A 114,370-nucleotide genomic window follows, 5' to 3' on the forward strand; every position below is an offset into this window, starting at 1 on the left:
AGCAGGGCCAGCACGTCGTCGACGGCATCGGTGAAGTCCGGGGGCACGGCCCCCTCGAATCGGGTGGCGTCCACTGCGGCGGCCACCCGTGGTGAGGTGAGCAGCTCGCCGATCGGGAACGGTGGCGGGATCAGCAGACCATCGACGATCAGGTCTTCCGCATCGGGCTGAGCCGGGGCTTGTGCCCGGTCGTCCGCGCGTGCCCGGTGCTCGGCACGTCGTTGTGCGGAGCGGCCCAGGCCCAGGTCGAGACGACCCGGGTGGAGGGCGTCGATGGTGCCGAACGCCTCGACGATCGACAGCGGTGTGTGCACCCCGCTCTGGACCGCGGCCGAACCTACCCGGATCTCGGTGGTGGCGTCGGCGATCAGTGCGATGAGCACGGCCGTCGACGAACTGGCGACCGCAACGGCGTGATGTTCGGCGAGCCAGAAACGGCGATATCCGAGCCGTTCGGCGTGCTGGGCGAGTTCGATGCTGCGGCGCACCGCGGTCGCCGCGTCGGATCCTTCGGTAATCGGCGCAAGATCGAGAACGGACAATGGGATCGGCGCATCGGTCGCCATGTCGCCTCCTGTCTCTGCCGGTTCGTCCGGGCAGCCGCATCTACGGGGTGCCGCGCGGTTATCCGCACTCCAGTGCGCCGCAGATCGTGCGATGACACCAGGGTTTGAGTCAGTGCGATCGCATTCGGCGTTCTCGGAACGGACCACGCGGCGGCAGCGTTGCCGCCACAGACACGACACGGCAAGGGAGAGACGCGGTGACCCGAAAAACGGCGGGACTTCATCTGGGAGTGGCACTCACCGGAGCCGGATGGCATCCGGGTGCGTGGCGGGCAGCGCACGCACGACCGGCGGAGCTGCTGACGGCGCAATACTGGGCGGATCTGGTGCGTAAGGCCGAGTCCGGACTGCTGGATTTCGTGACGTTCGAGGACCGATTCACCGTATTCGATCGCGGCGTTCCCGACGACAGCACCGACCTGGTTGCCGGACAACTCGATTCGGTTCTCGTCGCGTCCCGGGTGGCTCCGCTGACCAGGCACATCGGACTGATCCCGACCGCTGTGGTCACGCACACCGAACCGTTTCACCTGTCCAAGGCGATCGCGACACTCGACTACGTGAGCGGCGGACGGGCCGGAGTACGGCTGCGGGTATCGGGCGATCCCCGGGAGGCGGCGTTGTTCGGGCGCCGCCGGGTCGACGACCAGCACGCCGGCGAACTACTCGACGAGGCCGCCGACTACGCGACGGCGCTAGGGCTGCTGTGGGATTCGTGGGAGGACGACGCCGAGATCCGGGACAACACGACCGGACGCTTCATCGACCGCGACAAACTGCACTACGCGGATTTCGCCGGCGAGTTCTTCTCGGTTCGCGGACCGTCCATCACTCCACGCCCACCACAGGGTCGGCCACCGATCGCCGCACTTGCCCACTCCGGCAGAGCGCACCGGTTCGTCGGCGCATCAGCCGATCTGGGGTTCATCACCCCCGACGACGAGAACACGGCCGCCGCGATCGTCGCCGATATCACCGGTGATCGGCACGACGATGCCCCGGTGCGGCTCGTCGTCGACCTGGCGGTGACGATCGGCGACACCGATGCCGACGCACATCGCAGAGCGGACGAGCTGAACAGCCTTTCAGCGCAACCCTATTCCAGCGATGCTGAGATTGTGGTGGGGTCTGCTTCCACTGTGGCCGACCGCATCGCACAGTGGGCCTCGCTCGACGGCATCGACGGGGTCCGGCTCCGGCCGGCAGCTCTCCCCGATGATCTGACCGCGATCACCCGGTCGGTGGTGCCGATTCTGCAGGGCCGCGGCCTGTTCCGTAAGTCTTACGCCGAGAGCACGTTACGCGGTCGTCTGGGACTGTCCCGACCTGCCAACCTGTTCACCGAGAGGGTTTCCGCATCATGACCAAGCAGGTTCATCTCGCCGCCCACTTCCCCGGCGTCAACAACACCACCGTGTGGAGTGATCCCGCCGCGGGCAGCCATATCGAGTTCGATTCATTCGTACACCTTGCCCAGACCGCCGAACGAGGAAAGTTTGACTTCTTCTTCCTCGCCGAAGGCCTGCGGCTGCGTGAACAGAACGGCCTCATCTACGATCTCGACGTGGTCGGCCGACCCGACACGTTCACCGTGCTGGCGGCGCTCGCCGCGGTCACCGAACACCTCGGCCTGACCGGCACCATCAACTCCACGTTCAACGAACCCGTGGAAGTGGCAAAGCAATTCGCCACCCTCGACCATCTGTCCGGCGGACGGGCCGCGTGGAATGTGGTGACGTCGTGGGATGAGTTCACCGGGGAGAACTTCCGGCGCGGCGGCTACCTGCCGTCCGATCAGCGCTACACCCGTGCCAGGGAGTTCCTCGACGCCGCCACCACATTGTGGGATTCATGGGCCGACGGCGACATCGTCGCCGACACGAACTCCGGTCACTTCCTGAGACGCGCCGACGCCGGCATATTCGACTACCACAGTTCACAATTCGATATCCGCGGCCGGTTCGCCGTACCCCGGTCACCGCAGGGCCGGCCGGTGATCTTCCAGGCGGGCGATTCGGAGGAGGGCCGCGAGTTCGCCGCCGCCAAGGCGGACGCCATCTTCTCCCGGCACGCGAAATACGATGAAGGCCGTACCTTCTACGCCGACGTCAAACGCCGACTGCCCGCCTACGGGCGCACCGAACGGGACCTATTGGTGCTGCCCGCGGCGTCGTTCGTGATCGGCGACACCGACGCAGATGCGGCCGACATCGCCCACGACGTCCGCCTCGCCCAGGTCGGCCCCGCCACCGCGATCAACTTCCTGGAACAACTCTGGAACCGGGATCTCTCCGATCACGATCCCGACGGCCCGCTGCCGGCAGTGGACCCGATCCCCGGCGACAACACCATCGCCAAGGGCAGGGCCAGCACCCGCCACCACCGCGACCCCCGCGTCATCGCCGACGAATGGCGGCAGATCGCCGAAGCCGACAACCTCACCACCCGCGAACTGATCATCAAGGTCACCGCCCGCCAAACGTTCGTCGGTTCGGCCGCGACCATCGCCACCACCATCGACAGGCACGTCCAGGACGACGCCGCCGACGGTTTCATCCTCGTCCCGCACATCACCCCCGGCGGCCTCGACCGCTTCGTCGACGAGGTGGTCCCGCTGCTCCAGGACCGCGGCGTGTACCGCACCGAGTACGACGGCCCCACCCTGCGCGACAACCTCGGCCTGAGCGGTTCCACCATCGGCGCTCACCCCTGATCGCGGCTCCTGAACCACATCGACGAACCCTGCGTAACGGCCGACGAAGCCGGTGCCAGACCGGCGGAGCGGAAGCTACTGCGCCGATCGGCCGACCCCGGCATCGTGCCGGTCGGGGACCGGCGACGCCCGACGTCCGACACTCACTGCGTATGTCGCCCGACAGATAGCTTGTATACGTTGCTCCCCCACCAGGACTCGAACCTGGAATGCCTGAACCAAAATCAGAAGTGTTGCCGATTACACCATGGGGGATCACTGCGCTGACGATTGTGCCACAGCACGTCGCCGGCGCGGCAACTCGATTCCCGCTCACCGTTTCGGCAGACGCTCACGTTGTGCGGTGAGCGTCTGCCGACCGGGTGAGCGGGAAGCGGGAAGTGTCAGTCGCGCGGGCCGCCGGCGACGTAGATGACCTGGCCGGAGACGAAGCCGGCGCCTTCGCTGGCGAAGAACGAGGCGGTGTGGGCGATGTCCTCGGGCTCACCGACGCGGGCGACCGGGATGGCGGCGGCGTTGGCCTTCTTGAACTCCTCGAAGTCCATGCCGACGCGGGCGGCGGTGGCCGCGGTCATGTCGGTGGCGATGAAGCCGGGGGCGATGGCGTTGGCGGTGATGCCGAACTTGCCGAGCTCGATGGCGAGGGTCTTGGTGAAGCCCTGCATGCCGGCCTTGGCGGCCGAGTAGTTGGCCTGGCCGCGGTTGCCGAGGGCCGAGGTGCTCGACAGGTTGACGATGCGGCCCCAGCCGGCGTCGACCATGTGCTTCTGGCAGGCCTTGCTCATGTTGAAGGCGCCACGCAGGTGGACGGCCATGACCGAGTCCCAGTCGTCGACGGTCATCTTGAACAGCATGTTGTCGCGGATGATGCCGGCGTTGTTGATCAGGACGGTGGGGGCGCCCAGTTCGGCGACGACCTTGTCGATGGCCGCGGCCACCGAATCGGCGTCGGAGACGTCGGCGCCCACGGCGATGGCCTTGCCGCCGGCGTCGGTGATCGACTTCACGGTGTCGGCGCACGAGTCGGCGTTGAGGTCGAGCACGGCAACCGCCAGCCCGTCGCTTGCCAGCCTGCGCGCAACCGCCGCGCCGATGCCGCGGGCCGATCCGGTGACGATCGCGACCTTCTGTGTGCTCACTACAGGTACCTCCATTGGTGACTCAATTGTTGAACTCCCCGTCACATTGGTTTTATCAGGTGCGGCCACCTATCCTGGCCACCGGCTTTGGGCTTGATACTCACAGACGGGCCGCAGCGCCCGGGACGAGCGGAGAAAACCTCATGACCGACATCGCGGTGATTGTCCTCGCAGCCGGTGCGGGCACCCGGATGAAGTCGAAAACCCCGAAGATCCTGCACACCCTCGCCGGGCGCAGCCTCGTCGGCCACGCCCTGCACGGCGCCGCCGGCCTGGACCCGAAACACCTGGTCGCCGTCGTCAGCCACGAACGTGAACGGGTCAGCGCCGCCATCGATGAGGTCGCCGCACAACTGGGCACCACGGTCGCCATCGCCGACCAGCCGCAGCCCCTCGGCACCGGGGACGCCGCCCGCGTCGGCCTGGGCGCACTGCCCGCGGACTTCGCCGGAACCGTCGTCGTCACCGCCGCCGACGTCCCCCTCCTCGACGCCGGCACCCTGCGCGCCATCATCGGCACCCACACCGACGGCGACGGCGCCGCCGTCACCCTCACCAGCTTCGTCGCCGACGACCCCGCCGGCTACGGCCGTATCGTGCGTTCGGCAGACGCGGTGGAGGCCATCGTCGAGCACAAGGACGCCACCGTCGAGCAACTGGCGATCACCGAGGTCAACGCCGGTGTGTACGCGTTCGACGCCGCACTGCTGCGCGATGCCCTGGCGCAGGTGTCCACCGACAACGCCCAAGGCGAGTTCTACCTGACCGACGTCATCGAGATCGCCCGTAAAGCCGGGAAGAGCGTCCGCGCGCACCTGGTCGATGACCCGTATCTGGTGGCCGGCTGCAACGATCGCGCTCAGCTCGCCGACCTGGCCGCGGAACTGAACCGGCGCATCGTGCGCCGCCATCAGCTCGCCGGGGTCACCGTCGTCGACCCGGCCACCACCTGGATCGATGTCGACGTCACCATCGCCGCGGACGTCACCGTCGAACCCGGCACCCAGCTGCGCGGGACCACCACGATCGCCGAGGACGCCGTCGTCGGCCCCGACAGCACCCTCACCGACGTCACGATCGGCACCGGCGCACAGGTTGTCCGCACCCACGGCAGCGAGGCGGTGATCGGGGACGGTGCGACCGTCGGGCCGTTCGCCTACCTGCGGCCGGGCACCCGGCTCGGCACGGGCGGCAAGATCGGCACCTTCGTCGAAACCAAGAACGCACGGATCGGCGATCACACCAAGGTTCCGCACCTCAGCTACGTCGGCGACGCCGAGATCGGTGACCACACGAACATCGGCGCCTCCAGCGTGTTCGTCAACTACGACGGCGTGAACAAGCACAAAACAGTGATCGGTGCCCACTGCCGTACAGGATCTGACAATATGTTTGTCGCCCCTGTTCGGGTCGGCGATGGCGTCTACACCGGCGCCGGAACAGTCCTGCGTGACGATGTTCCGCCGGGGGCGCTTGCGGTGTCGGCTGGATCACAGCGCATCATCGAGGATTGGGTGCCGCGCAAACGCCCCGGAACCCCGGCGGCGCAGGCAGCACTTGACGCACAGAAACGGGCCGCCGGCAGCGGTGACCCCGGTGGCGACGACAACTGAAGATCGCACGACAAACACCCACCCCGACAGCCCCGAGTAGAAGAGATTTCATGTCCTGGACGACTGACAACCAGAAGAACCTGATGTTGTTCTCTGGCCGTGCCCACCCCGAACTCGCACAGGCCGTCTCCGACGAGCTCGGCGTGAAGGTCACCCCGCAGACCGCCACCGACTTCGCCAACGGTGAGATCTTCGTCCGGTTCGAGGAGTCGGTGCGAGGATCGGACGCTTTCGTCCTGCAGAGCTGCCCGCACCCGCTCAATCAGTGGGTGATGGAAGCACTGATCATGATCGATGCTCTCAAGCGCGGCTCCGCCAAACGCATCAGCGTGATCCTGCCGTTCTACCCGTACGCCCGCCAGGACAAGAAGCACCGCGGCCGCGAACCGATCTCCGCCCGGCTGATCGCCGACCTGCTCAAGACCGCGGGCGCCGACCGCATCATCACCGTCGACCTGCACACCGACCAGATCCAGGGCTTCTTCGACGGCCCCGTCGACCACATGCACGCGCTCGGCCAGCTCGCCGAATACGTGCGCAACAACTACGGCACCGACAACGTCTGTGTCGTCTCCCCCGACGCCGGCCGCGTCAAGGTGGGCGAGAAGTGGGCCGACGCGCTCAACGGCGCGCCGATGGCGTTCGTGCACAAGACCCGCGACCCCGATGTGCCCAACCAGATCAAGGCCAACCGGGTGGTCGGTGACGTCTCCGGCAAGACCTGCGTGCTGATCGACGACATGATCGACACCGGCGGCACCATCGCCGGCGCGGTGAACGTGCTCAAGGAGGCCGGTGCGGGCGACGTCATCATCGCCACCACGCACGGCGTGTTCTCGCATCCGGCGGCCGAGCGCCTCGCCAACTGCGGTGCCAAAGAGGTCATCGCCACCGACACGCTGCCGATCCCCGAGGACAAGCGGTTCGAGAACCTGACCGTCCTGTCGATCGCGCCGCTGCTCGCGCAGACCATCCAGGAAGTGTTCGAGAACGGCTCGGTGACGAGCCTGTTCAACGGCAGCGCATAGTCGCTCTCGCTCAGCCGGGGCGCCGTTTCAGAATCAGGGCGGTGCCACCGGCGAGCAGGAGCCCCGCGCCGGCCGCCACCCCGATACCCACGTAGCCCCGGCTGCTGCCGCTCGAACCCGGGTCACCCTGGGGTTTGGTGGACTTGATCGGGGAGAACGCGGGACCCGCGTGGGCGATGACGGCGGCGGCATTGGACGACATGTTGTCGCACAGCGACGCGCCCCACTCGTCTCCCTTGGTGGTCACGCCACCGCCGGGCCAGCCGAGCACGATGGTCTGCGTCTTGCCCTCGGTGAGGGTGATGCCGCAGGCACCGGCCGGCGAGGCGCTGACGATGGTGATGGTCTCGGGCATGCGCCGCTTGTAGCTGCGCACCACCCGCACCACATTGCGCGAGCCCAACCCGTCATGCTTCACCGAGACGGGGGTGCCGACGATGATGGCGCCGGCCCGGTCGGCGATCTGTTCAGGGCTGCTCGGCGCGCAGGAACAGGCGCACGCCGGAGACGTGCCGACCGCCGCCGACAGCGCCGCACAGGCGACGAGTCCCGCCACCAGCGCCACCACCCGTGTCCAGCGGCTTCGGGATACTCGAGTGAGATCGGCCATACCCGCCATGATCCCCGAATCCGCACGCCCCACCCACCGTCCGGCGCCGATTGCGCCGACCGAATGACCTACCGTGGACGGTATGGACGCGACGATTTACCACAACCCCAAGTGCTCGACCTCGCGCAAGGCGCTCGCCCACCTCCAGGAGGCGGGAATCGAGCCGAACGTCGTCAAATATCTGGACACCCCGTACACGCGCGAACAACTCACCGAGCTGCTCGCCGACGCCGGGCTCACCGCCGGTCAGGCGGTCCGTAAACGGGAGGCGCTGTACAAGGAATTGGAACTGGCCGGCAAGTCCGACGAGGAGATCTTCGAGGCCATGCTCGAGCACCCTATCCTGGTGGAACGGCCATTCGTGGTGACCGCCAAGGGAACCCGGCTCACCCGGCCGATCGAGAAGCTCGACGAGATCATCTGACGCCTGCCCCAGACCCCACCGATATCCGGCGGCATCGCAATAATCTCCGCGCCGGGGCGTATCGGTGGGGTTTGCGTCAGATCTCCCCGATCAACCGGACCACCGCGTAGACCAGCCACACGCCCAGCACCGCATAGGTCACCCGATGCCGGGCGATCGCCTCCAGCGCGGGCGGCGGACGGCGGCGGATCCTGCGACCCACCACCACCGCCGCGAGCACCACCACGGCGGCTATGAGCAGCGGGCCGAAGATGTTGGCACCGAATGCCGCAGCCCAGTCACCGTGCATCGTGTACACCCAGGATCGGGTCAATCCGCAACCGGGGCAGGATAATCCTGTGATCAACCGGAATGGGCACAGGATCGGTCCATCCTCGATCGTCGCGGGGGAACGTACACACGCCACACCGACAGCGGCCACTCCGAAAGCCGCCACCCATTCGGTGTCGGCAGGTCGAGCTCTGCCCACGGATGTCGCCATCGGTTCAGACGAATCTACGAGAGTGTCCGGGCATAGTTGACGCGGCCCGAAACATCGATCATGGTTGCGGGCGATGCTGCCGGGATATTCGAAACATGTTGTACCCCATTGGCTCCGCGCACCATGACCTGAATGTATCCGGTGGTGGCGCGGTCCTTCATCAGTAAGAAGAACAGACTGAACACACAGACGAACAGAAAACCCAGAATGGCGAGCACGATACCGGTCGTCGAGACCTTCTCCGTTGTCGATGACATGTCGGTGACGGACCACTGAGCGCCCGCGATCGGAAAAGTACCGGATGGGGTGATCACCTGCGTCTGGGTGCACGTGATGTCCCCCACCGTCACCAATGGTGCATCGGGAACCACGCCACCGGATGGCATACCGAACGCATCTGCCCCGAACGCGGGATTCCCGCCCTGACCGTGATTGAACTGCTGCCCACCGTTGTACGGATCGGGCACCCCGCCCTGATATGTCATCGGTCCATCATGGCATAGCCGCCGACGCGGTCGGTTTGCCGCCGCGATGCCTCGGTTCACGCGAGCGACCTGGATTCAACCAGCTCGACGGCGAAATCATCACCACCCGCGATCTCCCGCTATTGAGCTTCTCCCGCCGACTGGATCCGCCGGCACGACACGCACATGGTCGACGCGGTGGCGGCTGACGTTGAGCACTTCCAGGCGATATCCGGGGACGAGCACCGCATCACCGGGGACCGGGATCCTGCCGAGTTCGGCCATGACGAAACCGGCGACTGTCTCGTAGTCGCCGTCGGGCAGCTCGATTCCGGTGGCCCGCGCGAACTCCTGGAGGATGAGACCGCCCTGCACGCGATAGGTGCCGTCGCCGCGATCGACCACCGCGTCCTCGGGTTCGATGGTGGAGTCGTACTCGTCGTAGATCTCCCCCACCACCTCCTCCACCAGGTCCTCCAGCGTGACGATGCCCGCGGTGCCACCGTATTCATCGACGACGACCGCGATCTGGTCTCGCCGGCGGCGCATCATCGTGAGCGTCGCCAGCACCCGATTGGTCTGCGGCACAGTGAGTATCGGCCGCACCAGGTCGGCAACGACGGCGGCGTCGGTGCGCTCGAACAGATCCCGGACGTGCACGAAACCGATGACATCGTCCACTGATTCGCCGGTGACCGGGTACCGGGAGAACGGCAACGGATGTACCTCATGGCGCACCTGCGGGATTCCGGCGGCGGCGTGAAGAAATCTCACGTCCGGCCGGGGCCGCATGACCTCGCGCAGCGTTCGTTCGCCCGCGTCGAGAACATCGGACAGGATCGTCCTGCTGCCCTTGGGCAGGCCGGGAATCTCGCTCACCACCACGGCCAGTTCCTCGGCGTTCATGTCCGCGGTGGTGGCGTCCGGGTCACCGCCGAGCAGCCGCACCACCGCGTTGGTGGACACCGACAGCAACCAGATCACCGGACGCACCAGCCGCGCGAACCCGGCCAGCACCGGCCCGACGATCCGCGCGATACCCGCCGCGTTCTGCAGGGCCAGCCGTTTGGGCACCAACTCGCCGAATACCAGTGACAGGTACGCCACCGCCAGGGTCATCGCGACGAATGCCACCGGTTCGGCGGCCGCCTCCGGCAGTCCGGCCCGCTCCAGCAGCGGCGCGACGTCGGGGGCGAGCACCGACGCGCCGTAGGCGGCGGAGAAGAACCCGGTGACGGTCACCCCGATCTGCACCGCAGACAGGAACGTGTTGGGGTTGCGGGCGAGGCGGGCGGTGGTCCGGCCCCGGCCGCCCGAGCTCTCCAGTTGCCGGATCTGCGACTCGCGCAACGACACCAGCGCGAACTCGGTGCCGGAGAAGACCCCGCCCAGCAGTACGAACAGCACCACGAGCGCGATGTTGATCAGCGTCTGCGTGTCCATCCGCCAACCCTAGTGGCCCGCGGCGCACCTCACCTGCACGGGCACAGGATCGGCCCGTTCCCGATGTGCGCGGGTGAGGCCACGCGGGCGGCATTCAGCGTGGACACGGCCTCACCGGCTCAGGCCAGCGGCCGGCCGCTGCTGTCGCGGAAGTTGCGGGTCGCGATCAGGATGATGTCGACCAGCCACCAGATGGAGAATCCACCGCAGGTGATGAGCTTGAGGATGCCCAGACCGACCTGGCCGACGTAGAAACGGTCGACACCGAAAGAACCGAGGAAAACCGACAACAGCAGTGCGGTCAGCCATTCCGAATTGGAGAACAGGCCGGGAACCTGCCGCGCGGGGAAGGGCATCGGACTCTCGGCGGACCGGATGAGGGTGTCGCCGCGCACCTGGCCCGAGATCGCCATCTGCTGCAGCTGGGCGTAGTTGATGGGTCCCTGCTCGTACCCCATCTGATTGACATAGAACTGGCCCGGCATCCCGGGCATCGACGCGGCGCCGTGCTGCCCTGGCTGTCCGTACTGCCCGCCCGGCTGTCCGTATTGCCCGCCCGGCTGTCCGTATTGCTGGGGCGGCAGACCGAACTGGGCGTTCTTGTCGAAGTCGGGCGATTCGTAGCTCATGAGCGCACATAGTAATGGCAGGTCAGTGGCGGGGCGGCGCCGTGCCGCCGGAGCATTCGCCGGAATGACACGCCCATGGTCGAGGCGGTCGACCACCGCATCCTGGCGGTTCGGTGGTGGAGTCGTACTCGTCGTAGAACTCCCCCACCACCTCCAGCAGGTCCTCGGCCGTGACATGCCGGCGGTACCGTCCCCGAAAGCCCGCCGCGTCCGCGACATGGCTCCGGCAGAACCGCCCGGCGATCGGTCAGATCGAGATACCACCGTCAACCGGCAGCACCACACCCGTGACGTAGCCCGCCTCATCCGAGGCCAAGAAGCCAACTGCCGCAGCCATTTCGGAAGGATCCGCGAAGCGTCCCATCGGGATCGCCGCGGCGAGTTCTGCCTTCTTGTCGTCCGGGATCGACGACACCATCCGGGTCTCGGCGTTGGGCGAGATGGCGTTGACGGTGACACCGAAACGCGCGAGTTCTTTGGCCGCGGTCTTGGTGAAGCCGATGATGCCGGCCTTGGCCGTCGCATAGTTGGCCTGGCCGGTGTTGCCGCGCAGGCCGGTGTACGAGGTCACGTTGATCACGCGGCCGAAACCCTGGGCCCGGAAATGGGGGACGCAGGCCCGGGTCAGCCGGAACGTGCCGCCGGCGTGCGTGGCGAGCACCTGCTCCCAGTCGTCGTCGGTGAGTTTCCAGAGCACCTTGTCCCGCAGGATGCCCGCGTTGTTGACGATGATGTCGACGCGGCCCGTGTCGGCGACGGCCTGCTCGACGACGCGCTCGATGTCGGTGGTGCTGCTGACGTCGGCGGGTGCGGCCTTCGCCCCGATCTCGGCCGCCGCGCGCGCGGCCTCGTCACCGTCGAAGTCGATGATGTAGACGGCCGCGCCGGCGCCGGTGAAGAACCTGCTCAGTTCCAGCCCGATGCCGCGGGCGCCGCCGGTGATCAGCACCGTGCGCCCGGTGAAGTCGTAGGTGAGGTTGGTCATGTCGTATCCTTCCCGGCCGCACCAGATTCAGGGTGACGACCGATCTTATTGTCCTTCAGAAGCTTTCGCGTGTCACGAACACTCAGGCACGCTTGCTGACGCCGGAGATCCAGGTGTCGACGAGCGTTTCGCCGGCGACCTCGATCGGCACGTCCTTGATCACGCCGTCGCAGAGCACAAAGCGCTGGAAGGCGTAGAACTCACTCATGCTGCCCAGCATCTCCGCCGCGACCTCGATGTCGATGCCGGTCCGGACGACCCCCGATTCGATCCCGCGCCGCAGGGCATGGGCGATCCGCCCGTAGAACGCCTGCCGCGAACCGGCCCAGATCCGCCGGACCTCGTCGTCGGTCTGGGCCAGTTCGACCAGGAGGCCGAACAGTTCGCGGTTCGCGTCGTAGAACCGCAGGTACAGCTGCGTCGACCGCAGCACCGAGGCGCGCGGATCGTCACCATCCCACGGCACCCGGACAAAGTCGAATGCCTCGTCGGTGAGTTCCCGCAGCAACTCGATCATGAGCTCGTGGCGGTCGGTGAAGTACCGGTAGAACGCGCCACCGGAAATGCCGGCCGCCTCGGTGATGTCGGTGATACGCACCCGCGAATACCCGCGCTCGCCGAACAGCCGCTTCGCCTCGGCCATCAGGCGGCGGCGGGTGTCGCGGCCCTTGGGCGTCAGCGGCCGTGTGTCGTCCATAGCCGGGACACTACGCAGGGCAGGCCCATAAGTAAATGTTGCGCCACTTTTTCTTTTTGCCCGCACGCGGACGGCTGACTACCCCTGACGACGCAGGATGAAGCGCTGGATCTTGCCCGACGGCGTCTTGGGCAGCGCCTCGACGAAGTGCACCGTGCGCGGGTAGGCGTGCGCGGCGAACCCGGTCTTGACCAATTGCTGCAGTTCGGCCTCGAGTGCGTCGTCGCCGGTCAGCCCCTCTGCGAGGACGACGAATGCCTCCAGGACCTCACCGCGCATCTCGTCGGGGCGACCGACGACCGCCACATCGATCACCGCCGGGTGCGTGATCAGCACGCTTTCCACGTCGAAGGGACCGATGCGGTAGCCGGCCATGATGATCACGTCGTCGTCGCGGGCGGAGAAGTAGAAGTTGCCGTCGTCGTCGACGCGGCCGGTGTCGCCGGTGAGGTACCAGCGGCCGTCGTCGGTGTAGCGGGCGGCGGTCTTCTCCGGGGCGTCGAGGTAGCCGGGGAACCAGAAGGCCGGGCTGGCGGGTACGTCGATGGCGATCTGGTCTCGCACGATACCGGTGACGAAACCGGGCATCGGCCTGCCCATCGAGCCCGGGATCAGTGGTGTGCGCAGTTCATCGGCCCAGTGGTTGTTGATGAACATGCCGTGTTCGGTCTGGCCGTAGTGGTCGCGGACCTCGGTGCCCAGCGCCTGCTGCGCCCAGCCGATCACGTCGGGGGTGAGTGGCTCACCGGCCGAGGATGCCCGGCGCAGCGTGAATCCGTCGACGACCGGCGTCTTGCTCAGCGAGCGGTACACCGTCGGGGCTGCCGCGAAATTGGTGACACCGAGCTCGCCGAACACCTTCGCGGTGACCTCTGGTGAAAACCCGGCCTGCAGCAGGATGTTGGGCCGCCCGACCAGCAGCGGCCCGAGGATCCCGTAGTACAGGCCGTACGCCCAGCCCGGATCGGCGGCGTTCCAGAACACATCGTCATCGCTCACATCGAGGCCGTACCGCATGTAGGTCCGGAACGAGGCCAGCGCACGGACCGGTACCGGCACCCCCTTGGGGGTGCCTGTCGTACCACTGGTGAACAGCAGGATCAGATGCCCGTCGCCGCCGACCGCGACCGACTCGGCGAGCGGTTCGGCTCCGGCCAGCAGGGTGTCGAAGCCCCGGTCACCGGTATCACCGGCGACGATCGTCGTCAGCCCGTCGATAGGCGCCAGCTTGTCCGCCTGGCTGGTCTCGGTGATCACGATGGTCGCGTCACCGCCACGCAGCCGCATCTCGATAGCCGGTGTCGCGAACGCGGTGAACAGCGGGATGTACACCGCACCGAGCCGGGCGAGCGCGAGCAGCGTCACCACCAGTTCGGTGCGTTTGCCCATGAGCACGCCGACCCTCGTGCCGCGGGTCACGCCGAGCCTTGTCAGCGCACAAGCCAGGCGGCGGGACCGGTCCGCGAGCTCGCCGTAGGTGACATCGGTGGTCACCAGTCCGTCGGCACCGGCGGGCGCCACGGTGGTGAACGCGACACCGGTTGGGTCATGCCTGTCGACGAGCAGATACGCCGCATCGGCGTCGGCGGCACCGTACTCCGCCAGCCAGGCCCTCACGTCGGCGTCGACGGCGGTGGGGACGGTGTAGGTCATGTTCTCTCCCGGCTGTGTGTTGGCCAGATCACATATCGCCACCCATTCTGCCCGCACGACGACATGCGGCGATGTGACTTTCGGTGACCGCGTGCTCTACGCTGGTTGCCGTTGTCTCGGCGAGGGTGACCTGATCACCGTTATCGGCGCGACCATCGTGACTCTCCTGCGCGGTGCCTTCACGCACCCCGGTGCCCGTCGTGGTGTGCGCCACTCACCGCGGCAAGAACCGATTCACGAGGAGAACATCATGTCGAACACCACCAAGCTCGCCGTCGCCACCCGCGACGACAAGGGCAAGGGCGCCGCCCGCCGCGCCCGCCGCGAGGGCAAGGTTCCCGCCGTGCTCTACGGCCACGGCACCGACCCGGTGCACCTGCACCTCCCGGCCCGCGAATTCGCCGCCGTCCTGCGCGCCAACGGCACCAACGCCGTCATCGACCTCGACATCGAGGGCAAAAGCCAGCTCGCGCTGACCAAGCAGGTCGACGTGCACCCGATCCGCAGCTACATCGAGCACGTCGATCTGCTCGTGATCAAGCGCGGCGAGAAGGTCACCGTCGAGGTCACCGTCGCCGTCGAGGGTGACGCCGCACCGGGCACCCTGGTCGTTCAGGACGCCAGCGTCATCGAGGTCGAGGCCGACGCCCTGTCGATCCCCGAGCACATCGTCGTCGATGTCGAGGGCGTGGCGGCCGGCACCGCCATCCACGCCGGTGACGTGACCCTGCCCGAGGGCGTCACCCTCACCAGCGATCCCGAGCTGCTGGTAGTCGCCGTCAACGAGGCACCGCAGGCCGCCGCTGACGACGAGGCCGAGGCCGAGGGCGACGCCGCCGAAGCGGCGGAGTAGTCCTCCCCGAGTGAAACTTGTTGTCGGCCTGGGCAATCCCGGGCCCCAATACGAGAAGACCAGGCACAACGTCGGCGCGATGGTCGTCGACGCCCTGGTCGCCTCGGCAGGCGAGCGGTGGAAGGTGCACAAGAAATCGGGTGCACAGGTGGCCACCGCCCGCCTCGCCGGGGAGCCGGTGCTCATCGCCCGGCCCACCACCTACATGAACACCACGGGCCGGCAGGTCGGCCCGCTGGCCAAGTTCTATTCCGTCGCACCCGAGGATCTGATCGTGGTGCACGACGAACTGGACATCGACTTTGGTCTCGTCCGGCTCAAACGCGGCGGCGGCGAAGGCGGGCACAACGGCCTGCGATCGATCAGCCAGGCCATCGGTACCCGTGACTACCTGCGTGTACGCCTCGGCATCGGACGCCCACCGGGCCGGCAGGATCCGGCCGACTACGTGCTCAAACCGTTCCCGTCGGCGGCCAAGGCCGACGTCGAGTTGCTGATCGGCAACGGCGCCGAGGCCGTCGAGCTCCTGGCCCGGCAGGGCCTCGAAGCAGCCCAGAACACCGTGCACGCCTGGTGATCGGTCGTTCGGATCAGGGCGAATCGGAGATACGGCCCTCCGGGCCTAGAATCCTATTTCTATGACATCCGCATCGATGCGGGCAGCATCCGGGAGGTAGACGTGGTACAGATCGCAACCAAGACTGGGCAGCAGAACGTCGCGATGCTCGGGGTGGGCGCCTGCCGGCCCACACGCGTGATCACCAACGACGAGCTCTGCCAGACACTCGACTCCAGCGACGAATGGATCTTCGAGCGCAGCGGTATCCGTTCGCGCCGCTGGATCAGCGGCGACGAGTCGAACCGGTCGATGTCGGTTACCGCGGGCGAACGCGCGATCCTCAACAGCGGTATCGACCGCTCCAAGATCGACTGTGTCATCCTGTCCACCAGCACCTGGCCCACGATCACCCCGCACGGTGCGCCGTCGGTGGCCTACGACCTCGGCATCAACGGGGTCCCCGCCTTCGACCTCGTCTCGGGCTGCGGCGGCTTCTGCTACGGCGTGTCCGTCGCGAGCGCGCTGATCAACGCGGGCAGCGCCACCAACGTGCTGCTTATCGGGTCCGAGACGATGTCGTTGAGCCTGGATGTCACCTCGCGGTCGACGGCCTTCCTGTTCGGTGACGGCGCCGGCGCCGTGGTCATCGGTCCCGCCGAGGAGAACGGCATCTCCCCCACGGTGTGGGGCAGCGACGGCGAGAACGCCTCGGCCATCGGGCAGACCATCAACATCCCGGACTTCATCAACCCGGAGCTCAAGGAGAAGCCCGGGATGTACCTCACCATGGAGGGCCAGCGCGTGTTCCGGTGGGCGGCGATCACGCTGCCCAAGGCACTCTCGGGTGCACTCGATGTCGCCGGGCTGCACGCCGACGACATCGAGGTCTTCATCCCGCACCAGGCCAACGCCCGCATCAACGACCTGATGAAGAAGAACCTGGGCCTGCCCGACGACGTCCCGGTGGCCAACGACATCGAGTTCACCGGCAACACCTCGGCGGCATCGATCCCGCTGGCCATGGAGGAAATGCTCGCCTCCGGCAAGGCGAAGGGCGGGCAGACTGCGCTGATGCTCGGTTTCGGCGCCGGATTGTCGTATGCGGCGCAGGTCGTGACACTGCCGCCGGCACCCACGATCACCAGCCTCGACGATTAGTCGCCACGGCACGGACCTGCCGACCGTTCGGTCCATGCTGTCGCATTCGGTTTCCACACTGACGCATTTGGGTCCATGCTGGGAGGCGGACATCTTGTCGTCTTCCAGGAGGGCCGCGTCATGCACCTGCGCACCCGGCGCAACGTCAGCGCACAACACTCCGGCCGAGTCAGACACTCCGCGACAGCGGCGGCGACCGTCGGCGCACTGTGCGCGGCCGCGGTGGCCGGCATCGCACCCGCTCAAGCGGCTACCGCACCACCCACGCTGCGGGTGACCCTGTACGACGGTCCGCAGGACTGGACCGGCTGGCAATCGGCGATCGACACCAGGAACAACCGCGAGTGCCGGATCAGGGTGGCCGCACCCGCGGCGGCCAAGCTGAACCGGAACGCCGCCATCAGCGGTAGGGGCGCGTTCGCGTGGCCGCAGAACTACCTGCCCGCCGGCCAGTACCGCCTGCGGATCGTCTGCCGCCACACGGCCTCACCGGCGGTGAGCTTCTATTCGCCGCGCAACCAGGTGAACGATGCCCGCACCAGATTCAGCGACTACACGAGGGGCGCACTGGGGCTCTAGGGCACCGCCGGGCCGCAGGTGACCCGCACCCGGACAGCCCACCCGCGGGGCCAACGGAACAGGGCGCCGGTGGCTGTGATATTGATTGCACCCGAATTCTCGGACCGGCTCCCCAATCGGGACAAAACCCCAGGAAACAGCCGACAAACCCCCTTACGAACCCCGAGTCACCGACCTCCGTCCCCCCGAACCGGTGTCACCCGGCCAGAGGACCACCGGTAATGCCGTCTTGACAGTTCGCGATCTATAGCCAAGATGGGAACGTACACCAATTGGGGGGTGTGAAAGTTGGTTGGACGTTCACTGTGTCCGGTTCAAGTCCGTGGAAGGGTCTTCTGATGCGCGCTCGCAAGCCACGCACGACGGCGTGGGGCAGGCGCGAGACCAGGACAGCCACGTCGGACACCGCGGAAATGCCGAAGGCGACCGGCGCCGCGGAGACTCTTCCCGAGTGGCGCGATCCGCACAAGGGCCTATGGCTCTCGGGCCTGATCATTCCGCTGACACCCTTCCTCGCCTGGGGCCTGGTGTCGCTGCTCGGCCCCGGCGTCTTCTGGGCGGCCGGTCTGCTGGTGGTCGCGCTGATCCCGTCGATCGACCGCTTCTACGGACCTGACCGGACCAATCCGCCGGACGAGGTGATGAAGCAGCTGGAGAACTCGCGCTACTACCGGTGGTGCCTGTTCCCGTACATTCCGCTGCAGTACGCGGGTCTGGTCCTGGCCTGCTACCTGTGGACCCACGCACCGATGGGCATTCCCGAACGCATCGCCCTGGCCACCACGGTCGGCGTCGTCGGCGGACTGGCGATCAACGTGGCCCACGAACTGGGTCACAAACGCACCAGCCACGAGCAGTGGCTGTCGAAGATCGCCCTCGCGCAGACCTGGTACGGCCACTTTTACGTCGAGCACAACTACGGACACCACATCCGCGTCGCCACACCCGACGACCCGGCCAGCGCGCGCTTCGGCGAATCGTTCTGGCGGTTCTGGCCCCGCACCGTGTCAGGCACGTTCAAGCTCGGCTGGCAGATCGAGAGCAAGCGGCTCAAGCGGCAGGGCAAGAGCGTCTGGAGCCTGCGCAACAACGTGCTCAACGCCTGGCTGATGTCGGCGGTGCTGTACGTCGTCCTCGTCGCCGTGTTCGGCTGGGCGGTGCTGCCGTACCTGATCGTCCAGGCCGTGTTCGGCTTCTCGTTCCTGGAGATCGCGAACTACATCGAGCACTACGGACTGCTGCGGGAGAAGCGACCCGACGGCAAATACGTCCGGGTCGCCCCGCATCACAGCTGGAACAGCGACTACGTGATGAGCAATGCCGTTCTGTACCACGTGCAGCGGCACAGCGACCACCACGCGCACGCCGGTCGGCGTTACCAGACGCTGCGCTCGTTCGGTGATTCCACGCCGCAGCTGCCCGGCGGCTACGTGTCCATGGGTGCCTGCGCGCTGATCCCGCCGCTGTGGCGCCGCGTCATCGACCAGCGGCTCCTGGACTACTACGACGGCGACGTCACCCGCGTCAACCGCGGCCCGGTAGACGATGCGGACCCGGCCGAGAAATCCGCGGCCTAGCGGGATTTGTCCACGTCACCGGCGGCAAAGTAGCCTCGTCGGGTGAGCACTGAAGGTCAGACGAACACCGGAGACCGATCGGGCGGGGACGAGTCGGTTCGCGTGGCCCGCGAGGTGCGGCGGCGGCGGACGTTCGCCATCATCTCCCACCCCGACGCCGGTAAGTCGACGATGACCGAGGCGCTGGCCCTGCACGCACGCATGATCAGCGAGGCGGGCGCCATCCACGGCAAGGCCGGACGCAAGTCAACGGTGTCGGACTGGATGGAGATGGAGAAGGCGCGCGGCATCTCCGTCAGCTCGACGGCGCTGCAGTTCAACTACACCCCGTCGGGGTCGCCCGCCGCACCGCCGGACGATCCCGACGCCACGTACGTGATCAACCTCGTCGACACACCCGGCCACGCCGACTTCTCCGAGGACACCTACCGGGTGCTGACCGCCGTCGACGCCGCGGTGATGCTCATCGACGCCGCCAAGGGTCTCGAACCGCAGACGCTGAAACTGTTCCAGGTGTGCCGTCACCGCGGCATCCCCGTGATCACCGTCATCAACAAGTGGGACCGGCCCGGCCAGACCCCGCTCGAACTGATCGACGAGATCACCGAACGCATCGGCCTCATCCCGACGCCCCTGCTCCTTCCCGTCGGCATCGCCGGCGACTTCCGGGGCCTGCTGGACCGGCGCACCGGCGAATACGTGGCGTTCACCCGCACCGCCGGCGGAGCCAAGATCGCGCCCGAGGAGATCATGGACGCCGACGCCGCGTCGGCCCGTGAGGGCGGCGAATGGGAGTCGGCGCTCGAGGAGAGCGAACTGCTCTCGGAGATGGGTCAGGACCACGATCAAGAGATGTTCCTGGCCGGGCAGACATCGCCGATGATCTTCGCCTCGGCCATGCTCAACTTCGGGGTGCGACAGCTGCTGGAGGCACTTGTCGCACTCGCCCCCGCCCCATCGGGCAGGGCATCGGTGAGCGGCGACGTCCGCGTACCTACCGACCCGTTCAGCGCGGTCGTGTTCAAGGTGCAGGCCGGGATGGACACCAGCCACCGCGACCGGCTGGCGTTCATGCGGATCGTGTCCGGCGAGTTCGAACGCGGCATGGTCGTCACCCACGCGCAGACCGGCAAACCGTTCGCCACCAAGTACGCCCAGGCGGTGTTCGGCCGCGACCGCTCCACCGTCGACCGCGCCTACCCCGGCGACGTGGTGGGCCTGGTCAACGCGATGACGCTCGCGCCGGGCGATTCGCTGTTCACCGGACCCAAGGTGCAGTTCCCGCCCATCCCCTCGTTCGCGCCGGAACACTTCTCGTCGCTGCGGGCCACCACGGCCGACAAGTACAAGCAGTTCCGCAAGGGCATGGACCAGCTCGACAGCGAGGGTGTGGTGCAGGTGCTGCGCAACGATCTGCGCGGCGACATGGCGCCCGTACTGGCCGCGGTGGGCCCGATGCAGTTCGAGGTGGTCACCGCCCGCCTCAAGTCCGAGTTCAACGTCGACACAGTGATCGAGGGTCTCGGCTATTCGCTGGCCCGGCGCACCGACGAGGCCAGCGCCGCCGAACTGAACCGGCAGCGCGGCGTCGAGGTGTTCACCCGCACCGACGGCGCACTGCTGGCCCTGTTCAGCGACAAGTGGCGGCTGCAGTTCGTGGAGAAGGAACACCCCGAGCTGACCCTCGACCCACTCGTCGCAGCAGCCGATTAAGAAACGCCGGGAGCCGCTAGTCGCCGACCAGTCGGCGCACCTCGGCCGGGTCGACGGCGTCGATCGTGGCGGGGGTGAACGCGGGGTTGCGGTCCTTGTCGACGAGCACGGCGCGCACGCCCTCGGCGAAGTCGGGGGTGGCGCAGACGCGGGCACCGACGCGCAGTTCCCGGTCCAGGCATTCGGCCAGGCTCGACGTCCTGCCCGCCTCCAACAGCGCCGCGGTCACCCACAGACTCGTCGGTGAGGCGTTCCCGAGCAGGCCCACCATATCCTGCGCCCAGTCGTCGCCGACTGCGCCCTGCAGGCCACCGACGAGAGCGTTGATGTCGGAATCGCTGAAGTATTCGGCGATCCGGCGCAGCGGCAGGTCCGTCTCCACCGGTGCCGACCGTGGGCGCAACGCCTCCCCCAGCGAGACCCCGGCGCGGATGTCGCCGGCGAGCGCGGGCAGATCGGCGGCCTTGACGTGGTGCGTGGCCAACCCGACGGCGACGGCGTCCGCCCCGCGGAGCCGGGCACCGGTCAGTCCCAGCCACAGCCCGACGCCCTCGGGCAGGCGAGGCAGGAAGTAGGTGGCGCCGATGTCGGGGAAGAACCCGATCGCCGTCTCCGGCATGGCGATCAGCGCGTTCTCGGTGACGACGCGGATCTCCCCGTGCACCGAGATGCCCAGTCCCCCACCCATCGCCGCACCGTCGATCAGCGCCACATAGGGTTTCGGGTATTCGGCGACCAGTTGATCGAGCCGGTACTCAGCGGTGAAATAGGTCTCGATGGCTTCGGCGTCACCGTCGAGAGCATGCTGGCGGATGGCGCGGATGTCGCCGCCGGCGCAGAATGCCCGCTCGTGCGCCGAGGTGACCAGCACCGTCTCGATCGAATCGTCATCACCCCAGGTCAGGAGGGTCTGGTGCATCTCATCGATCATGCTCTGATCGAGGGCGTTGAGCGCCTTGGGCCGGTCGAGGATGATCTCGCCGACGCCATCGGCCACGTTGGTCCGGATAAACGACATGCCCATCACGCTAGCGAACCCGACCCGTACTTCCTCCGCCAACCGCAGGATCCTCCGTCAGCCAAGGGAGGATCCTGCGGTTCGGGGTGGATCGGTTAACCGGTTGCGGACCGTGACCTCGTGACCTACGGTGGGTAGCCGTGAGTCCAGGGGCCTGATCGCTCCAGGGAGTGACAACGCCCGGACCACAGGCATCTGTCGCCTACCAGAGGAGCTGATTCCCGGAATGAATGCCTGAAGTGCCTTCGAACCGGCGCGATCCCGCGTCGCCTCATCGAGTCACTTCTGGAGTTGTCATGTCCGAGAATTATTCTGTTCCCGCGTCTTCCGCCGCCCTGATCGTTTCCGATCTGAGTTTTTCCTGGCCCGACGGCACGCCGGTGTTCACCGGATTGTCGTTCTCCGTCGACCGCCGCACGCATTCGCTGGTCGGCTCCAACGGCGCCGGGAAGACCACCCTGTTGCGGCTGATCGCCGGTGATCTGCGCCCCGCGTCGGGCAGCGTGAGCACCGTCGGCGACGTCGAGTTCGTCACCCAGCACCCGCAGGCCGATCCGTCCCGCACCGTCGGCGATGTCCTGGAGATCACCCCGGTCCTGGCCGCGCTCTCCCGGGTGGAGTCGGGTTCGGTGGACCCGGCAGACTTCGAGATCATCGGCGACGACTGGGACATCGAGGAGCGCGCCCGCGCGATACTCGCCGAATCCGGTCTGCCGCATGAGGATCTGCACCGCACCGTCGGCACCCTGTCCGGCGGCGAGGCGACGCTGCTGACCATCTGCGGTGCCCTGCTGCGCAGACCGGCGGTACTGCTGCTCGACGAACCCACCAACAATCTCGACACCCGCGCCCGCACAAGCCTGTTCCGGATGATCGACCAGTTCTCCGGCGTGCTGCTGGTGGTCACCCACGATCTGGAACTGCTCGAACGGGTCGAGGCGACGCTGGAGTTGCACGACCGGTCGATCCGGCTGTTCGGCGGACCGTATTCGGTGTACCGGAAGATCCTCGACGCCGAACACGAAGCCGCCCTGGCCGCCGTCGCCGACGCCCGGTCCGATCTGGCCAAGCAGAAACGGGAGAAGGAGGAGGCCAACATCAAACTGGCCCGGCGTGCACGCACCGCCCGAAAGGCGGAGCGGGAGAAGCGGGTTCCCAAGATCATCATGGGTTTGCGGCAGAACGACGCCGAGGTGGCGGCGGGGAAACTCGCCAACCGGCACCGCGACGACGTGATCGCGGCGGACGACCGGCTGCGGGAGGCCCGCGACGGGGTACGCGCCGACGCATCGGCACGCATCACGCTGCCCGAGGTGTCACTGGCGAGCCGCGCCCAGGTGGTCGACGACGATCGCCTGACACTGCTCGGCCCCGAACGGGTCGCGGTCGCCGGACCCAACGGCTCGGGCAAGACGACGCTGCTGCGGTCGCTGATGTCCACCGATGACTCGATCTGCGTTCCGCACGCCTATCTGCCGCAGCGACTTCGGTTCGCGGACGAGTCGAAGTCGTTGGTGGAGGCGCTCACCGAGGCCAACCCCGCGGTGGGTGAGAACGAGATCCGCGGCCAGCTGGCCCGGTTCCTGTTCCGCGGCAGGCGCGGTGACCGATTGCTGTCGGAACTGTCCGGCGGGGAACGCATCCGGGCGGCCCTGGCGTCGGCGCTGCTGCGCCGGCCCACGCCCAAGCTGCTGATCCTCGACGAGCCCACCAACAACCTCGACATCGACACCGTCGAACAGCTCGCCGACGCCCTCGCGGGCTGGCGAGGCGCACTGATCCTGGTATCTCACGACCCGGAGTTCGTGCGGCGCGTCGGGGTGGATCGAACGATGACCCTGTAAGCGGACCGCAGTTGTCCGCGATCGGTGACACCCTGGGTTTCATGCACGAGGAGATCCGGGTGCGCGGGGCACGGCAGAACTCGCTGAAGAACGTCGACGTCGACATCCCGAAGCATCAGTTGGTGGTGGTGACCGGGGTGTCGGGGTCGGGCAAGTCCTCGCTCGTGTTCGACACGATCGCCGCCGAGTCGGCACGGCAGCTCAGCGAGACGTTCCCGGCGTTCGTGCAGTCGCGGATGCCGAGCTACGCGCACCCGGATGTCGATGTGCTGGAGAATCTTCCGGCGGTGATCATCGTCGACCAGAAGCGGCTGCACGGCGGACCGCGGTCGACGGTCGGCACCATCAGCGACATCGGTGCCCGGCTGCGGCTGCTGTATTCGCGGATCGCCGAGCCGGTCGCCGGGTTCTCCAATGCGTACGGCTTCAACGATCCGGCCGGAATGTGCCCGAGGTGTGAAGGCTTGGGAGTGACAGCGCGGGTTGCCGAGTCCAGGATGGTCGATGACTCGAAGTCCCTGAACGACGGCGCCATCGATTTTCCGATGTTCGCACCCGGCCAGTGGATGTGGAAGGCGTACGCCAAGTCCGGGTTCTTCGATCCCGCGATGAAGATCGGCGACTACACCCAGGAGCAGCGGTGGATCCTGTTGCACGCGCCTGCCGGTGAGCTGCAGGCGCCGGCCGGGATCGATGCGGTCGGCAGCGCCTACGAAGGGGTGATCGCCCGTTTCAACCGCATTTATCTGCGCCGCGAACCCGATTCGTTCAAAGGGGCGCAGCGGGAGGCGTTCGAGCGGATCGTCGAACGCGGCGTGTGCACCGACTGCGGCGGCACCCGGCTCTCGGAAGCGGTGCGCGGCAGCCGTGTCGGGGAGTTGTCGATCGCCGACTGCAACGCCATGCAGATCAGCGACCTCGCGGAGTTCGTCTCCACTCTCGACGTGCCGGCGGTGGCGCCGCTGATCGACAGCCTGCGGGTGCATCTGGACCGCATGGTGACCGTGGGTCTGGGCTATCTGAGCATGGAGCGGGCCACCTCGACGCTGTCGGGCGGCGAGGCGCAGCGCATCAAAATCGTCCGGCATCTCGGCAGTGCGCTCGCCGACATGCTGTACGTGTTCGACGAACCCACCGTGGGGCTGCATCCGCGCGATGTCGCCGCGCTCGGCGGGTTGCTCGGCGAACTCCGTGACCGTGGCAACACGGTGCTCGTGGTGGAGCACGACCCGGACATCATGGCGATCGCCGACCACATCATCGACATGGGGCCCGGCGCCGGTGCTGCCGGCGGAACGATTGTGTACCAAGGTGATTACCCAGGACTGAGCGGGGCGGACACCGCCACCGGCCGCGGCCTGGCCAAGCCGCATCCGTCCGTGCGCGAACGCCGCGAACCGCGCGGCTGGATCGATATCACCGGCGCCTCGACACACAACCTGCGGAACGTCGACACGCGGATTCCGCGGGGGGTGATGACCGCGGTCACCGGCGTGGCCGGGTCGGGAAAGAGCAGCCTGATCCTGGGCCACCTCCCCCAGGCCGAGCCGGACACGGCGGTGATCGACCAGCGCCCGATCCGTGGGTCGCGCCGGTCCAATCCGGCCACGTTCACCGGGATGCTCGATCCGATCCGCAGACTGTTCGCCAAGACCACCGGTAAACCGATCGGCCTGTTCACCGCCAACTCGACGGGCGGGTGCACCGAATGCGACGGCAACGGTGTCATCTACACCGACCTCGCATTCATGGACGGTGTTCTCACCTCGTGCGACGCGTGCGGCGGGCGGCAGTTCACTCCGGAATCACAGGCCATCACCATAGACGGAGTCAGCATCGCCGACGTTTACCAGATGAGTATCGCCGAGGCGCTCGCCTGGTTCCGGCCGCGGCCGATCGTCACGATCCTGGAAACCATCCGAGACGTCGGCCTGGACTATCTGACGCTCGGACAACCGCTGACCAGCCTCTCCGGTGGCGAACGTCAACGCCTCAAACTCGCCGCCCACCTCGGGACGCCCGGGCACACCATCGTTCTCGACGAACCGACGAGCGGCCTGCATATCGCCGACACTGAGCGCCTGATCGCTCTGCTCGACCGCCTGGTGGACCAGGGGTCGACCCTGGTGGTGATCGAACACAACCTGGATGTGATCGCGGCGGCTGACTGGATCATCGACCTGGGCCCCGACGCCGGCCACGACGGCGGCCGGATCATCTTCGAAGGCACCCCCGAGACGATGGTCGAACACGGCTCCGGCCACACCGCCACCCACCTACGCCGCACCTCGCCTGAGTTTGCCGACTATCCCGTTTTCCGAGACCAACTGCAAACTCAGACAACATGACGGTCCCGCTCCCTCGTCCTGACCCATGACGGACAAGGTTCGTGGGCGGTCACGGCCGACGCCCGCGGCACGACCGACATACCCGCACCCGGCTTGGACGACGGCCGAACGGTTTCCGGCGTCGCCAGCCAATCGGCGAGGGCTCGCGGCGACAGCGGTTCATCCTTGAGTGCCGTCAGTGCTACCCGCACCGTTCAGGTCCTGCTATCTGATAGGTTCGAGATCCTGCTGTTCGTATAATACAGATCCTGCTAACTGTAAGATTCAACCCCTGCTGGATGTAAGATTCGGGCATGGACTACCAGCGACGCGCACTCGATGATGAGCTGGACCTGATGCTGTCGGCGCTCCCGGCGATCGCCGTCGACGGCGCCAAGGCCGTGGGCAAGACCTCGACCACGCAGGTCCGAGCCGCGAGTGTCTTGCGACTCGATTCACGCTCGGTACGTGAAGTCGTGGCCGCAGATCCCGCGTCAATCCTGCTCCGCCCACGGCCACTGTTGATCGACGAATGGCAGAACGTGCCCGATGTCTGGGACGTCGTACGCAGAGCGGTCGATGAGGACCGCACTCCGGGCCAGTTTCTGCTGACTGGGAGTGCAACACCCAAAGAAGGCGCGACCGCGCACTCCGGCGCTGGTCGAATCACTCGCCTGCGGATGCGTCCACTCGCGTTCAGCGAGCGGGGCAACACCACTCCATCCGTCAGCCTCGAAGGACTCCTGGCCGGGAATCTCCAGGTCGAAGGCCACACCGATATCCGGCTGCCGGACTATGTCGAGGAGATCATGGCGTCCGGCTTTCCCGGGCTGCGCGGGCTGCCGCCGAGGCTTTTGCGCGGTGAGCTCGACAGCTATCTACGCAACACCGTTGATCGAGACATCCCGGAACAAGGACTCTCCGTGCGCAAGCCGGCGGCGTTGCTCGACTGGCTGCGCGCCTATGCGGCAGCCACCTCGGGTACTGCGAGCTACACAGAAATCCTCGATGCATCCACTGCAGGCATGTCCGAGAAACCGGCCCGAGCAACAACGGCCGCATATCGTGATGCCCTACGACAGTTGTGGCTTCTCGACCCACTACCGGCATGGGCGCCGATCGGAAAGGAATTCACCCGTCTGAGCCAAACTCCGACGCACCATCTCGCCGACCCCGCACTCGCCGCGCGGCTTCTCGGGCTCACTCAACGGTCACTGCTGGACGGAGCCGGAACACCACTGGGTCCACAACAGGGCACTGTACTGGGAAGACTGTTCGAGTCGCTGGCCACGCTCAGCGTCCGGGTTCTCGCACAACGTGCCGAAGCAGACACGGCCCACCTCCGTACACGCAATGGCGATCACGAGATCGATCTCATACTCACCGACCCCGAGGGCAAGGTGCTCGCCATCGAGGTCAAACTGAGCAACACCGTCACCGATAATGACGCCAAGCACCTCGCGTGGCTGTCGAATGCCTATGGCGACCAGATCATCGACCGAGTCATCATCAACACCGGACCGGCGGCGTACCGCCGCCCAGACGGCATCGCTGTCGTCCCTCTGGCGCTGCTCGGTCCATAATTGTGCCACTCAGCAACCCTTCGGCTAAGTCGACAGTCCCTGCGGAGCTGACAGCAAGCTCAATGGCTCAGTAGCGATCCAGTTCGGGGCCGAGGCGGGCGGATTTGTCGTCGGTCCAGCCGGGGACCTGCAGGATCGCCTGCCAGGCGTAGGGGATCTCGGACGAGTAGTTGTGGCCATGGCCGTCGGGCACCTTGTCGGAGGAGACCATGTCGGCCGAGATCTGCAGGAAGGTGACCAGCGGGAACCACTGCATCTTCGGGTGGACGTCGGCGCCGCGCTTCTCGCGCAGCCAATCCGGTTTGCGCAGAATGGTTCCCGGATCCCACCAGACCACCGGATCGGAAGCGTGCTGCAGGAACAAGATCCGGCTCGCCGACGGCCACGGCTGTTTCTCGGCCGCGGCGATGTCGTGGCGGTTGGCGACGAACCGCACCAGGTCACCGCCCTCGAACACCGGCAGCCGTTCGGGGGTGCCCTTGTCGCGGTCACGCAGGGTCGCCTTCCACAGCGGATTGTTCACGATCGGACCGGCGAAGAACGCGCCATCGGTGCGGGCGGCGATGTCGGGGATGGTGCCGAACGGGGCCTCCGCGCCGGAGGTGCCGAGGCTCTCACCGAACACCACCAGCTTGGGACGCCGCGCCTCCGGGATCTTCCGGACCCGCGCCGACACCGCCTCGAACAGCGCCTGACCGGCGCGCCGGCAGCGTTCGTTGTCGACGAGGAACGACAACCAGCTCGGCAGATACGAGTACTGGATGGCGACGGTCGCGGTGTCGCCGTTGTACATGTATTCCAGTGAGTCGACGGTGGACCGGTTGATCCAGCCGGTGCCGGTGGTACCCGCGACGGCGATGATCTTGCGGGTGAAGGCCCCGGTGCGTTCCATCTCGGCGACGGCCAGCCGCGCGTTCACCCGCGGATCGGCCTCGTGACCGAGACCCACGTATGAGCGGATGGGTTCTTTCGCGGGGGCGCCGTTGAACCGTTCGAGATCGGTCACCGTCGGTCCGGTGCCGATGAACACCCGCCCCTGCAGGCCGATCGAATCCCACGTCACCAGTGATCCCGGTCCACCCGACCGCAGTCGCGAGTTGGTCGGCTGGGATTCGGCGGTGGTCTCGTCGTTGAGGGAAGCGAACGACGAGTTCATCGCCCGCATCGAGTATTTGGCGACCACACCGTTGAGGACCAGTACCGTGAGCACCAGGACCAGCAGCACCGAGGTGACCGCGGCGATCCGCGGCGGGGTGTACCTGTCGATCCAGCGGTACAGTGCCCGCACGGCGTCGGCCCACGCCCAGCCGAGTAGGAGGAGCAGCACGAAGACGGCGTGCGCGACAATCGCGATCACCGGATAGGCATGCCACGACATGTGCGACATCCCCATCAGGTCCCGGATCTCGTCCTGCCAGCGGGAGAACCAGTACAGCATCACGGAGGTCCCGGCCAGCGCCACGACCACCAGCGCGATCCAGTGTGGACGCCGCGGCGACGGCCACGGCCGATCCCGGGACATCATGAACCGGATCAGCCACGACACGAACACCCCCAGCAGGTAGCCGGCAGCCGCCGAGATGGCGCTGATCAGTCCCTGGAACAGGGCGTCTCGCGGCAGCAGTGACGGCGTCACCGACAGCCACAGCATCACCAGCGCCATCGACAGTCCGGCGAAGCTGTACCGCTGCCGGTACGCGTCCAGCAGCCGGCGTGGACGCGACGGCTTCGGCAGGTCCGCCCGGTCCCCGACCGGCCCGCCGGAATCGACCGCCACCGCCGCGCTGTCCTCGTTGTCGCTGCTCACGGACTTCTGTCTACCGCACCCGGCGGTACATCCGTGCCAGCCCACGCCATGACATCGGCCACCCGGCGTCGATCACTCCATCAGCTCGGCCAGCTCCAGCCACCGTGCCTCGGCGGAGTCCTTCTGTTCCACAACGGACTTGAGTTCGGCGTTCAGAGTGACGAGTGTGCCCGGCTCGGTGGCCGCGGCGACGAGGTCGGCGTGCAGCTTGTCCTCCTTGGCGGAGAGTTGCTCGATCTGTCGTTCGAGTCGATTCATCGTCTTACGCGTCTCACGATGCTCGGCCGCCGACATGCCGGTAGGTTCCGGTGTGGAATCAGATTCCGCTGCAACCTTTTTGGTGGCCGTCTTATCTTCGGCCGCTGCGAGCTCGCGCCGTTTGCGCAGGTACTGCTCGATGCCGCCGGGCAGGTTGGTGAGCTGGCCGTCACCGAACAGCGCCCACGTGCTGTCACAGATCCGCTCGATCAGATACCGGTCGTGGGAGATCACCACCAGGGTGCCCGCCCACGAGTCGAGGATGTCCTCCACCTGCTGCAGGGTGTCGATGTCGAGGTCGTTGGTGGGCTCGTCGAGCAGCAGCACGTTGGGTTCGGCCATCAGGACGCGGGTCAGCTGCAGGCGGCGGCGTTCACCGCCGGACAGATCACGCACCGGGGTGCGTTGCTTCGCCGGGGTGAAACCGAGCCGTTCAGCCAGCTGGGATGCCGACATCTCCTTGTCGCCCACCACGATCCGGGTGGCCACATCCTCGACGGCGTCGAGGACGCGCTGGTCTTCATCGAGGTCATCGAGTTCCTGCCGCAGCCAGCCGATCTTGACCGTGGTGCCCTCGATGCGGCGGCCGGGCGCGACAGGCACCTCCCCGGCGAGCGCACGCAGCAACGTGGTTTTGCCGGATCCGTTCACGCCCACCAGGCCGACCCGCTCCCCCGGCGTCAGACGCCAGGTGAGGTCGTCGAGAAGGGTTACGCCACTGGGTGTTTCGAGGTGTGCGTTCTCGAGTTCGATGACCACGCGGCCGAGTCTGCGGCGCGCGAACGCCGACAGGGTCACCGTGTCGCGGGGCGGCGGCACGTCGGCGATGAGTTTCTCCGCGGCCTCGATCCGGTAGCGCGGCTTGGAGGTTCGGGCCGGTGGGCCGCGGCGCAGCCAGGCGAGTTCTTTGCGGGCGAGGTTGCGGCGGCGTTCCTCGGCGGCGTCGGAAAGCCGGACACGTTCGGCGCGGGCGAAGATCCAGTCGTTGTAGCCGCCCTCGTACTCGTCGACGCGGCCCGAATGCACCTCCCACGTACGGGTGGCGACTGTGTCGAGAAACCAGCGGTCGTGGGTGACGACGATGAGGGCGCTGCGCCGGGACACGAGATGATCGGCCAGCCACTGCACGCCCTCGATGTCGAGGTGGTTGGTGGGCTCGTCGAGGATCAGCAGGTCGGCGTCGGCGATGAGCGCGGTGGCCAGTCCGACACGGCGGCGCTGCCCACCGGACAGTTCGTCGACGCGCCGGTCGAGCAGGCCGTCGATACCGATGCCGGCGAGGATGCCACGCACCCGCGCGTCCCCGGCCCATTCGTGCACGGCCACCTCGGGACCGCCCACCACCACCTCGGCGACGGTCGCCCCGGCGGGCAGCTCACCGCGCTGGGTGACCGTCTCGACCCGGATGTCCCCGGCCCGCGACACCCGGCCGCTGTCGGGTTCGGTGATGCCGCCGAGGATCTCCAGCAGGGTGGTCTTGCCGCCACCGTTGAGGCCCACGACGCCGATCCGCTGGCCCTCGTGGACGCCGAGGCTGACCGAGTCGAGCAACTGCTTGATGCCGAAGCTCTTGCTGATGCGGTCGGCGTTGATCAGGGCCGTCGGGTTGGAGGGTGCCACCCGACGACGATAGCTCACCGGCGGCTGTGCGCCTGAGCCACAGAACGTCACCGGGGTACGAGTACCTCGACGACGGCAGTCTGGCCGTCGTCGCTGTGATGCACCCGACATCCGAACCCCAGATCTGCGGCGAACGCCTGCGCGGCGGGCGCCTGTCCCCGGTGGCATTCGCACAGCACCACACCGCCCGGCGCGCCCCAGCGCCGGGCTCCGGCGAGCAACCCGCGCACCGCGTCGAGCCCGTCCTGGCCGCCGTCGTGACTGTCGGCGGGTTCGTGGTCGACGGCCTCGGCGGGCAGCAGCGCCCGCGACGCGGTGGGCACGTAGGGTGCGACCGCGGCGAGCACGTCCACCGATCCCAGCACCCCCGCGTCATCGAGCACCGTGCTGAGACCGTCGGGCACCACGGCGCGCATCACCAACGCATCAGCCGGCAGGTTGATACGCGCATGCGTCAACGCCTCAGCGCGATGGTCGACGGCGACCAGCCGCGCCGCCGACGTGCCGAGTCGGGCCGCCACCACGGCCGCGATGGGCGCGACCCCGCAAAACGCCTCGACGAGAACGGCCCGCGGTGCGCGGGTCTCCACGGCCTCCACGGCCAGACCGGCCAGGAACGCCGACCGCCGGCGCGGGATGAACACCCCCGGCCCCACCGACAACCGCAGCCCGGCGAATTCCACACCGCCGACGATGTGTTCGGGCGGTTCGCCCCGTTCGCGGCGGCGGACCAGCGAGTCGAGCAATTCCGGGTCGAGCACCCCGTCGCGGGTTGCGGCCTCGGTGAGTATGCGGGCCTCGTCGTCGGCGAACACACAGCCCGCCGCGCGCAGCCGCCCGGCCAGATCCGCGACACCGTCGGGTGCCCGCCGCTCAGCCGTGATCGACCACCTTGGCGCCGGGCACCGGGCCGCCGGCCACACGCACACCGCGCGCCACCCCGGCACCGGCGAGTTCGGCCGCCACCGCCACCGCCGAGTCCTGGTCGGCGCACAGGAAGGCGCACGTCGGTCCGGATCCGGACACGATGCCGCCGAGCGCACCTGCCTCGGTGCCGGCGCGCAGGGTCCGGCGCAATGCCGGCTTGAGGCCGAGCGCGGCCGGCTGCAGGTCGTTGTACAGCAGCGGCGCGACCGCGTGCGGGTCGCCCGAGGCCAGCGCGGCGAGCAGGTCGTCGGGCCGGGCCGGCTCACCGGGTCCGGCCTCCGGCCGCCCGTCGCGCAGCCGGTCTAGTTCGGCGAACACCTTCGGCGTGGACAGGCCGCCGTCGGCGAGTGCGAGCACCCAGTGGAACTCGCCGCGCGAGAGCACCGGCACCAGTTGTTCGCCGCGGCCGGTGCCCAGGGCCGTGCCGCCGTAGAGGATGAACGGCACATCGGAGCCGAGGTCGGCGGCCAGCGCCGACAGTGCGGCGCGGTCGATGTCGAGTTTCCAGAGTTCGGCGACGGCGACGAGGGTGCCCGCCGCGTCGGCGCTGCCGCCGGCCATGCCGCCGGCCACCGGGATCGCCTTGTCGATGTCGATGTCGAGCCCGGAGCCGTGGTTGGCCCAGGCCGCGAGCGCCACCGCCGCGCGGTAGGCGAGGTTGGTCTGGTCGTCGGCGACGAACGCCGCGCCCTCGCCGCGGGTCCGCACCGTCAGTTCGGGGGCGGCGCGGACGGTGATGTCGTCATGCAGCGACAGCGCCTGGAAGACGGTGACGAGGTCGTGGTAGCCGTCGGGGCGGCGCGGTCCCACCCCCAGGTGCAGATTGACCTTGGCCGGCGCGCGCACGGTGACCGACGGGGAGACCACGGACAATGACGCACCTGACACGAGCTAGAGCCTAGTGGTCGGGGGCGGCGGGGATCTGAGCGAGGCGGACGAAATCGGCCACACCGAGCTTCTCGCCCCTGATCTGCGGGTCGATGCCCGCCGCGCGCAGCCTGCGTTCGGCCTCGACGGCGCCGCCCGCCCACGACGCGAGCGCCGAGCGCATCGTCTTGCGGCGCTGGGCGAAGGCCGCGTCGATCACGTCGAACACCTGCCGGCGCAGGGCGTCGTCGCGGGGGTAGGTGTCGGTCCGGCGGATGCGGACGAGGCCGGACTCGACCTTCGGTTCGGGCCAGAACACGTTGCGCCCCACCGCACCTGCCCGGGCCACGTCGCCGTAGTAGCGGGCCTTGACGCTGGGCACCCCGTAGATACGACTGCCCGGATCGGCGGCCAGCCGATCGGCCACCTCGGCCTGAACCATCACCAAAGCGGTTGTGATGCTGGGCAATTCGGCCATCAGATGGAGCAGCACGGGCACGGCCACGTTGTAGGGCAGGTTGGCCACCAGGGCCGTCGGCTCCGGCAGGTCGGCGCGGCGCACCGACATGGCGTCGGCGGTGATCACCTCGAACCGGCCGGCCTGACCGGGTGCGCGTTCGGCGATGGTACGCGGCAGCCGGGCGGCGAGCTTCGGATCGATCTCGACGGCCACCACCCGGCCGGCCTCCGCGAGCAGCGCGAGGGTCAGCGAGCCCAGACCCGGACCCACCTCGAGAACGGTGTCGTCGGGGCCGATGCCGGACGCCGCGACGATGCGCCGGACGGTGTTGGCGTCGTGAACGAAGTTCTGGCCGAGGGTCTTGGTGGGCCGCACATCCAGTTCGGCGGCCAGTTCACGGATCTGTGCCGGGCCGAGGAGCGCCGGTCCCCCACCCGGCGCCGGATCAGGGGCGCTCAGCGCAGCCCCAGCTTGGACGAGCAGGACGGCCACGCGCCCCAGCCCTGAGCGGCCTGTGTCTTGCTGGCGATCGCGATCTGCTCCTCACGGGTGGCCAGGTCGGCGCGCGGGGCGTACTCGAGCCCACCCCAGCGCTCCCAGGTGTTCTGGTCGAACTGTACGCCGCCGAAGAAACCGTTACCCGTGTTGATGGCCCAGTTGCCGGTGGCCTCACATTGCGCGAGCTGATCCCACACCGAGCCCGGCGCGACGTACGGGGCGCCCGGCTTGGTGCCGATGCGCACGGTCGCGGGCACCGGCTCGGTGAGGGTCTTGGAGCCGAGCTTCTCCCGCTCGGTGACCTTGCCGTTGACGATGGTCAGCCGGTAGGTGACCTCGGAGGTACCCGGCTTGCCCGCCTTCTCGACGACCTTGCGGTCCTTGACCAGCGTGGGGTCGTCCTTGGTGACGGGATCGGCGCTGAACTTCTCGGTGACCGTCGACTCCTCGGTGCGGATGCGGGTGACGACGATCTTCATGCCGGGCCGGATCGGGGTGTCGGCGGCGGGCCGCACCTTGTCGAGCGGGGTCAGCGGCTTGCCCGAGTTCTTGAGGACCTCGGCGACCGTGCGGGCGGCGATGTCGGTGCGGTAGGTGGTGGTGCCGTCGGTGATACGGATCCGCTTGGGCAGGGTCACCTGCACCAGGCCGCCGGTGAGCGGGACGCTGTCGGGCCCGAAGTTCTGCGGATGGGCGAGCGCGTCCTCGTAGCCGTTCTCGTCGAGGATCTGCTTGATGTCGGTGGCGGTGGTCTGGACGGTCGAGGTCTTGCCGTCGATATTGAGGGTCAGGGTCTTGTGCCGGTTGAAGACGATGGTCTGCCCCTCTTTGAGACCCGACTTCAGACCGGGCAGCACCTGGTCGGCATTCGACGGGCTGTAGCCCTGGTCGCGCAGCACACGGTCGACGGAGAACGCCATGGTGGAGATCTGCTGGGTCTTGCCGTCGACGGCAAGGGTGATGTCCTTGTGGCTGGTGATACCGACGACGCCGCCGGCCATCACGGTGAGCAGCGCGGCACCGGTGGCCACGCGGGCCGCCTTGGAATCGGACCTATGGATGTGGAGCAGAGCAGACACGTTACGAAATTCCTCGTTGACAACAGATCGGCCCGCGTTCCCGTTTGTCACAGCTCCGGCGGGGTCACGGTCAAGTGCCGTGATGGGGAGGCCGGCTACGCGGGGGTGAACCTCTTGGTTACGATACGATAACGAACAGAATTGGTTAACGCAAAGGTATGCCGTAAACCCGGCGTGCGTTGGCCCCCACGATCTCGGCCAGTTCCGCCTCGCCGATGCCACGGGTCTCCGCGATATGTCGTGCGGTGTACGGCAGGCAATACGACTGATTTGGCTGGCCACGGTAGGGATGTGGCGTCAGGAACGGCGCATCCGTCTCCACGAGAAGCTGGTCGTCGGGCACCAGCGCCGCCGCGACTCGCAATTCATCGGAGTTGGCGAACGTCACAGTTCCGGAAAAACTCAGCAGGTATCCGCGGTCTATGCATTCGCGTGCAACGTTTCGGTCACCGGAGAAGCAATGCATGATCACGGATTCGGGCGCGCCTTCGGCCGCCAGAACGTCCAGCAGATCGGCGTCGGCGTCACGATTGTGGATCATCAGCGGCTTGCGCAGACGCTTGGCGAGGTCGATATGCCAGGCGAACGCCTCGTACTGCTGCTCCTTGGTGGCGCACGTATCGGACCTGCCGATCCAGTAGTAGTCCAGGCCGGTCTCCCCCACCGCGACGACCCTGTCGGCGGCGGCCATCTCCTCGATCTCGGCGCGGGTCGCGTCGTCGAGTTCACCGGCGTGGGTCGGGTGGATGGCCACCGCCGCGTACACCCGGTCGTCCCACTGTGCCGCCCGGTGTGCCCAGCGGGCGTCGACGATGTCGTCGGCGACGGTCACCACCGCCCGCACCCCCACCGACGCGGCGTGGTCGACGATGGCCCGCACCGATTCGGGGTCGCGTCCGCCGCACGCGGCCAGGTGGGTGTGGGCGTCGATCAGTCCGGCCAGCGGCGCCGGATCAGGCGGGGGCTGTTTACGCAGCCGCCTGCGCGCGGCCTTACTGCTCTCGGTCTCGGGTGCTGCCGGGGCGTCACTCACGCCCATAACATTGACACAGCGTATGATTCAGAGCGCGACCGTACCCTCGATGACGGTGACGCAGTCGCCGCCGACCCAGATGTCAGTGCCGTCGTCGGTGATGTAGACCCGCCCGGCACGCCCGATCGCCGCACCCTGGGCGGCCACATACTCCGGTGGCACCCGGCCGGCGGCCCGCATCCACATGGCGACGCCGGCGTTGAGGCTGCCGGTGACCGGGTCCTCGGGCACGCCGACGCCGGGCGCGAACGCCCGCACCTCGTACGAGATCGGGCTGCCCGACGGGTATGGACCCACCACGCCGACCTTGTGGGTCCCGAGCGCGGCCATGTCCGGTTGCAGGCTCAGGACCCGCTCGCCGGAATCGAGGACCAGCAGCATCCAGTCGGGTCCGTTCACCACCCATTCGGCTGCGCTGATCTCCGTACTGTCCAGGCCCAGCGCGGCGGCGACCTCGGCGACCACGGCCTGGTCGACGGATCCGGTGCGGATCAGCGGCGGTGCGGCGAACGCGAGCCGTTCACCGTCGCGGCGGATGGGCACGAGCCCGACGCCGCATTCCTGCACGATCCGTTCGGCTTTCGGCACCCCACCGGTCGCGAGCCAGGCGTGCGCCGAGCCGAGCGTCGGATGGCCGGCGAAAGGCAGTTCCCCGCCAGGGGTGAAGATCCGCACCCGGTAGTCGGCGTCGGGATGCGCAGGTGGCAGCAGGAACGTGGTCTCCGAGAGGTTGGTCCACCGTGCGAACGCGGCCAGTTGCCCGTCGTCGAGGCCGTCGGCATCGACTACCACGGCGAGCGGGTTGCCGCGGGTCGGTTGCGGTGAGAACACATCGAGTTGAGCGAATCGTCGGGTCACCGCCCCATCCTGCCGGGGCCCGCCGGCGGCGGTCCAGAGGTTTTCGGTCAGCGCACGCTGCGGACGAGGAGCACGCTCAGGCCGCCGAGGATCCCGAGAACCGCCGAGGCGACGAACAGGCCCGTGAAACCGCCGGTGGCCTCGACGACCAGGGCCCCGACCAGCGGGCCGAGGGCCTGCGGCACGGCCATCGCGATGTTCATGATCCCGAGGTCCTGGCCGTTGTGGTCGGGGTCGGGCAGCACCTGCGTCGCCAGCGCCTGATCGACGCCGAGGAAGGCGCCGAAACCGGCACCGAGGAAGGCCGCGGCCACCATCGTCATCGTCAGATCCGCCTGTGCGGCAATGCAGAGCGCCGCGATGCCCTGGGCGAGCCCGGCGGCCAGGACGAACGGCTTGCGCCGCGCGATGCGGTCGCTGACCGCGCCGCTGATGAACGCGCTCGCGATGACGAACAGCATGTAGACGGCGCTCACCAGCAGCAGATCGTTGTCCGGGTCGTCGACGCCGAGGCCGAAGGTCAGGAAGAACCACAGCAGCGAGGTGCCCAGGGCATTGCCCAGGTTCACCAGGATCCGCCCCAGCAGCGTCCAGCCGAAGTCGGGATACTTCGACGGCGAGATCCACAGTTCGGACACGATATTGGCCACGGTCAGCTTCCCGAGCCCGGCGTCGGCCGGCAGCGGATCGTCCAGGCGCAGCACGAACGGCAACACGCAGACGACGAGCGCGCCCGCGTACACCAGGTACGCGGGCAGATACCCGAGCTCGAACGACGACACGATCGCCATCCCGACGATCACGCCGAGCGCCTGCGGCGCCGACACGAAACTGGACACGACGCCGCGCTGGAACACCGGGACCTGATCACTGATCAGTGCCGTCAACGCCGCCGAGGTGGTGGCGAAACCGGTGATCGCCGCCGACCACAGCACCGTGATCGCCACGATGTCGCTGACCAGTCCCAGACTGATCAGCGACACCACAAACAGCACCATGCCGCCGACGATCCAGGGTTTACGTCGGCCGTACCGGCTGCGGGTGCGGTCCGACAGCGACCCGGTCAGCGGAAACGCCACCAGCGCGAAGATCGCCGAGATCCCGGACACCACACCGAATGTCAGCACGCTGCGGTGCCAGTTGCCGGCGGTGACGTCGTCGCCGATGTCGAGCCAGTCGTTGACCTGTTCGGGCAGCGTCAACTGGAACGGGGCCAACTGCGCCAGCCACACCCCCATCCAGGCGAGCCCGAAAAGTCCGATCCACCTTCGGGATACGCGCTGCCACACCGGCGCCGCGGCCGGACGGGAATTCATCGGGTCAACCTATCCCACCCGGCACCCACTTCGTCGGTTGAGGTGCGAGCTTGCGAGCCTCGACACCTCGCAAGACAACACTGCCCGCTCACCAGGTTTCGAGGCTCGGTCGCTGGGCGACCTCACACCTCAACCAGCGAGGAGGTCGGCTTTGTCTCATGGATCAGCGCACAGAGCGGAAGGGTTTGAGGCGCAGGATATGGCGGAGCACGAAACCGAGGATCGGCCGCACGAAGGGCACCGCCCAGCGCCACGGCAGCCAGCCCACCCAGCGGGGCGAGCCGGCGATCGCCCAGGTGACCACGAGGGTGCCGCGGGGACCGTCGGTGATGGTCCAGCGTTCAGCGAAGCTGTGGATGGCCAACGGGAACGAGACCGCGGTGCCGGTGAGGGTCAGTTCGGCCTCGTCCTCGACGTGCGTGACGCGCTCGGAGACCGACATCAGCGTTCCCGACATCGTGCGCGCCGCACCCACCGGAACCACCGGGGTCGCCCCGGGGATCACGTCGTCGCCGGACCACACCGGTCCGGACAGCAGCGGCAGGCTCGACATGTACTCGACGTTGACGACCCGGTCCCAGACCTCCCGGCGCGAGAGCGGCGTGCGTTCGGTGAGCACGATCGCGAAGGCCGCGCCACGCTCGATGTAGCGGTCTATCTCCTCGGCCGGAACCTCCTTGCGTACCGCCGACCTGCCGGGATTGCTCGCGGTGCCCCACAGCACCACCAATCCGACAATTCCGACGACTCCGAGGGCCGCCAGCACCCCGATAACCAGCCACACAATCTGCGACGTACTCATCTGCACCCTTCTGACCTGGCCATACCCCGAAGTCCACACTCCAGGGGATGTGAAGCTTTACATTTCATATATGAAACATGCTAGCGTGCTCGCTGAGAGCCAGGCCACATAACCGAAGGGGGTTGTCGGTGGCATTCGACCTACCGGCGTCAAAGGGTCCCATCAGGGACCTCGCCACCGAAGCCGGGCACACGCTCGGCTTCGCACTCCAGGCGATCGGGGCAACCGTCGTCGCAACTCTGCGGGGGCGATTGTCGCTCGGCGAGACACTGGGTCAGGTCGTGTTCATCGGCCGCGTCAGCACCGGCCCCGCGCTGCTGCTGATGATCCCCGTCGGTGTGTTCATCGCGGTGTCGGTGGGCGAGCTGGCCGGCCGGATCGGCGCCGGCGGCTACTCCGGCGCCGTCGTCGCCTTCATCATCGTCGGCCAGGCCTCGGCTCTGGTCAGCGCGCTGATGATGGCGGGTGTGGCCGGGTCGGCGATCTGCACCGACCTGGGTTCCCGCAAGATCCGCGAGGAGGTCGACGCCATCGAGGTGATGGGCCTGAACGTGATCGAACGACTCGTCGCGCCCCGCGTGGCCGCCGGGATCATCGTCTCGATCATGTTGTGCTCGTTGATCACCGTCGTCGGCGTAGGTGCGTGCTACGCGTATCACATTTACGTGCAACACCTTCCGGCCGGCGCATTCATGGCCACGTTCAGCCAGTACGGACGGATGTCGGACTTCATCATGGCGCTGGTCAAGGCCGCGGTGTTCGCACTCATCTCGACGATCGTGGCCTGTTTCAAAGGACTTCATGCCCGCGGCGGCCCACGAGGGGTGGCCGACGCGGTGAATGAAGCGGTGGTGATCGCCTTCGCCCTGGTGTTCGTGTTCAATACCGTGCTCTCGCAGCTGTATACGGTGATCGTGCCCGCGGTGGGGGCCTACTGATGGTTGCCACCCACGACGCCACGTACCGCATCCGGCGGTCGGCCACTCGCAAGTTCGAGGGCGCCACCTCCGGGGTAGTGCGGCTCGGCGAGTACGTCACCTTCATCACCCGTGCGGTGCTGGCGATCCCGTTCACGCTGGTCCACTACCGCAAACACGTCCTCAACCAGATCTCCGAGGTCACCTTCGGTTCCAAGTCGCTGCTGTCGGGCGGCGGCACGCTGGGCATCGTGCTGGCGATGTCGCTGGCCGCGGCCATGATGCTCGGTGTCGAAACCTACCGGGGCCTGCAACTCGTCGGCATGACCTCACTGTCGGGAATGCTGTCGGCGGTGGCCAATACGCGCGAACTGGCCCCCGTGGTGGTGGCAATCGCCCTGGCCGCCAAGGTGGGCACCGGATTCACCGCACAGATCGGCGCCATGCGGATCTCCGACGAGATCGCCGCGCTCGACGTGATGGCCATCCGCTCCATCCCGTTCCTGGCCACCACCCGCATGATCGCGGCGATGGTGTGCGTGCTGCCGATCTACATGATCGGCCTGCTGTCGAGCTACATCGCGACCCGCCTCGTGGTGGTCTGGTACAACGGCGAATCGTCGGGCACCTACGACTACTTCTTCCATCTGGCGCTCAATCCGTCGGACCTGCTGTATTCGGCCATCAAGGCGGTGTTCTTCGCGGGCATCGTGACCCTGGTGCATTGCAGCTACGGCTATTTCGCCTCCGGCGGCCCCGAGGGCGTGGGGCAGGCGGCGGGCCGTGCACTGCGCACCTCGATCCTGGCGATCGGCATCTTCGACGTCATCCTGACCTTCGGCCTGTGGGGACTCGTACCCGAGATTCCGGGAATGGGGATCTGACGACATGACCATCATGCTTCCCGGCCGCCAGGTATCCAAGGCCGGCTACATCTTTCGCGCGCTCGTCGCGACAGCCCTGCTGCTGGCCTTCGCGCTCTACATGATCTCGCGCAGCACCGGTCTGTTCGATGACACCGCCGAGGTGCACGCCGAGATCCCGGTCGAGGCCGGACTGATCTCGCCCGGTGCACCCGTCCGCTACAACGGCGTCAAAGTGGGCAACATCGATTCGATCGAGGCGGGCACAACGTCGTCGCGGGTCGGCCTGGCCGTCGACCGGTCGATGATGAAATCCATCCCGGACAACGTGACAGTGCGGGTCGCCCCGCGAACCTTCTTCGGCGACATCTACATTCAGCTCATGCCGGGGACCGGCGGGTCGACCGGAAAGCTGCGCGGCGGTGCCGACCTCCCCGTCGACAGCGGCGCGGACGCGGTGAACCTGTACGACGTGTTCACCAAGCTGTCCACCCTACTCGGCGAGGTCAAGCCCGAGAAGATGAACGTCGCACTGAGCACGGTGAGCCGGGCCATCGGTGACCGCGGCAACCAACTCGGCATCATGATCGACGACTGGTGGGTCGCCTCGCGCGAACTCGAGTCGACGATGAACCAGTTCCTCGATGCCACCCCCAAGTTCCGGGCTGTGGTCGAAAGTCTGCGCCGCGCAACACCGGACGTCATCAGGACACTGTCGTCGACCACGTCGATCTCGCGCGGCATCGTGGAGAACCGCGACCAGTTGGTGGCCATGTTGTCCTCGGCAGCGGGCTATCTGGATTCGGTGACGCCGTTCGTGGCCGCCCAGCGCCAGAACCTGATCACCATCGTCGATTCGACGTCGACGATCATGTCCACGGTCGCCGACAACCCGGACGGCCTGTCGACCACACTGGCCGAGGCCGACAAGTTCGGCGCCGCCGGCACCATCCTGTTCGCCAGCGGCAAGTTCAACATCACCGCGGTTCCCACGTTCTCCCAGCCCATGCCGTACACGGCGGCCGACTGCCCGCATTACGGAAACCTGCGCGGCCAACGGTGTTTCGGCACCGGACCCCGACAGGGCGTGGGCCCGGTGCGGGCCCCGGGCGCGCCGAACGGCACCATCCTGAATCCACCGCGAGGAGAAAATGAGTCGCGCGACACCACGTCCGGAGACAAGAAGACTCGTGACACGGCATCCGGCAGGGACACGTCCGGCCGCGGCCAGTCCGGTGCCGACGATTCCGGTACCGACGATTCCGGTACCGACGGGTCCCGGCAGAGCGCATCGCGTGAATCCGTCATCGACGGCGCCGCGGAGAACGAACCGTTGAGCAACCTCGAATCGACCGTCACCGGCAAGCGATCGTCGGCCAAAGGCACCCCCAGCCCGGCGACCAAGCTGATGGTCGGTCCGATGGTCCGAGGAATGAAGGTGCAGGTGCAGGAGCGATGACCAGACTCCCCCTGTCCGTCACCGTCAAGGCCCTCGCCTACGTCGTGGTGGGCATCATCGCCGCCGTCCTGATGAGCAACACCCTGCGGGTGCCGGTGCACGGTGACACCACCGGCTACCGGATCGCGTTCCACGACGCCGAGGGCCTGACCGCCGGCAACCCGGTCACGATGGCGGGAGTGCGGATCGGCCGCGTCGACGAGGTGGACCTGCGCCCGCAGAAGGACGGCACCGCCCTCGCCGAGGTGAAGGTGACCATCGCCAAGAAATACACACTGCCCGACAAGGTGCATGCCACGGTGCGGTACGGCGACATGCTCGGCGCCCGCTACATCGCACTCGCATCCAGCCCGGACACCCCGGCGCGCAGCGGCAACCGGATCCCGGTCGGCGCCACCACGGCAGCGGTCAACCTGACCGCACTCATGAACGGTTTCCAGCCGCTGTTCTCGGCGCTGGACCCCGATCAGGCCAATACGCTCGCCCGCGGCTTCGTCGACACCTTCGAGGGCCGCAGCGGGTCCGTTCAGACTCTGCTGCGGCAGATTTCGACGATGGGCCAGAACCTGGCGGCCAACGGCCCCGTGTTCACCCGCCTGATGTCCAACCTCACCGCCCTGATGACCACCGTCAACGATCGCAGTCCCGCGCTCACCGAGCTGTTCAACGGCCTCGGACAGCTCAGCGCCACGCTGATCGGTGACAACGGGCAACTGACCACGCTTCTCGACAGCGGCGACAAGGCCGTCGCCGCCCTCGCGGACATGATGACCGCCGCGGGCGACAACTTCGAGACCTCACTGAAAGGGCTCAAGAACATCACGTCGGCATGGATTCCGCAGACCGGTGAGTTCACCAGTTTCCTGAAGAACTTCCCGATGCTGGCGACGAAGCTCAACCAGTCCGGCCGCTACGGGGGATTCATGATGCTCTACTTGTGCAACTTCACTCTCGAAGCGCAGGGCCTGAGCGCCAACATCTTCGGTCCCCTGCACTCGCCGTCGTGCCTGCCCACCTCCAGGGCTCAGGGGTGATGCGCTGATGTTCCTGGTCAAACTCATCGACGTCTTCGTCGGCATTCTCGAGTTCATCTTCAAAGCCGACAAGCGTGCGCAGGGAGCCTCGGCGGCCACCCTGGGCACTGCGGGCATCATCACATTGCTGGCGATCCTGCTCGTCGCTGTCGGCGTGCCCCGCATCATCTACTACAACAGCACCGACCAATACACCGCCGAACTGTCCAACGCGTCGGGCCTGACCACCGCCGACCCGGTGCTGGTCGCGGGTGTGCCCGCCGGCCGCATCGAGAAGATCTCGCTGGCCGGTGACCGGGTGAACGTGAAGTTTCGCCTCGACAACGGTCAGCCGCTCGGCGATCAGACCACCGCCGGCGTGCGCCTGCGCACGGTGCTCGGCAAGCGGTACCTGGAGATCATCCCCGCGGGCTCCGGGCCGGTGGGTACCGGCAAGAACGGTGCCAAGAACGTGATCCCGTTGTCGCGCACCACCTCTCCGTACAATCTCGACGACCTGTCGAGCGATGCGGTGAACACGTCCAAGGAGATCGACGTGGACGTGCTGCGCACGATGATGACCACGATGACCAAGCTGATGCCCGACTCGAAGGCCACCTCCGACTCGCTCAGCGGGATCACCGCGGCGGCCTCGACCATCACCCGCAGCGGCACCCAGCTGAGTCAGCTGCTGACGGTCTCGCAGCGACTGGCCGCCGTGACGTCGCAGCAGAGCGAGACCATGTCCGACGCCTTCTCGTCCACTCAGGCACTCGTGCAGATGCTGTCGGTGCGCCACCTCGTGCTCACCCGGCTCACCGACAATCTGCGGCTGATCCTGCGGCAGATGGCGGCCACCTTCCCGAATGTCCCGATGGCCGAACTGACCGTCAACCTCACCAAGATCACCAAGACTCTGGCCGACAACGCCGGTCAGGTGAACGAGATCCTCACCCAGGTGCCACCTTCGCTGCGCACCATCACCGATGCCAGCGGCAACGGCAACTGGGCCGACGTGGTCTCCCCGTCCGCGGTCATTCCCGACGGGCTCCTGTGTGTCCTCGGCGTCGTCAAGGGGTGCAAATGAGTTTCCGTCAGGTCCGCGAAGTCCGGAAGCGTAAGCGCCGGGGCGGCAAGATCTTCACCGCGCTGCTGGTGATCGCCGCGATCGTCGCCGGCTGCTGGTACGTGTTCGGCCGCGGCGACAACAACCGCACCGTGCACGCCGATTTCGCCTTCGTCAACGGGCTGTACCAGGGCTCCACCGTCACGGTCCTGGGCGTGCCCGTCGGTACCATCGACAAGGTCGAGGCGCGCGGCGATCATGTCCGGCTCACCCTCAGGGTGCGCGAGGACGTGAAGCTGCCCGCGAAAGTCCAGGCGTACGTGCTCAATCCGTCGGTCATCAGCGACCGGCACCTTGAGCTCGGCCCCGCCTACACCGAGGGCGACACGTTCAAGGACGGCGGCGTCATCCCGACCGAACGCACCCACTCCCCGATCAGCTGGGACAAGCTGATGGAGAGTGTGAAGACCCTCACCCAGGTGATGGGGCCGGGCACCGACACGGCACGGACGGCAAGAGCGACGAGGGCCTGGGCGCCCTGCTGTCCCAGACCGCCAAGTCGTGGGACGGCCGCGGACCCGAATTCGGAACGGCCATGTCCACTCTCGCCTCCGCGTCGGGGATCTTCGGTGCCCGCAGCGAGGACATCGCCGGTCTCATCGACAGCCTCGACCTGATGATGACCACCTTCAAGAACAAGCAGGTCTCCCTCGACGGACTGATCACATCGATGAGCAGACTGTCGGACGAGTGGGCCACGGCCAACACCGACATCACCACGCCCATCAAGGATCTGCGCACTGTGTTCGACCAGATCAACAACTTCGTCCTGCAGCACGGCGGCGACGTGGGTGTGGTGGCCGAGAACCTCGACACCCTCGGGAAGACGCTGGTGAAGAACAAGGCCGGCATGGCCGAGTTCATGGACCTGGCCCCACTGATGATGCAGAACCTGTCCAGCACGATCGGGCCCGACCGTCGGGGGCGGATCCGGTTGAACGTCTCGACCACACTCACCCAGTTCAAGACGCTCAAACCGCTGTGCGATCAGTTCCCGATGCCGATCTGTGTGGGCGCCGGGCTGACCAACCCGATCTCGTTCCCGATCTCGGCGTCCGATCCGCTCGGCATCGTCTCGGCCATCTCCGGTGGCGCCCTTCCGAAGAAGTCAGGAGGCCGCTGATGCGTACCGCCCGTGTCGCCGCCCTGGCACTGACGGCGGGCGTGAGCCTGTCGGCGTGCGCGACCGGCCTGCAGGACCTGCCGATGCACGGCGTCGGCAGCGATACCTTCACCATCACCGCCGACGTCGACACCGCCGACGGCATCGTCGCCGGTGCCGACGTGCGGCAGGGGCAGCAGGTGATCGGCCGCGTCACCGACATCGCACTGGTGGACAACAAGGCCCGGCTGACGCTGACCCTCGACGACGCCGTCAACGTCCCCGAGAACTCGACGCTGCGGGTGGAACTGCCCTCGGCACTGGGCAATCCGTTCATCCGACTGAACAAGCCGGAGAATCCGCAGGGCGCCCTGCACCAGGGATCGCACATCTCCTCCCGCGACACCTCCCTCGGCCCGCAGGTGGAGAGCACGCTGGCCGCGCTCGGAAACCTGATGAGCGGCAGCGGAATCGGCCAGTTGCAGTCGGTGATGACGAGCCTGAACACGGCTTTCGCCAATCGTTCGGACAAGGTGGGCGACCTGATCGACACCCTGAACCGGCTGCTGGCCCGGTCCTCGCAGCACACCGAGGATTTCAACGCCGCGATGTCGGCTGCCGCCGACGTGAGCGACCTGTTCGTCGCCCGGCAGCAGTTGGTGGAGAACTTCCTCGACCAGACCCCCGCCGCCGTCAAGGTGCTGGCGGGCCAGCGCGAGCGGATCGGCGCGCTGATGCAGCAGACCACCACGCTGGCGGCCAACATGAACCAGATCGTCAGCGGCAGAAGGTCGGAGCTGAACAGCCTCGTCGGCGACGCCCGGGTGGTGCTCGAGTCGCTGGGCACGTTCAACGACAACGTGGGACAGACGCTGCGCCACATGAACACCTTCCTGGTCAACTTCGGCAGCGCCATCCGCGGCGACTATCTCGTCTTCGACGGCGGTCTCGACATCCCCGCCAGCATCGACAAGGTGCTCACGGGCGGTCTGTACCTGTCCGGGCAGCCGGCACCGACGATGGGTGAGCTCCGCGACCTCATCACCGGCGGCATCGACAAGGACCGCCGGGCCAAGGCCAAGAAGAATGCCGCGGGCCATAAGAGCAAGCCGAAGTCGACGGCTCCGAAGAACACCAAATCCACTGGGACACCCAAATCCACTGGGACAACCAAGTCCACTGAGACACACAAATCCACTGGGACAACCAAATCCACTGGGACAACAAAGACCCCCGCGACCACGACGGCCACCCAGGAGGGCACGCGATGAAGCTCCCCACGTCCGACCTCACAGCGTGGTACAAGCGGCTGCCGGCCGGCACGCTGCAGTTCGTGATCTTCCTGGCGATCGCCGCGTTCGTGATCCCCTACGGCATCAACTTCATCGCGGGCCCCGAGGGTTTCGGCGCCAAGCTCACCCTCAAGGCGCAGATGCGGGACGCGTTCGGTCTCACCAAGGGCACCGGCGTCACCGTCCGCGGCGTCGACGTGGGCACCGTGTCCGAGGTGAAGCTCTCGCCGGACGGCAAGGCCGCCGACATCAAGCTGGTGCTGCGGGGCAATGTGAAGATCCCCAAGAACTCGTACATGCAGGTGACGATGGCGACGATGGCCGGCATCCAGAGCGTCGACATCATCCCGGAATCGTCGACCGGCCCGTACCTGAAGTCGGGCGACACGGTGTCGGCACCGGCCGACCGGCAGCCGCAGCAGATGGACACCATCATCTCCGACGCAGCCAAGGTGCTGCGCAGCATCGGCGACGGCGACTTGTCGACGGTCGGCGACGAGATCTACACGGCCTTGGGCAAGAACGAGAAGACCTTGCAGACGTTGCTGACCAATGGATCCCAGTTGGCCACGCTGGTACGGCGCAACGCCCCGATGCTCCGCGGCATCTTCGACGAGTGGCTCACCGTTCTCGACGCGATGAGCGACAACACCGCCTCCTTCGAGCGGGGCATGAAGACCACCGCGACCTTCACCGATCAGCTCGACGCGCAACAGCCGGTGTTCGTGTATCTGCTCGACCGCTCCCCCAAGGGCCTCGACCACGCCCGCGCCCTGTTCGACAAGTACCGCGGCACTTTCGGTGGCGTGCTGGCGAATCTGACTGTGGTCGAACCGATCATCAGCGACCGGCAGGCCGCCCTGACCACAGGCCTCAAGACCATCCCCCGCGGCATGGAGGACCTGCGCTCGATCGTGAAGAACGGCCGCGCCGACTTCTCCCTCATCGCCACGCAGGGTCCGGTGTGCATGTTCTATGACGAACCCCGCAGCAGCGTCGGCGATTTCACGGTCGCCGCCCCCAACCTGGCGCGCTACTGCCCACCCACCAACAGCTCCGGCCAACGTGGTGCGGTCAACGCCCCCCGACCGAACAACCTGGGCACCTCCACCTGGACCCAGCCGGGCCAGCCGTCGGGACCCGCCGTCGTCGACGATCCCGTACTCATTCCCAACGGCACCGAGCTGCTCGACTGGTGGCGCAAACTCGAAGAAAGGGCCAAAAATGGCAACTGACACAGTGACATCCAGCACAGAGGAAGTGGTTGCCATGGGCGATGCCGAGAACACGCCGGAAGGCACGGCGGAAACCGAGTCGAGTGCCCCCGGCGCGGACGCCGGCAGGCGTCCCGCCGCCGCCCGGACCGCACCGCTGCGCAAACAGACCGTGCCGCAGGGCAAGTCGCGCCTGAGCAAGCCGGACACGGCCACCTCCGGCAACGCCGCGACCGGGGAATCCGAATCCGCCCCGGCGACGACGCGGTCCACCTCCGGGCGCAACCGGATCGTGTTCGGTGCCGTCGCCGCGTTGCTCGCCGTGGCGGTCGCCGTGGGCTGCTTCTTCGCCGGCCGGGCCACCGCCCCCGACGGCGCGGACTCGGGCGGTGACCGCGCCGCGGTCACCAAGATCGCCCGTGACTACGCGATTAAGCTCTCCAGCTTCGACTACCGGAGCCTGGACAAGAACCGCGAGGCGATCACCGCGATGTCGACCCCCGACTTCGCCAAGAAATACGACGAGATGGTGCAGGCACTGACCCAGATCGTCCAGAACGGCAAGGGCGAGGCCACCGCCACCGTCTCCTACGCCGCGGTCGATTCCATCGGCGCCTCGTCGGCGAAGGTGATGCTCTTCGTCGATCAGCAGGCCAAGAACGTCGTCTCCCCCGACGGCCGCTCGCAGCCCTACCGGATGGTGGTCACGCTCAAGCATTCCGGCGGCAAGTGGCTCGTCGACAACGTCGAAACAGTCTGACACACAGCACAACCCACCCACAGCAGTCGAGTCGTAAAGGAGAATCCCGTGCCCGCTAGTTACCTGCCGGATCTGGAGACCGCAACTCCCGAACTGACAACTCCCCGCACCCGTATCCGCATCACCACCCGCAAACGCCGGGTCACCAACGCCCGTAAGCCGGCGCTGATCGCCGAGGCACTGGACTTCTGGTCGTTCGCCGGTGCCGCCGCCAACGTGGTGATGCAGCTCGGCTGGCCCGAGGTGGCCTACGGCGTCATGGAGTCGAAGGTCGAATCCGGCTCGCTCGTGCACCATCCGTGGAAGCGGGCACGCACCACCACCCAGTACCTGGCGGTGGCCGTGCTCGGTACCGAGGAGGAGCGCACTATGTTCCGGGATGCGGTCAATACCGCGCACCGGCATGTGCATTCGGACTCCGAGAGCCCGGTGAAGTACAACGCGTTCAACAAAGAACTCCAGATGTGGGTCGCCGCCTGCCTGTTCATCGGCTTCGAGGACTCCCACCAGTTGCTGCACGGGGTGATGAGCGAGGAGGAGGCCGAAACCTTCTACCAGTCGGCCAGGCCGCTGGCCACCACCCTGCAGGTGCCCGACACGATGTGGCCGGCCACCCGCAAGGAGTTCGACCACTACTGGAACGTCGGCTGCGAGCGCGTGGTCATCGATGACACCACGTGCGAGTTCCTCAACGACCTGGTCGACCTGAAGATGATCAACCCGCTGATCCGGTTGCCATTCGTCAACCTGCTGCGCTTCCTGACCACCGGCTTCCTGCCGCCGCTGTATCGCGACCAGCTCGGACTGGAATGGACCGAGGACGATCGCCGCCGTTTCGAGCACCTGTTCACGTTCGTCTCCATTGTGAACAAGTTCCTGCCCAAGTCGATCCGGTTCGGCGGGAGCCGAATGATGATGAAGGACCTGCGGCGGCGTTTGAAGCACGACAAGCCGATAATCTGATCGGACGACACGCGTACGCCCGGACCAGCCACGACTCACCCCCGACCACATCGATACCGCAGGTGGATTCACAGATGACAGCGCAGAGCCTTCGCCGCACACAATTGACCGACGAGGTCGCCACCGTGTTGCGGAACCGGATCATGACCGGAGACCTGCGCCCGGGCGACTTCGTCCGGCTCGACGAGACGGCGTCGGCGCTGGGATGCAGCGCGACACCCGTCCGGGAGGCACTGGTGACGCTGCGGGGCGAGGGGCTGGTCCGGTCGTCCCCGCACCGCGGTTTCATCGTCGAACCGCTCGACCGCGGCGACATCGTCGACATCTTCTGGATGCAGGCCGAACTGTCGGCGCGGCTGGCGACCAACGCGGTGAGCAACCCCGACCTGCCCGCCCACCTGGCCACCCTCAGCGGTCTGGTGGACGAGTTCGACGCCGCCGTCGCCGCCGGGGACCAGCGGCGCGTGCTGCACACCGAGTTCGCCTTCCACCGCGAGATCAACCTGGCCGGCAACAGCAAGAAGCTCGCCTGGTTCGTCCACGCCGCCAGCAAGTACAACCCGCACGAGCTGTACGCCCGCGATCCCGAATGGCGCAGGCAGGCCGCCGCCAGTCACCGGCGGCTGGTGGGCCACCTGCGCCGCCGCGACACCGAGGCCATCCGCACCGAGATCCATCAGGGCTTCACCGATGCCCGCGACCGGTTGATCGCCCAGCTCGAATCGATCGGCTTCTTCGACGAGCAGTCCCGCACCGAACGCGCACCGGCCTGAGCCAGATGGTCGGGTCCCGGCCGCTTCCCGCGCCGAACCGGCCCGGTACAGGTAGCGTTGGCCCGGTGTTGGGATTGCCAGAGACAGTGACGGTCGCGCTCTTCGACCTCGACGGGGTGTTGACGTCGACAGCGGTATTGCACCGCAGCGCCTGGAAGCGGGCCTTTGACGCCTACCTGCGCGAGCGCGACCCGGAGGGCTTCGCCGAGTTCACCGCGCAGGACTATCTCGACTACGTCGACGGCAGACCCCGCACCGACGGTGTGCGCACCTTCCTCGCCTCCCGCGGCATCACCGACGTCGACGAGGCGACGGTGGAGGAGATCGGCACCGGTAAGAACGAGATGTTCCTGACCGCCCTCGAATCCGAAGGGGTCACCCCCTATCCGGGATCGGTCCGCTATCTGGAGGCCGCGAAAGCGGCCGGTCTGCGTATCGCCGTTGTCACCTCGTCAAAGAATGGAGAAGCCGTGCTCGAGGCAGCCGACCTGTCCAAGTACGTCGAGATCCGCGTCGACGGACTCGACGTCGTCGCCCGCGGACTGAACGGGAAGCCCGCACCCGACTCGTTCCTGCTCGGCGCCCGGCTGATGGGCGTCGAACCCGCCCACGCGGCAGTCTTCGAGGACGCCATCTCCGGTGTAACGGCAGCCGCCGCAGGCAATTTCGGCTACATCGTGGCCATCGACCGACACGACGGCGAGCAGACCGAGGCGATGCGCGCCGCCGGCGCGAGCGTCGTGGTCGCCGACCTGGACGAGCTGGTGCCGGCATGACTCTTCACGATCACACCTATGGCTTCGAGGTCCACCCGTGGCGGCTGCGCTGGAGCGGCCTGGACACCGACGCGCTGAAGAAGACCGAGACCCTGTTCGCGCTGTCCAACGGCCACATCGGCCTGCGCGGCACCTTCGAGGAGGGCGAACCGGTCGACCACCCGGGTACCTACCTGAACGGCTTCTACGAGGGTCGCGGCCTGCCGTACGCCGAAAGCGGTTACGGCTACCCCGAATCCGGACAAACCGTGGTGAATGTGACCGACGGCAAGATCATCCGGCTGCTCGTCGAGGACGAGCCGATGGACCTGCGCTACGGGCGCACCGAGGAGCACGAACGCACCCTCGACTTCCGCACCGGCACGCTGCGCCGCTCCACCCTGTGGACCTCTCCCACCGGACACACCGTGCGGATCAAGTCCGAGCGCCTGGTGTCGTTCACCAAGCGCACCATCGCCGCCATCCACTACGAGGTGGAGCCGATCGGCGAGGACATGAAGCTGGTACTGCAGTCCGACCTGCTCGCCAACGAGCCGGTGCCCACCCCCGGCAACGATCCGCGCCTGGCCGCCGCACTCGACGCCCCGCTGGTGGCGGACCTGGCCGCCTGCCGCAACTACTGGTCGATCCTGGTGCACCACACCAAGAACTCCAACCTGCACATGGCCGCGGGCATGGATCACGAGATCGACTTCCCGGACAAGTTCGACGCGTTCATCCGCGCCGACGGCGACCTGGCCCGGCTCACCGCCGCCGCCAACGTGCCGCAGGGCACCAAGCTGTCGCTGACCAAGTACATCGGCTACGGCTGGTCGGCCCGGCGTTCGGTGCCCGCGCTGCGCGCCCAGGTCGACGCCGCGCTGGCGATGGCGATGGAAATCGGCTGGGAGGCACTGAAAGCCGAGCAGGTGGCCTACCTGGATGACTTCTGGCGCGACGCCGACATCGAGCTCGACGGTGACGCCGAACTGCAGCAGGCCGTGCGCTTCTCGCTGTTCCACGTATTGCAGGCCGGTGCCCGCGGACAGTCCCGGGCCATCCCCGCCAAGGGCCTCACCGGTCCCGGCTACGACGGCCACACCTTCTGGGACACCGAGAGTTTCATCCTGCCGATGCTCACCTACACCGCGCCCGCCGCGGCCGGTGAGGAGTTGCGCTGGCGACACGCGACGATGGACAAGGCCAAGGCCCGCGCCGCCGAACTCGGCCAGCGCGGTGCGATGTTCCCGTGGCGGTCCATCAACGGCGACGAATGTTCGGGCTACTGGCCGGCGGGCACCGCCGGTGTGCACGTGTCCGCCGACATCGCCAACGCCACCGCCCGCTACCTGCGCGCCGCCGAGGACGAGAAGTTCGAAACCGAGTGCGGGGTGGAGCTTCTCGTGGAGACGGCGCGGCTGTTCGCCGGGCTCGGCCATCACGACGTCAACGGCAAGTTCCGGATCGACGGCGTGACCGGACCCGACGAGTACACCGCCATCGTCAACAACAATGTGTTCACCAATCTCGCCGCCCGGCAGAACCTGCGCGACGCCGCCGAGATCGTGCACCGGCGCCCCGACATCGCCGGACAGCTCGGGGTGACCAATGCCGAAGTGGCGCACTGGGAATCATGCGCGGACGCGATGACCATCCCATTCGACGAGGCGCTCGGGGTGCATCAGCAGTGTGAGTCGTTCACCCTGCTCGGCGCCTGGGATTTCGAGGCGTCGGTGGGCAAATACCCGCTGCTGCTGAACTATCCGTACTACGACCTGTACCGCAAGCAGGTGGTCAAGCAGGCCGATCTGGTGTTCGCGATGTACACCTTCGGCGAGGAGTTCACCGACGAGCAGAAGCTCAAGAACTTCGACTACTACTATCCGCTCACGGTGCGCGACTCGTCGCTGTCGGCGTGCTGCGAGGCCGTCACCGCGGCCGAGGTGGGCTACCTCGACCTGGCGTACGACCTGCTCGCCGAATCGGTGTTCACCGACCTGCACGACCTGCACAACAACGTCAGCAGCGGCCTGCACATCGCGGCGCTGGCCGGTGCGTGGACCGACTGTGTGGCCGGGTTCGGCGGTATGCGCGACTTCGGCGGCAACATCACGTTCGCGCCGCGGCTGCCCACCCGACTCACGTACCTGTCGTTCAGGATGGTGGTGCGCGACTCCAAGATCGTCGTCGCCATCGACAAGGGGCACGCCACCTACCGGCTGCTGTCGGGTCCGCCGATCGAGCTCGCCCACCACGGCGAGGAGTTCACGCTGCATGACCAGCCGGTGTCGTTGCCGATCCCGGAGATCGAGCACCGCACCCCGCCCAAGGCTCCACCCGGCTGCGAGCCCTACCAGCGCAGCGTGTGATCCGTTAGGCACCGGCGGTGCGGGGTCGGTAATCTGGCGGCATTATGTCTGCAGACACCACCCCGACCTCCGGTGCCGAGTCCTACGGCGGCGGCCGTCCGTACTACCTGACCACCGCGATCGCCTATCCCAACGGCGTACCGCACATCGGCCATGCCTACGAGTACATCTCGGCCGACGCCCTGGCCCGGTTCAAGCGCCTCGACGGCTTCGACCTGCGCTTTCTGACCGGTACGGACGTGCACGGGCAGAAGATGCAGCAGACCGCGCAGGCCGAGGGCATCGCCACCGCCGAGCTCGCGACCCGCAACTCCGACCGGTTCCAGGCGCTGCAGGATCGTCTCGGCTCCAGCTACGACCGGTTCATCCGCACCTCCGACGCGGACCACAAACGCGCCTCTGAGGCCATCTGGAAGCGGATGGCCGAGGCCGGTGACATCTACCTGGACAAGTATTCGGGCTGGTACGACGTCCGCGATGAGGTCTTCTACGCCGAGGCCGACACCACCGTCGACGACGACGGCAACCGGGTGGCCGCCGACAACGGGCACACGCTGACCTGGACCGAGGAGGAGACCTACTTCTTCCGGCTCTCGGCCTACCAGGACCGCCTGCTCGCGCTGTACGAGGAGCATCCGGAGTTCATCGGCCCCGATGTGCGCCGCAACGAGGTGATCAGCTTCGTCAAGGGCGGACTCACCGATCTGTCTATCTCCCGGACCACCTTCGACTGGGGTGTGCCGGTGCCCGATCATCCCGGTCACGTCATGTACGTGTGGGTCGACGCGCTCACCAACTACCTCACGGGTGTGGGTTTCCCGGACGACCCGGACACCACCGGCCGGTACTGGCCGGCCGATCTGCACGTCATCGGCAAGGACATCATCCGGTTCCACTGCGTGTACTGGCCGGCCTTCCTGCTCAGCGCGGGTATCGAACTGCCCAAACGCGTGTTCGCGCATGGCTTTTTGTTCAACAAGGGCGAAAAGATGAGCAAGTCGGTGGGCAATGTGGTGGACCCGGAGAACCTGATCGACCAGTTCGGTCTGGACCCGGTGCGCTACTTCTTCCTGCGTGAGGTGTCCTACGGTCAGGACGGCTCGTATTCGGCGGAGGCGATGATCAGCCGCATCAACGCCGACCTGGCCAACGAGTTCGGCAATCTGGCCCAGCGCACGCTGTCGATGATCGGCAAGTACTTCGACGGCGCCGTACCCGAGCCGGGTGAGTTCACCGACGCCGACCGCGCGCTGCTCGGCTCCGCGGACGCACTGCTCGACGCGGTACGCGGACACTTCGACACCCAGGCCATCCATCTGGGCCTGGAGGCGCTGTGGTCGGTGCTGGCCGACACCAACCGGTACATCTCGGCGCAGGAACCGTGGAAACTGGCCAAGACCGACCTGGCCCGCACGGGAACGGTGCTGTACGCGTGTGCCGAGGTGGTGCGGATCGTCGCCCTCCTGGCGCAGCCGGTGCTGCCCACCTCGTGCGGCACGATCCTCGATCTGCTGGCGGTGGGTGCCGACCGGCAGTTCACCGCGGTCACCTCGCGGCTGGTCCCGGGCACGGCGCTGCCCAAGCCGTCGCCGGTGTTCCCCCGGTACGAGACGTCTTGACCCTGTGCCCCAAGAGGTTCCGGGACCGCTGGAGGTCCTGGGTGCGCTGATCGAATACACCGGTGCCCATCGCCTGCCGCCGCCGGCGGCGCTGGTCGGTGACTGGTGGGGCGCGGACGCGGTGATCGCGCCGTCGATCGACATCGTCGCCGGTCATCCACCACCGCCGGTGGCCGAGCGATTCTGGTTCGGCTACCTGGGATTTCCCCAGTATCCGGCGACCCCTGCCGGTGCTGTCGACGGCGTCATGGACGGCGGCGGGTTGCCCGCGGTGGCCGGTGGGGAGACCGACGGCGTCCTGCTGCTCCGCGACGGCCGGTGGGAATACCGCAGCGTCGACGGGTCACCTTGTCCGGCATGGGTTTCCGAATGTATAGCAGCCGCCGGGTCGATCGGGGTCCCGCAGCCACCGCGGGTGCGGTGGACCCCGCCGGAGCGGGAACCGCATCTGGCGGCCGTCGAATCCTGTCTGGAGGCGATCCGCGCGGGCGAGGTGTACCAGGCGTGCGTGTGCACCCGCTTCACCGGGCAGATCGACGGCCCGCCGTCGGTGTTCTACCGACTCCTGGCCGCGGCCACCGTGCCCGCGAAATCCGCCTTTCTGCAAGGTGAGTGGGGCGCGGTGGCGAGCTTCTCGCCGGAGACCTTCCTGCGCCGCACCGGCGGTGTGGTCACCTCGGCCCCGATCAAGGGCACCATCCCTGCCACCGGTGACCCCGCCACGCTTGCGGCGTCGGAGAAGGACATCGCCGAGAACGTGATGATCGTCGACCTGGTCCGCAACGACCTCGGGCGCGTCGCCGACATCGGCAGTGTCACCGTCCCGGCGCTGCTGCGGATCTCCCCCGCCCCGGGTGTCTGGCATCTGGTGTCGACGGTGGCCGCGGAGGTGGGCGAGCACGTCACCACCATCGACCTGCTCGACGCGGCGTTTCCGCCGGCCTCGGTCACCGGCACCCCGAAGCTGCGTGCTCTGTCATTGCTGGCGGGGTGGGAGCAGCACGCGCGCGGGGTGTACTGCGGCGCCATCGGGATGAGTGGGCCCGGCCAGGCGAGCGAATCGGGACCGGCCGGGGACCTCGACCTGAACGTCGCCATCCGCACCGTCGCCGTGACGCCCGGCGGATCGGCGGTGCTCGGAGTGGGCGGCGGCATCACCATCGACTCCGATCCCGGACGCGAATGGCAGGAATGCCTGGACAAGGCGTCGTCGATAGTGTCGGCCTTCACCCGCTGAGCCACAGAATTCCCCCGCGGAGACCCCGGCCCGATGCACCCGACCCGTTAGTATGCTCACTATGGGGTTGATCACGCCGGGCGCAGATCTTGTGGAGGTACGCAGCCGGCTCGCGGCCGTCCACGAGGCCGTGGTCGGCCGCGGCGAAGACGCACCGGACGACATCCGCGAGGAATTGCTGACGTCCTGGCGGGCATCGGCGGCCGCCGGAATCGACCCGGACGTGCTCGACCCACCGCTGGTCAGCCGCGCGACGGTATCCGAACGACTGGCCCACCACCCACTGGCCGGTGCCATCGACCGCATGCGGCAACTGTTCTCCGACGCCGTCACCGACCCGCACCTGATCATGCTGCTCGTCGATCCCGACGGCCTGGTCATCCACCGCAACGCGTCGGCCGACCTGCTGCCGATCGCCGACGGGATCCGGCTGCTGGAGGGCACCCGCTGGGATGAGTCGTCGGTGGGCACCAACGCGATCACGATGGTGATGCGGACCGGCCGCCCGCAGCTCGTGTTCGGCCCCGAACACTACTGCCGTGCCCTGCACGACGTGTACTGCGCCGCCGCCCCGATCCGCGACCGGTCCACGGGTGACATCGTGGGTGTCGTCGCCATCACCGGCCCGTCCACCGCGCTCCAGCACGCCACCACCGCCCTCGTCACCGCCTTCGCCGCGCTCGGCGAACGTGAGATGGAGATGGCCCACGAACGCAACCTCGCCGAGCTGCGCGGACGCACAGTCGCCCAGCTCACCGGCCTCTCCGGTCCTGCCGTGGTGGTCGATGACAACGGCTGGGTGGCCGCCGGGACCGGCTTCACCGCACCGACCCGCATCGACCCGCCCGAAGCCGGCGCCAAGCAGTTCATCTCCGGCATGGGGGTGTGTGAGGCCCAGCGGGTCACCGGCGGATGGCTACTGCAGCCGTCTGGACCCGGCCACCCGGTGGTGGCCACGCTCGATCTGCGCGGCGAACCGAGCATCATGGTCACCGGAGACGAGGGCGACTGGCGGTCGGTGCTCACCCGGCGGCACGCGCAGATCCTGCTGCTGCTGTCCGAGGCCGGCGAGAGCGGTATCACCGGCGCCGAACTGAGCCGACGGCTGTTCGGCGACGCCGAGCACCTGGTAACGGTGCGGGCCGAGATGTCGCGGCTGCGGCGGGTCATCGGCACCCTGGTGGTCAGCCGCCCCTACCGCCTGGCCCGCGGCGTCGAACTGCGAATGGTCGGCAACGTCGAATCCGCCAGGGGCGACCTGCACGCCGTCGAGACCGACCCGGCGCTCACCGGCTAACCGGCCAACCTGCTAACTTCGGCGGTCGAGCACGGCCTGGTACACCTCGCGGCGCGAGACCCCCAGACCCTCACAGACCTGCGCGCAGGCGTCCTTGAGGCGCATCCCGCCGGCGGCGAGTTCCTCGGCGGCGGCCGCCAGCGTCGCCACATCGGGTTCACCCGACCCCGCCTCGGCACCCTCGATGACGACGGTGATCTCGCCACGCACACCGCCGGCCGCCCACCCGGCGAGCTCACCGAGCGTGCCGCGCCGCACCTCCTCATGCGTCTTGGTCAGCTCCCGGCACACCGCCGCCCGCCGGTCGGGCCCGAGCACCTCGGCGGCGATCTGAAGGGTGTCGGCGAGGCGGTGCGGTGACTCGAAGAACACGGTGGTGCGGGGCTGGCTGATCAGTTCGGTCAGCCACGATCGCCTGGCCCCCGGTTTGCGGGGGGCGAAACCGTCGAAGCAGAAACGTTCGGCGGGCAGCGCCGACAGCGCCAGCGCCGTGGTGACCGCGGACGGCCCCGGCAGGCAGGTCACCGGCAGGCCGGCGTCGACGCAGGCCCGCACGACGGTGTAGCCGGGATCGCTGACCGACGGCATGCCCGCATCGGTGATCAGCAGCACCGTCTTGCCCTCGGCGACGGCCTCGATGAGCTGCGGGGTGCGGGCGGTCTCCACATGGTCGTAGTAGCTGACCACGCGACCGGCGATCTGCACGCCGAGCGAGGCGGCCAGGTTGCGGGCGCGGCGGGTGTCCTCGGCGGCCACCACCTCGGCCGTCCCCAACGCATCGCGCAGTCGCGCGGAGGCGTCACCGGCCTGCCCCATCGGTGTCGCGGCCAGCACGAGACGGCCCGGGCCGGTTCCCGGCGGGGTGCTCTCCGCCGGGACACTCTCATCTGGGGAAACCTCGGGCGCGCTCACCGCATCAGGGTAGCCGCGCCCCGCACCCCGTCGCGGCCGTACCCGGGGCACACCGGACGATGCCCTACCATCGAGCGGGTGACCCTGACCGCCGACCGCTCCGTGCGCCCCCACGGAACGCGGGCCGCGGAGGCGCCCGTCGCCGGGAATCCCGGCCTGCTCGAGGTGCGCGGTGCCTCGGAGGATCTGGGCACCGCACCGCGCCCGATCGTCCCCGAACCGGTGTTCGGCGCCACCGACCGCGCCCGGGGCCTGATCGTCGGGGTGATCCTGGCGCTCGCCGCCGCCGCGACGCGGCTGTGGAATCTGTCGCACCCCACCGACCACGGCACCCCCGTCTTCGACGAGAAGCATTACGTGCCGCAGGGCTGGCAGGTCCTGACCGGTGCCAACTGGATCGAGGACAACCCCGCCTACGGACTCGTCGTGCACCCGCCCGTCTCGAAATGGCTGCTGGCGGCCGGTGAGGCGATGTTCGGATACGGGCCCGTCGGCTGGCGCATCATGCCCGCGATCGCCGGCATCGCCATCGTGGTGATGATCTACCGGGTGACGCGCAGGCTCACCCGGTCGACGCTGATCGGCGCCATCGCCGGGGTGTTCGCGATCTGTGACGGCGTGCTGTTCGTGCAGTCACGGATGGGGATGATCGACATCCTGCAGACGGTGTTCATCGTCGCCACGTTCACCGCGCTGATCGCCGACCGCGATCAGGTGCGCGCCCGCATCGACCGGGTGTACCGCGAGGGCCGCATCCACGACAGCGTGTACGGGCCCCGCTACGGTTTTCGCTGGTACCGCTTCACCGCCGGCGTCATGCTGGGTCTGACGTGCGGCACGAAGTGGTCGGGCATGTACTACGTGATCGCCTTCGGCCTGCTCGCCGTCGCCTTCGACGTCGCCACCCGCAAGGCCTATCACGTGCGGCGGCCGTGGAAGGGCACCCTCGTCCGCGACGTGCTGCCCTCCGGGATGAGCCTGGCCGTGCTGCCGGTACTGATCTACCTGGCCTGTTTCGTGCCGTGGTTCAACTCCGAGACCGCGGTGTACCGCTACCAGGTGGGCAACACGATCGGCACGGGCGGACCGTTCGCCTGGGTGCCGGGAGCGTGGCGTTCGCTCTGGTACTACGAGTCCGGGATCCTCGAGTTCCACGCCGGGCTCACCAACGCCGCGGGCAACCACCATCCGTGGGAGTCGAAACCGTGGACGTGGCCGATGAGCCTGCGGCCCATGCTGTACGCCATCGAGAACGGCCCCGACCACTGCGGGGCGGGCGAATGCGTCCGCGCGCAGATGCTGATCGGTTCACCGGCCATGTGGTGGCTCGCGGTGCCGATGCTGCTGTGGGCGCTGTGGCGGCTGATCGCACGCCGCGACTGGGCCCACGGCGCAGTCCTGGTCGGCTATCTCGCCGGGATCCTGCCGTGGTTCACCTCCATCGACCGCCAGATGTACTTCTTCTACGCCACGGTGCTGGCACCGTTCCTGGTGATGGGTCTGGCCCTGTGCTGCGGCGACCTGTTGCGGTCGGCCGCCGCCCGGGTGCGCACCCGGAACGAGCCGGGCGCCCCGGCGGTGGTGCGCACCGAACGCCGCACCCTGGGGCTGCTGGTCGTGTCGTTCTATGTCGCACTCGTGGTCGCGAACTTCGTGTGGTTGTGGCCGATCCTCACCGCGAGCCCGATCTCACCGGAGCAGTGGCACAACCAGATCTGGCTGCCCAGCTGGAGTTGACCGGCCGGGGTTCGGTCAGCGGCCGGGGTTGGTCAGCGGATGGGTTCCTCGCGCGAGACCGGGCACGCCAGGCAGCGCGGACCGCCGCGGCCCGTGCCCAGTTCACTGCCCTCGATCTCCAGCACCTCTATGCCCGCGTCCCGGAGTCTGCGGTTGGTCTCGGTGGCGTGGGCATACGCGACGACCACCCCTGGCGCGACAGCCAGGGTGTTACTGCCGTCGGCGCCGTACACCTGCTGGTCGTGGCCGCTGATCGCGGTCTCGATCACCCGGATCCGCGCCAGCCCCATCGCCCGGGCGGCGACATCGGCGAACTCATCCGGACCGGCGACGGTGAGGTCGTCGGGACCGCCACCCTGGACGCGGCTGACCGTGACCGTGGCGGCCCGCCGCACCTGCGGATTCATCACCATCGCGTCGGTGTCGACCATCGTAGCCATCGTGCCCAGGTGCATGTAGGCCCGCGACTGGGCGATCCCGACGGCCAGCACAGTGTGCGCCAGTTCGTCCCGGAACAGGCTGCGCGCCAACGCCTCCACCCCCGCCGGGGTGGTGCGCTCCCCCACCCCGACTGCCACCACACCGGGTGCGAGCAGCAGCACGTCGCCGCCCTCGACCGGGGCGGTCCGGGACTCGTACGCGCGCCGGGTGCCGAGGAACCGCGGATGATGGGCGAAGATGAGATCGGTGAGCGAGGTCTCCCGGCTGCGGGCGGCGAAGGCGAGCCGGGTGATCGCGAACCGGTCACCGACCCAGAACGAACTGTCGCGGGTGAACATCAGGTTGGGCAGCGGGTCGATCACGAAATCGGTTCCGGCGTGCATGAAACGCACCAGCGAGGTCGCCGACGTGCCGATCCCGGCGGGCAACTCGTCGAACGACAGACCCGCGATCAGCACTCGCGCCAGCTCGGCGGGCGGCAACGCCCGCAGGTATCCCGACACCTCGGCGGCCAGCTGCGGCCCGAGCCGCCGCTCGCTGACCGCGGCGGAGATCCCCTGGATCCGGGCCGCCCCGCTGTGCTCGATGGTCTGCGGCAGCAGGTCACCGAGCAGCAGGACCTCGGCACCGTGCTCGCTCAGCACCCGCGCGAACGCATCGTGTTCGGCACGCATCTGGCCGAGCGAGGGGACGACGTCGAAGAGCAGCTGGTCGCGGTTGGCCTCGGTCAGCCGGCTCAGTTCGGCACCCGGCCGGTGCAGCAGGACCGCGCGCAACCCGCCGACCTCCGAGGTCACCCCAAATTCACCCATCACATAAATCTAACGGCCGGGGCGAGCTATTTATGGTCGGGCGCCCCGAGATCCGGATCCGGGATCTGCGGCCCGGATCCGTCCGCGCGGGTGAGCCGGACCGGTGCGGTCTCGGGTGCGAACAGCCACATCAGCAGCGCCACCGCGGTCACCGCGCCGGTGACCGCGAACGCCGTGGTGAACCCGGCTGTCGACGCGATGAAGCCGACCACGATCGGTCCGCTGACCGCCCCGAGATCCGACGCCATCGTGAACGCCGCCAACGCCGAACCGCCACGGACGCGGTTGCCCAGCACATCGGCCAGCGTCGCCTGTTGGGTGGGCACGAACATGCCGGAGCCGAGCCCGGCCACCGCCGACACCGCCACCGTCACCATGATCGACGTGGTGAACCCCATGGCGGCGGTCGCGGCAGACACCACCAGCAGACCCGGCAGGATCAGGATCTTGCGGCCGTGCGAGTCCGACAGCCTGCCGGCGGCCATGATCGCGACGACGTTTCCGGCGGCGTACGCGGCGAGCACCACCCCGGCCAGCGCGGCGTCCTCATCCAGACCGTCGACGACGAACAGCGGCACCACCGCCACCCGCACACCGAACGACGCCCAGCCGTTGGCGAAGTTGGACACGAGCACCGCGCGGTAGGCACGGTTGCGCCACGCGGTCGCCAGCGCCACCGGCTCGCCGCCGCGCTGCGTACCGGGGCCGGCGGACTCGCCGTCGGCGCGCAGTTGGGTGGCCACGACGGCGGAGGCCACGAGCAGCGCGATCGCGTACACCACGAACGGCATCCGCAACCCGAAACCGACCAGCGCACTGCCGATCAGGGGTCCGCTGATGTTGCCGATCAGGAAGCCCGCCGAGAAGTAGCCGGATACCCGGCCGCGGATGTCGTCGGGTGCCATCCGGATCAGCAGACCCATCGCCGACACCGTGAACATCGTCGACCCGATGCCGCCGAGACCGCGGACCACCAGCAGTTGCCAATAGTTCTGGGCGAACGCGCAGGCCAGGGTGCTCACCGCCACGATGAGCAGCCCGATGAGGTAGACGCGGCGCTCCCCCACCACCGAGATCAGCCGGCCGGCCGTGGGCGCGAAGAAGAGCCGCATCACCGCGAACGCCGACACCACTGCCGAGGCCGCGGTGATCCCGACGTCGAAGCTGCGGGCGAAGGTGGGCAGGGCGGGAGCGATCAGCCCGTATCCGAGTGCGATGACGACGTTGGCCGACAGCAGCACCCAGATGCCGCGGGGAATGCGTCTCACTCAGACCCGTTCCGGCAATTGGTCCAGCGCGGCCGCCGTGAGCGACCTACCGATCGCGATCAGCTCCGCGGCCTTGTGAAATTCCAAGGTGCGAGCGGCTTTTCGCGGGATGCGGATGAGCAGGTCGGGCGGATGCGAGGCGGTCTGGTAGCGGGCGAGCGCCTCCGACATGATGTCGAGCGAGCGGGTGAGCACCTCCACCTTGCCCATTCGCACCCGCGCCGGGTCGGTTTCGGGATCCGCGTCGGCGTCGGTCGGTACGAGCTCGGACGACCGGGTGTCGGAACTGTCGAGGTAGTCGGGGAACTCCACCCCGAACCGGTCCCGGACCGCTTTGACGAACTCGTTGTCGAGCAGCGGCGCGACGTTGCGGCGCACCACACCCCCGACCAGTGAGCCCCGCGAGGCCCCTTCGTCCGGGCTGAAGTCGTTGCCGAGGATCACCCCGACGGTCACATCACTGGGCACCGCGACGGTCGGCGCCACCGGCAGCGGGTCGAGGATGCCGCCGTCGCCGAGGATGCGTCCCTGGTAGGAGTGCGGGCTGATCACGCCGGGGATCGCGATGGAGGCGCGGATCGCGTCGACGAGGCTGCCGCGCTGGTACCAGACCGAACGGCCGGCGGTGAGGTCGGTGGCCACCGCGGTGAAAGGGGTGGCAAGTTCCTCTATGGTGACCTCGCCCAGGATCTCGCGGACCCGGGCCACCACCCGTTCGGCACCGATCACCCCCGATTTGGACAGCGACACGTCCATCAGCTTCACCAGGTCGAGCTGTGTCAGCGACGACGCCCAGTCAACGAATTCGTCGAGTTTGCCCGCACAATGCAGCCCGCCGACCAGCGCACCCATCGACGATCCGGACACCGTGACGATCTCGTAGCCGCGGTCGCGGAGTTCTTCGATCACCCCGATGTGGGCGTAGCCGCGGGCGCCACCACTGCCGAGGGCCAGCGCCACCCGGGCGGGTTTGAACGGTTTGTCGGCGGTGGCGTCGGACACCTCGGCGCCCGGGCGCGGCGACACGTCGTCGCCGGGCTGTTTCACCACGGCGTTACCCGGGCGCTTTGCCACCGCGCCCGGGTTCCGCTGGGCTACTTCATTTCCGCTCGGCCTCGCCATGCGTCGAGACTAGCGGGCGCGGTATTGGGTGTGATCAGGCGCGCACCACAAGCACCGGCACCTCGGCCGCCTGCAGCACCTTCTGGCTGGTGGAGCCGAGCAGCAGGCCCTTGAAACCACCGCGGCCACGGCTGCCGACGACGATCAGCGAGGCGTCCTCGCCGGCCGCGTCGAGCACGGCCTTGGCCGGTTCGTCGGGCAGGACAGCGTGCTGAACGGTCACGTCCGGGTAGTCGGCGGAGTAGCCGGCCAGACGCTCACCGAGCGCCTCCAGCGCCTCGTCGGACATCCGGGAGATCTCGTCGGGCTCGATGCCGTAGCCGTGCAGTGCGTCGGCGTCGAGCGGGGTCCAGGTGTGTACCGCCAGCAGCGGCACCCCACGCAGCGAGGCCTGCCGGAACGCCTCGGCCACCGCCGCATCGCTGACCGGCGAATCATCGACACCGACTACCACCGGACCGTCGCCACCGTCGCCCGCGATGACCCCGACCCGGCCGTGCGCGTGCGCGGCGACGCTGGTGCTCACCGAGCCGAGGAACAGACCGCGGACGCTGCCGAGGTGCCGGGTGCCCAGCACGATGGCCGAGGCGTCCTTGCCGAGTTCGAGCAGCACATGCGCGGCGTCACCGTCGGTGATCGACCCCTGCGCGGTGACCGACGGAGCGGCTTCCTTAGCGACCGCCACGGCGGCGTTGACCGCGTCCGACGCGTCCTGACGGACCGCCTCGATGACGTCCTGCGGGATGATCAGGCCGGGGGCGTAGTTGCTCGTGCGGACGTCATAGACCCCGATGATCTTCAGGTCGGAACCTTCGAGTTCGGCGGTCCGTGCCGCCCAGCGCACCGCGCCCGTCGAAGCTTCGGATCCGTCGACGCCGACGAGGATCGCGTTCATGTGTGGCCTCACTCTCCGTTGATTCTCAGCCCTACCCTTCCATGATGCCCGCTCCCGACACCGGAGCCAAGGGGAGTTGGTCCTGATCAGGGGCACTTTTTGTCCGCGTAGACTGGTGTTCGGTACCGCGTTGCCGGGCCGTCACCGCACCGGTGATCGCCTGGGAGCGACCGCCTGTCGCACAGCGGGACCGCAGATCGTGCGACACCGCCCACCGGTCTCACCGGACACACAACCCTCAGGAAGCAGGCAATGAGCACAGGGCAGCATCACACCGGGTCGGGATCCGACATCCGGCGCGCGGTGAGGCACGGGATCATCACCGTCGTCTTCGCGCTGGCCTGCTTCGCCGTGGCGGCGTTGTCCCAGAACCCGCTGCACGAGGCGATGATCGCCGCCGCGCCGGCGGTCATGTTCATCGGTGCGTTCAGCGCGCTGTGGGTCACCTTCCGCACGTGGCGTGCCGGTGGGCGCTGGCAGGTGTGGCAGGGTGCCTCGTGGTTTCTGCTCGCGGCGTCGGTGATGATGCTGATGGCCACCGCACCGGTGCTGCTGGACTGAGACCTGCCCTAGGTGGCCCGCGTGCGGTCACCGTACCGGCGGCGGAAGCGTTCCACCCGGCCGGCCCTGTCGACCGGCCGTGCATTGCCGGTCCAGAAGGGATGCGAGTCGCTGGTGACGTCGACGACGATCAGCGGGTAGGTGCGGCCGTCCGGCCACTCGACGGTCAGTTCGGAGGCCGCGGTCGAGCGGGTCAGGAACTGCCTGCCGGTGGTGGCGTCGCGGAACACGACGTGACGGTAGTCGGGGTGAATTCCGGATTTCATTGTTGCCCTTTCGGTTTCATGGAGTTGTCGGACGCCTGGTCCGGAGTGCGGAGGTCCTCCCGGCACGGGTCGGCGTGTTCGAGCCCGAACGGGTCGTCGTAGGCCATCCACAGGACCTGCCCCTGGGCCATCTCGTCGTCGGTGAGGCAGGCGCGGCGCAGCGCGGTGCGAATGCGGTCGGGATCAGCCCGGTACGCGAGGATCACAATGCTGGAGTGCCGGTCGCCGTACTCGTCGTCCCAGCGCAGCGCCGCCATCGCGCGGTGTGCGGGTTCGGCCGTATCGAGTTCGTCGTCGTCCATGGCCGCCAGCCACGGCGCCCCGGCATCCACACGCAGCCCACCACCGGCCGACTCCAGCCACAGCGCGCGGTTGGGTTGCGTTGCCAGCCAAAGCCTTCCGCGCGCACGAACCACGCCGTCGAGCAACTCGTCGACGGCCTCGTGCAGCCGTCCCGGGTGAAAGGGACGTTGCGCCCAGAACTCGAACAACATCACACCGCAGTCCTCATGCAGCGGCGGGCTGCCACGCAGCAGCGAATCGAAGGGACCCGCGATCCGGCCGTGCGGGGTATCGTCGGGTATCGCCGCCAGCAGTACGGCCGCGACCTGCGGGGTGAACGGGCGTTGGGGTATCTCCATCACCATCGCGGCCCCCGGCGCGAGGCGTTTGAGCACCGCTGCGGTGCGCGCGGTGAGCCAGGCATCGCGTGCGGCCGCGTCGCAACCGGCGATGATCAGCGCGTCGGCGAATTCGACCTGTCCGACGGCGACCTGCGCGAGAGTGCGTTCATCCTCGCTCACCGCAGCCGCGAGGCCGGCCTCGGCCATCGTGATATCGCCCGTGGCGGCCTCCAGCCAGTCCATCTCCGCCACACACGCAATCGTCATCGACACCCGCACCTCGTGGGCCGCCGGGGCGTCGACGAATCCGGGCATCCCGGTGACGACGACGTTCTCGACAGCCCAGGTGACCGCTTCGGGTTCGAGTGCAGGATCGAGCGCGACGACGACGGCGGCCACACCGTCACGGCGATGAAGTTGCCGCAGCAGCGGCAACAGGTCCGCGCGAACCGTGCAGGACCCACACGCGTGTTCGAGTTCGACGGTGCCGACCACGGTGTGCTCGCCGGTACGCACGGTCCGGGTCACCATGCCTGATCCGAGTTGTGACAGGTCGTATCCGACCACCGGCACCGCGGCGCCCGTCGCCGTCTGTGTCGCCGCGGCAACAGCGTCGGACACCCGCGCGATGGCGCCCCGGTCGAGCCCGGTGACCAACACCACCGGCGTGCGCGGACCAGAGTTATTGGGTTTGATTTCCATTTGCACGACGGAGACGCTACCGTGCATCCGGCACTAATGCCAATCATTACCAATAACTCGCCAGAGGAGGTCACATGTCCGCACACTGCCAGGTCACCGGACGCAGTCCCGGTTTCGGCAAGCAGGTGTCCCACTCGCACAAGCGAACTACGCGCCGCTGGAACCCGAACATCCAGCGACGCCGCTACTACCTGCCCGCCGAGGACCGGTATGTGACCCTGCGGGTGTCGGCCAAGGGCATCAAGACCATCGACCGTGACGGCATCGAAGCGGTGGTTGCCCGCATCCGGTCCCGGGGGGAGAAACTCTGATGTCCGGCAACGATATCCGGCCCATCGTCAAACTCCGGTCCACCGCGGATACCGGCTACACCTACGTGACGCGCAAGAACCGCCGCAACGATCCGGACCGGATCGTACTGCGCAAGTACGACCCGATCGCCCGTCGGCACGTCGATTTCAGGGAGGACCGCTGATGGCCAAGAAATCCAAGATCGTCCGCAACGAGCAGCGACGTGTCACCGTGGCCCGCTACGCCGGGCGACGCGCCGAGCTCAAACGCATCATCGCGGACCCGGCATCCGACCCCCGCCGGAAATCGATTGCGCAACAGAAGCTCCAGCGCCTGCCACGCGATGCCAGCCCCACCCGGTTGCGCAATCGCGATGCCGTCGACGGCCGGCCCCGCGGCTACCTGCGCAAGGCCGGACTGTCCCGGGTGCGTTTTCGCGAACTCGCACACCGGGGAGAACTGCCCGGCATCGCCAAATCCAGCTGGTGACCACCACTCTCGCTCCAGGAGACCCGATGGCATTGCTGCCCTTCGCCTCCCACGGAAAATAGCCGTTCACTCGGCGGCGCGCATATCCAGGCTGATCTCCTCGGCATCGAGCTGGGCGAGTTCCCGGGTGAGCAGACCCGAACTGTAGACGCCGGATTCGCGATGCCGCAGCAGGATCTCGCGTTGCGCGGCGATGATCGCGCGGCGGATCCGGGTGTATTCGGCGCCGACCTGCGCCGGCGACATCCGGGTGTCGTCGTCCTCGTCGTCGGCCTGCTTCTGCTCGTCGGCGCGTTGCGTCCACTGCACGACCCGGGCCCGCAGGGCGGGTGATTCGCGCACCGCCGGCGACTCGGCGATCACCCTGCTCGCCGCGACGCCCATCTCGCGGCGCAGCCTGGCCCGGCCCGCGGCCCGGTTCTGCGACATGTCCCGCAGCGTGAGCCGCTTGATGAGCAGCGGCAGCGATCCGCCCTGGATGAGCAACGACAGCGCGGCCACCACGAAGGCGATGAGCACCAGCATCGGGCGTGCCTGGGTGTCGGCCGGCAGGGTCTGCGCCGCGGCGAGGGTGACCACGCCGCGCATCCCGGCCCAGATGATGATGGTGGCCTCGGCCTTGCCCATCGGTGCCGCCAGCACGTAGTCGATGTCGGCGAGCCGCCGCGTCAGTCGCGAGTCGTACAGCGCGGCGGTGTCGGCCGAGACGTTGCTCAGGTCGGCCTCGCCGAGTCCATCCAGGCGCCTGCGGCGCAACCGCCGCCGCACGCCCGGTGCGGTTTTCCTGCTCCGTTCGGCATTGCCGAACTCCAGCCTGCGGGCATGCACCGCCTCGCTCGCGTCGGCGAGGATCTCCCGTTGCCCGGACCGTCGTCTGGCCTTGCGTTTGAGCAGCCACACCAATGGCACGACATACATCGCGCGGATCGCCGTGATCACCAGCAGGGCGGCGACGCCGATCCCTATGGCCGCCAGGACACCGGTGTGGTCGCGCTGCGCGTCGCGGACCAGTCCGTACAGCTCCAGCCCCATCACCAGGAACACCCCGCCCTCGAGGATCAGCTCGATGGTCCGCCAGTTCTGGCGATCGGAGAAGCGGTGCTGCGGAGTGAGGTATTTGACGGCGCCGGTGCCGGTGACCAGACCGGCGGTGACGGCCGCGACCAGACCGGAGGCGCCCAGTTCCTCCGCGGGCAGGTAGGCCAGGAACGGCACGGTGAATGAGATCGCCGTGTTGACCGTCGCATTACGGACCAGGGAGCCCACACGCAGGTTCACCACGCCGACGACACCGCCGACGACCACCGCCGCGAGCACCGCGTACACGAAGTTCGCCGCCACCCCCGCGAACGAGATCGACGACGCGGTGGCCGCGACGGCCGCCCGCAGCAGCACCAGCGCGCTCGCATCGTTGAGCATGCTCTCACCCTCGAGAACGGCGATGACCCGGCTCGGCGCGCCCACCCGTTTGGCGATCGAGGTGGCGACCGCGTCGGTGGGGCTGACGATGGCGCCGAGGGCGATGCCGGTGGCGATGTCGAGTTCGGGGATCAGCCAGGTGAAGAAGAAGCCCAGGGCGACGGCACTGACCAGGACCAGCAAGAATGACAACGCGCTGATGGTGCCGAGTTCGCGGCGGAAGTCCATCGCGGGCATCGACACGGCCGCCGAGTACAGCAGCGGCGGCAGCACGCCGACGAGAATCCATTCGGGGTCGAGTTCGATCTCGGGGACCATCGGCAGGATGCCGACGATCGCACCGGTCACCACCAGGATCAGGGGCGGGGATATCCGGATGCGGGGACCGATCTCCTGTGCCAGGGCCACGACGAGAATCCCTACGACAACGACGAGAATCTTCTCCATCGCTCCATTGTCTCAGGGCGCCGGGAGCCCGGATGGTCACGAAGACACATCAGGTATCCGTCTCTGCTCGCAGAACCGCCGGCGGGCTTCTAACGTTGGTCGGGTGTCCGTCCGGGTAGAGGGAGGTGACCGGCACCGGTGAGCACGATGTTCTCACGGCTCGACTACATCGATGCCGCCCGCAACGCCTGCGATCAGTTCCTCGCCCTGACGGCGTCACTGCCCGACCCCGATGTGCCGCTGACCGTCAATCCCGCGCTCAGCGTGTGCGAATGCGTCAGCCAGGTCTCGCGCACCCCGTCCTGGTTGCTGGCCCTGGCCACCGACGCCCGATCGTGGTCGGGTGACCCCGAGGACATGCCGACGAACGGGGTCGGGGGGATCGACACGATCCGGGCCCGCCACGTCGGCGCCTGCGTCGACCAGCTCCGCACCGATCTCGACATCCTGCTCGACACGGTGAAGAACATGAGCGCACAGGTGGCGTGTGCGGTGCTCTCCGACGGGTCCAAGGTGCGTAGCGATGCCGCGCTGGGCATCCTGATCGGTGAGCTGCTGATCCGCGGCCACGACATCGCGCGCACCCTCAGGCTGCCGTGGAGCATCCCTCCGGATTCGGTTCCGCTGGTCGCGCGTGGCCGCCACCAGGTGCTGCCGCGCTGGCTCGACACCGAGGCGTGCAGCGGCCACACGGCCACCTACGAGATCCGGCTGCGCGGCACCGACGAGCGGTATCTGTACGAGTTCACCGACGGGAAACTGGCCGTCAATCCGGGCGAGCCGCGGCCCGTCGACGCGCACATGCGGATCGATCCGGTGACCGCGCTGCTGATGTCCTATAACCGGTACTCGCCGACGCGGGCGGTGCTCACCGGCCGCGCCGTGGCCTGGGGCCCGCGGCCGTGGCTGCTGCGATCGATGCCCGCCAAGTTCCGCACCCAGGCCACGCCCTAGGTTGTCCTAGCCGTTCCGGGATGCCACGCCGCGCCCGGTTCGGGAGGCGCCGCCGCGGGACGAACCCGTCCGGGTGTTTCCGCCGCGGGCACCCGCACCCCGGGTGCTGCCGCCGCGCGATTCCCCGGTGTGTCCGGTACCGCGGCGCGATTCGCCCCTGGTGCCACCCTCGGCGCCACCGCGCCGAGTGCTGCTCTGCTGTGCCCCGCCGCGTTGAGCGCCGCCACGCTGCCCGCCGGTGCCACCGCGGCGCGAGGACTGACCGGGCCGCGAGGTGCCCTTGTTCTGTGAGGTGGTGCCACTCTGCTGCACCGGTTGCGGTTTCACGCGGGGAGCGCGTTCGCCGACCAGTTCGTCGACGGCCTCACTGCGGGCGTCGGCCTGCTGCGGGCGCACCGAGATCTTGGCCTTGCGCAGCAACTGCGCCACGTCGCGGCGCTGCTCGGGCAGGCATACGGTGACGACGTCGCCGGAGCTCCCGGCGCGGGCGGTGCGGCCCGAACGATGCAGGTACGCCTTGTGTTCGGCGGGCGGGTCGACGTGCACGACGAGTTCGATGCCGTCCACGTGCACACCACGTGCGGCCACGTCGGTGGCCACCAGCACCCGGACGCTGCCGTCGGCGAACGCCGACAGGTTCCGGTCACGTTGCGGCTGCGACAGATTGCCGTGCAGGTCGACCGCCGGAATACCGTCGGAGGTCAGCTTCTTGGCCCACTTGCGGGCCTGATGTTTGGTGCGGGTGAACAGGATCCGCCGGCCGCTCCCGGAGGCCAGTTCGGCGACGAGATCGTTCTTGCGGTCGGGGGCCACCTCGAACACGTGGTGGGTCATCGCCGGGACGGGCGAGGACGCCTCGTCCACCGAATGCAGGGTGGGCGAATGCAGGAACTTGCGGGCCAGCACGTCGACACCGTTGTCGAGGGTCGCCGAGAACAGCAGCCGCTGGCCGTCGGCGGGGGTGGCCTTCATGATGCGGGTGACGCCGGGCAGGAAGCCCAGGTCGGCCATGTGGTCGGCCTCGTCGAGGACGGTGACCCGCACCTTGTCGAGCCGGACGATGCCCTGACTCATCAGGTCTTCGAGGCGTCCGGGGCAGGCCACTACGATGTCGACGCCGCGGCGGAACGCCTCTACCTGGCGGCCCTGCTTGACGCCTCCGAACACGGTGGTGACCACGAGGTTGGAGGTCTGTGCCAGCGGGCTGAGGGTGGCGGCGATCTGGGTGGCCAGTTCGCGGGTCGGGGCCAGGACCAGGCCGGTCGGGGCGCCGGGTGCGCGACGGATCTCGCCGTCGGCCTTGGCCTGCGCGAGGCGGGCGACCATGGGAATGGAGAAGGCGAGGGTCTTGCCGGAGCCGGTCTTGCCACGGCCGAGCACGTCGCCGCCGGCGAGGGTGTCGGCCAGGGTCGCGGCCTGGATTTCAAATGCTTCGGTCTTACCCTCTGCCGCAAGCACTTTCACAAGACTTGCGGGCACGCCGAGGGACTCGAATGTTGTGGTCACTGATGTGTGCTTTCACGATCTGGACATGCCTGCGACGCCACCATGGGCGGAGGATGTCAATGGGCGAACACGCGGGCTTGCGAGCTCGTTCGCCGTACGAAAGTCTGCTGGCGGGTGGATCACCCGCAACGAAGCGTTCTACGACGCGTTGTCGCACCGTGGTGCGGACACTTCCCTCGACACTACCCGCCGGTAACCACAGGGCCAATTCTTTTCGGGGTGACGTCGCCCACTACCGGCGCCAGGTGGGACTCACGACACCTCGGTGATCATCACCGCGACGGTACCCGGCTCCAGCGCCTCGAAGACGTGCTCGACGTCGCCGGGATAGGTGACGAAGTCGCCCGCGCGCAGTTCGACGGCCGCGCCGACGGGTCCGAGCCGCGCCGACCCGGCGCTGATCACCACATGCTCGACGGCGCCCCGGACATGCGGCGCCGACACCTTGGGCACCCCCGGTTCGGCCCGGATCAGGTACATGTCGCGGCGCGAATGCGGCGGTGCCGGCGACAGCAGCGTCGTCGTGTATTCGGCGGTGGCCGCCGCGATCACGGGTCCGTCCCCGAACCGGATCACCTCAACGGGACGGGACGGACTGTCGAGCAGATCCGAAAACTGAACTCCCAGAGCATTACTCAACGACCACAGGGTTTCCACACTGGGATTGCCCTCGCCCGATTCGAGCTGCGACAGCGTCGATTTCCCGATACCCGCCCGGCGGGCGAGTTCGGCGATGGACAGGCCGGCCCGGGTGCGCTCGCGTCTGAGGGCCGCGGCGACCAGTTGCTTCGGGTTGACCCGCGCACGCTCGTCCGGCACACCATTGCCCGACATCCCGGACGATCGTTCATCCTGGCGGAGCTCATCCATGGAGGTCATCGTAGTGGCCGCACGTTCATGGCGATGTTCTCAGACTGATGGATTCGACTCCGTCCCGACTGAGCATCAGTATCGCGTTCTCGTCGGCGTAGAGGGGCGTCGCACCGGTGGGCAGCGGGTGCTGTCCGAACTGGCGGAGGTCGGACCGCCGCAGAAAGCGAATCCGGCCGGGCTCGCGGATCGCGATGATTCGCGTGTTCGCGATCACGCCGACCTGCCACTGTTCCCATTTGTGGGCTTCGATAGGCAGTTCACGGGCACGGCCGTCGGCGTCGACGAACACCGATCCGGTGACCAGATAGTCGGTGCCGCACGACGGGCCGAACAGGGTCCGGCGGGAGCTGTACAGTACCCGCCCGGAGTGCGGGTCTATCAGCGCCCAGCCTGTCGGGGTATCCAGGACGGGCAACAGACATGTACGCGCTGTCGGCCCCGCAGAACTCGGGCTCATTCCGCCGACCGCGCCGAGCACCCGCCCGGAGTTATCGTGCAGGACGGTCGTCGCGCGGCTGGTGTCGCGCTGGTTGATGCTGGTGGCAAAGCCCGCCAGATAGCTTGTCGCACCGGCAAACCAGCGGTTGTCCGGGTGCTCGACCTCCTCCCGCGCGATGATCCGGCCGGTTTCGCGGCTGCGGACCTCCCAGCTGAACGCCGCCGACGATCCGTAGAGGCCTTCGGCGTTCACGGTGCTGGAGACGGTCGGAGGTTCGGTGATGTCGCCGCGTTGCCGGGCGAGCGCCGACCGGATCGTGGTGGACCGGCCGCGGTCGAGCCTGCTCATCGTTTCGCCGTCCCGGTCGAGGATCACACGGCCGGTATCGGCAACCGAGCCTGCCTCGGTGTCGGCGGGGGTACACCAGATCCGGTCGGCCCTCTCGAAGAAGCAGTCGCGCACGTCACGGCGCTTCCAGCCAATGCGGCCGTCGCGCCTGTCGATGGAGAAGATCATGTCGTTGTCGTCGTCGTCCGACGTCTGCAAGAGCAGCGAGCCGGGCAGCGTGTCGAGGAACCGGACCCGATTCTCCACACGATCCCGGATCGTCGCGATGCCGAGAGAAGCCGGAGTCAGATGCCAGCCGGTCGGCGTGAGGCTCCGCTCCGAACCCGCTGCGGGCGCCGATCCTTCCATGGAGGACGGTGCCGTTCCGGTCGTGCGCGGGGAGCACCCGACGAGAACCGCGGCGGCCATGACCATGCTGAGAGCCACAGCCGCCGGTGGTCGTGGACCAGCCCGAACCCGGCGCGCATCGTTCGATATACAGGACGATCGTTCATCTTGACGGATTGCGTCCATGGGTCCACTATAGTGTCCATGCGTTCATTATGGCGAACATTGACTGCGGGAGACCGGCGCACAATTCTGGTCATCTGCGCATCGATGGTGATCATCGGGATGTCGTACGGGGTCAGCGCACACGAGGGCGGCTTCCCGGTGTGGCTGACCGTGCTGATCTCGGCCACAGTGCTCGGTGGGTCGTCGGAATTCCTGTTCATCGGCATCGTCGCCGCCGGTGGCGCCCCCCTGCTCGCGGCGCTGGCCGGAATCCTGGTGAACACCCGATCCCTCGGCTACGGACTGGCCGTCGGACGGTACCTGCCTCGCGGCCGGCGCATGTTCCCTGCCGCACACCTCCTCAACGACGAGACCGTGGCGCTCAGCGCCGCCCAGACCACGCCGGCGAAAGCCCGTGCGGCGTATGTGATGTGCGGTATCGGGGTGTTGCTCAGTTGGCCTCTCGGTGCGCTGCTCGGCAGCGGACTCGGCCGGCTCGTCGCCGATCCGCAGTCCCTCGGACTCGACGCCGCGTTCCCCGCTCTGCTCCTGGCGCTGGCGATTCCGTCGTTGCGCGATCCGCAGACGCGGTGGGCGGGGATCCTCGGTGCCGGTGCGGCGGTGGCGACGACCTCCGTCCTGCCGGCAGGAGTGCCGATCGTCGTATCGCTGATCGGCGTCGCCGTCGTCGAGCTGTGGCGACGGGTTCGGGGTACGGATAACGCAGTCGTGCAGGATGTTCCGGAGTTGCAGGAGGCCGCACGGTGACCTCTGTCCTGATCGGTGTGGCGGTACTGGCCGTCGGCACCTATCTTCTCCGGCTGGCCGGTCCCCTGCTGCAGTCCCGGATCCGGTTGTCCGACGGCACGCGGCGGGTGCTCGATCGCGGCGCCGTGGTCCTGCTGGTCGCGGTCGCCGTGACCGGAGCACTGTACGCCGACGGCGATTTCACCGGCTGGGCGCGACCGCTCGGAGTCGGGGCGGGTGTGGTGGCAGCATTCTTCAAGCCTCCGCTGGTGGCGATCGTGCTGATCGCCGCCGTCACCACCGCCGCCCTGCGCGCCGCCGGGGTCGCCTGACAACTCCTGCCAGGTCCGGAAGATTATGTTGTCCAACGGTTTGCCGGCTACCCGACGTCAGCGGACCACCGCCGGGTGGGTACAACTGTCGGGAACCGACACCAGCGAGCAGGGCACCGGCAGCCGCGTGGGACGGTAACCGGCACGAACGCCATGCGCCCTGGTGATCTCGCGGTACGCTGCTACGGCATCGGTGGGCCGCCGGGTCAGCGTCGGATCATGTTGTACATCAACCGAATACAGACCGAACCGGGGACGGTAGTCGCCCCATTCATAGTTGTCGGTGATGCTCCAATAGTTGAACGACACCACGTTGATGCCGTCCTGTTTGGCGCGCTGAATCCAGTAGACGGTGTCGCGCAGGTGATCTCCGCGCCGGTAACCGTCCGGCCGCACCCCACTCGGGGAGCCCGCCATTCCGGCCTCGATGATGCGGATCGGTGTGCCCGGATAGCGCTGCGCCAGATGACGCAACACGTAGTAGATGCTCTCGGGGGCCTGGGTGGCCTTCCACAGGTCACCGGTGATCGCATTGGTGGTGCTCAGGTCGGTCGCCGACACCGAGTAGTAGTTGTCGACGCCGATGAAATCCATGCTGCCCCGAAGCCGTTCGGGGAACAGTCCTTCGAGCCAATTACCGAGGCCGGGCACCGGGAAATAGGCGATGTTCGAAGACACCTGTGCGTTCTTCTGCACTGAATGGATGTAGCGGTAGAGCCGCCGGTGGGAGTCGATGATGCCGTCGACCATCCGCATCGCGTTCTGCGGGCGGGTGGCGCCGTACATGAGCTCCCGCCGAACGTATTCGGTGGGTTCGTTGAAGGTGATCCACAGCGGATCGGCCCACTGGTAGCGGTCCACAACCCGTTTGCCGAAGGCCACCATGTCGTCGGCCATCCCGGGCCGATTCCAGCCGCCCCTGTCCACCTCCCAGCCGGGGTGGACCCAGTGATTGAGCGTGATCATCGGCCGCATCCCGGCGTCGACGATCGCCCGCACCACCCGGTCGTAGAACGTCCAGCCGGCCTCGTCGTACCGCCCCGGCGACGGCTGCACCCGCGACCATTCGACGCTGGTGCGGTAGATGCCCACCCCCAGCGACTTGGCCCGGGCGATGTCCTGGGCGTACCGGTGATAGAAGTCGACGCTGTTGCCGACCTTCTGCTCCACCTTGCCCTCGTCGCCGTACCGCACCCAGTTCGAATCCCTGTTGTACCCCTCGGACTGGAAACCGGCCTGCGCCACCCCGAACTGGAAGTCCGGCCCGAGCGACGGCACCGCCGCCTCCGCAGCCGGCGCCCTGCACACCAGCCCGGCCAGCATCACCGACACCACCATCACCGACAACCGCAGCCTCATACCGTGGTTCTATCGTGCGCAGGCCCCCGACCCGGCCGGTTTGGAAAGACTCCCGGTGAGGCTGCTAGAGTGACACACGGTCGATCGCTCGCGATCGCCCGGGGCTATGGCGCAGTTGGTAGCGCGACTCGTTCGCATCGAGTAGGTCAGGGGTTCGATTCCCCTTAGCTCCACCGAGAAACCCCAGGTCAGAGCACTAGCGACCTGGGGCTTCGTCATTCTCCCGCCTGCATGTCCCGCAGTGGTCCCGCAGTAGTTCATTCAGGCCCCGGAACTTGCGGTCCATCGCCACGGCAACCAGGTCCAGGTCGTCGGTCGAACAGGTCAGCGTAGGTGTCCAGCGTCTTGCTCGCCTTAGCGTGCCCGAGCGCCCTCTGCACGGCCTTCACCACTCCCCCGACTTCGGAAAGTGGGCACTGCAATGAGGCTGTCCATCACATCCGACCAGCTCACAGAAGCGGCCGAAGCGATCGAGGGGGTGGAGGAGGAGTGAGGCCCGCCATTTCGGGCATCGTGGCCGAACACCACCTCGCAGGCACCACCGGCGGCGACGCGGTCGCCTACTGCGGGTGCGGCTGGCGGGGTCCCGACGACGCCGAGCTGGAACAGGCGTGGGGCGACTTCGCCGCCCACTTCCTGGACAAGCTCGCCGAGGCTGGGTATCAGGTAGTGCGGCTGTTCGACTGAGACGACGCCCTGCGCTTGGATACCTTGCGCAGGGCGTTCTTGTGTTCGGGGCGGATTCCCGTGCGAGAGTGCCGGACACCGGCGATCGTCATGATGTTCGTGGTCAAGCCGTCCACCATGTGCTTCGGTACACCCTTAGACCGCAGAAGTCGGTTGAGCGTGGTCCACGGCTCCGGGTTGGCCCTCCATTAGAGCGCACCCTCCCCGAATGCCCAATACCTCTTGAGGCGAAGGGTCTTGGCGTCGTCGTCAAGGTTGGACCAGGTCACAACACCCTCCTGACGATAGGATGATTCCATGTTAAACAAGCGAGAACAGCGACTGGCGGAGGAGCGACGATTCCTCGATTCCTTCCGGGAGGAGCACGGCGGATTGCCGCCCCTGGTATTCCTGTGGCCGCAGGAGTTACAAGACGAGTTCGACCGACTTGATCGAGCCCATTTTGCCACGTGGTCACCGGAGGCTGAGGACTCCGTACCACGTTGAGCCACGCATAATCCGATCGCCCAAATCTGGTTCTGCCGATGTTGCGAGCCGTCTGATCTCTCGCGGCGTCGGAAAATCGGCATGTAGAACGGGATTGCCTGATGCGTCGGTGACCAAGCGCATTCTGTCCGCAATCTCGTAAATCGCCCGCCTCCCCTCTTCCGAGACCGGGTTCGTGACACTATCTCGAACCGCCGCCATGTTCGGTAGCAGTCCAGCTACGCTGCGCCCTAGTCGGTCAGGTCGGCCGTCGAAATCCACACCATTCTGCGCCCAATGAGCGCCGCCGTCCTCCATCGACGCCATAACCTCGACTCGGTCGACGCCGTTTGCGATGAAGAACTCGAGCATCTGCGCCTGTAGCGCCTCGCCGAATCCCTGCCTTCGATAGTCCTCGTCAACATTCAACATCGAGGCATCGACGACAAGATCGCCGTTGACGTCCATGAAGCCTAGTGAGCCGAACGCGGTTCTGACCCCGCTCCCGTCCCGCTCTGTGTAGGCATTGAACGGCACCTTCCGCATCATCGGCGTCCCCGGACCGCCCAGGGTATTAAACCGTGCCCAGAACGGCCCATACTTGCCCGACATCTTCTCCGCCGCTTCATCGAGTGGCATGTCGCCACGCATAACCGCAGCGAGGTCAATCTTGCCCAGTCGCGGAGTGTCTGGGATCGGTTGGTGGTCATTCGTCCTATCACCACCGCTATTGACGGCCTTCGGCATCGCGGCCACCGCCGCGACCGGCCCTGCCTTCTGGGCTGCGCGCTTGACCCGGCCCGCCTTCTGGGCCGCAACCGCCTTGGTGGCGACGTCGGCCATGTGCGCCGACCCATTGCGCGCGGCGACCGGCTTGACCTTGGTGCTCTTGGCCTTGGCCGCGACGTCTGGCTTGGTCGCCGGGTCGTCTCGCGGCTTCATGCCGTCGGGCCGGATGATCTCGCCGATCTTCTGGCCGAACTTCTTCTCGCCCTCAGGGGTCTGCACCCTGGACGGTTCGCGCCCCGCAGCTCTCCGCATCGCCGATGAGTGCTTCGGGGAGAGCGTGCGGGGTTTGCGCATCAGTTACCCGACTGTGCTTGCCGAGTCATCTTCCGAATCTCGGCCTGAGTCGGCGGACGGCCATTCTCGCGCTCGAACTGCTGGCGCATCTTCCACACCTTGGCGCTTAGCGCGATGCGCTCTTCGCCGTCGGGGAGATAGCCCTCCTTGCTGTCAGCCTTCATCTCCCGCCGGTCCTGCCGGGCCTTGGCCGCTTTGTCGGAGCGGGCCTGCCGTTTTGCGGCGGCTCTCTCGGCCCGGAACTTGTCGGCCCTGTCGACCAGGTCTTGACGGTCCTTGGCAGCTTTGCCGGAGCGGGCCTGCCGCTCTGCGGCAGTCAGGGGCGCTTGCTGCCCCGCCTCGTGAGGCTGAGCCTTCCAGCCCTCGGGGTCCCCGGCGGAACGGGCGAGTATCTCGTCGACTTTCCCCAGATACGCTCGCGTCCCCTTCGGCGTCGGTGAGTTCGAGGGTCGACCACCTCCCTCGCGCCGCGAGCCCGACTTGTTCGACCCTGAGGTTTCCTTCCACTCGCCCGCCTTCCGCGCAGCGCTGACCTTCTTCGCCTCGGAGATCGGGGTGCCGATCGGAACGCCGTAGCGCTTGGCACCCTCGGGGGTGCGGACCTTGCGCTCGCCACCGCCAGACGAAGCCTTCTTCATCGCCGAGCGGTTCTTGCTACTCAGCTTGCGCTTGAAAAAACCAATGTCATGCCTTTCAGGAGGTGCGGCGACGGTTTGCCGCCGACATCAGTGCGTAGTAACGGGCGAGGATCGGACTGTCGTCGTCAAGCTCCTTGCCGCGCACTCGCTTTCCCAGTAGTTCGATCTCGCGGCGTAGCTCCCCGGAGGTCATCTCCGACGGAGCTTTGCCGCTGTACCTGGGGCCTGGAGACTTCGGCTTCGACTCGGGTGGCGGACTGGGCATCGTCGTCCAGTCCTTCTGTGCGATACGAGGATTGCGGCGAAGTCCTTGCTGGCGACGTCCAATCTCGGCTCGCACGACCGGCAGGTCGGCCTTGGCGCGGGTTGCTATGTCCCGGTCGGCACTCTTGGTCGCGGCATGAAGCTGTCCCGCGTAATCGAGAATGTCCTCGTCCGACATGGTCGCGACCGACTTGAGGTTGCGGAAATGCGGGCCGGCGGGCCGGTAGTGCCCGGGCTTGACCTTGACTTCGGGGGTTTCCGCTTTCGAGGCATCGAACCTGCCGCCTGCTGCGGCCCGGGCTGCCTCTCGGAATTCGGGTGTCATGTCTGCGTGGGGGCCGGTCAGTAGCGCCTTGTAGACGTCGGCCTCGCTCATGCCCTTCTGGGCTGCGACGTCCTGGACGTGCGCCTTGACCTTGCGGATGCGCTCAGCCTTATTGTCCTTCTCACGCTGCCCGGTGGCCACCGGGACATGGGCAACCTCGTTGAGGTCATGAGCCGTGCCCTTGGCCCACGCTGGTGATGTGTCCGGTGCGTTCGCATTCGCCTCCCGAACCGCGCGGGCACGCGCCTCGGCGTCGGCGCGTCGCTGCTTGTCCAACTGGGCCTGGTTACGTTTGGGCGCAGGAACCTCTTGCCCGAACAGGCCTGTCTGACCGAGGGGAGCCGCAGGCGTCAACATAGTCGTCGAGAGCGGGGACGTGGAGCATCCGCCAGGGGCCGTCGCGGGTGGCGTTGACTCGGTAGGCGATGGGGTCGGTCATGCGAGGGTCTCCTTGCAGGAGTTGTCGATGCCGGGACCCGTTCCGGTGACTACATTCACTCATCGATCGGAAAGCTCGGCGGGCGGCCGATCTGACCCACGATCACGCTGAGCTGCCGCGGTGCGGCGGTGAGTGTTTGAACATGCTGCGGCACAATGCTTCTTACTCGTTCCATCGACAGCGGCAGCCACGGGCGTGCCGCGCGGTCGACGGGTACGCTGGGCGAAATGGTCACCACAGGTGTTCGGAGATGGTGTTTCGTAGCGGCCTCGGCCGCATCGATGGTGCTGGCCGCGGGGTGTTCGTCGGGTACGTCCGATTCCACCGCGAATACCTCTGCCGCTCCGGCCGCGAGTCCGGCTCCGGCACAGACGCGGTCGATGACATCCACCGCACCGGCCGTGTCACAACCATCGACAACAGCCGTCGACACAGCGGCGAAAGACTGTGTGACGGCCGATCTCCAGGTGTCGGTGACACCTGATCAGGGCTCTGCCGGTCACATCGGTTACCTCATCGGGTTCACCAACACCGGTCAACAGTCATGCTCGATGTTCGGCTATCCGGGTGTTTCGGTTGTCGGTGGCGGCAACGGCACCCAGATCGGTCAGGCGGCGGACCGGCATGACTGGGCGCACGCCCGGGTGGTGGTCGCGCCGGGGGCAACCGTGACCGCCGGGCTCCTGGCGGTGAACATCGGCGACAACGGCGGGCCGCTTGCCGATCTCTGCAAGGTCGTCGACGCGGACGGCTACCGTATCTATCCGCCCGGCAACACCGCGGCAGCGTATGTGCCGCAACGGAATATGAAGGCCTGCTCCAGCGACACCCACTGGTTGCAGGTGTATCCGGTCACCAGTCGTCCCCTGGGACACTGAACGGCGGATCCATTTCGTCCCGCACGGCTGGAATCTCCTACTGGGGGTAGGGGGTTTCGCCGCGGGCGAGCATCGCGACCAGGCGATCGATCCGGTTGCGCCTGGTCTGCGGACTCTGCGCGGTGACCACCCGGTGCAGGACCGCGTATCGATTCTGGGCGTTGAGTGCGTCGAATGTTGTGCGGGCGCCTGCTGTTCCATCGAGGGCGGCGGCCAGGTCGTCGGGTACCTCGATGGTGGCAGCACCGGCGTAGGCGGCGTCCCATCGGCCGTCGGCCTGGGCGCGTTCGATTTCGGCGACGCCACGCGGACGCATCCGGCCCTCCTCGATGAGCGTGCCGGCCTTGCCCACGTTGCGTGCCGACCATAGGCTGCGCCGCCGCCGGGGCGTGAACCGTTGCCGGTAGGTCGCGACGTCGACCGACTTGGACTGGCCGTCGATCCATCCGCTGCACAACGCCTCGTCGAGCGCCTGTGCGTAGGTGAGCGACGTGGGTGTGGTGGTGCCCTTCTTGGCCAGCAGCAGCCAAATGCCGTCGGAGGTGTCCTCGTTCTGATCGAGCCAGGACCGCCAGGCCGAGGCATCGCGCACGACGACCACCTCGACGCCGCCGGTATCCGGTGGTTCCCGATCCGCCTGTGCGTCGCTGCCCATCGACGTGCCTCCTGAGATTCGATGCCGGATCTGCCGAAAGCATATCGCCGGCCCCGGGCACCGGATGTGTGCCAGGGATCGGCTGCCGATGTCCTCAGTCCCGGAGCGTTGCGGCGTAACGGCGCAGCAGCTCGGGCCATTCGGTGAACTTGGCACGTTCGGCGGCGTTACCGGCGGTCCAGCCCCCGTGCGAGAGCCTGACCAAAGTTGCCTCGCCTGCCTTGACGAACTCCGCCGACAGCGTGGTCGGATACTCGGAATCGACAGCGAGAGTGAATGTTTGAGAGTACCTGACACCGCGTTCGGCGTGGGTCACCGTACCGATCGGGTACTGCGCGTCGCGGTGGATGAGCAGTACCGGCTCCCCCACCGCTCCCACGTGGACACCCTCGAAGGTGGCCGGCTCGGGTGAGAGCCGCCGATCCCACCACCGGCCGATATCGATGAACGCGTCGTACGCCGTCGCCGCGTCGACGGGCACGGTGATCTCGCTGACGATCGGCGCGCCATGTCCCTCGACGCGCTCGGCCTTGCTCGTGCGGGATTGGAGGAAGATGATCCGGTTGCCCGCCGGGTCCTGGATGGTGATCGTCAGGCCCCAGGGCTGGGTTTCCAGTCCTGGCCGCGCGAACCGGTACTCGCGGGCCACCAGGTTCCGTTGCAGCGTCGCGGCATCGGCGACGTCGATGATCGTGGCGCTTCCGGGAGTCGCGTCGCCGTAGTGCTCGGACAGGTGCAGGCGCACTCCCTCACGCTCAACCTCGAGGTATTCCGGCGAATGGTTGTCGAATCGATGCCTGCTGTTGACCGTGAATCCCAGAAAGTCCACGTAGAACTCCAGGGTCCGGGTGAGGTCGAAGAACCGGAAGATCGGGATCGCGCTGTGTGCGGCCGGTGGTTGTTCGGCGACGATCGGCGCGGCCGCCATGCTATTCCAGTCCTTGTACCCGTGCTGGTGCGCGACGAGTTCGAGTGCCTGGCTGTGCGTCACTTCCACGCCGGCGGCCGACAGGTCGGCGCGCAGACGCCTGGCCATCGTTTTGGCGTCGGTGATAGGCATGACTGAATCCTTCGTGCCGGTCACGAGAGTCGGTGCTTGCGTTGCCGACCGCGACCGACCGGGATCGGATAGTCAAGGTCCACTGGGTGACACATCGTCGGTGTTCACCTCGATCGGTCAGATCGTGCAAGCGGCCGGCCACCAACACGCCGTTCTGTCACGCTAGCACCGTCGGCCCCCGTCAACACCCTCCCTCGCGCTCCCGGTCAGGCCGAACCGTTCCGTTACGACCAATACCGCGACGACCGGTACCGCGCACCGCTGAGAATCATCAACTGAATCGATCTCAGATACCCCATGGGGGTATAGTGGTCCGGGACGACGACGATGGGAGAATCACATGCGACAGCGTCTGACGGCCGTCCTGGCCGCGGGGATCGTGGGCGGTGCGCTCGTCCTGACCGGCTGCTCCGGTGACGACAAGGAGTCCACCACCGGCGCACACGACCACGGCACCTCCAGTATGCCGATGGACCATTCGGGGATGGATCACGCCGCCGACGGCGGTCCCGCACCGGCGGGCATCCAGGGCGCAACCAACCCGACATACGCGATGGGCAGCGAGGTGACCCTGAACGCCGATCACATGCCGGGAATGAAGGGCGTGAAGGCCACCATCACCGGGGCATTTCACACCTTCACCTACTCAGTGAGCTACACCCCCACCAACGGCGGTGCCCGCGTCACCGATCATCGCTGGGTGGTGCAGGAAGAACTCAAGGACGCCGGGGACAAGCGACTCGCCGACGGTGCCGAGGTCACCCTCCTCGCCGACCACATGACGGGGATGAAGGGTGCCAAGGCCACCATCGACAGTTCCACCGACGAGACCGTCTACATGGTCGATTTCGAGGCCGGCGGCATGATGATGACCAACCACAAGTGGGTCGTCGAGAGCGAGATCCAGCCGGCGTCGTAGCCGTCGACGCACCTCGGACGCCGCCAGTCCCCGCACCGTCGCGACACGACCACCCTGTGGCGCCCGGCGCCGGCAGGTGTGCCGCGAACCGGCACCGTCACCGGGTGTAAGTGTTGTTCTTCCCCGTATCCGTGGCCGGACGCCGGGCACCCTCGCTCCAGTTGACGGTGTTGGCGCTGCCGTGCACCTCCAGCCTGTCGATCGCGCCGCCAACGATGATCGTGGATCGATCGCCGTTGAGGGTCAGCGTGCCGATCCCGTCGGTGTTGATCGTGCCGCCATCACCGTCGACGGTGGCGGTGCCGATATGTGTGCCGGTGACGCGGGTGTTGGCGGCGGTCAGGGTGAGCCGGTCGATCCGATCGACATTCGTGCCCGAACCCGCGCCTTCGATGGTGACTGTGCCCCACGTCTCGCCGAGCAGCGTGACGTCGGATCCGCTGATGGTCACCTCGGCGGCGGATTCGATGTTGCCGCGCACCTTGTCCGCCGAAACCGAGATGGTGCCGCAGTCGCCGCTGATGATCGGCGACGCACCGACTGTCGCGATGACGATATCCTCACCGGCCGAACAGGTTCCTCCGCCCGAGAGATCACGCGAACCGCTGCCCGGAGGTACCGCCGTACCCGAAGGTGCCGCCGCACCCGACCGCGATGTCGTGCCCGGCTGGTCGTCGCCCGAACCGGAGCAACCGGCGACGATCATCGCGCCGGCAAACACGGCCGCTACCGCGAGGTGTCTCCCGGACCGGTGGATCTGACTGAAGCTGACCATGGTTGAACCCTATCCGCACGGCCCCGCGTGGCCGAAACCCCACCGATACGCCCTGGCATCGCAATTATTGCGATGCCAGGGCGTATTCGTGCGGTTTGGGGCATGACAGATGTCATGCCGTAATGCTGACATCCGTTCTATGTCCCCGGCGCCCGCGGCGGGCAACGTAGTGGACATGATCAACACACCGGCAATCGCACTGACCGAGCTGCGCAAGAGCTTCCGCGGGCCCGGCAACACCACGATCAACGCGGTCGACGGCATCAGCCTGACCGTGGCCCCCGGCGAGGTGGTGGCCTTCCTCGGCCCCAACGGCGCGGGCAAGACCACCACGCTCGACATGCTGCTGGGCCTGACCACCCCGGACTCGGGCACCGTGCACGTCTACGGCACCTCCCCCCGCGAGGCCACGAGCAACGGGCGCATCGCGGCGGTGCTGCAGAACGGCGGGCTGCACCCGGACTTCACGGTCGCCGAGACCGTCGAGATCGTCGCCTCGCTGCACGGACGGCTCGACGACGTGGGCACCGTGATGTATGCGACCGGCCTCACCGATCTCGCCGGACGCAAGGTGTCCCGCTGCTCGGGCGGCGAACAGCAGCGCATCAAGTTCGCCCTCGCCACCCTCCCCGACCCCGACCTGCTGGTCCTCGACGAGCCGACCGCCGGCATGGACGTCGACGCCCGCCGCGCCTTCTGGTCGACGATGCGTGCCGACGCCGCGAACGGCCGCACTGTCCTGTTCGCCACCCATTACCTGGAGGAGGCCGACGCGTTCGCCGACCGGATCGTGCTGATCGCCGGTGGCCGCATCGTCGCCGACGGCCCCACCGCCGACATCCGCAACATGGCCGGCCGCCGGGTGGTGTCCGCGATCGTCGACGACGCCGACCTCACCGAGCTCACGAGGGTCGTTCCCGGTGTCGAGATCATCGAACGACGAGGTGGGCGAACCTATCTCGCGGCACCCGATTCGGATGTGCTGGCCCGGGCCCTGTTCAACACCCCCCGGGCGCGTGAGGTGGAGATCGCCGGCCACAACCTCGAAGACGCCTTCCTCACCCTCACCGCCGGTGCCACCCGCGCCGAGCACTGACCGCCCGCAATCCCAGAACCGAAACCCGCTGACCCACAAGCCAGAAGGATTCCCCATGACCACCGCGCTTCCCCTCGGAATGTCAACAACCTTCCTGCGCACCGATCTTCGCCGGGTGCTGCGCAACCGCCGTGCCCTCGTCTTCGCCGTCATCATGCCGGCCGTGCTGTACCTCGTCTTCGGTGCGACGCAGAAGTCCTCCGACACAGTCGGATCCGGAAACGTCGCGTTCTACGTCCTGGTCGGCATGGCTGTGTACGGCGCCATCATCGCCGCGGCCTCCAACGCCGCGTCCGTGGCGATGGAGCAGGAGTCGGGCTGGACCCGCACCCTGATGATGACCACGCTGCGGCCCACGGGCTACGTGGCCACCAAGGTGGCCGTGGCGCTGGCGATGGGCGCCCTGCCGATGGCCGTGCTGGCGGTCGCGGGCCTGGTCACCGGCGCGGAGGCACCCATCGGGGTGTGGATCGGCTGCCTGGCGCTGGGCTGGCTCGGCTCGGCCGTGTTCGCCGCGTTCGGCCTGACCGTGGGCGCCCTGTTCCGTTCCGACGGCGCGATGCAGGTGATGGGCGGCGGTATCGCCCTGCTGGCCTTCGCCGGCAACGTGTTCGTGCCACTCAAGGGCACGATGCTCACCGTCTCGCAGTTCACCCCGATGTTCGGTGTGGTCACCATCGCCCGCTACCCGCTCGATCACGGCATGACCGCCTACGACGAACACGTCTCCCTCACAGTGGCGATCATCAACGCGATCGCCTGGGCGATCATCTTCACCGCGGCCGCCGCCTACACCTACACCCGCAGCACCCGCAGGCAGTGACCGATACCCTCGGCATAGAGATGACCGCAGGCACAACAGATAACACGGATAAATCCGGCAAGACCGGCCGATGGGCGCCCTGGCGTAATCTACGCTGGGCGTTCATCGCCATCTGGCTGGTGTTTCTCGCCTACCCGATGCAGTCCTTGGCCGCGGCCGACGTGTCCGCCGCGGCCAAGGTGCTCGGTTTCGTCCTGCTCGTCGCCTTCGCGGTGGTGTACACCATCACCGCGGTGCACGCACTGGCCGGGCCACCTGGGCACGTCCGCGAGGGGCTGATCGCGCTGGTATCGCTGACCGCGATCACCGTCGCCCTCACACCGACGATCCACGAGAACGCACTCGGCACCGGGCCATTCCTGATGGCGGTGGCGGCATTCACCCTTCCGCTCGCCTGGGCGGTCGGGGTCATCGCGGTGCTGCTCGCGGCCACCCTCCTGATCCCAGGCTGGGCCGGGTGGGGCTCGGACACCAACATCGCCATCATCATGACGGTCGTCGCGTTCACCATGCTGGGCATCCGGTTCCTGCGCGCCCGCGAGGTGGAGCGGGAGGAGGCCGAGGAGGCCCGGCGCAGCCTCAACGAACGCCTGGCGGTGGTCGCCGAACGTGAACGTCTCGCCCGCGACGTACACGACATCCTCGGGCATTCGCTCACCGTCATCACCGTGAAGTCCGAGCTGGCGGGCAAACTCCTCGACCGCGATCCCGACCGCGCCCGCGAGGAGATGACCGACATCAACACCCTGGCCCGCCAAGCACTCTCCGAGGTCCGCGCGACCGTCGGCCAACTCCGCACCCCCGACATGCCGACGACGCTGGCCTCGGCCGCGACGGCCCTGCGCGCCGCGGACATCGAGGCCGCCATCCCCGACCCCGACGACGTGCCCGACGACGTGCCCGACGTATTCGCGTGGGTGCTGCGCGAGGCGGTGACCAATGTGGTCCGGCACAGCGGCGCCACCCGATGCGAGATCACCCTGACACCGACATCGATCACGGTGCACGACAACGGTTCCGGCCTGAATGATGCCATCTTCGGCAACGGCCTGGGTGGCCTGCGCGAGCGCGTGGCATCCGCCGGTGGCCACCTGACCGTCGAATCAGTCACGGACGGAACGACTTTGAAGGCGGAGATGAACAGATGACGATCCGGTTGCTGCTCGCCGACGACCAGGCGCTGGTGCGCGGCGCCCTGGCCGCACTGCTCGATCTGGAACCGGACCTGGAGGTGGTGGCACAGGTCGGACGTGGCGACGAGGTGGTGGCCGCGGCCGTGGACGCGGCGGCGGATGTGTGTCTGCTCGACATCGAGATGCCCGGTTGCGACGGCATCGAGGCCGCCGCGGCATTGCATACGGCGGCTCCGGGGATCCGGTCGCTGGTCGTCACCACGTTCGGGCGGCCCGGATATCTGCGCCGCGCCGTCGACGCCGGGGTGTCGGGGTTCGTCGTGAAGGACACCCCGGCCGCCGAACTGGCCGACGCAGTGCGCCGGGTGCACGCCGGGCTGCGGGTGATCGACCCGACTTTGGCCACCGAAAGCCTCACCAGCGGCGACAATCCGCTGACCGCCCGCGAGTGCGAGGTGCTGACGGCGGCGTTGTCGGGGGCACCGGTGGCGCAGATCGCAGCGCAGGTGCACCTATCGGCGGGCACCGTCCGCAACCATCTGTCGTCGGCGATCGGTAAGACCGGCACCGCGACCCGCGCCGAGGCCGCCCGCGTGGCCCGCGAACGCGGCTGGATCTGAGTCGGTACCGGGCAGATCCCGGCGGGGGCTAACGTTGGCCTATGGCCGAATCCGTCCCCGCACCGCACCCGCATCCGACCACCACCGCCGAGTTCGCCGCCAACCTCGCGGCCGTGCGGGCCAACATCACGGCAGCCGCGCAACGGGCGGGCCGTGCCCCCGCCGAGGTGCGGCTGCTGCCGGTGAGCAAGACGGTGCCCGAGGACCGGCTGCGCCTGGCGATCGAGGCGGGCTGCCACCGGCTCGGGGAGAACAAGGTGCAGGAGGCCAAGCGTAAGTCGGAGAACCTCGCCGAGCTGGGCGTCGAATGGGCGGTCATCGGACATCTGCAGACCAACAAGGCCAAGGATGTGGCCGCCTTCGCCGCCGAGTTCCAGGCCCTGGACAACCTGCGCGTGGCCGAGGCGCTGGACCGGCGGCTGACCGACCTGGGCCGCACCTTGGAGGTGTTCGTGCAGGTCAACACGTCGGCGGAGGAGTCGAAGTTCGGTCTGCCACCGGAGGAACTGGCCGGCTTCCTGCGGGAGTTACCACGGTTCGAGACACTGAAGGTGCAGGGCCTGATGACGCTGGCGCTGTTCACCTCCGAGGCCGACCGTGTCCGCGAGTGCTTCCGCACCCTGCGCACCCTCCGCGACCGCGCGCGTGCGGACTCTCCCGAGCTCATCGGGCCGGGTGAACTGTCGATGGGCATGTCCGGCGACTACGAACTCGCCATCGAGGAAGGCGCCACCTGCGTGCGGGTGGGGCAGGCGATCTTCGGCGCCCGCAACACCCCCGACAGCCAGTACTGGCCGCCCACCCGGCCTCAAAACTGATGTATCAGAACTGATCAGGCCTTCACGTAGGCGGACTCGAACATGACGGTCCGCCCGCCGGCCCGGATCCGCGAACCCGGGACGAGAATGTGCGGGCGGCCCGGAGCGAGCCGGATCTCCACCGTGTTGGGAGTGGAGACGTAGGTGCCGTTGGCCGAATGCAGGTCCAGGATCTGCACCGTCCACTCCACGAGCCGGAACTCGACGTGCTTACGCGAGAGCAGACCCGAATCGTCCCGGACCTGAATCAGTCGGGGCGCACCTTGCTGCTGTGGGGTCGGACCGGCGCCCGTGAGTCGGCCCAGCACCAGGGTTTCGTCGAGGAGCACCTCGGTGCCCTGATCGAGGATCAGCCTGCCCAGTGGTGGCCGCTCCCCCTTCACCAGCACCCCGGGCCCGAGGGCGAGCGGCTGCCTGCACTCGGCGCACCAACGGGCCTCGGGATGATTGAGATGACCTTGGGGACAACGGATTCCGTAGGCCATCGGCCGCGAATGCGCCACATCGGTGACGGCGTCGAAACCGTCGGACGGATGGCCGGGCCCCGAAACCCCAGGAACCGGTGCTCCCGGAACCGGCACGCCCGGTGCGGGCGGACCCGGCTGCAAGTACGCCTCGTCGAACTGGGTGGGTGCCGCCCGTCCAGGGGTGGCCAGGCCCCGCGGCGGAGCCTGTGGAGGGGCCGGTGGTGGTGCCGGCACGCCGGGACGCCCCGGAACGGGTGGGGCGGGAGAATTCGGCGGCGGCGCGGCCACGTTCTGGGCAACAGGGTTCTGGGCAACAGGGCCTTGAGCAGCGGGGTTCTGGGCAACAGGGTTGTGAGCCGGGGCCTGGGGTGAGGGAGCGTCCCCGGAGGGCCGCCGGACCGGCGGCGACGGGATCGAGGTGATCGGTGCGCGTGAACCCGACTGTGCGGGTGCCGATTTCGCGGGCGCGGCCGGCGGATCGGACGATACCGATCGGAGGTCGTCGGTCGGTGGCACCGGATCGTCGCCGGACCGCGCGTGTTCGGCGCCCGCGGACTCCGCGGACTTCGGGACATCCTCCGGCAACGGTTCGGTGGCGGCCAGATCGTCCGGCGACCAGGGCTCGGTACCGGCCAGTTTGTCCGGCTGCCACGGTTCGGTACCGGGCTGCACCTCGTCGGCGGCTGGTGGAGCCGCTGCCGGAGAAGGGGTTTCGGTGGCCGCCAGGGGCGCGGTCGCGGGCAGATCGCCCGTCGACGGACGGGCCTGCGCCTCCGGCGTGGCCGTCGCGGCAACAGACTGGGAGAGAGCGGGGCCGGAGTCGGCAGCCGCGCGCAGCCGCGCCTGCTCGCCCGTGTCGGGAACGATCTGGGTGCTGCGCAGCCCCACCGGCACATGCAGCAGCGCTCCGCCGGCGGGGACCATGCCCTGCACCAGATCGAAGCGCTCCCGGCCGGGTTCGGCGGGCTTCACACCTGCCAGGTACAGCCCGAATCCCTCGTGCGCCCACGGCAGCGCCCGGTCGAACGGGACGCCCGGTTCGGGTTCGATACGCCGCCCGTCGGCCTCGGCGAACACCTGCCCGTTCAGGAAGGCGGCCACGCCGACCCGGTCGGTGGCGGCGAAGGCGATGTCGATCTCGTCGTCGGCGGTGGCCACGAGCTGGGCGATGGCCCGCACGAGGTGCCTGCCGCGCCGGGTGACGCCGTCGGGTGTCTCCACCACCGATTCGATGTCGGCGATGGCGGCGAGCATCTCATCGGACACCCCGGCCGCCACGACACAGAAGAACGCCGGTTTCCGGATGACAACCCCATCACCCGGAACCAGCGTCACCTTCGGTAGTTCAACACCCGACGACATGGCCCCACTGTAGCCCGCCGGACGCTGTGTCACGGCGGGCCACGGCGGGCTCGGTTGCCTGCGTTATTTGGCTGTGGCGATACCGAGCGAGGGGAAGTAGTAGCAGGTGGCGTCACCCTTCTTGATGGTTCCGTAGATCGCGGCGAGGACAGTGCCCTCACCGGTCTCGACGAGGCCACCGCGGGCGCCGTTGGTGGGCAGCAGCTTCACGACCGGCTTGAGCACCTTTTCGGCGGTCGACTGGGCACCGGGGACACCCGCCTCCTTCAGCCGCTTGGCGACGGCGTCGACGACGGTCTCGGCGAGGCCGTCCATCGGTGCGCCGAGGCCGCCCTTGAAGGTGTTGACGTTGAACCAGGCCACCTGCATGCCGGATTTGTCCTTGCCGTCGGTGAACTTGCCGACGGGGACGAAGCCGAACATGATCTCGCCCTTCTTGATCGCGTTGGCGTCGATGGTCTTGCTCAGCGGCCAGGGCAGCTTGACGCTGAGGTCGCCGACACCCGGGGTGTACGGCCCGGGCACCGCACCACCGAGGGCGGTCGAGATGCTGAAGTCGGTGCACGCGCCGACAGTCGGTGTGAACGGCGTGATGCCGAGGCTCTTGAGCAGCGTGTTGGCGGTGTCGATGCTGTCGGCGACCGTGGTGTCGTACTGATGCTTGACCAGGGTCTGGCCGACCACATCCTGCAGGGCGAGCTTGATCGCAGCGGACTGGTCGACCGGGGCGGGCGCCTGGGGCGCGGCCGCTGCGGTCGGCGCCAGCGCGGCCCCGGTGACCAGCGCAGACGACATCATGGCCGCGACCAGTGCACGGCGGGCACGCAATTTCATGAGTTCTCCCTCGACGAGTGGATTTCGGCTGGTGGACTCCCGCAGGAGCGTCTGTGAAACCCGCGGACGTTTGTGAAACTAGCGTACTTCTGTGACTGATGTGAATGCTGAGGTGTTGTTGTTACCGTTTCGACGCCCAGCGGGGGTGTGTCGCTCACCGGCCGCCAGTTCCGTCATTGCCAGTCGCATCCGTATACCGAATGGCGCGGGACCCGATCAACGGGAAGAGGCCGCCGAGGCCGGACTGGTGATATGTCAGACTTGGGTTGATATTTCAAATGTGAGGAGTCTCCGTATGGTCAGCTACCGCCCCCGCCGATCGACGCTCGCCGTGCCCGGTTCGAGCCAGAAGTTCATCGACAAAGCGCGCTCGCTCAACCCCGATGCCCTGTTCCTGGACCTCGAGGACGCCTGCGCCCCGGCAGCCAAGGCCGACGGCCGGGTCAATGTCGTCAAGGCACTCAACGAGGGCGGCTTCGGCGACACCACCCGGGTGGTGCGGATCAACGACTGGACCACCGAGTGGACCTACCGCGATGTCGTCGACGTGGTGAGCGGTGCGGGCGCCAACCTGGATTGCCTCATGCTGCCCAAGGTCCAGTCCGCCGCGCAGGTGCAGGCGCTGGACCTGCTGGTCACCCAGATCGAGAAGGCCGAGGGACTGGAGGTGGGCCGCATCGGTTTCGAGATCCAGATCGAGAACGCCAAGGGCCTGCTCGCGGTCAACGAGATCGCCGCGGCCAGCCCCCGCAACGAGACCCTGATCTTCGGCCCCGCCGACTTCATGGCCTCGATCCAGATGAAGTCCCTGGTCGTCGGCGAGCAGCCCGACGGCTACGACGTGGGCGACGCCTACCACCACATCCTGATGACGCTGCTGATGGCCGCGCGCGCCCACGACCTGCAGGTGATCGACGGCCCGTACCTGGCCATCAAGGATCTCGACGGCCTGCGCCGGGTCGCCGGGCGTTCGGCCGCCCTCGGATTCGACGGCAAATGGGCGCTACACCCGACGCAGGTCGACATCGTCAACGACATCTTCTCCCCCCGGCAGGCCGACTACGACCACGCCGAGAACATCCTCGACGCCTACGACTGGTGCACCTCGGTCGAAGGCGGTGCGCGCGGCGCGGCGATGCTGGGCGACGAGATGATCGACGAGGCCTCCCGCAAGATGGCGCTGGTGATCTCAGCCAAGGGCCGCGCTGCCGGGATGTCGCGCACCGACGTCTGGACTCCGCCGCAGTAGGGCTGGTGTGATCAGGAAAACCTTGCTGATATATCAGATGGGTACTAATGTGTCTGTATGTCGTCAGCGCAACCCATATCGTCGGCCGTGACCCCCGAGGAGTTCGCGGATATCTTCCGCGAACACCCGGGTGGGGTGGCTGTGGTGACCGCCGACGCCGGTGACGGCCCGGTCGCGATGACCGTCACGTCGGTGTCGTCGGTCGACGTCTCTCCCCCGATCCTCATGTTCTCGGTGTCGGGACGCTCATCGAGCGCGCCGACCATCCGGGCGGCCCAGACGGTCGTCGTGCATCTGCTCGACACAGAGGACGTGGAGATCGCCAAACTCGCCGCGACGCATGGGGTCGATCGCTTCGCCGACACCTCGGCGTGGTCCCGGCTGCCCACCGGAGAGCCGCTCTATCACGGCACGCGTGCGTGGATCCGCGGCATGACCGTGTCCTCGATGGACGCCGGCGATGCGACGATCATCGCCGTACAAGCACTGGAAACCGGTGCGGCCGAAGGAAAGTCGGCCCCACCTCTGGTGTATCACTCCCGCACCTGGCACGGCCTGGGTGACCACAGCAAACTCGACCACCCCGCCGGTTGAGGTGCGAGCAGCCTAAGCGACGAGCCTCGAAAACCTCGTGAGATGACAATGTCGTCTCACCGGGTTTCGAGGCTCGCAAGCTCGCACCTCAACCGGCCGAACTGGTGTCAGCGGCGACCGAGGTGCTCGGCCAGAAGCTTTGCGGAGATGTCGAAGTGACCTTCGGCGATGCGACGGGCGGAGGCGCCGTCGCGGGCGGAGAGGGCGCGGACGAGGTCCTCGTGGTCGTCGAGAGAACACGGAACCCGCTCAGGGAACAGGGCGAAGAAGCGGCGCGGGATCATTCGTCCCGCGTCGGAAAGCATTCCGATGAGGCGAGGTGAGCCGCACGCGCGGTTGATGGCGGCGTGGAAGAGCCAGTTGAGGGTGGTGATGTCCTCGCCGGCCTGCGAGGCGATCCGGATTTCGCGCTGAAGCTCCTTGACGCGCAGCAGGTCTCGTTCGGAGATCTTGCCGGATGCCCATTGCGCGGCCACGCCTGAGAGCGCCGCCATCAGCTGGAAGTTCTCGATGGTCGATTCAGGGGTCACGCCGATGACGGTGACACCGCTGCGCTGCACCACCTTCACCAGGCCGTCCTGGGCGAGGGCCAGGCAGGCCTCGCGGACAGGGGTGCGGCTGGTGCCGAACTCGGCGGCGTACTTGTCCAGGTCGATGCGCTCTCCGGGCGCCAGCTCGCCGGCCAGGATGCGTTCGCGCAGAACGTCACCGACACGCTCGCGTCCGGTACGACGATCCGCCGGGTCTGCGTCGACCTCACCGACCACCCAGGGGCCCTGCACTGCGTCACTCACCGGCCACACCTCTCATCCGACCTGCCCAGTATCACCGACCAGCATCCCCGATCGGAGGCCCCGCCCTTGACGGGCCGCGCTTGCGTCTATAAATATATCAGTTATCCGGTGATACTTTTAAATCCGAGAGGCATACCAATGACCGAACCTCGTACCGACAAGCTCACCCTCGTCGCGTTCATGCAGGCATCCAACGTGTCGGTGTTCTCCGGCTCCTGGCGTTACCCCAGCTCAGCCGCCGACTACCTCGACCTGCGCTACTACCAGCGCATCGCCCGCACCCTCGAGGACGGCAAGTTCGACCTGATGTTCTTCGACGACCGCCTCGCCATGCCGTCGATCTACGGCAACTCCCCCGACGAGGCGATCCTGCGCGGCGCCCGGCCCATCAAGCTCGACCTGACCGCCATCCTCGGCGCGATGGCCGCCGCCACCGACCACCTGGGCCTGGGTGCCACCTACTCCACGACCTACTACGAGCCGTTCCACGTGGCCCGCACCTTCGCCACCCTCGACCACCTCAGCCGTGGCCGCGCCGCCTGGAACGTCGTCACCTCCGTCAACGACGCCGAGGCCCGCAACTTCAGCGTCGACGCCCACACCGAACACGACCGCCGCTACGACCGCGCCGACGAGTTCATCGACGTCGTCAGCAAGCTGTGGGATTCGTGGGAGGACGACGCGATCATCGACAACCGTGCCGACGCCGTGTTCGCCGACCCGGACAAGGTGCACGAGCTCGGCCACAAGGGTGAGTTCTTCTCGGTACAGGGACCGCTGACCGTGCCCCGCACGCCACAGGGCCGCCCTGTCATCATCCAGGCCGGCCAGTCCGGCCGCGGCCGCGAATTCGCCGGCAAGTGGGCCGATCTCATCTTCACCAGCGCCCCCAGCCAGGCACTCGCACAGGCTCATTACACCGACCAGAAGGCGACGATCGCCGCCGAGGGCCGCGACCCGGACAACGTCCGCATCCTGCCGATGGTGTACGTGATCACCGGTGAGACCGAGGACATCGCCCGCCAGAAGGAGGCGATCTTCCTCAACGAACTCGTCCACCCGCAGGCCTCCCTCGCGCTGCTGTCGGAGGTCACCAACTACGACTTCTCCGGCCACAGCCTCGACGACGAGATCACCGACGAACTCGTCGACAACATCTCCGGTATCCGCGGCCTGGTGCAGGGTGTCAAGAAGCACCTCGGCGATCAGCCGATGACGCTGCGGGTGCTGGCCAATCACCGCGCCACCCTGTTGCAGGGCCCGCGCTTCGTGGGCACCGGCGAACAGATCGCCGAGCAGATGGCCGACTGGTTCCAGTCCCGCTCGTGCGACGGATTCGTCATCGCCGCAACCCATTTCCCGGGCGCGTTCGAGGACTTCACCCGCCTGGTGGTGCCGGTACTGCAGGATCGCGGTCTGATGCGCACCGACTACACCGGCAACACGCTGCGCGAGAACCTGGGCCTGGAACGCCCCGCCAACCACTTCACCACGCCGGCCGGTGCCGACGACGCCACCGCCGAACCCCTCCCCGAGGCCGTCGGTGTCTGAGCAGGAGAACACCCCGCCCCGCAGCACCATGCTGTCGGGGATCCGGGTGCTGGACATGGCAACCCTGGCCGCAGCCCCGCTCGCGGCCACCTACCTCGGCGAGTTCGGCGCCGACGTGATCAAGGTGGAACAACCGCAGGGCGGCGACGCCATCCGCGGCTGGGGCGTACAGCGCAACGGTATCGGGCTGATGTGGAAGAGCGTGGGCCGCAACAAACGTTCGGTCACCATCGACCTGCGCACCGACGACGGCCAGAAATTGCTGCGCGAGCTGGCCACCCAGTGCGACGTGGTGATCGCCAACACCCGGCCGCTGACCCTGCGCAAGTGGGGCCTGGACTATGAGCAACTGCGACAGGTCAATCCGAAGCTGGTGATGCTGCACATCACCGGCTTCGGCCTCGAAGGCCCCAAGGCGCCGCGGCCCGGCTTCGGCACGCTCGGCGAGGCGATGAGCGGCTTCGCCCACCTCACCGGCGAAGCCGACGGCCCGCCGACGCTGCCCGCGTTCATGCTGGCCGACGGCGTGGCCTCGCTCAACGCCGCCTACGCGGTGATGATGGCCCTCTACCACCGCGACGTGCACGGCGCCGACGGCCAGCTCATCGACATCAACCTGATCGACCCGCTCGCCCGGCTCGTCGAACAGTCCCTGCTCACCTACGACCAGACCGGCGAGATCCCGCGCCGGGCCGGCAACAAATGGGATATCTCCGCGCCCCGCAACACCTATCGCACCTCCGACGACAAATGGCTCGCCTTGTCGGCGAGCGCGCCGACCATCGCGATGCGGGTGTTCCGGGCCATCGGGCGTGAGGATCTGGTGGAGCACAATGACTTCGCCGACCCGCAGCGCCGACTGGCCCGGGCCACCGAGGTCGATTCGATCGTCGCCGCATGGGTCTCGGCACGCACACTCGACGAGGCGATGCGGGTGTTCGAGGACGCCGAGATCGCCGCCGCCCCCGTCTACGACATCACCGACCTCATCGACGACGAGCAGATGAAGGCGCGTGGGGTGTTCGTCCGCATCGACGACGACGACCTCGACAGCATGCTGGTGCAGGCGCCGGTCCCCCGGTTCTCCGGCAGCGAGGGCATCGTCGACTCCCTCGGTCCGGCGCTGGGCGCACATACCGACGACGTGCTGGCTGAGGTCCTCGGCATGGACGCGGCGTCGATCGCCGACCTGCACGCCCGCAATATCGTCTGACACAGAACTGCGAGAGAAGGCCTTTCACTGATGACCACCCTCACCCGTCCCATCCGCAGGCGATCGGAGCTGGCCACCCCGGCCTCCAATGAGCGCATGTTCGCCAAGGCCGCCGCGTCGGCGGCCGACATGGTGTTCCTCGACCTGGAGGACGCCTGCGCCCCCGCGCTCCGGAAGGAGTCGCGGACCAAGGTCGTGCACGCCCTCAACGACTACGACTGGGGTGAGACCGCCCGCGCCGTGCGCATCAACGACATCTCCACACACTGGGCGTACGGCGACATCATCGAGGTCGTCACCGGTGCGGGCGCCAACCTCGACACCATCGTCGTCCCCAAGGTCACCGCGGCCCGGGACGTGTGGTGGGTCGACGTCCTGCTCACCCAGCTCGAGACGGATCTGAACCTCACGCGGCAGATCCGGCTCGAAGTGCTCATCGAGGATGTCGCCGGTGTCGCGCACGCCGAGGAGATCGCCACCTCCAGCCCGCGCCTGGACGCGCTGATCTTCGGCGCAGGCGACCTGAGCGTCTCGCAGGGCGCCCGCGTGGACACCAATTTCGTTCCGCGCGACCCGTATCCGGGCGATTTCTGGCACTACGCCCGGATGACCGTGCTCACCGCGGCCCGGATCGCCGGGATCCTCGCCATCGACGCCCCCTACCCCGACTTCGCCGACGCCGAGGGCTATGAGCAACAGGCCCGGTACGCGGCCGCGCTCGGTTACAACGGGAAGTGGGCGATCCACCCCTCCCAGATCGAACTCGCCAACAAGGTGTATTCGCCGACGCCCGAGGAGGTTTCCCGGGCCCGGCGCAATCTGGAGGCCTATCGCGACGCCGAGGCCCGCGGTCTGGGCGCCACCAGTGTCGACGGCCAGCTCGTCGACGCCGCCCACGTCAAGCTCGCCCAGGCCGTGCTGGCACAGGCCGAGGGAAGCTAGCGAAACCCCCTACGCCGGTTGAGGTGCGAAGAGCCGCTAGGCGATGAGCCTCGAAACCCCGTAAACGTGACAATGTCCGCAACCGCTTTCGACGGTGGTTGCGGACATTGTCGCGTTACGGGGTTTCGAGGCTCATCGCTAACGCTCCTCGCACCTCAACCGGCGAGGGCGGTGGGGTCAGCCGACGGCGCGGCGGTATTCCTCGTCGGAGGTGCCGTCGAAGTACAAGCGGCGCGGCCCGCTGGGCAGATGCTCGAACACCGGATCCTCGTCGTCGATCTCAAGGACGACGGCTCCGCCCGGGCGACGGCGGCGCGGCGGTTCGGGCACGACAGGACGGATCCGCGACTGCTGTTCCTCCTGCTCGCGGCGGCGGGCCTCCTCGCGCCGCAGGCGGGCGGCACGGGCCGCACGCTGTGCCCGGGACTGCTGTTCGCGGACGACGGCCCGACGCAGAAATGCCAGGTAAGCCACCAGGCTCACCGTGGCCAGTGCCATCACGACCCAACCGACCAGGCCGAGCACGATACCGGCGATGATCGAACCGAAGAACAGTGCGACAAATCCGATGAGTACCCGCTGACGTTCCTTGTAGCGGGCGTCGGAGTGCTTGTCGGCCAGGCTTTCCTTGGAACGCGACGGCGAAACCCTGCGCGGCACAGTGGTGGTCACCGGGGCCTGCTCAACCCGCGCAGGACCCGGCTTCGCCTCGGCAAGCAGATCGTCATCAATCAGATCGTCTTCCAGATCGTCGGCAGGCTCGGTATCACCCAGGTCGTCGGACTCGTCCTCCAGATCCCCGGTCTCCTCCGGTTCCCCGGTCCGATCCAGATCCACTGTCTCGTCCAGATCATCGGACTCGTTGACGGCCTCGTCCGACTCATAGTATTCGCCTGCGGCCGTATCTGTCTCGGTGTCCGTCGGAGATCCGACGATATCCGCGTCGAGATCGACACCCACGGCGGAGGTCACGCGCAGTTCCGCGGTGACCTCGTTGTCCGCGTCGGCACCCTCGGTGTCTGCGTCGGCACTCTCGGTGTCAGCGGTGCCGCTGTCGGGAGTCTCGACATCGGTCACGTCCGTATCGGCATCGGCGGTGGCGGCATCGACGTCCTCGACGGGGCTGACCTCCGTGTCGCGCTCGGCGTCGACTCCGGCCTCATCGTCGGCGGAGTCCTCGGTGTCCGCCTCCGCGACACCGGTCACGGACTCGTCGTCCGCGGCCTTCTCGGCCCGGAGTTCGGCTTCCTTCTTCTCCAGCAGTGCGATCGCCGTGGCCGACGGGGTGCGGGAGGGTTTGTGTGCCGGATCCGACGGATGCGCGCCGGGCTTCTTGCGGCCCGCGGTCGCCCGCCCGCCGCGGTGCAGCGTGCGCGTCGAGGTCGCGACCGTCGTAGACTTACGCACCTGCGGCCTGCCCCTGTTGATCACCATCGGCACCAGCACAAACAGCCAGACGGCGACGAGGCAGATCCATAGGACGGAGTTCGGCATCGGATCACTCCTTCACTCATGCTGCAACCGCCACTCTGGTCACATTGCCACCGTGAACAATCTATGCTGCATCACCGATGACATGAGGTAGACGCGCCGAGACGAACCGGATTGGCCGCCGTTCTCAGGAAACGTTCAGTAGCTCGCGCGGCCCGACCGGACGAGGGCCTCCACCGCGGTGCCCGGAAGATCCTCGACGGTGAGCGCGAACAACAGGTGATCGCGCCACCGCGAATCGACATCCATGTAGCGCTCGAGCAGGCCCTCTGTGCGGAATCCGACCTTCTTGAGCACCGCCTGCGAGGCCTCGTTGGCCGGTTGCACGGTCGCGTCGAGACGGTGCAGGCCGACCCGGCCGAAACAGTGGTCGACACCGAGCGCCACGGCCGCGGTGGCGATGCCCCCACCGAAGTGATCCGAGTCGATCCAGTAGCCGATCCACGCGCTGCGCACGGCGCCGCGCTGGATGTTCCCGACGGTCAGTTGTCCCACGTACTGCCCGTCGAGCTCGATGACATACGGCAGTACGGTGCCCCGCCTGGCCTCCGATTTGAGGGCCGAGTACAGCGGCCCCCACTGGCTGCGATGATGACGCTGCACCCAGGAACCGATGCCGGTCGGCTCCCAGGGCACCAGCGTCTTCTCGTTTCGGGTGCGCAGTTCGCTCCAGATCGCGCCGTCACGCGACCGGATCGGCCGCACCGTCACCGCGCCGGCCGAGGTCCGCAGCGGACCGAGAGTCGACTGCCACACCCTGGTGTGCGGACCGCCCAGCCAATTCAGCACACCAACCACCTTGACAAAGGGACGGGCCTGTTGCGGGACTCGCGCCGATCAGACCGGGCGGAAGCCGGCGCCGTAGCCGCCGTAGTAGTTGAGCTGGTCGAGCACGACCGACACCTTGGTGGCGATCATCGGCGAGTAGATCGGGATCGCCGGATGCAGGCACTCGACGATGATGCCCGCGTTGGTGAACGGGATCGCCACGCCCGCGCCGCCGGTCAGGATGCCGACGAGCTTGCCGCCCGCGATCACCGGTCCGCCCGAGTCACCGGGGGCCGCGCAGACGTAGCTGAGGGTCTCGTAGCTGCGCGGACTGTTCTCGATCACCTGGCCGCACGAGTAACCGGTGGTGCGGCCCGACTTGCAGACCCGCGCACCCGCTGCCGGGTGCTGCCCGATCGAGGTGACGGTGGCCTTGCCGACCGTCCGCACTCCGCGCACCACAGCCTTGTTGAAGTTGATAACCGAGTAGTCGACCTGCTTGTTCTTGGCCACAATGGTGCCGATCACGCCGGAGCGCCGGTTCTCCAGCGCCACCTTGGAACCCACGTTGCCGCAGTGCCCGGCGCTCAGGCCGATCAGCCGGCCGGCCTTGTCGTGGCCGGCGACGGCGAGGGTGCAGGCGGCCGAGGCGTCGACGACGATCGCCGTGCCGGGACCGACGGTGAAGCCCGGGGCCGCCTGCGCGGGCGACGAGACGAGCCCGGTGGGAATCAGGACGGCGAGCACTCCGGCGAGAGCGACCAGGATCCGCGAGGCGGTAGGCATAAATCTCCGATCGAGATGGACGGCATCGGACACAGCGCCGTCCCGTGGGGACCACGACTGTGAGGGGCGAAACACGACCGCGACTTTAGCGCACCGGTCACCACCGCATCGGCGGCGAGTCAGGACACTGTGCACCCGGAGACGGATCAGATCACCCTCCGAGAGCGTAGCCGACCCGTCGGCACACCGATAGTCGCATCACGCGACTCTCCTGTCACAAAATCGTCGCTGTCCCCAGCCTTGGTGACAGGCGCTCCTGGTCCCGGGGCGTCAGCCGCGCTGGGCGAGGAAGGCCACCTCGACCTCGTCGCCGGTGCTCAGTTCCTCGACCTCAGGCTCGACGACGATCAGGCAGTTGGCCTCGGCCAGCTCGGCGAGCAGGTGCGACGACCCCGTCGGCGAGGCGCCGAGCACCTGCACCAGATACTCCCCCGACCGTTCGTCACGCATCAGTTGTCCGCGCAGGTAGCCCTTGCGCCCGGCCGCCGACACGATCGGCCCGATGGTTCGGGCCCGCACCGTGCGCCGCATCGGCTGCCGCTTGCCCAAGGCGATCCTGATCAGCGGACGGACCATCACCTCGAACGCCACCAGCGCGCTCACCGGATTGGCCGGCAGCAGAAAGGTGGGCACCTCGTCACGGCCGAGCCTGCCGAACCCCTGTACGGAGCCCGGGTGCATGGCGATGCGGGCGACCTCCAGATCGCCGAGATCACTGAGCGCGTTGACCACCGCGCGCGAGGCACTGCCGCCGACCGCGCCGGTGATCACCACGATCTCAGACCGGATCAGCTGGGCCTCCACCACCTCACGCATCCGGGAGGTGTCGCGTTCGGCGATCCCGACCCGGTTCACGTCGGCACCGGCGTCGCGGCCGGCCGCGGCCAGCGCGTAGCTGTTGACGTCGAAGACCTGACCCGGCCCCGGTTCGCGGTCGATGTCGACGAGCTCGTTGCCGATCGAGATCACCGACATGCGCGGGCGGGGATGCACCAGGACGCGTGCCTGCCCGACCGCCGCCAGCAGCCCCACCTGGGCCGCGCCGATGATCGAACCGGCGCGTACCGCGACATCCCCGGGGGCCACGTCGTCGCCGACGCGGCGGATGTAGTCGCCGCTGCCGACGCCGTGCCCGATTTTCACGCGCTGCTCGCCGCCGTCGGTCCAGCGCAGCGGCACCACGGCATCGGCGAGGGTCGGCATCGGGGCGCCCGTCTCGACGCGCACCGCCTGACGCGGCTGCAACCGGGTGGGGGTGCGGGCACCGGGTGACACATCGCCGACCACGGGTAACCCGACGATCAACGGTTCGCCCGCCTCCAGGTCGACGAACTCGGCACCGCCGGGATCGAAGTCGTCGAGGTCCTCGGGGGCGAGTTGACCGGCCAGCGCGACGTCGACCGCCCGCACGGCATAGCCGTCGACCGCGGCCTGGTCGAACCCCGGCATCGGCCGCTCCACGACGACCTCTTCGGCGCACATCAGGCCCTGGGCCTCGGAAATCGCCACCCGCACGGGCCGCGGCGCAACCGCCGCCGCGGTCACCAAAGTCAGATGATCCTCGACCGAACGCATGTCACCTCTCGCACCTCAAGAACTGCCGGTGCAACGTTATCCGGCCGTGACCCGATGGGAAAGCAGGCGCGCTGAGTGGGGGCCCAGGTGCGCCGAGCGGCGCGTCAGTCCTCCGCAAGCCGTTTGACCAGCCACTCGCGCAGCTCCGGACCATAGTCGTCGCGGTCGAGCGCGAAATCGACGGCGGCCTTCAGGTAGCCGCCGGGATTGCCCAGGTCGTGCCGGGTTCCGTGATGCACCACCACATGCACCGGCTCGCCCTCGGCGATCAGCAGCGCGATCGCGTCGGTGAGCTGCAGTTCCCCGCCTGCACCCGGGGTGATGCGGCGCAGGGCGTCGAAGATCTTGCGGTCGAGGATGTAGCGGCCGGCCGCGGCGAGATTGGACGGTGCGTCCGCCGGTTTGGGCTTTTCCACCATGCCCTTGAGGCGCATGACGTTGGGGTTGTTGGCGTCGGGCAGTTCCTCGACGTCGAACACACCGTAGGCGCTGATGTGGTCCTGCGGGACCTCGATGGCGCACAGCACCGAACCACCGCGGCGTGCGCGGGTGCGGGCCATCACCTCGAGGACACCGCCCGGAAGTACCAGGTCGTCGGGCAGGAGCACGGCGATGGCGTCCTCGTCGTCGTCGAGGTATTGCTCGACGCAGCCGACCGCGTGCCCGAGGCCCAGCGGTTTGTCCTGCACCACAGAGGCCACCTCCAGCAGCGACGGTGCCTTGCGCACCTTGGCCAGCATCGCGGCCTTGCCTCGCTTGGACAGGGTGTTCTCCAGGACGAGGTCCTCGACGAAGTGCGCGACCACGCCGTCCTTGCCGGGCGAGGTGACGATCAGGAGACGTTCGGCGCCGGCCGACTTGGCCTCCTCGGCGACGAGTTCGATGCCCGGGGTGTCGACGACCGGCAGCAATTCCTTGGGCACCGTCTTGGTGGCGGGCAGGAACCGGGTGCCCAGACCCGCCGCGGGAACGACCGCGGTACGCGGGATCGGTGGCGTGTTGGGAACCGTCTCGTATTCGGCGGACAGATCCGCGTGGGTGCTCGTTGGTGCCATGGATCCACCCTAGGCTGTGACAGGGGCCGATGCCGCGTGTGAGCGGAGGACATCACACCTTCGCAGACACCGCACAGCGGACGCACAAGCAGCACATCCGAACAGGAGAGAACGCCGTGACCCGCACAAAAGACGAGGTCCGCGCGGCCGTCCGGGCAACACGCCGGGCGCGGCCCGACGCGGAGCGTGAGCAGGCCGCCAAGGATCTGGCCGAGTGGATGACGTGCGCGCCGTTCCGGCTCGAATACGACGTGGTGGCCGCCGCCTACGTGCCCGCGGGCACCGAGCCGGGGTCACGGGCGATGCTCGACGCGCTGGCCGGGCAGGGTGTCAGGGTGCTGGTGCCGGTGGTGCCGCCCGGTCCGCCCGGCCCGCTCGACTGGGCGCGCTATGACACCGCGGACACGCTCTCGGCCGCCCGCTTCGGCCTGCACGAACCCGGCGGCGACAGACTCGGTGTCGGCGCCGTCGAACGGGCGTCGGTGGTGTTCCTGCCCGCGATGGCCGCCTCCCGCACCGGGGTGCGGCTGGGACGCGGTGCGGGCTATTACGACCGGTCCGTCGGGGCGGCGGTCGCCGGCCCAGCGCGGGCGGAACTGGTCGCGGTCGTCTTCGACGACGAACTGTTCGACGACCTGCCCGCCGATCCGCACGATGTGCCGGTCGACTGGGTGCTGACCCCCGGCGGCGGATTCCTCCGCTGCGAACCGGGAGCCTAGGCGGACGCGCCTGCGGTGCTCTTGGTGGTCGTAGCGGAAGAGCTCGAGGAGGAACTGCTTGAGGACGATTCGGACGACTTCGAGGACGAGGATTCCGACGACTTCGAGGACGAGGTGCCGACCGACGACTCCGAACTCGACGCGGACTCCGAGGCGGTGGAGCCCGACCGGGAGTCGGTGCGGTAGAAGCCGCTGCCCTTGAAGACGATGCCGACGGAGTTGAACAGCTTGCGCAGGCGGCCCGTGCACTCGGGGCATTCGGTCAGCGAGTCGTCCGAGAACGACTGGACGATGTCGAACTTGTTGTCGCATTCCGTGCACGCATATGAATAGGTGGGCACCAAAACCTCCGAAGATGAGAACCTGCCGACGCGTATTCTAACCGAAACTGGCACTCACTCATTCCGAGTGCCAACCGTCCGGGACGTACATCGCCGTCACAGGCGTCAATCGCCCCGCTGGTACACGTCGGGAATGCCGTCGCCGTCCGCATCGATGCTCTCGACCCGGGCCGCCTCCCGGTAACCGAGTTCGCGCATCCGCAGCACCGCCGCCGCGACCAGCGCCGCACCGACCGACCCCAGCAGAACTCCCACCTTGGCGTGTTCGACCGCCTGGTGGTCGCCGGGAAACGCCAGCTCGGTGATCAGCAACGACACCGTGAAACCGATGCCGCCGAGGATGCCGATCCCGCACACGTCGGGCCAACGCAACCCGTCGTCGAGCGAGGCCCTCGTGAACCTCGCCAGCAGCGCGGTCGCGGACACGATGCCGACCGCCTTGCCCACCAGCAGCCCGAACAGCACGCCGAGGGTCACCGGGTCGGTCAGGGCTGCGCGGATCCCGGACAGTCCCCCGAAGGTGACGCCCGCGGCGCAGAACGCGAACACCGGAACGGCGATACCCGCCGACAGCGGCCGCAGCCGGTGTTCGAAGTGGTCGGCCATGCAGAAGTCCCCGCCGCCGGCATCGGTCCGGCGGATGACCGGCACGGTGAAGCCGAGCAGCACACCGGCAACCGTCGCGTGGATGCCCGAGGCATGGATCAGCGCCCACGTGCACAGCCCCAGAGGCACGAGCAGCCACCACGACCGGAGCCCGCGCCGCACCGCGGCCGCGAACAGCGCGAGCGGGATCAGGGCCAGACACAGCGCGCCGAAGTCGAGTCCGGAGGCGTAGAAGACCGCGATGACGACGATCGCGAGCAGGTCGTCGACCACGGCGAGCGTGAGCAAGAAGGTCCGCAGCACCGACGGCAGCTGGCTGCCGATGACCGCGAGCACGGCCACCGCGAAGGCGATGTCGGTGGCCGTGGGGATCGCCCACCCGCGCAGCGTGTCCGCCCCGGTGAGCGCGTTGATGAGCACATAGATGACAGCGGGGACGACCATGCCGCCCACCGCGGCGACCACCGGAAGCGCCGCACGGGCCGGATCACGCAGGTCGCCCGCGACGAACTCACGTTTGAGTTCGAGCCCGACAACGAAGAAGAACAGCGCCAGCAGACCGTCGGCGGCCCATTGGGCGACCGTCAGGTCCAGGTGCAACGCGACCGGGCCCACGGACGCCGCCATCAACCGGTGGTATCCGTCCTGAGCGGGGGTGTTGGCCAGCACCACCGCTGCCAGCGCGGCCACCAGCACCAGCATGCCGCCGACCGTCTCGCGGCGGAGGATCGCGGCCACCCGGCCTGACTCGGGCCACGTTCCGCGCCGGAACAAGGCCCGGCCGCGTCCGTTACCGGCCTCCGTGCTGTTGCGCTCTGGATGGTGATTCGGGTCTGGGTGCACGGCGTTGCTCCCGCCTTTCCGGTCGGTTCCACTGCTGCGCGGAGCGCGCTGCGCGGCCACTCGCCGACCAGACTTCCCGGCACACCGGGGCGGAACATTACGGCCCCGGGTCTCGCGGCGCCACTCGCCGCGCCCGTGTCAACCCCGATTTCCCCAGGTCACAACGTTGTCCACAGATTGGCCGCGCGGGCCGGATCCGGCGTTCTCCGCCCTTAGCGTGATCTCATGCCCCTGCCGCGCCGCGATCAGCTCGCTCCCCGATTCGTCGACCGCATCCGTCACCTCGCCCGCCCGTCGTGGACGCGATCGGTCATCGTGCGCCGGGTCGCCTCGGTCGTCCTGGTGGTGACCGCGGTCGGGGTCGGCATGACCGGGCAGGCCGACGAGACCGACCGGGCGGTGGTGGTCGCCGCCCGCGAACTGCATCCCGGCGTCCGGCTGTCGGCCGCGGATGTGTCCGTGAGCCGCGTTCCCGGCGCACTGGTCCCCGACGGCGCGCTGCGCCTGTCGGCGGACGGGTTGGGCCGGACCGTGGTGTCCCATGTGCGCCCCGGCGAGATCCTGACCGACGCCCGCGTGCTCAGCACCCGGCTGCCACGGCAGCTGACCGGACGGCCGACGGCGAGGCTCGTTCCGGTGCGTCCCGCCGACGCGTCGGTCGGTTCGATCCTGCGGGAGGGCGATGTCGTCGACGTGCTGTCGCCGGATTCGGTGGTGCTGGCGCGCGGGGCGATCGTGGCGCTCACCGCCGGTGTCCCGCCCACCTCCGGTCCGCTGTCGGGGGCCGGTTCCGCATCGGCTCCGATCCTGCTGGCCATGGACGAGCAGGCGGCGCACCGGGTCGCGGCGGTGGGTCTGGATTCGGCACTGGCGCTCGTCCTTCACTGACCGGGTGATCTCAATCACATTCGATGACCGGTGGCGCATACCGGAAATCCGCAGGCCAGACGCTCGTACTTCTTCCAGACCAGGCGCATCTTCACCAGCGGCAATATGGGCATTCGGATAGCGAAAAGGATCGACACGCGCCGAGACCCGATGAAACTACTTTCACTCGTTTATCATCCTGGATAGGCTTCACCGGAGTGCGCTCCCGTCACGAGGGTCCCGACACAAGGGTTGCAGTGACCTCACGGACCGACCGTACTGACGTACCACTGACAGAAGTAGTGACGAGCAGGTATCGACCACGAGAGGACCACCGTGCTCAAGGGATTCAAGGAATTCATACTCAGAGGCAATGTGGTCGAGCTGGCGACCGCAGTGATCATCGGCGGTGCATTCACCGCGATCGTCACCGCCTTCACATCCAGCATCATCGAACCGCTGTTCGCCGCGATCCCCACCGGGGACTGTGACGGTGCCGCAGCACCGGCCGCGGAGGCCGCCGAAGGAACAGTCGCCGGACCGATCCAGAGCTGTCCGCTCGGATTCAAGATCATCAGTGATAACGAAGCCACGTTTATGGACTTCGGCGCGCTGCTGACCGCGATCATCAACTTCCTGATCATCGCCGCGGTGGTCTACTTCCTCATCATCATGCCGTACACCAAGCTCTCGCAGCTGCGGAAGAAGCCCGAAGAGGAAGAGACCCAGGACGAGGTGTCGCTGCTCACCGAGATCCGCGACCTGCTCGATCCCGACGGCAAGATCGCCGCCAAGAAGGAAGCCGAAGAGGCCGCCAAGAAGGAAGCCGAAGAGAAGGAAGCCGCGGCGAAGGCCGCCGCCGAACGCGAACTGACCGCGAGCCGGCTCGGTGGCGAACCGCCCATCCCGCCCGGCGCGACGCAGCGGTTCACCGCTCCCCCGCCCGCTCCGCAGGGCCCGCCCCCCGGTGGCGCTCCGCAGGGCCCGCCGCCGGGCGCCGCCCCGCAGGGACCGCCTCCGGGTGGACCGGGTTACGACGCACCGGGAGGGCCGCCGAGCCAGCCCCTGTACCCGAACCCTAATCCTCAGCATTTCGGTGCTCCGTATGAGCAGCAGCCGCCCGCCGGCGGTTACCCGACGCCGCCCCCGGCACAGGGCAACTACCCGGCACCGGGCAGCTACCCCGGCCAGTTCCCGCCGGAAGGCGAGTACCCGCAGGACCCCGACGGTCCGGGCCGGCACTCCCGCTGACAACTGAAATACAAAAATGGCTGCCACGGAACCTCCGTGGCAGCCATTTTGTATTGCTCGTCGCGCTCAGGCCGGCGGTGGCGACGGCCGGCCGAGCAGGAAGTTGTCGGCGACCGCCTTGACGTCGCCGGCGAACACCGACCCGACGTGACTGCCCTGATACCAGTGCACCCGCCCGTTCCAGTGCTGGTGCAGCCGCTGCGCCGCGGTGACCGAGGTGATCCGGTCGTTGAGGGCGGCGATCACCATTCGCCGGTCCGGCTCGGCGAACGGTTCTACGCTGAGCGGATCCATGACAGCCGACACCGTGCGCACCGGTTCGCTGCTCAGCAGGTCGGCCATCAGCTTGCCCCGGATCCCGCCGCGGGCCATGTGGTGGGTGAGGGTGCGGTGCATGTCGAGCATCGGGACCGTCGCCAGCACCGATGTCACCCGCGGATCGAGCGACGCCACGAGAGCGGCGATCGGACCGCCGAGCGAGGTGCCGGCGATCGTGATGTCGATGGGGTCGTGGGTCTCGATCCAGCCGATCAGCGACCGGATCTCGGCGACCGCCCGCATCGTGATCAGCACGTTGAGGATCGGATCGAAACCCGGGTACGCCACGCCCGGCACACCGCGCGGGCCGTGCGCCGGGAGCACCGGCAGCACCATCTCGAAGTCCAGGTTGTGGTGCAGGTGCGCGGCCCGGAAGGAGAACAGGTCGTCGGGTCTGCCCTGTGCGGCGCCGTGTACCCAGATCAGCCAGCGGCGTCGGGAGCCACCGTGGCTGAGCACCCGCGCCTGCGCCTCGTCGTCGGCACCCGGATCGAACGCCGCCACCGACGCGGGCAGCGGATCGGCCACCCGGAAGGTGAGCTGCTCGTAGGGCGTGGCCATGAATCGGCGCGACTCACGCGAGATGATCTCCGGCGGCCCGGGATCCTCGTTGGCCCCCCGCACGCCGAGCGCGGCGAACTCGTCGGCGATGGCCGCACACCGGTCGACGTACGCGGCGATCGCGTCGTCGGGCGGGATGTCCCGGAGCACCGAGTTGATGGCGATGAAGAACTCGTCGAAGACGGTCTCGCCGACGGCTCGCGGCCCCCACCCCGACCGGGGCCTGCCGCTGCGGGTGTCGCGGATGTGTGCGATCCGGGCGCTGCGCAGCGACCGGGGCACCACCTCGGCGAACATGTAGGCCCGGCTGAACCCGGTTTCCCAGCTTTTCAATGCTTTTCCTCAACCTTCCGGCCATCGGACCCGGTGCCGGCGAGCCACGCTGTGTCAAGCCAGTCACGGCGCGGACTCTCCGGCAGGCCCAGTGCCCGGGATACTTCGTTGAGCGAATCATGAACGCGCTCAAGGAAACTGTGCGGATCGGGCATCGACTCGGGAGTCGACACCAGACCCATCGTGATGCGGCCCGCGTAGCTGTACGCGGTCAGGTTCACATCGGCGGGCGCGATCGCCAGCGCAAACGACACCCAGTCGACGACCTCGATGTCGCCGACCCAGCGGGTCTTCTTCGGGCCCGGCATGTTCGCGGTGGTGATGTTGTTCATCACCCGCGGCATCCGGTGCGCCGCGAGGATCCGGAACACCGGTCCGAGCCGGCCGGTGTAGGCCGATGTCTTCTCGGTCAGTTCGAAACCGACCTGCCGGCGGTAGGCGACGGCCTCACCGCAACTGGTGGCCGTCTCCTTCACGCGCTCCACCGGATCGTCCAGGTCGGCACGCAGGTACGCTGCGGCGGTGGCGATCTCGTTACCCCAGGTCCGGGGCGAGGTGATGTCCTTGCACACCCCGAACACGCTGACCTGCGCACCCGGATCCTCACCGCGCGACAGCAGTTCGGCGCGCATCGCCCCGGCGATCACCCCGTGCAACGCACCGTTCACGGTGGTCTCGGTGGCCACCGCGATCTTCTGCACCGCGGCCAGCGGGATCTCGCCGCTGGCACAGACCCGCACCGCACCACTCGGAGTGTTGAAACTGTTGCGCGGCACCGTCAACGGCTTGGGCAGGGTGGGGGTGTTGCTCTTGATCTTTGCCGCCCGGGCGAAGCCACCGACCATCCCCGGGATTGCCCGGAACAGACGTCCCGATTCCGCGCGCGCCATCTTGCCGAGCACCCGCCGGTCGGCCGGGGCGGAGGTGGGGTCGATGGGCGCGGGTTCGATCACCCCGCCCTCCTCGGATGTGGCGCCCATGAACGTGTTGAGCGCGGCCAGGCCGTCGGCCACCGCGTGGTGGACCCGCACCACCACCGCCTGCCGGCCGCCGGTGACCCCGTGCACGAGGGTCAGCGCCCACAGCGGCCGGTGCCGGTCGAGTTGCTTGACGGCCAGTGCGGCGAGCACCGCGTCGAGTTCGGCACGGCCGCCCGGTGCGGACAGGGTGACCTCATCGAGATGGTTGCGGACGTCGAAGTCCTTGTCGCGCACCCAGAACGGACGAGCCTGATAGGCGGGCAGGCGTTCGAGATGCTGGGTGGCACGCGGGAACCTGCCCAGATACCGGGGCAGGACGTCGACGAGCTCGTCCAGGGTGACGGGCGCACCGCGGCGCGAGGTGTCGATGACCGCGATCTTGAGCGTGTGCATCGGCGTCGTGCGCGTCTCCATGTTCAGCATGAGGGCGTCGGGCCCGCTCAGCCGTTCCATGTCCACTCCCACCCTGATCTCGGTGCCGGGTAATGCCGGAACTCCATTGTCGCTAACCCACTTTCACTTCCGGGCCACCCGCCGGCGGGCCGCCGAGCGCACGTTTGAGCACCTTGCCGGTCGCGTTGCGGGGCAACTCGTCGAGGAAGTGCACCTCGCGCGGCACCTTGTAGCCGGCGAGCTGCGCTTTGACGTGCTGTTTGAGGTCGGCCTCATCGAGTTCCGCGCCGGGACGGGGCACGACGTACGCGGCGAGCCGCTGGCCGAACTTCTCGTCATCGACACCGATCACCGCCACCTCACCCACGCCCGGGTAGGCGCCGAGGACCTCCTCGACCTCCTGCGGGTAGACGTTCTCGCCGCCGGAGACGATCATCTCGTCGTCGCGGCCGACCACGAACAGCAGGCCGTGGCTGTCGATGCGGCCCACATCTCCGGAGACCATGTGGTTGCCGGCGTACGCCTTGGTGTCGGAGGAGGTATAGCCGTCGAAACCGGAATTGCTCTCCACCACGATCCGGCCGATCTCGTCGGTGCCGAGCTCACGATCGTCGTCGTCGAGGATCCGCACATGGGTGCCGGTGAGCGGGCGGCCTGCCGTCTCGGGCGCGATGCGCATGTCGGCCGGGGTGGCGGTGCTGATCAGCCCGGCCTCGGTGGCGTTATAGCTGTTGTAGACGATGTCGCCGTAGCGGTCCATGAATGCCAGCAGCGCCTCGGTGCGCATCCGCGAGCCGCTGGCGGTGACGAAGCGCAGCGACGGCATCGGCCGGGTGTCGAGCACCTCGTCGGGCAGGTCGATGATGCGCTCGAGCATCACCGGCACCACCGCCAGCCCGGTGGCCGAATGCTTGCGCACCAGGTCGAGGGTGCCCTGCGGGTCGAAGCGGCGGGCCATGATCATCGTGCAGGTCATGGTCGAGGAGATGGCCATCTGGCCGAATCCCCAGGCGTGGAAGATCGGGGCGGCGATCACCGTCGACTCCCCCGCATGCCACGGGATGCGCTCGAACATCGCGGCCAGCGACGAGACGTCGGTGCTGCCGCCACGGCGGGCGCCCTTGGGGGTGCCGGTGGTGCCGGAGGTGAGCAGCACGATACGGCCCGCCTTCGCCGGGCGTCGCGGCCGGTGGCCCCAGTGCGCCTCGATCAGGCCGTCCAGTGATTCCTTGCCGGCCGCGTCGGCGGCGGGATCCTCGACCCAGGCCCGCACCACCCGCAGGCCGGGCAGACGTTCGACGGCCGGGCCGAGCAGTGCGTCGAACTCGTCGTCGGCGATGAGCACGTCGGCCTGTTCCCGGGCCAGGACGTCCGCGAGCTGCGGCGCGGCGAAACCCGTGTTGAGCAGCACCGAGTCGGCACCGAGCCGCGATACCGCGGCGATCGACTCGACCAGACCGCGGTGGTTGCGACACATGATGGCCACGGTCTCCACGCCCGGCATCGCGGCCAGTGCCGCGGCGAGGGCGTCGGCCCGCCGGTCGAGTTCACCCCAGGTGACCGGTCCGGCCTCGTCGATGATCGCGGTGCCGTCCGGGTTGCGGGCGGCGGCCAGGCCGATGCCGCTGACCGGCGACGCACCGCCGTGCCTGCGCATCGCCAGCCCCATCCGGGCGTACCTGTCGGGCCGCAGCACCGTGAGGAATCCGCTGCTGACCAGTTCGCGGACCACCCAGATCAGGGCCGCGATCCGGCTCCGCACCACGCCCACCACACCGCTGATGTCCATTCCCCGCCTCACCATCGCCTCTCGTCGAACCTTCGTGTCTCTCGTGTCTCGGTCAGCCCAGTATGGGGAACCGGCGGTCGGCCGCGAGCTCGTCGAGGGCCTGTTGCATGCGTTTGCGGATCTCCGCGTCGACCACGTCGATGTCGGGGTCGGCGCCGAACTCGTCGGTGATGTGCACCGGGTCGAGGACGCGGGTGACCAGCTTGGACGGCAGCGGGATGTTCAGCGAGGCCCCCAGGCTCAGCCCGAACGGGAAGCCGAGGATGAACGGGGCGCTGTCGGCGCGGATCAGCTTGTCCAGGCGCAGCAGCTTGGCCAGGGTGTCACCGCGGTTGATGAACCACTGTGTCTCCTGACCGCCGATGGTCACGATCGGCACGATCGGCACCCCTGCCTTGATCGCGGTCTTGACGTAGCCGGTGCGGCCGCCGAAGTCGATGTTGGCCATCTGCGAGGTGGGCCGCATCGCGTCCCAGGTGCCGCCAGGGAACACCAGGGTGGCCGCACCCTCCTTGAGTGCCCGGACCGCGTTCTTGGGGTGGGCCGGCAGGAAGCCGACCTTGCCGAAGATGTCCTTGCCGGGTCCGGTGAACACCAGATCGTGGGCCAGGGTGTAGAGCGGCCGGTCCTCGCCGAACTGGTCGGCGAAGGCCACGCCGATCACCGGGACGTCGAAGGCCATCATGCCGCCAGAGTGGTTGGACACCAGCAGCGCACCACCATCGGGCACCTTGTCCATGCCGGTGACCTCGGACCGGAAGTAGGTCTTGGCGATCAGCCGCAGCAGCGGCAGGACCCGTTTGACCCAGTCCTCGTCGCGAGCCACCAGATCGGTCCGGGGCTCGTCGGTCCTGGCCTTCTCAGCCTTGGCTGGCTTGTCAACCTTGTCTGCCGCTTCCTCGGTCATCTTCCCTCGTACTCCTCCACGCCTGTCGCGGCGCTCCCCCTGGCGATCACCTGCCGCGATCTCCGTCGGTACAGCCGACCTTGATGTCACTACATCCTAAATTAGAACACGTTACAGTTCTGGTGTTA

General features: G+C 67.8%; 107 protein-coding genes, 2 tRNA genes and 1 pseudogene. 55 read left to right on the plus strand and 55 right to left on the minus strand.

What is annotated here, in order from left to right:
• On the minus strand, window positions 1–566 hold a 566-nt coding region (locus GOAMR_RS09460), incomplete at its 3' end, for an LLM class flavin-dependent oxidoreductase (protein WP_005186250.1).
• 197 nt (window positions 567–763) lie between these two features.
• Between GOAMR_RS09460 and GOAMR_RS09465 the strand changes: the two genes are divergently transcribed.
• Together GOAMR_RS09465 and GOAMR_RS09470 are read left to right on the plus strand one after the other, a co-directional pair.
• On the plus strand, window positions 764–1,930 hold the full coding sequence (locus tag GOAMR_RS09465; protein ID WP_005186251.1) for an LLM class flavin-dependent oxidoreductase: 1,167 nt from the start codon (window positions 764–766) through the stop codon (window positions 1,928–1,930).
• Complete coding sequence (locus GOAMR_RS09470; RefSeq protein WP_005186252.1) at window positions 1,927–3,279, plus strand: NtaA/DmoA family FMN-dependent monooxygenase; 1,353 nt, start codon at window positions 1,927–1,929, stop codon at window positions 3,277–3,279. The genes GOAMR_RS09465 and GOAMR_RS09470 overlap by 4 nt, the downstream gene beginning before the upstream one ends.
• Window positions 3,280–3,462: 183 nt before the next feature.
• On the opposite strand, the gene GOAMR_RS09475 is transcribed toward GOAMR_RS09470, so the two are convergent.
• Window positions 3,463–3,534: transfer RNA gene (locus GOAMR_RS09475), tRNA-Gln, on the minus strand.
• A 128-nt stretch (window positions 3,535–3,662) separates the two neighbouring features.
• On the minus strand, window positions 3,663–4,418 hold the full coding sequence (fabG, locus tag GOAMR_RS09480; RefSeq protein WP_005186253.1) for a 3-oxoacyl-ACP reductase FabG: 756 nt from the start codon (window positions 4,416–4,418) through the stop codon (window positions 3,663–3,665).
• A gap of 143 nt (window positions 4,419–4,561) precedes the next feature.
• On the opposite strand from fabG, the gene glmU reads away from it, so the two are divergent.
• Both glmU and GOAMR_RS09490 read left to right on the plus strand, forming a co-directional pair.
• The gene (gene glmU / locus GOAMR_RS09485) at window positions 4,562–6,031 is read left to right on the plus strand and encodes a bifunctional UDP-N-acetylglucosamine diphosphorylase/glucosamine-1-phosphate N-acetyltransferase GlmU (RefSeq protein WP_005186254.1); all 1,470 of its coding nucleotides are present in this window, start codon (window positions 4,562–4,564) and stop codon (window positions 6,029–6,031) included.
• 50 nt (window positions 6,032–6,081) lie between these two features.
• Window positions 6,082–7,059 (plus strand): ribose-phosphate diphosphokinase, encoded by a 978-nt coding sequence (locus GOAMR_RS09490; protein WP_005186255.1) that lies wholly within the window; start codon window positions 6,082–6,084, stop codon window positions 7,057–7,059.
• 10 nt (window positions 7,060–7,069) lie between these two features.
• Here GOAMR_RS09490 and GOAMR_RS09495 read toward each other — a convergent pair whose 3' ends face one another.
• On the minus strand, window positions 7,070–7,669 hold the full coding sequence (locus tag GOAMR_RS09495; RefSeq protein ID WP_138943657.1) for a hypothetical protein: 600 nt from the start codon (window positions 7,667–7,669) through the stop codon (window positions 7,070–7,072).
• 82 nt (window positions 7,670–7,751) lie between these two features.
• On the opposite strand from GOAMR_RS09495, the gene arsC reads away from it, so the two are divergent.
• On the plus strand, window positions 7,752–8,093 hold the full coding sequence (arsC, locus tag GOAMR_RS09500; RefSeq protein WP_040514848.1) for an arsenate reductase (glutaredoxin): 342 nt from the start codon (window positions 7,752–7,754) through the stop codon (window positions 8,091–8,093).
• Between the two features lie 76 nt (window positions 8,094–8,169).
• Here arsC and GOAMR_RS09505 read toward each other — a convergent pair whose 3' ends face one another.
• The 7 genes from GOAMR_RS09505 to GOAMR_RS09535 form a co-directional block, all read right to left on the minus strand.
• Complete coding sequence (locus GOAMR_RS09505) at window positions 8,170–8,574, minus strand: DUF2752 domain-containing protein (protein ID WP_040514850.1); 405 nt, start codon at window positions 8,572–8,574, stop codon at window positions 8,170–8,172.
• A gap of 14 nt (window positions 8,575–8,588) precedes the next feature.
• Window positions 8,589–9,059, minus strand: a complete 471-nt coding sequence (locus GOAMR_RS09510) for a hypothetical protein (protein ID WP_005186266.1) — start codon at window positions 9,057–9,059, stop codon at window positions 8,589–8,591.
• 99 nt (window positions 9,060–9,158) lie between these two features.
• Window positions 9,159–10,481 carry a hemolysin family protein gene (locus GOAMR_RS09515; protein WP_005186267.1) on the minus strand — a complete coding sequence of 441 codons (1,323 nt, stop codon included), beginning with the start codon at window positions 10,479–10,481 and terminating at the stop codon, window positions 9,159–9,161.
• Between the two features lie 119 nt (window positions 10,482–10,600).
• On the minus strand, window positions 10,601–11,110 hold the full coding sequence (locus GOAMR_RS09520; protein WP_005186268.1) for an NINE protein: 510 nt from the start codon (window positions 11,108–11,110) through the stop codon (window positions 10,601–10,603).
• Between the two features lie 247 nt (window positions 11,111–11,357).
• Window positions 11,358–12,095: an SDR family oxidoreductase gene (locus tag GOAMR_RS09525; protein ID WP_005186271.1), complete on the minus strand. Its 738-nt coding sequence runs from the start codon at window positions 12,093–12,095 to the stop codon at window positions 11,358–11,360.
• Window positions 12,096–12,177: 82 nt separating this feature from the next.
• On the minus strand, window positions 12,178–12,792 hold the full coding sequence (locus GOAMR_RS09530) for a TetR/AcrR family transcriptional regulator (RefSeq protein WP_005186274.1): 615 nt from the start codon (window positions 12,790–12,792) through the stop codon (window positions 12,178–12,180).
• 78 nt (window positions 12,793–12,870) lie between these two features.
• Window positions 12,871–14,445 (minus strand): AMP-binding protein, encoded by a 1,575-nt coding sequence (locus GOAMR_RS09535; RefSeq protein WP_040514852.1) that lies wholly within the window; start codon window positions 14,443–14,445, stop codon window positions 12,871–12,873.
• A gap of 250 nt (window positions 14,446–14,695) precedes the next feature.
• Between GOAMR_RS09535 and GOAMR_RS09540 the strand changes: the two genes are divergently transcribed.
• The 6 genes from GOAMR_RS09540 (at window position 14,696) to GOAMR_RS09565 (ending at window position 20,884) form a co-directional block, all read left to right on the plus strand.
• Window positions 14,696–15,298, plus strand: coding sequence for a 50S ribosomal protein L25/general stress protein Ctc (locus GOAMR_RS09540; protein ID WP_040514880.1), 603 nt, complete (start codon window positions 14,696–14,698; stop codon window positions 15,296–15,298).
• A 10-nt stretch (window positions 15,299–15,308) separates the two neighbouring features.
• Window positions 15,309–15,875: an aminoacyl-tRNA hydrolase gene (pth, locus tag GOAMR_RS09545; RefSeq protein WP_005186286.1), complete on the plus strand. Its 567-nt coding sequence runs from the start codon at window positions 15,309–15,311 to the stop codon at window positions 15,873–15,875.
• Window positions 15,876–16,019: 144 nt separating this feature from the next.
• The gene (locus GOAMR_RS09550) at window positions 16,020–17,015 is read left to right on the plus strand and encodes a beta-ketoacyl-ACP synthase III (protein WP_085949046.1); all 996 of its coding nucleotides are present in this window, start codon (window positions 16,020–16,022) and stop codon (window positions 17,013–17,015) included.
• A gap of 75 nt (window positions 17,016–17,090) precedes the next feature.
• Window positions 17,091–17,594, plus strand: a complete 504-nt coding sequence (locus GOAMR_RS09555; RefSeq protein ID WP_138943658.1) for a hypothetical protein — start codon at window positions 17,091–17,093, stop codon at window positions 17,592–17,594.
• Window positions 17,595–18,007: 413 nt separating this feature from the next.
• Entirely contained in the window at window positions 18,008–19,171 is a 1,164-nt protein-coding gene (locus tag GOAMR_RS09560; protein ID WP_040514854.1) for an alkane 1-monooxygenase, read from the plus strand.
• 102 nt (window positions 19,172–19,273) lie between these two features.
• Window positions 19,274–20,884 (plus strand): peptide chain release factor 3, encoded by a 1,611-nt coding sequence (locus tag GOAMR_RS09565; protein ID WP_005186293.1) that lies wholly within the window; start codon window positions 19,274–19,276, stop codon window positions 20,882–20,884.
• Window positions 20,885–20,900: 16 nt separating this feature from the next.
• Here the strand turns inward: GOAMR_RS09565 and GOAMR_RS09570 are convergent, their stop codons facing one another.
• On the minus strand, window positions 20,901–21,902 hold the full coding sequence (locus GOAMR_RS09570) for an enoyl-CoA hydratase/isomerase family protein (protein WP_040514884.1): 1,002 nt from the start codon (window positions 21,900–21,902) through the stop codon (window positions 20,901–20,903).
• A gap of 296 nt (window positions 21,903–22,198) precedes the next feature.
• Between GOAMR_RS09570 and GOAMR_RS09575 the strand changes: the two genes are divergently transcribed.
• The 3 genes from GOAMR_RS09575 (at window position 22,199) to GOAMR_RS09585 (ending at window position 27,656) form a co-directional block, all read left to right on the plus strand.
• Window positions 22,199–23,746, plus strand: a complete 1,548-nt coding sequence (locus GOAMR_RS09575; protein ID WP_005186296.1) for an ABC-F family ATP-binding cassette domain-containing protein — start codon at window positions 22,199–22,201, stop codon at window positions 23,744–23,746.
• A 41-nt stretch (window positions 23,747–23,787) separates the two neighbouring features.
• Window positions 23,788–26,094 carry an ATP-binding cassette domain-containing protein gene (locus GOAMR_RS09580; protein ID WP_040514885.1) on the plus strand — a complete coding sequence of 769 codons (2,307 nt, stop codon included), beginning with the start codon at window positions 23,788–23,790 and terminating at the stop codon, window positions 26,092–26,094.
• A 293-nt stretch (window positions 26,095–26,387) separates the two neighbouring features.
• Window positions 26,388–27,656 (plus strand): ATP-binding protein, encoded by a 1,269-nt coding sequence (locus tag GOAMR_RS09585; protein WP_005186301.1) that lies wholly within the window; start codon window positions 26,388–26,390, stop codon window positions 27,654–27,656.
• 67 nt (window positions 27,657–27,723) lie between these two features.
• Here the strand turns inward: GOAMR_RS09585 and GOAMR_RS09590 are convergent, their stop codons facing one another.
• From GOAMR_RS09590 to GOAMR_RS09635, 10 genes are all read right to left on the minus strand, one after another.
• Window positions 27,724–29,463 carry an alpha/beta hydrolase gene (locus tag GOAMR_RS09590; RefSeq protein WP_005186302.1) on the minus strand — a complete coding sequence of 580 codons (1,740 nt, stop codon included), beginning with the start codon at window positions 29,461–29,463 and terminating at the stop codon, window positions 27,724–27,726.
• Between the two features lie 72 nt (window positions 29,464–29,535).
• On the minus strand, window positions 29,536–31,341 hold the full coding sequence (locus GOAMR_RS09595) for an ABC-F family ATP-binding cassette domain-containing protein (protein WP_005186304.1): 1,806 nt from the start codon (window positions 31,339–31,341) through the stop codon (window positions 29,536–29,538).
• 47 nt (window positions 31,342–31,388) lie between these two features.
• Window positions 31,389–32,270, minus strand: coding sequence for a class I SAM-dependent methyltransferase (locus tag GOAMR_RS09600; protein ID WP_244427366.1), 882 nt, complete (start codon window positions 32,268–32,270; stop codon window positions 31,389–31,391).
• On the minus strand, window positions 32,215–33,156 hold the full coding sequence (locus tag GOAMR_RS09605) for a 4-(cytidine 5'-diphospho)-2-C-methyl-D-erythritol kinase (RefSeq protein WP_040514855.1): 942 nt from the start codon (window positions 33,154–33,156) through the stop codon (window positions 32,215–32,217). Before GOAMR_RS09605 ends, GOAMR_RS09600 begins: the two co-directional genes overlap by 56 nt.
• 10 nt (window positions 33,157–33,166) lie before the next feature.
• Window positions 33,167–34,087, minus strand: a complete 921-nt coding sequence (rsmA, locus tag GOAMR_RS09610) for a 16S rRNA (adenine(1518)-N(6)/adenine(1519)-N(6))-dimethyltransferase RsmA (RefSeq protein ID WP_005186323.1) — start codon at window positions 34,085–34,087, stop codon at window positions 33,167–33,169.
• Window positions 34,051–35,172 (minus strand): resuscitation-promoting factor, encoded by a 1,122-nt coding sequence (locus GOAMR_RS09615; RefSeq protein ID WP_005186324.1) that lies wholly within the window; start codon window positions 35,170–35,172, stop codon window positions 34,051–34,053. The genes rsmA and GOAMR_RS09615 overlap by 37 nt, the downstream gene beginning before the upstream one ends.
• 145 nt (window positions 35,173–35,317) lie before the next feature.
• On the minus strand, window positions 35,318–36,211 hold the full coding sequence (locus GOAMR_RS09620) for a TatD family hydrolase (RefSeq protein WP_005186325.1): 894 nt from the start codon (window positions 36,209–36,211) through the stop codon (window positions 35,318–35,320).
• Between the two features lie 21 nt (window positions 36,212–36,232).
• Window positions 36,233–37,063 (minus strand): PhzF family phenazine biosynthesis protein, encoded by an 831-nt coding sequence (locus GOAMR_RS09625; protein ID WP_005186326.1) that lies wholly within the window; start codon window positions 37,061–37,063, stop codon window positions 36,233–36,235.
• Window positions 37,064–37,110: 47 nt separating this feature from the next.
• Complete coding sequence (locus GOAMR_RS09630) at window positions 37,111–38,379, minus strand: MFS transporter (protein WP_005186327.1); 1,269 nt, start codon at window positions 38,377–38,379, stop codon at window positions 37,111–37,113.
• Window positions 38,380–38,542: 163 nt separating this feature from the next.
• Window positions 38,543–39,181, minus strand: coding sequence for an SRPBCC family protein (locus GOAMR_RS09635; protein WP_005186328.1), 639 nt, complete (start codon window positions 39,179–39,181; stop codon window positions 38,543–38,545).
• A 128-nt stretch (window positions 39,182–39,309) separates the two neighbouring features.
• On the opposite strand from GOAMR_RS09635, the gene GOAMR_RS09640 reads away from it, so the two are divergent.
• From GOAMR_RS09640 to GOAMR_RS09715, 16 genes and pseudogenes are all read left to right on the plus strand, one after another.
• Window positions 39,310–40,119 (plus strand): MlaE family ABC transporter permease, encoded by an 810-nt coding sequence (locus GOAMR_RS09640; RefSeq protein ID WP_005186329.1) that lies wholly within the window; start codon window positions 39,310–39,312, stop codon window positions 40,117–40,119.
• Entirely contained in the window at window positions 40,119–40,982 is an 864-nt protein-coding gene (locus GOAMR_RS09645; RefSeq protein ID WP_005186331.1) for an MlaE family ABC transporter permease, read from the plus strand. The genes GOAMR_RS09640 and GOAMR_RS09645 overlap by 1 nt, the downstream gene beginning before the upstream one ends.
• 4 nt (window positions 40,983–40,986) lie before the next feature.
• Window positions 40,987–42,420: an MCE family protein gene (locus GOAMR_RS09650; RefSeq protein ID WP_005186333.1), complete on the plus strand. Its 1,434-nt coding sequence runs from the start codon at window positions 40,987–40,989 to the stop codon at window positions 42,418–42,420.
• The gene (locus tag GOAMR_RS09655; RefSeq protein ID WP_005186335.1) at window positions 42,417–43,454 is read left to right on the plus strand and encodes an MlaD family protein; all 1,038 of its coding nucleotides are present in this window, start codon (window positions 42,417–42,419) and stop codon (window positions 43,452–43,454) included. The genes GOAMR_RS09650 and GOAMR_RS09655 overlap by 4 nt, the downstream gene beginning before the upstream one ends.
• 7 nt (window positions 43,455–43,461) lie before the next feature.
• Window positions 43,462–44,520: an MlaD family protein gene (locus tag GOAMR_RS09660; protein WP_005186336.1), complete on the plus strand. Its 1,059-nt coding sequence runs from the start codon at window positions 43,462–43,464 to the stop codon at window positions 44,518–44,520.
• Window positions 44,517–45,682: pseudogene (locus GOAMR_RS25805) on the plus strand (MCE family protein). Before GOAMR_RS09660 ends, GOAMR_RS25805 begins: the two are co-directional and overlap by 4 nt.
• Complete coding sequence (locus GOAMR_RS09670) at window positions 45,682–46,932, plus strand: MCE family protein (protein WP_005186339.1); 1,251 nt, start codon at window positions 45,682–45,684, stop codon at window positions 46,930–46,932. Before GOAMR_RS25805 ends, GOAMR_RS09670 begins: the two are co-directional and overlap by 1 nt.
• Entirely contained in the window at window positions 46,929–48,188 is a 1,260-nt protein-coding gene (locus GOAMR_RS09675; RefSeq protein WP_005186340.1) for an MlaD family protein, read from the plus strand. Before GOAMR_RS09670 ends, GOAMR_RS09675 begins: the two co-directional genes overlap by 4 nt.
• 34 nt (window positions 48,189–48,222) lie before the next feature.
• Window positions 48,223–48,927, plus strand: a complete 705-nt coding sequence (locus GOAMR_RS09680; protein ID WP_005186341.1) for an Rv1363c family protein — start codon at window positions 48,223–48,225, stop codon at window positions 48,925–48,927.
• 48 nt (window positions 48,928–48,975) lie between these two features.
• Window positions 48,976–49,890 carry an oxygenase MpaB family protein gene (locus tag GOAMR_RS09685; RefSeq protein ID WP_005186347.1) on the plus strand — a complete coding sequence of 305 codons (915 nt, stop codon included), beginning with the start codon at window positions 48,976–48,978 and terminating at the stop codon, window positions 49,888–49,890.
• 74 nt (window positions 49,891–49,964) lie between these two features.
• Window positions 49,965–50,663: a GntR family transcriptional regulator gene (locus GOAMR_RS09690; protein ID WP_040514856.1), complete on the plus strand. Its 699-nt coding sequence runs from the start codon at window positions 49,965–49,967 to the stop codon at window positions 50,661–50,663.
• 65 nt (window positions 50,664–50,728) lie between these two features.
• Window positions 50,729–51,439: an HAD family hydrolase gene (locus GOAMR_RS09695; protein WP_040514857.1), complete on the plus strand. Its 711-nt coding sequence runs from the start codon at window positions 50,729–50,731 to the stop codon at window positions 51,437–51,439.
• Window positions 51,436–53,787, plus strand: coding sequence for a glycoside hydrolase family 65 protein (locus GOAMR_RS09700; RefSeq protein ID WP_005186358.1), 2,352 nt, complete (start codon window positions 51,436–51,438; stop codon window positions 53,785–53,787). The genes GOAMR_RS09695 and GOAMR_RS09700 overlap by 4 nt, the downstream gene beginning before the upstream one ends.
• A 44-nt stretch (window positions 53,788–53,831) precedes the next feature.
• Window positions 53,832–55,406 carry a methionine--tRNA ligase gene (gene metG, locus GOAMR_RS09705; RefSeq protein ID WP_005186361.1) on the plus strand — a complete coding sequence of 525 codons (1,575 nt, stop codon included), beginning with the start codon at window positions 53,832–53,834 and terminating at the stop codon, window positions 55,404–55,406.
• 4 nt (window positions 55,407–55,410) lie between these two features.
• On the plus strand, window positions 55,411–56,643 hold the full coding sequence (locus tag GOAMR_RS09710) for an aminodeoxychorismate synthase component I (RefSeq protein WP_005186365.1): 1,233 nt from the start codon (window positions 55,411–55,413) through the stop codon (window positions 56,641–56,643).
• A gap of 61 nt (window positions 56,644–56,704) precedes the next feature.
• The gene (locus GOAMR_RS09715) at window positions 56,705–57,940 is read left to right on the plus strand and encodes a helix-turn-helix domain-containing protein (RefSeq protein ID WP_005186368.1); all 1,236 of its coding nucleotides are present in this window, start codon (window positions 56,705–56,707) and stop codon (window positions 57,938–57,940) included.
• Window positions 57,941–57,952: 12 nt separating this feature from the next.
• Here GOAMR_RS09715 and rsmI read toward each other — a convergent pair whose 3' ends face one another.
• Window positions 57,953–58,756, minus strand: coding sequence for a 16S rRNA (cytidine(1402)-2'-O)-methyltransferase (gene rsmI, locus GOAMR_RS09720; protein ID WP_040514891.1), 804 nt, complete (start codon window positions 58,754–58,756; stop codon window positions 57,953–57,955).
• A 261-nt stretch (window positions 58,757–59,017) separates the two neighbouring features.
• Between rsmI and GOAMR_RS09725 the strand changes: the two genes are divergently transcribed.
• Window positions 59,018–60,589 (plus strand): dolichyl-phosphate-mannose--protein mannosyltransferase, encoded by a 1,572-nt coding sequence (locus tag GOAMR_RS09725; protein ID WP_040514892.1) that lies wholly within the window; start codon window positions 59,018–59,020, stop codon window positions 60,587–60,589.
• Between the two features lie 32 nt (window positions 60,590–60,621).
• Here the strand turns inward: GOAMR_RS09725 and GOAMR_RS09730 are convergent, their stop codons facing one another.
• From GOAMR_RS09730 to GOAMR_RS09745, 4 genes are all read right to left on the minus strand, one after another.
• Window positions 60,622–61,842, minus strand: a complete 1,221-nt coding sequence (locus GOAMR_RS09730; protein WP_005186377.1) for an arginine deiminase — start codon at window positions 61,840–61,842, stop codon at window positions 60,622–60,624.
• A gap of 26 nt (window positions 61,843–61,868) precedes the next feature.
• Window positions 61,869–63,110 carry an MFS transporter gene (locus tag GOAMR_RS09735; RefSeq protein WP_005186379.1) on the minus strand — a complete coding sequence of 414 codons (1,242 nt, stop codon included), beginning with the start codon at window positions 63,108–63,110 and terminating at the stop codon, window positions 61,869–61,871.
• Window positions 63,111–64,136: a patatin-like phospholipase family protein gene (locus tag GOAMR_RS09740; RefSeq protein ID WP_373278772.1), complete on the minus strand. Its 1,026-nt coding sequence runs from the start codon at window positions 64,134–64,136 to the stop codon at window positions 63,111–63,113.
• Window positions 64,137–64,266: 130 nt separating this feature from the next.
• A complete protein-coding gene (locus tag GOAMR_RS09745) occupies window positions 64,267–65,127 on the minus strand; it encodes a universal stress protein (protein WP_005186386.1) in 861 nt (286 codons plus the stop codon).
• A gap of 252 nt (window positions 65,128–65,379) precedes the next feature.
• Here GOAMR_RS09745 and GOAMR_RS09750 point away from each other — a divergent pair, with 252 nt between their 5' ends.
• On the plus strand, window positions 65,380–65,688 hold the full coding sequence (locus GOAMR_RS09750; RefSeq protein ID WP_005186389.1) for a hypothetical protein: 309 nt from the start codon (window positions 65,380–65,382) through the stop codon (window positions 65,686–65,688).
• An 8-nt stretch (window positions 65,689–65,696) separates the two neighbouring features.
• Here the strand turns inward: GOAMR_RS09750 and GOAMR_RS09755 are convergent, their stop codons facing one another.
• Window positions 65,697–65,954, minus strand: coding sequence for a type B 50S ribosomal protein L31 (locus GOAMR_RS09755; RefSeq protein WP_005186391.1), 258 nt, complete (start codon window positions 65,952–65,954; stop codon window positions 65,697–65,699).
• A complete protein-coding gene (gene mrf / locus GOAMR_RS09760) occupies window positions 65,951–67,279 on the minus strand; it encodes a ribosome hibernation factor-recruiting GTPase MRF (protein WP_040514858.1) in 1,329 nt (442 codons plus the stop codon). The genes GOAMR_RS09755 and mrf overlap by 4 nt, the downstream gene beginning before the upstream one ends.
• Window positions 67,280–67,353: 74 nt before the next feature.
• Between mrf and rpmB the strand changes: the two genes are divergently transcribed.
• From rpmB to rpsN, 3 genes are read left to right on the plus strand one after another with little or no spacing between them, the layout of a single operon-like run.
• Window positions 67,354–67,590: a 50S ribosomal protein L28 gene (gene rpmB / locus GOAMR_RS09765; RefSeq protein WP_005186395.1), complete on the plus strand. Its 237-nt coding sequence runs from the start codon at window positions 67,354–67,356 to the stop codon at window positions 67,588–67,590.
• Window positions 67,590–67,754 carry a 50S ribosomal protein L33 gene (gene rpmG, locus GOAMR_RS09770; RefSeq protein WP_005186399.1) on the plus strand — a complete coding sequence of 55 codons (165 nt, stop codon included), beginning with the start codon at window positions 67,590–67,592 and terminating at the stop codon, window positions 67,752–67,754. Before rpmB ends, rpmG begins: the two co-directional genes overlap by 1 nt.
• A complete protein-coding gene (gene rpsN / locus GOAMR_RS09775) occupies window positions 67,754–68,059 on the plus strand; it encodes a 30S ribosomal protein S14 (RefSeq protein WP_005186402.1) in 306 nt (101 codons plus the stop codon). The genes rpmG and rpsN overlap by 1 nt, the downstream gene beginning before the upstream one ends.
• Before the next feature lie 66 nt (window positions 68,060–68,125).
• On the opposite strand, the gene GOAMR_RS09780 is transcribed toward rpsN, so the two are convergent.
• Window positions 68,126–69,925: a cation:proton antiporter gene (locus GOAMR_RS09780; protein ID WP_005186406.1), complete on the minus strand. Its 1,800-nt coding sequence runs from the start codon at window positions 69,923–69,925 to the stop codon at window positions 68,126–68,128.
• 138 nt (window positions 69,926–70,063) lie between these two features.
• On the opposite strand from GOAMR_RS09780, the gene GOAMR_RS09785 reads away from it, so the two are divergent.
• A complete protein-coding gene (locus GOAMR_RS09785) occupies window positions 70,064–70,879 on the plus strand; it encodes a hypothetical protein (RefSeq protein ID WP_005186409.1) in 816 nt (271 codons plus the stop codon).
• A gap of 6 nt (window positions 70,880–70,885) precedes the next feature.
• Here GOAMR_RS09785 and GOAMR_RS09790 read toward each other — a convergent pair whose 3' ends face one another.
• The 3 genes from GOAMR_RS09790 to GOAMR_RS09800 form a co-directional block, all read right to left on the minus strand.
• Window positions 70,886–72,385 carry a DEAD/DEAH box helicase gene (locus tag GOAMR_RS09790; RefSeq protein WP_005186413.1) on the minus strand — a complete coding sequence of 500 codons (1,500 nt, stop codon included), beginning with the start codon at window positions 72,383–72,385 and terminating at the stop codon, window positions 70,886–70,888.
• A 252-nt stretch (window positions 72,386–72,637) separates the two neighbouring features.
• Window positions 72,638–73,219 carry a helix-turn-helix domain-containing protein gene (locus GOAMR_RS09795; protein WP_005186417.1) on the minus strand — a complete coding sequence of 194 codons (582 nt, stop codon included), beginning with the start codon at window positions 73,217–73,219 and terminating at the stop codon, window positions 72,638–72,640.
• 61 nt (window positions 73,220–73,280) lie between these two features.
• Entirely contained in the window at window positions 73,281–74,453 is a 1,173-nt protein-coding gene (locus tag GOAMR_RS09800) for a hypothetical protein (RefSeq protein ID WP_170319140.1), read from the minus strand.
• Window positions 74,454–74,597: 144 nt separating this feature from the next.
• On the opposite strand from GOAMR_RS09800, the gene GOAMR_RS09805 reads away from it, so the two are divergent.
• Together GOAMR_RS09805 and GOAMR_RS09810 are read left to right on the plus strand one after the other, a co-directional pair.
• Complete coding sequence (locus GOAMR_RS09805) at window positions 74,598–75,305, plus strand: AzlC family ABC transporter permease (protein WP_244427370.1); 708 nt, start codon at window positions 74,598–74,600, stop codon at window positions 75,303–75,305.
• Window positions 75,302–75,616, plus strand: coding sequence for an AzlD domain-containing protein (locus GOAMR_RS09810; RefSeq protein WP_005186424.1), 315 nt, complete (start codon window positions 75,302–75,304; stop codon window positions 75,614–75,616). The genes GOAMR_RS09805 and GOAMR_RS09810 overlap by 4 nt, the downstream gene beginning before the upstream one ends.
• A 57-nt stretch (window positions 75,617–75,673) precedes the next feature.
• On the opposite strand, the gene GOAMR_RS09815 is transcribed toward GOAMR_RS09810, so the two are convergent.
• Window positions 75,674–76,954 carry a family 1 glycosylhydrolase gene (locus GOAMR_RS09815; protein ID WP_373278773.1) on the minus strand — a complete coding sequence of 427 codons (1,281 nt, stop codon included), beginning with the start codon at window positions 76,952–76,954 and terminating at the stop codon, window positions 75,674–75,676.
• 121 nt (window positions 76,955–77,075) lie between these two features.
• Between GOAMR_RS09815 and GOAMR_RS09820 the strand changes: the two genes are divergently transcribed.
• Window positions 77,076–77,148: transfer RNA gene (locus GOAMR_RS09820), tRNA-Ala, on the plus strand.
• A 316-nt stretch (window positions 77,149–77,464) separates the two neighbouring features.
• Window positions 77,465–77,662, plus strand: coding sequence for a hypothetical protein (locus tag GOAMR_RS09825; RefSeq protein WP_005186429.1), 198 nt, complete (start codon window positions 77,465–77,467; stop codon window positions 77,660–77,662).
• Between the two features lie 453 nt (window positions 77,663–78,115).
• Here GOAMR_RS09825 and GOAMR_RS09830 read toward each other — a convergent pair whose 3' ends face one another.
• The 4 genes from GOAMR_RS09830 to GOAMR_RS09845 all read right to left on the minus strand — a co-directional run bounded on the left by GOAMR_RS09830 (window position 78,116) and on the right by GOAMR_RS09845 (window position 81,267).
• Window positions 78,116–79,135 carry a GNAT family N-acetyltransferase gene (locus GOAMR_RS09830; protein WP_040514861.1) on the minus strand — a complete coding sequence of 340 codons (1,020 nt, stop codon included), beginning with the start codon at window positions 79,133–79,135 and terminating at the stop codon, window positions 78,116–78,118.
• A gap of 74 nt (window positions 79,136–79,209) precedes the next feature.
• Complete coding sequence (locus tag GOAMR_RS09835) at window positions 79,210–79,848, minus strand: hypothetical protein (RefSeq protein ID WP_005186440.1); 639 nt, start codon at window positions 79,846–79,848, stop codon at window positions 79,210–79,212.
• 55 nt (window positions 79,849–79,903) lie between these two features.
• Window positions 79,904–80,713, minus strand: coding sequence for a hypothetical protein (locus GOAMR_RS09840; RefSeq protein ID WP_138943659.1), 810 nt, complete (start codon window positions 80,711–80,713; stop codon window positions 79,904–79,906).
• Between the two features lie 218 nt (window positions 80,714–80,931).
• Window positions 80,932–81,267 carry a hypothetical protein gene (locus tag GOAMR_RS09845; RefSeq protein WP_138943660.1) on the minus strand — a complete coding sequence of 112 codons (336 nt, stop codon included), beginning with the start codon at window positions 81,265–81,267 and terminating at the stop codon, window positions 80,932–80,934.
• A gap of 58 nt (window positions 81,268–81,325) precedes the next feature.
• On the opposite strand from GOAMR_RS09845, the gene GOAMR_RS09850 reads away from it, so the two are divergent.
• Window positions 81,326–81,754, plus strand: a complete 429-nt coding sequence (locus GOAMR_RS09850; protein WP_005186448.1) for a DUF4232 domain-containing protein — start codon at window positions 81,326–81,328, stop codon at window positions 81,752–81,754.
• Window positions 81,755–81,791: 37 nt separating this feature from the next.
• On the opposite strand, the gene GOAMR_RS09855 is transcribed toward GOAMR_RS09850, so the two are convergent.
• Both GOAMR_RS09855 and GOAMR_RS23610 read right to left on the minus strand, forming a co-directional pair.
• Window positions 81,792–82,409: a YdeI/OmpD-associated family protein gene (locus GOAMR_RS09855; RefSeq protein ID WP_005186449.1), complete on the minus strand. Its 618-nt coding sequence runs from the start codon at window positions 82,407–82,409 to the stop codon at window positions 81,792–81,794.
• A gap of 94 nt (window positions 82,410–82,503) precedes the next feature.
• The gene (locus GOAMR_RS23610; protein ID WP_005186451.1) at window positions 82,504–83,469 is read right to left on the minus strand and encodes a glyoxalase superfamily protein; all 966 of its coding nucleotides are present in this window, start codon (window positions 83,467–83,469) and stop codon (window positions 82,504–82,506) included.
• A gap of 340 nt (window positions 83,470–83,809) precedes the next feature.
• On the opposite strand from GOAMR_RS23610, the gene GOAMR_RS09865 reads away from it, so the two are divergent.
• Window positions 83,810–84,388, plus strand: coding sequence for a YdhK family protein (locus GOAMR_RS09865; RefSeq protein ID WP_005186452.1), 579 nt, complete (start codon window positions 83,810–83,812; stop codon window positions 84,386–84,388).
• Between the two features lie 97 nt (window positions 84,389–84,485).
• Here GOAMR_RS09865 and GOAMR_RS09870 read toward each other — a convergent pair whose 3' ends face one another.
• Entirely contained in the window at window positions 84,486–85,163 is a 678-nt protein-coding gene (locus tag GOAMR_RS09870) for a DUF3060 domain-containing protein (protein WP_005186456.1), read from the minus strand.
• Between the two features lie 175 nt (window positions 85,164–85,338).
• Here GOAMR_RS09870 and GOAMR_RS09875 point away from each other — a divergent pair, with 175 nt between their 5' ends.
• From GOAMR_RS09875 to GOAMR_RS09895, 5 genes are read left to right on the plus strand one after another with little or no spacing between them, the layout of a single operon-like run.
• Window positions 85,339–86,259, plus strand: coding sequence for an ABC transporter ATP-binding protein (locus tag GOAMR_RS09875; RefSeq protein WP_005186459.1), 921 nt, complete (start codon window positions 85,339–85,341; stop codon window positions 86,257–86,259).
• Window positions 86,260–86,314: 55 nt separating this feature from the next.
• Complete coding sequence (locus tag GOAMR_RS09880) at window positions 86,315–87,082, plus strand: ABC transporter permease (RefSeq protein ID WP_040514865.1); 768 nt, start codon at window positions 86,315–86,317, stop codon at window positions 87,080–87,082.
• Window positions 87,083–87,102: 20 nt separating this feature from the next.
• Window positions 87,103–88,230, plus strand: coding sequence for a sensor histidine kinase (locus GOAMR_RS09885; RefSeq protein WP_005186466.1), 1,128 nt, complete (start codon window positions 87,103–87,105; stop codon window positions 88,228–88,230).
• Complete coding sequence (locus GOAMR_RS09890; RefSeq protein WP_005186469.1) at window positions 88,227–88,835, plus strand: response regulator transcription factor; 609 nt, start codon at window positions 88,227–88,229, stop codon at window positions 88,833–88,835. The genes GOAMR_RS09885 and GOAMR_RS09890 overlap by 4 nt, the downstream gene beginning before the upstream one ends.
• A 41-nt stretch (window positions 88,836–88,876) precedes the next feature.
• Window positions 88,877–89,653, plus strand: coding sequence for a YggS family pyridoxal phosphate-dependent enzyme (locus tag GOAMR_RS09895; protein WP_005186471.1), 777 nt, complete (start codon window positions 88,877–88,879; stop codon window positions 89,651–89,653).
• 14 nt (window positions 89,654–89,667) lie between these two features.
• On the opposite strand, the gene GOAMR_RS09900 is transcribed toward GOAMR_RS09895, so the two are convergent.
• Window positions 89,668–91,482 (minus strand): FHA domain-containing protein, encoded by a 1,815-nt coding sequence (locus GOAMR_RS09900; RefSeq protein WP_040514866.1) that lies wholly within the window; start codon window positions 91,480–91,482, stop codon window positions 89,668–89,670.
• A gap of 63 nt (window positions 91,483–91,545) precedes the next feature.
• On the minus strand, window positions 91,546–92,316 hold the full coding sequence (locus GOAMR_RS09905) for a hypothetical protein (protein WP_005186475.1): 771 nt from the start codon (window positions 92,314–92,316) through the stop codon (window positions 91,546–91,548).
• Window positions 92,317–92,611: 295 nt separating this feature from the next.
• Here GOAMR_RS09905 and GOAMR_RS09910 point away from each other — a divergent pair, with 295 nt between their 5' ends.
• Both GOAMR_RS09910 and GOAMR_RS09915 read left to right on the plus strand, forming a co-directional pair.
• Complete coding sequence (locus GOAMR_RS09910) at window positions 92,612–93,565, plus strand: HpcH/HpaI aldolase/citrate lyase family protein (RefSeq protein ID WP_005186479.1); 954 nt, start codon at window positions 92,612–92,614, stop codon at window positions 93,563–93,565.
• A gap of 57 nt (window positions 93,566–93,622) precedes the next feature.
• Window positions 93,623–94,159 carry a flavin reductase family protein gene (locus GOAMR_RS09915; protein ID WP_040514867.1) on the plus strand — a complete coding sequence of 179 codons (537 nt, stop codon included), beginning with the start codon at window positions 93,623–93,625 and terminating at the stop codon, window positions 94,157–94,159.
• Between the two features lie 107 nt (window positions 94,160–94,266).
• Here the strand turns inward: GOAMR_RS09915 and GOAMR_RS09920 are convergent, their stop codons facing one another.
• Window positions 94,267–94,953, minus strand: a complete 687-nt coding sequence (locus tag GOAMR_RS09920; RefSeq protein ID WP_005186483.1) for a GntR family transcriptional regulator — start codon at window positions 94,951–94,953, stop codon at window positions 94,267–94,269.
• Between the two features lie 138 nt (window positions 94,954–95,091).
• On the opposite strand from GOAMR_RS09920, the gene GOAMR_RS09925 reads away from it, so the two are divergent.
• Genes GOAMR_RS09925 through GOAMR_RS09935 form a run of 3 tightly spaced genes read left to right on the plus strand, consistent with a single transcriptional unit; the run spans window position 95,092 to window position 98,659 of the window.
• A complete protein-coding gene (locus GOAMR_RS09925; RefSeq protein WP_005186486.1) occupies window positions 95,092–96,504 on the plus strand; it encodes an LLM class flavin-dependent oxidoreductase in 1,413 nt (470 codons plus the stop codon).
• 28 nt (window positions 96,505–96,532) lie between these two features.
• Complete coding sequence (locus tag GOAMR_RS09930; RefSeq protein ID WP_040514871.1) at window positions 96,533–97,717, plus strand: CaiB/BaiF CoA transferase family protein; 1,185 nt, start codon at window positions 96,533–96,535, stop codon at window positions 97,715–97,717.
• Window positions 97,718–97,747: 30 nt separating this feature from the next.
• Window positions 97,748–98,659 (plus strand): HpcH/HpaI aldolase/citrate lyase family protein, encoded by a 912-nt coding sequence (locus GOAMR_RS09935; protein ID WP_005186492.1) that lies wholly within the window; start codon window positions 97,748–97,750, stop codon window positions 98,657–98,659.
• A gap of 177 nt (window positions 98,660–98,836) precedes the next feature.
• Here GOAMR_RS09935 and GOAMR_RS09940 read toward each other — a convergent pair whose 3' ends face one another.
• The 5 genes from GOAMR_RS09940 to GOAMR_RS09960 form a co-directional block, all read right to left on the minus strand.
• Complete coding sequence (locus GOAMR_RS09940; protein WP_005186494.1) at window positions 98,837–100,153, minus strand: SepX/GlpR family protein; 1,317 nt, start codon at window positions 100,151–100,153, stop codon at window positions 98,837–98,839.
• A gap of 135 nt (window positions 100,154–100,288) precedes the next feature.
• Window positions 100,289–100,939, minus strand: a complete 651-nt coding sequence (locus tag GOAMR_RS09945; RefSeq protein ID WP_005186497.1) for a GNAT family N-acetyltransferase — start codon at window positions 100,937–100,939, stop codon at window positions 100,289–100,291.
• Window positions 100,940–100,987: 48 nt separating this feature from the next.
• A complete protein-coding gene (locus tag GOAMR_RS09950) occupies window positions 100,988–101,704 on the minus strand; it encodes a S1 family peptidase (protein WP_005186500.1) in 717 nt (238 codons plus the stop codon).
• A gap of 270 nt (window positions 101,705–101,974) precedes the next feature.
• Window positions 101,975–103,279 carry a molybdotransferase-like divisome protein Glp gene (gene glp, locus GOAMR_RS09955; RefSeq protein WP_005186502.1) on the minus strand — a complete coding sequence of 435 codons (1,305 nt, stop codon included), beginning with the start codon at window positions 103,277–103,279 and terminating at the stop codon, window positions 101,975–101,977.
• Window positions 103,280–103,383: 104 nt separating this feature from the next.
• Window positions 103,384–104,334, minus strand: coding sequence for a UTP--glucose-1-phosphate uridylyltransferase (locus tag GOAMR_RS09960; RefSeq protein ID WP_005186505.1), 951 nt, complete (start codon window positions 104,332–104,334; stop codon window positions 103,384–103,386).
• Between the two features lie 116 nt (window positions 104,335–104,450).
• Between GOAMR_RS09960 and GOAMR_RS09965 the strand changes: the two genes are divergently transcribed.
• Window positions 104,451–105,053 (plus strand): 5-formyltetrahydrofolate cyclo-ligase, encoded by a 603-nt coding sequence (locus GOAMR_RS09965; RefSeq protein ID WP_005186507.1) that lies wholly within the window; start codon window positions 104,451–104,453, stop codon window positions 105,051–105,053.
• Here GOAMR_RS09965 and GOAMR_RS09970 read toward each other — a convergent pair.
• Window positions 105,050–105,394 carry an FmdB family zinc ribbon protein gene (locus GOAMR_RS09970; RefSeq protein WP_040514874.1) on the minus strand — a complete coding sequence of 115 codons (345 nt, stop codon included), beginning with the start codon at window positions 105,392–105,394 and terminating at the stop codon, window positions 105,050–105,052. The two genes, GOAMR_RS09965 and GOAMR_RS09970, sit on opposite strands and share 4 nt — an antisense overlap.
• Before the next feature lie 105 nt (window positions 105,395–105,499).
• Window positions 105,500–106,774 (minus strand): Na+/H+ antiporter NhaA, encoded by a 1,275-nt coding sequence (gene nhaA, locus GOAMR_RS09975; RefSeq protein ID WP_005186512.1) that lies wholly within the window; start codon window positions 106,772–106,774, stop codon window positions 105,500–105,502.
• Window positions 106,775–107,068: 294 nt separating this feature from the next.
• Between nhaA and GOAMR_RS09980 the strand changes: the two genes are divergently transcribed.
• Window positions 107,069–107,731 carry an SAF domain-containing protein gene (locus tag GOAMR_RS09980; protein WP_005186516.1) on the plus strand — a complete coding sequence of 221 codons (663 nt, stop codon included), beginning with the start codon at window positions 107,069–107,071 and terminating at the stop codon, window positions 107,729–107,731.
• 315 nt (window positions 107,732–108,046) lie between these two features.
• Window positions 108,047–108,961 (plus strand): large conductance mechanosensitive channel protein MscL, encoded by a 915-nt coding sequence (locus GOAMR_RS09985; protein ID WP_005186519.1) that lies wholly within the window; start codon window positions 108,047–108,049, stop codon window positions 108,959–108,961.
• Between the two features lie 66 nt (window positions 108,962–109,027).
• Here the strand turns inward: GOAMR_RS09985 and GOAMR_RS09990 are convergent, their stop codons facing one another.
• The 4 genes from GOAMR_RS09990 to GOAMR_RS10005 are packed head-to-tail and all read right to left on the minus strand — an operon-like array spanning window position 109,028 to window position 114,242.
• On the minus strand, window positions 109,028–110,173 hold the full coding sequence (locus GOAMR_RS09990; RefSeq protein ID WP_005186521.1) for an alpha/beta hydrolase family protein: 1,146 nt from the start codon (window positions 110,171–110,173) through the stop codon (window positions 109,028–109,030).
• Window positions 110,170–111,606, minus strand: coding sequence for a wax ester/triacylglycerol synthase domain-containing protein (locus GOAMR_RS09995; RefSeq protein ID WP_005186528.1), 1,437 nt, complete (start codon window positions 111,604–111,606; stop codon window positions 110,170–110,172). The genes GOAMR_RS09990 and GOAMR_RS09995 overlap by 4 nt, the downstream gene beginning before the upstream one ends.
• A gap of 52 nt (window positions 111,607–111,658) precedes the next feature.
• Complete coding sequence (locus GOAMR_RS10000; RefSeq protein ID WP_373278771.1) at window positions 111,659–113,350, minus strand: AMP-binding protein; 1,692 nt, start codon at window positions 113,348–113,350, stop codon at window positions 111,659–111,661.
• 37 nt (window positions 113,351–113,387) lie between these two features.
• The gene (locus tag GOAMR_RS10005) at window positions 113,388–114,242 is read right to left on the minus strand and encodes a lysophospholipid acyltransferase family protein (protein WP_005186533.1); all 855 of its coding nucleotides are present in this window, start codon (window positions 114,240–114,242) and stop codon (window positions 113,388–113,390) included.
• Window positions 114,243–114,370 lie beyond the last annotated feature (128 nt).

The sequence above is a fragment of the Gordonia amarae NBRC 15530 genome (genome assembly GCF_000241345.1).
In the GTDB taxonomy this organism is placed as follows: domain Bacteria; phylum Actinomycetota; class Actinomycetes; order Mycobacteriales; family Mycobacteriaceae; genus Gordonia; species Gordonia amarae.

Excerpts from the sequence above, each read along its gene's own strand:
- GOAMR_RS09655 (WP_005186335.1), top strand. The coding sequence starts at position 42,417 with ATGACCAGACTCCCCCTGTCCGTCACCGTCAAGGCCCTCGCCTACGTC.
- GOAMR_RS09895 (WP_005186471.1), top strand. The coding sequence starts at position 88,877 with ATGGCCGAATCCGTCCCCGCACCGCACCCGCATCCGACCACCACCGCC.
- GOAMR_RS09580 (WP_040514885.1), top strand. The coding sequence starts at position 23,788 with ATGCACGAGGAGATCCGGGTGCGCGGGGCACGGCAGAACTCGCTGAAG.
- GOAMR_RS09495 (WP_138943657.1), bottom strand. The coding sequence starts at position 7,669 with ATGGCCGATCTCACTCGAGTATCCCGAAGCCGCTGGACACGGGTGGTG.
- GOAMR_RS09855 (WP_005186449.1), bottom strand. The coding sequence starts at position 82,409 with ATGGGCAGCGACGCACAGGCGGATCGGGAACCACCGGATACCGGCGGC.
- GOAMR_RS09900 (WP_040514866.1), bottom strand. The coding sequence starts at position 91,482 with ATGTCGTCGGGTGTTGAACTACCGAAGGTGACGCTGGTTCCGGGTGAT.
- GOAMR_RS09930 (WP_040514871.1), top strand. The coding sequence starts at position 96,533 with ATGCTGTCGGGGATCCGGGTGCTGGACATGGCAACCCTGGCCGCAGCC.
- GOAMR_RS09620 (WP_005186325.1), bottom strand. The coding sequence starts at position 36,211 with ATGGGCGTGAGTGACGCCCCGGCAGCACCCGAGACCGAGAGCAGTAAG.
- GOAMR_RS09630 (WP_005186327.1), bottom strand. The coding sequence starts at position 38,379 with ATGAATTCCCGTCCGGCCGCGGCGCCGGTGTGGCAGCGCGTATCCCGA.
- GOAMR_RS09730 (WP_005186377.1), bottom strand. The coding sequence starts at position 61,842 with ATGGGTGAATTTGGGGTGACCTCGGAGGTCGGCGGGTTGCGCGCGGTC.
- GOAMR_RS09645 (WP_005186331.1), top strand. The coding sequence starts at position 40,119 with ATGGTTGCCACCCACGACGCCACGTACCGCATCCGGCGGTCGGCCACT.
- GOAMR_RS09755 (WP_005186391.1), bottom strand. The coding sequence starts at position 65,954 with ATGAAATCCGGAATTCACCCCGACTACCGTCACGTCGTGTTCCGCGAC.
- GOAMR_RS09490 (WP_005186255.1), top strand. The coding sequence starts at position 6,082 with ATGTCCTGGACGACTGACAACCAGAAGAACCTGATGTTGTTCTCTGGC.
- GOAMR_RS09575 (WP_005186296.1), top strand. The coding sequence starts at position 22,199 with ATGTCCGAGAATTATTCTGTTCCCGCGTCTTCCGCCGCCCTGATCGTT.
- GOAMR_RS09935 (WP_005186492.1), top strand. The coding sequence starts at position 97,748 with ATGACCACCCTCACCCGTCCCATCCGCAGGCGATCGGAGCTGGCCACC.
- GOAMR_RS09635 (WP_005186328.1), bottom strand. The coding sequence starts at position 39,181 with ATGAGTACGTCGCAGATTGTGTGGCTGGTTATCGGGGTGCTGGCGGCC.
- GOAMR_RS09815 (WP_373278773.1), bottom strand. The coding sequence starts at position 76,954 with ATGGTGGTGTCGGTGATGCTGGCCGGGCTGGTGTGCAGGGCGCCGGCT.
- rpmB (WP_005186395.1), top strand. The coding sequence starts at position 67,354 with ATGTCCGCACACTGCCAGGTCACCGGACGCAGTCCCGGTTTCGGCAAG.
- GOAMR_RS09540 (WP_040514880.1), top strand. The coding sequence starts at position 14,696 with ATGTCGAACACCACCAAGCTCGCCGTCGCCACCCGCGACGACAAGGGC.
- GOAMR_RS09535 (WP_040514852.1), bottom strand. The coding sequence starts at position 14,445 with ATGACCTACACCGTCCCCACCGCCGTCGACGCCGACGTGAGGGCCTGG.
- GOAMR_RS09515 (WP_005186267.1), bottom strand. The coding sequence starts at position 10,481 with ATGGACACGCAGACGCTGATCAACATCGCGCTCGTGGTGCTGTTCGTA.
- GOAMR_RS09520 (WP_005186268.1), bottom strand. The coding sequence starts at position 11,110 with ATGAGCTACGAATCGCCCGACTTCGACAAGAACGCCCAGTTCGGTCTG.
- GOAMR_RS09585 (WP_005186301.1), top strand. The coding sequence starts at position 26,388 with ATGGACTACCAGCGACGCGCACTCGATGATGAGCTGGACCTGATGCTG.
- GOAMR_RS09905 (WP_005186475.1), bottom strand. The coding sequence starts at position 92,316 with ATGAAATTGCGTGCCCGCCGTGCACTGGTCGCGGCCATGATGTCGTCT.
- GOAMR_RS09780 (WP_005186406.1), bottom strand. The coding sequence starts at position 69,925 with ATGGAGAAGATTCTCGTCGTTGTCGTAGGGATTCTCGTCGTGGCCCTG.
- GOAMR_RS09555 (WP_138943658.1), top strand. The coding sequence starts at position 17,091 with ATGCTGGGAGGCGGACATCTTGTCGTCTTCCAGGAGGGCCGCGTCATG.
- GOAMR_RS09570 (WP_040514884.1), bottom strand. The coding sequence starts at position 21,902 with ATGTCGTTTATCCGGACCAACGTGGCCGATGGCGTCGGCGAGATCATC.
- GOAMR_RS09745 (WP_005186386.1), bottom strand. The coding sequence starts at position 65,127 with ATGAACGCGATCCTCGTCGGCGTCGACGGATCCGAAGCTTCGACGGGC.
- GOAMR_RS09715 (WP_005186368.1), top strand. The coding sequence starts at position 56,705 with ATGGGGTTGATCACGCCGGGCGCAGATCTTGTGGAGGTACGCAGCCGG.
- rsmI (WP_040514891.1), bottom strand. The coding sequence starts at position 58,756 with ATGGGGCAGGCCGGTGACGCCTCCGCGCGACTGCGCGATGCGTTGGGG.
- GOAMR_RS09800 (WP_170319140.1), bottom strand. The coding sequence starts at position 74,453 with ATGGCCGCCGCGGTTCTCGTCGGGTGCTCCCCGCGCACGACCGGAACG.
- GOAMR_RS09795 (WP_005186417.1), bottom strand. The coding sequence starts at position 73,219 with ATGTCGGGCAATGGTGTGCCGGACGAGCGTGCGCGGGTCAACCCGAAG.
- GOAMR_RS09510 (WP_005186266.1), bottom strand. The coding sequence starts at position 9,059 with ATGACATATCAGGGCGGGGTGCCCGATCCGTACAACGGTGGGCAGCAG.
- GOAMR_RS09700 (WP_005186358.1), top strand. The coding sequence starts at position 51,436 with ATGACTCTTCACGATCACACCTATGGCTTCGAGGTCCACCCGTGGCGG.
- GOAMR_RS23610 (WP_005186451.1), bottom strand. The coding sequence starts at position 83,469 with ATGCCTATCACCGACGCCAAAACGATGGCCAGGCGTCTGCGCGCCGAC.
- GOAMR_RS09675 (WP_005186340.1), top strand. The coding sequence starts at position 46,929 with ATGAAGCTCCCCACGTCCGACCTCACAGCGTGGTACAAGCGGCTGCCG.
- mrf (WP_040514858.1), bottom strand. The coding sequence starts at position 67,279 with ATGGAAATCAAACCCAATAACTCTGGTCCGCGCACGCCGGTGGTGTTG.
- GOAMR_RS09530 (WP_005186274.1), bottom strand. The coding sequence starts at position 12,792 with ATGGACGACACACGGCCGCTGACGCCCAAGGGCCGCGACACCCGCCGC.
- GOAMR_RS09995 (WP_005186528.1), bottom strand. The coding sequence starts at position 111,606 with ATGGAACGGCTGAGCGGGCCCGACGCCCTCATGCTGAACATGGAGACG.
- GOAMR_RS09670 (WP_005186339.1), top strand. The coding sequence starts at position 45,682 with ATGCGTACCGCCCGTGTCGCCGCCCTGGCACTGACGGCGGGCGTGAGC.
- GOAMR_RS09910 (WP_005186479.1), top strand. The coding sequence starts at position 92,612 with ATGGTCAGCTACCGCCCCCGCCGATCGACGCTCGCCGTGCCCGGTTCG.
- GOAMR_RS09980 (WP_005186516.1), top strand. The coding sequence starts at position 107,069 with ATGCCCCTGCCGCGCCGCGATCAGCTCGCTCCCCGATTCGTCGACCGC.
- glp (WP_005186502.1), bottom strand. The coding sequence starts at position 103,279 with ATGCGTTCGGTCGAGGATCATCTGACTTTGGTGACCGCGGCGGCGGTT.
- GOAMR_RS09940 (WP_005186494.1), bottom strand. The coding sequence starts at position 100,153 with ATGCCGAACTCCGTCCTATGGATCTGCCTCGTCGCCGTCTGGCTGTTT.
- GOAMR_RS09505 (WP_040514850.1), bottom strand. The coding sequence starts at position 8,574 with ATGGCGACATCCGTGGGCAGAGCTCGACCTGCCGACACCGAATGGGTG.
- GOAMR_RS09560 (WP_040514854.1), top strand. The coding sequence starts at position 18,008 with ATGCCGAAGGCGACCGGCGCCGCGGAGACTCTTCCCGAGTGGCGCGAT.
- rpsN (WP_005186402.1), top strand. The coding sequence starts at position 67,754 with ATGGCCAAGAAATCCAAGATCGTCCGCAACGAGCAGCGACGTGTCACC.
- GOAMR_RS09960 (WP_005186505.1), bottom strand. The coding sequence starts at position 104,334 with ATGGCACCAACGAGCACCCACGCGGATCTGTCCGCCGAATACGAGACG.
- GOAMR_RS09525 (WP_005186271.1), bottom strand. The coding sequence starts at position 12,095 with ATGACCAACCTCACCTACGACTTCACCGGGCGCACGGTGCTGATCACC.
- GOAMR_RS09885 (WP_005186466.1), top strand. The coding sequence starts at position 87,103 with ATGACCGCAGGCACAACAGATAACACGGATAAATCCGGCAAGACCGGC.
- GOAMR_RS09750 (WP_005186389.1), top strand. The coding sequence starts at position 65,380 with ATGAGCACAGGGCAGCATCACACCGGGTCGGGATCCGACATCCGGCGC.
- GOAMR_RS09890 (WP_005186469.1), top strand. The coding sequence starts at position 88,227 with ATGACGATCCGGTTGCTGCTCGCCGACGACCAGGCGCTGGTGCGCGGC.
- GOAMR_RS09915 (WP_040514867.1), top strand. The coding sequence starts at position 93,623 with ATGTCGTCAGCGCAACCCATATCGTCGGCCGTGACCCCCGAGGAGTTC.
- GOAMR_RS09550 (WP_085949046.1), top strand. The coding sequence starts at position 16,020 with ATGCTCGGGGTGGGCGCCTGCCGGCCCACACGCGTGATCACCAACGAC.
- GOAMR_RS10000 (WP_373278771.1), bottom strand. The coding sequence starts at position 113,350 with ATGGTGAGGCGGGGAATGGACATCAGCGGTGTGGTGGGCGTGGTGCGG.
- GOAMR_RS09865 (WP_005186452.1), top strand. The coding sequence starts at position 83,810 with ATGCGACAGCGTCTGACGGCCGTCCTGGCCGCGGGGATCGTGGGCGGT.
- GOAMR_RS09835 (WP_005186440.1), bottom strand. The coding sequence starts at position 79,848 with ATGAAGAAGGCTTCGTCTGGCGGTGGCGAGCGCAAGGTCCGCACCCCC.
- glmU (WP_005186254.1), top strand. The coding sequence starts at position 4,562 with ATGACCGACATCGCGGTGATTGTCCTCGCAGCCGGTGCGGGCACCCGG.
- GOAMR_RS09690 (WP_040514856.1), top strand. The coding sequence starts at position 49,965 with ATGACAGCGCAGAGCCTTCGCCGCACACAATTGACCGACGAGGTCGCC.
- GOAMR_RS09470 (WP_005186252.1), top strand. The coding sequence starts at position 1,927 with ATGACCAAGCAGGTTCATCTCGCCGCCCACTTCCCCGGCGTCAACAAC.
- GOAMR_RS09925 (WP_005186486.1), top strand. The coding sequence starts at position 95,092 with ATGACCGAACCTCGTACCGACAAGCTCACCCTCGTCGCGTTCATGCAG.
- GOAMR_RS09950 (WP_005186500.1), bottom strand. The coding sequence starts at position 101,704 with ATGCCTACCGCCTCGCGGATCCTGGTCGCTCTCGCCGGAGTGCTCGCC.
- GOAMR_RS09660 (WP_005186336.1), top strand. The coding sequence starts at position 43,462 with ATGTTCCTGGTCAAACTCATCGACGTCTTCGTCGGCATTCTCGAGTTC.
- GOAMR_RS09680 (WP_005186341.1), top strand. The coding sequence starts at position 48,223 with ATGGGCGATGCCGAGAACACGCCGGAAGGCACGGCGGAAACCGAGTCG.
- rpmG (WP_005186399.1), top strand. The coding sequence starts at position 67,590 with ATGTCCGGCAACGATATCCGGCCCATCGTCAAACTCCGGTCCACCGCG.
- arsC (WP_040514848.1), top strand. The coding sequence starts at position 7,752 with ATGGACGCGACGATTTACCACAACCCCAAGTGCTCGACCTCGCGCAAG.
- GOAMR_RS09875 (WP_005186459.1), top strand. The coding sequence starts at position 85,339 with ATGATCAACACACCGGCAATCGCACTGACCGAGCTGCGCAAGAGCTTC.
- GOAMR_RS09870 (WP_005186456.1), bottom strand. The coding sequence starts at position 85,163 with ATGGTCAGCTTCAGTCAGATCCACCGGTCCGGGAGACACCTCGCGGTA.
- GOAMR_RS09650 (WP_005186333.1), top strand. The coding sequence starts at position 40,987 with ATGACCATCATGCTTCCCGGCCGCCAGGTATCCAAGGCCGGCTACATC.
- metG (WP_005186361.1), top strand. The coding sequence starts at position 53,832 with ATGTCTGCAGACACCACCCCGACCTCCGGTGCCGAGTCCTACGGCGGC.
- GOAMR_RS09880 (WP_040514865.1), top strand. The coding sequence starts at position 86,315 with ATGACCACCGCGCTTCCCCTCGGAATGTCAACAACCTTCCTGCGCACC.
- GOAMR_RS10005 (WP_005186533.1), bottom strand. The coding sequence starts at position 114,242 with ATGACCGAGGAAGCGGCAGACAAGGTTGACAAGCCAGCCAAGGCTGAG.